This is a genomic window from Ornithinibacillus scapharcae TW25, assembly GCF_000190475.1.
In the GTDB taxonomy this organism is placed as follows: Bacteria; Bacillota; Bacilli; order Bacillales; family Amphibacillaceae; genus Ornithinibacillus; species Ornithinibacillus scapharcae.
Map to the genome: position 1 here is coordinate 1 of NZ_AEWH01000036.1, position 91,947 is coordinate 91,947.

At 36.2% G+C, this 91,947-nt stretch carries 106 protein-coding genes, 1 other RNA gene and 1 riboswitch; of the genes, 7 read left to right on the forward strand and 100 right to left on the reverse strand.

Going from position 1 to position 91,947, the window contains the following annotated elements:
• Window positions 1-5: 5 nt before the first annotated feature.
• The 8 genes from G5W_RS20755 to G5W_RS0108465 all read right to left on the reverse strand — a co-directional run bounded on the left by G5W_RS20755 (window position 6) and on the right by G5W_RS0108465 (window position 5,408).
• A complete protein-coding gene (locus tag G5W_RS20755; protein WP_010095834.1) occupies window positions 6-380 on the reverse strand; it encodes a zeta toxin family protein in 375 nt (124 codons plus the stop codon).
• Window positions 381-593: 213 nt separating this feature from the next.
• Window positions 594-2,093: a carboxypeptidase M32 gene (locus tag G5W_RS0108435; RefSeq protein ID WP_010095835.1), complete on the reverse strand. Its 1,500-nt coding sequence runs from the start codon at window positions 2,091-2,093 to the stop codon at window positions 594-596.
• 1 nt (window position 2,094) lies between these two features.
• Entirely contained in the window at window positions 2,095-3,237 is a 1,143-nt protein-coding gene (locus G5W_RS0108440) for a THUMP domain-containing class I SAM-dependent RNA methyltransferase (protein ID WP_010095836.1), read from the reverse strand.
• A 127-nt stretch (window positions 3,238-3,364) separates the two neighbouring features.
• An RNA gene (rnpB, locus tag G5W_RS23230) (RNase P RNA component class B) lies at window positions 3,365-3,742 on the reverse strand.
• 67 nt (window positions 3,743-3,809) lie between these two features.
• The gene (gene gpsB, locus G5W_RS0108450; protein WP_010095838.1) at window positions 3,810-4,127 is read right to left on the reverse strand and encodes a cell division regulator GpsB; all 318 of its coding nucleotides are present in this window, start codon (window positions 4,125-4,127) and stop codon (window positions 3,810-3,812) included.
• Window positions 4,128-4,286: 159 nt separating this feature from the next.
• Window positions 4,287-4,685 (reverse strand): cytidine deaminase, encoded by a 399-nt coding sequence (locus G5W_RS0108455; protein WP_010095839.1) that lies wholly within the window; start codon window positions 4,683-4,685, stop codon window positions 4,287-4,289.
• 75 nt (window positions 4,686-4,760) lie between these two features.
• Window positions 4,761-5,111 carry a DUF1798 family protein gene (locus G5W_RS0108460; protein ID WP_010095840.1) on the reverse strand — a complete coding sequence of 117 codons (351 nt, stop codon included), beginning with the start codon at window positions 5,109-5,111 and terminating at the stop codon, window positions 4,761-4,763.
• An 84-nt stretch (window positions 5,112-5,195) separates the two neighbouring features.
• Complete coding sequence (locus tag G5W_RS0108465) at window positions 5,196-5,408, reverse strand: hypothetical protein (protein WP_010095841.1); 213 nt, start codon at window positions 5,406-5,408, stop codon at window positions 5,196-5,198.
• A gap of 164 nt (window positions 5,409-5,572) precedes the next feature.
• On the opposite strand from G5W_RS0108465, the gene G5W_RS24025 reads away from it, so the two are divergent.
• Window positions 5,573-5,674: a hypothetical protein gene (locus G5W_RS24025; RefSeq protein WP_010095842.1), complete on the forward strand. Its 102-nt coding sequence runs from the start codon at window positions 5,573-5,575 to the stop codon at window positions 5,672-5,674.
• A gap of 46 nt (window positions 5,675-5,720) precedes the next feature.
• Here the strand turns inward: G5W_RS24025 and G5W_RS0108475 are convergent, their stop codons facing one another.
• Window positions 5,721-6,671: a DUF2515 family protein gene (locus G5W_RS0108475; RefSeq protein ID WP_010095844.1), complete on the reverse strand. Its 951-nt coding sequence runs from the start codon at window positions 6,669-6,671 to the stop codon at window positions 5,721-5,723.
• A 104-nt stretch (window positions 6,672-6,775) separates the two neighbouring features.
• Here G5W_RS0108475 and recU point away from each other — a divergent pair, with 104 nt between their 5' ends.
• Window positions 6,776-7,357, forward strand: a complete 582-nt coding sequence (gene recU, locus G5W_RS0108480) for a Holliday junction resolvase RecU (RefSeq protein WP_010095846.1) — start codon at window positions 6,776-6,778, stop codon at window positions 7,355-7,357.
• A gap of 17 nt (window positions 7,358-7,374) precedes the next feature.
• Window positions 7,375-10,053, forward strand: a complete 2,679-nt coding sequence (locus G5W_RS0108485; protein ID WP_010095848.1) for a PBP1A family penicillin-binding protein — start codon at window positions 7,375-7,377, stop codon at window positions 10,051-10,053.
• A gap of 483 nt (window positions 10,054-10,536) precedes the next feature.
• Here G5W_RS0108485 and G5W_RS0108495 read toward each other — a convergent pair whose 3' ends face one another.
• The 18 genes from G5W_RS0108495 to G5W_RS0108580 form a co-directional block, all read right to left on the reverse strand.
• A complete protein-coding gene (locus tag G5W_RS0108495) occupies window positions 10,537-10,740 on the reverse strand; it encodes a hypothetical protein (RefSeq protein WP_010095850.1) in 204 nt (67 codons plus the stop codon).
• 51 nt (window positions 10,741-10,791) lie between these two features.
• Complete coding sequence (locus G5W_RS0108500; protein WP_010095851.1) at window positions 10,792-11,256, reverse strand: GNAT family N-acetyltransferase; 465 nt, start codon at window positions 11,254-11,256, stop codon at window positions 10,792-10,794.
• A gap of 309 nt (window positions 11,257-11,565) precedes the next feature.
• The gene (locus tag G5W_RS0108505; protein WP_010095852.1) at window positions 11,566-12,381 is read right to left on the reverse strand and encodes a multinuclear nonheme iron-dependent oxidase; all 816 of its coding nucleotides are present in this window, start codon (window positions 12,379-12,381) and stop codon (window positions 11,566-11,568) included.
• Window positions 12,382-12,479: 98 nt separating this feature from the next.
• The gene (locus G5W_RS0108510; RefSeq protein ID WP_010095854.1) at window positions 12,480-13,112 is read right to left on the reverse strand and encodes a Vat family streptogramin A O-acetyltransferase; all 633 of its coding nucleotides are present in this window, start codon (window positions 13,110-13,112) and stop codon (window positions 12,480-12,482) included.
• A gap of 65 nt (window positions 13,113-13,177) precedes the next feature.
• On the reverse strand, window positions 13,178-13,627 hold the full coding sequence (locus G5W_RS0108515; RefSeq protein ID WP_237706210.1) for an NUDIX hydrolase: 450 nt from the start codon (window positions 13,625-13,627) through the stop codon (window positions 13,178-13,180).
• Window positions 13,628-13,784: 157 nt separating this feature from the next.
• Complete coding sequence (locus G5W_RS0108520; protein ID WP_029191065.1) at window positions 13,785-14,192, reverse strand: VOC family protein; 408 nt, start codon at window positions 14,190-14,192, stop codon at window positions 13,785-13,787.
• A 175-nt stretch (window positions 14,193-14,367) separates the two neighbouring features.
• Window positions 14,368-15,027, reverse strand: coding sequence for an endonuclease III (gene nth / locus G5W_RS0108525; protein WP_010095859.1), 660 nt, complete (start codon window positions 15,025-15,027; stop codon window positions 14,368-14,370).
• Window positions 15,027-15,713 carry a DnaD domain-containing protein gene (locus tag G5W_RS0108530; RefSeq protein WP_010095860.1) on the reverse strand — a complete coding sequence of 229 codons (687 nt, stop codon included), beginning with the start codon at window positions 15,711-15,713 and terminating at the stop codon, window positions 15,027-15,029. Before G5W_RS0108530 ends, nth begins: the two co-directional genes overlap by 1 nt.
• 103 nt (window positions 15,714-15,816) lie before the next feature.
• Window positions 15,817-17,109: an asparagine--tRNA ligase gene (gene asnS / locus G5W_RS0108535; protein ID WP_010095862.1), complete on the reverse strand. Its 1,293-nt coding sequence runs from the start codon at window positions 17,107-17,109 to the stop codon at window positions 15,817-15,819.
• Between the two features lie 52 nt (window positions 17,110-17,161).
• A complete protein-coding gene (locus G5W_RS0108540) occupies window positions 17,162-18,346 on the reverse strand; it encodes a pyridoxal phosphate-dependent aminotransferase (protein ID WP_010095864.1) in 1,185 nt (394 codons plus the stop codon).
• Between the two features lie 14 nt (window positions 18,347-18,360).
• Window positions 18,361-18,888 (reverse strand): cell wall elongation regulator TseB-like domain-containing protein, encoded by a 528-nt coding sequence (locus G5W_RS0108545; protein WP_010095866.1) that lies wholly within the window; start codon window positions 18,886-18,888, stop codon window positions 18,361-18,363.
• Window positions 18,889-19,208: 320 nt separating this feature from the next.
• Window positions 19,209-21,992, reverse strand: coding sequence for an ATP-dependent DNA helicase DinG (dinG, locus tag G5W_RS0108550; protein WP_029191066.1), 2,784 nt, complete (start codon window positions 21,990-21,992; stop codon window positions 19,209-19,211).
• 112 nt (window positions 21,993-22,104) lie between these two features.
• A complete protein-coding gene (locus G5W_RS0108555) occupies window positions 22,105-23,094 on the reverse strand; it encodes a biotin--[acetyl-CoA-carboxylase] ligase (protein ID WP_010095870.1) in 990 nt (329 codons plus the stop codon).
• On the reverse strand, window positions 23,070-24,272 hold the full coding sequence (locus G5W_RS0108560) for a CCA tRNA nucleotidyltransferase (RefSeq protein WP_010095872.1): 1,203 nt from the start codon (window positions 24,270-24,272) through the stop codon (window positions 23,070-23,072). The genes G5W_RS0108555 and G5W_RS0108560 overlap by 25 nt, the downstream gene beginning before the upstream one ends.
• Before the next feature lie 15 nt (window positions 24,273-24,287).
• Entirely contained in the window at window positions 24,288-25,409 is a 1,122-nt protein-coding gene (gene bshA / locus G5W_RS0108565; RefSeq protein ID WP_033445626.1) for an N-acetyl-alpha-D-glucosaminyl L-malate synthase BshA, read from the reverse strand.
• A complete protein-coding gene (gene mgsA, locus G5W_RS0108570; protein WP_010095876.1) occupies window positions 25,406-25,822 on the reverse strand; it encodes a methylglyoxal synthase in 417 nt (138 codons plus the stop codon). The genes bshA and mgsA overlap by 4 nt, the downstream gene beginning before the upstream one ends.
• A 14-nt stretch (window positions 25,823-25,836) precedes the next feature.
• Window positions 25,837-26,625, reverse strand: a complete 789-nt coding sequence (gene dapB, locus G5W_RS0108575; RefSeq protein WP_010095878.1) for a 4-hydroxy-tetrahydrodipicolinate reductase — start codon at window positions 26,623-26,625, stop codon at window positions 25,837-25,839.
• A gap of 30 nt (window positions 26,626-26,655) precedes the next feature.
• Window positions 26,656-26,991 carry a nucleotide pyrophosphohydrolase gene (locus G5W_RS0108580; RefSeq protein ID WP_010095880.1) on the reverse strand — a complete coding sequence of 112 codons (336 nt, stop codon included), beginning with the start codon at window positions 26,989-26,991 and terminating at the stop codon, window positions 26,656-26,658.
• 154 nt (window positions 26,992-27,145) lie between these two features.
• Here G5W_RS0108580 and G5W_RS0108585 point away from each other — a divergent pair, with 154 nt between their 5' ends.
• A complete protein-coding gene (locus tag G5W_RS0108585; protein ID WP_010095882.1) occupies window positions 27,146-28,018 on the forward strand; it encodes a YitT family protein in 873 nt (290 codons plus the stop codon).
• Window positions 28,019-28,060: 42 nt separating this feature from the next.
• On the opposite strand, the gene G5W_RS0108590 is transcribed toward G5W_RS0108585, so the two are convergent.
• The 34 genes from G5W_RS0108590 to prsW all read right to left on the reverse strand — a co-directional run bounded on the left by G5W_RS0108590 (window position 28,061) and on the right by prsW (window position 56,647).
• The gene (locus tag G5W_RS0108590) at window positions 28,061-28,741 is read right to left on the reverse strand and encodes a zinc metallopeptidase (protein ID WP_010095884.1); all 681 of its coding nucleotides are present in this window, start codon (window positions 28,739-28,741) and stop codon (window positions 28,061-28,063) included.
• Between the two features lie 66 nt (window positions 28,742-28,807).
• Entirely contained in the window at window positions 28,808-29,074 is a 267-nt protein-coding gene (locus tag G5W_RS20760) for a sporulation protein YpjB (protein ID WP_010095886.1), read from the reverse strand.
• 60 nt (window positions 29,075-29,134) lie between these two features.
• Entirely contained in the window at window positions 29,135-29,725 is a 591-nt protein-coding gene (lhaT, locus tag G5W_RS0108600) for a lipoprotein heptaprenylglyceryl N-acetyltransferase LhaT (RefSeq protein ID WP_010095888.1), read from the reverse strand.
• 122 nt (window positions 29,726-29,847) lie between these two features.
• Window positions 29,848-30,639, reverse strand: coding sequence for a menaquinol-cytochrome c reductase cytochrome b/c subunit (locus G5W_RS0108605; protein ID WP_010095891.1), 792 nt, complete (start codon window positions 30,637-30,639; stop codon window positions 29,848-29,850).
• A 16-nt stretch (window positions 30,640-30,655) separates the two neighbouring features.
• Entirely contained in the window at window positions 30,656-31,330 is a 675-nt protein-coding gene (qcrB, locus tag G5W_RS0108610; protein ID WP_010095893.1) for a menaquinol-cytochrome c reductase cytochrome b subunit, read from the reverse strand.
• A gap of 6 nt (window positions 31,331-31,336) precedes the next feature.
• On the reverse strand, window positions 31,337-31,849 hold the full coding sequence (locus G5W_RS0108615; protein ID WP_010095895.1) for a QcrA and Rieske domain-containing protein: 513 nt from the start codon (window positions 31,847-31,849) through the stop codon (window positions 31,337-31,339).
• Between the two features lie 138 nt (window positions 31,850-31,987).
• Complete coding sequence (locus G5W_RS0108620) at window positions 31,988-32,446, reverse strand: YpiF family protein (protein WP_010095897.1); 459 nt, start codon at window positions 32,444-32,446, stop codon at window positions 31,988-31,990.
• An 89-nt stretch (window positions 32,447-32,535) separates the two neighbouring features.
• On the reverse strand, window positions 32,536-33,111 hold the full coding sequence (locus G5W_RS0108625) for a ReoY family proteolytic degradation factor (RefSeq protein ID WP_010095899.1): 576 nt from the start codon (window positions 33,109-33,111) through the stop codon (window positions 32,536-32,538).
• A gap of 36 nt (window positions 33,112-33,147) precedes the next feature.
• A complete protein-coding gene (locus tag G5W_RS0108630; protein WP_010095901.1) occupies window positions 33,148-34,401 on the reverse strand; it encodes a tetratricopeptide repeat protein in 1,254 nt (417 codons plus the stop codon).
• A gap of 27 nt (window positions 34,402-34,428) precedes the next feature.
• A complete protein-coding gene (gene aroA / locus G5W_RS0108635; protein WP_010095903.1) occupies window positions 34,429-35,721 on the reverse strand; it encodes a 3-phosphoshikimate 1-carboxyvinyltransferase in 1,293 nt (430 codons plus the stop codon).
• Between the two features lie 57 nt (window positions 35,722-35,778).
• Complete coding sequence (gene aroB, locus G5W_RS0108640) at window positions 35,779-36,810, reverse strand: 3-dehydroquinate synthase (protein ID WP_010095905.1); 1,032 nt, start codon at window positions 36,808-36,810, stop codon at window positions 35,779-35,781.
• Entirely contained in the window at window positions 36,810-37,976 is a 1,167-nt protein-coding gene (gene aroC / locus G5W_RS0108645) for a chorismate synthase (protein ID WP_010095907.1), read from the reverse strand. Before aroC ends, aroB begins: the two co-directional genes overlap by 1 nt.
• Before the next feature lie 93 nt (window positions 37,977-38,069).
• Window positions 38,070-38,849, reverse strand: coding sequence for a CheR family methyltransferase (locus G5W_RS0108650; protein ID WP_010095909.1), 780 nt, complete (start codon window positions 38,847-38,849; stop codon window positions 38,070-38,072).
• A 99-nt stretch (window positions 38,850-38,948) separates the two neighbouring features.
• Window positions 38,949-39,398, reverse strand: coding sequence for a nucleoside-diphosphate kinase (ndk, locus tag G5W_RS0108655; protein ID WP_010095911.1), 450 nt, complete (start codon window positions 39,396-39,398; stop codon window positions 38,949-38,951).
• A gap of 78 nt (window positions 39,399-39,476) precedes the next feature.
• Complete coding sequence (gene hepT, locus G5W_RS0108660; RefSeq protein ID WP_010095913.1) at window positions 39,477-40,448, reverse strand: heptaprenyl diphosphate synthase component II; 972 nt, start codon at window positions 40,446-40,448, stop codon at window positions 39,477-39,479.
• Window positions 40,449-40,475: 27 nt separating this feature from the next.
• A complete protein-coding gene (menG, locus tag G5W_RS0108665; RefSeq protein ID WP_010095915.1) occupies window positions 40,476-41,180 on the reverse strand; it encodes a demethylmenaquinone methyltransferase in 705 nt (234 codons plus the stop codon).
• A gap of 2 nt (window positions 41,181-41,182) precedes the next feature.
• Complete coding sequence (locus G5W_RS22765; RefSeq protein WP_010095918.1) at window positions 41,183-41,896, reverse strand: heptaprenyl diphosphate synthase component 1; 714 nt, start codon at window positions 41,894-41,896, stop codon at window positions 41,183-41,185.
• Window positions 41,897-42,018: 122 nt separating this feature from the next.
• Entirely contained in the window at window positions 42,019-42,234 is a 216-nt protein-coding gene (mtrB, locus tag G5W_RS0108675; RefSeq protein WP_010095920.1) for a trp RNA-binding attenuation protein MtrB, read from the reverse strand.
• A gap of 104 nt (window positions 42,235-42,338) precedes the next feature.
• Complete coding sequence (locus G5W_RS0108680) at window positions 42,339-42,611, reverse strand: HU family DNA-binding protein (RefSeq protein ID WP_010095921.1); 273 nt, start codon at window positions 42,609-42,611, stop codon at window positions 42,339-42,341.
• Between the two features lie 366 nt (window positions 42,612-42,977).
• The gene (spoIVA, locus tag G5W_RS0108685) at window positions 42,978-44,456 is read right to left on the reverse strand and encodes a stage IV sporulation protein A (protein ID WP_010095922.1); all 1,479 of its coding nucleotides are present in this window, start codon (window positions 44,454-44,456) and stop codon (window positions 42,978-42,980) included.
• Between the two features lie 524 nt (window positions 44,457-44,980).
• The gene (locus tag G5W_RS0108690; protein ID WP_010095923.1) at window positions 44,981-45,700 is read right to left on the reverse strand and encodes a hypothetical protein; all 720 of its coding nucleotides are present in this window, start codon (window positions 45,698-45,700) and stop codon (window positions 44,981-44,983) included.
• 20 nt (window positions 45,701-45,720) lie between these two features.
• Entirely contained in the window at window positions 45,721-45,918 is a 198-nt protein-coding gene (locus tag G5W_RS0108695; protein ID WP_010095924.1) for a DUF2768 domain-containing protein, read from the reverse strand.
• A gap of 284 nt (window positions 45,919-46,202) precedes the next feature.
• The gene (locus G5W_RS0108700; protein ID WP_010095925.1) at window positions 46,203-46,463 is read right to left on the reverse strand and encodes a stage VI sporulation protein F; all 261 of its coding nucleotides are present in this window, start codon (window positions 46,461-46,463) and stop codon (window positions 46,203-46,205) included.
• A 63-nt stretch (window positions 46,464-46,526) separates the two neighbouring features.
• Complete coding sequence (locus tag G5W_RS0108705) at window positions 46,527-47,564, reverse strand: NAD(P)H-dependent glycerol-3-phosphate dehydrogenase (protein WP_010095926.1); 1,038 nt, start codon at window positions 47,562-47,564, stop codon at window positions 46,527-46,529.
• Between the two features lie 13 nt (window positions 47,565-47,577).
• Complete coding sequence (gene der / locus G5W_RS0108710; protein ID WP_010095927.1) at window positions 47,578-48,888, reverse strand: ribosome biogenesis GTPase Der; 1,311 nt, start codon at window positions 48,886-48,888, stop codon at window positions 47,578-47,580.
• Window positions 48,889-48,976: 88 nt separating this feature from the next.
• Window positions 48,977-49,162 carry a capping complex subunit for YIEGIA gene (locus G5W_RS0108715; protein WP_010095930.1) on the reverse strand — a complete coding sequence of 62 codons (186 nt, stop codon included), beginning with the start codon at window positions 49,160-49,162 and terminating at the stop codon, window positions 48,977-48,979.
• 2 nt (window positions 49,163-49,164) lie between these two features.
• A complete protein-coding gene (locus G5W_RS0108720; protein ID WP_010095932.1) occupies window positions 49,165-50,055 on the reverse strand; it encodes a YIEGIA family protein in 891 nt (296 codons plus the stop codon).
• Between the two features lie 11 nt (window positions 50,056-50,066).
• Window positions 50,067-50,675, reverse strand: a complete 609-nt coding sequence (locus G5W_RS24850) for a YphA family membrane protein (RefSeq protein ID WP_420178289.1) — start codon at window positions 50,673-50,675, stop codon at window positions 50,067-50,069.
• Window positions 50,676-50,758: 83 nt separating this feature from the next.
• On the reverse strand, window positions 50,759-51,892 hold the full coding sequence (rpsA, locus tag G5W_RS0108730; RefSeq protein WP_010095935.1) for a 30S ribosomal protein S1: 1,134 nt from the start codon (window positions 51,890-51,892) through the stop codon (window positions 50,759-50,761).
• Between the two features lie 150 nt (window positions 51,893-52,042).
• The gene (gene cmk / locus G5W_RS0108735) at window positions 52,043-52,714 is read right to left on the reverse strand and encodes a (d)CMP kinase (RefSeq protein WP_029191069.1); all 672 of its coding nucleotides are present in this window, start codon (window positions 52,712-52,714) and stop codon (window positions 52,043-52,045) included.
• A gap of 97 nt (window positions 52,715-52,811) precedes the next feature.
• Complete coding sequence (locus G5W_RS0108740) at window positions 52,812-53,474, reverse strand: flagellar brake protein (RefSeq protein ID WP_010095939.1); 663 nt, start codon at window positions 53,472-53,474, stop codon at window positions 52,812-52,814.
• Between the two features lie 99 nt (window positions 53,475-53,573).
• Window positions 53,574-54,914 (reverse strand): germination protein YpeB, encoded by a 1,341-nt coding sequence (ypeB, locus tag G5W_RS0108745; protein ID WP_010095941.1) that lies wholly within the window; start codon window positions 54,912-54,914, stop codon window positions 53,574-53,576.
• A gap of 14 nt (window positions 54,915-54,928) precedes the next feature.
• A complete protein-coding gene (sleB, locus tag G5W_RS0108750; protein ID WP_010095943.1) occupies window positions 54,929-55,861 on the reverse strand; it encodes a spore cortex-lytic enzyme in 933 nt (310 codons plus the stop codon).
• Between the two features lie 144 nt (window positions 55,862-56,005).
• Window positions 56,006-56,647, reverse strand: a complete 642-nt coding sequence (prsW, locus tag G5W_RS0108755; RefSeq protein WP_010095945.1) for a glutamic-type intramembrane protease PrsW — start codon at window positions 56,645-56,647, stop codon at window positions 56,006-56,008.
• 90 nt (window positions 56,648-56,737) lie between these two features.
• Between prsW and G5W_RS0108760 the strand changes: the two genes are divergently transcribed.
• Complete coding sequence (locus tag G5W_RS0108760; protein ID WP_010095946.1) at window positions 56,738-57,709, forward strand: asparaginase; 972 nt, start codon at window positions 56,738-56,740, stop codon at window positions 57,707-57,709.
• Window positions 57,710-57,749: 40 nt separating this feature from the next.
• Here G5W_RS0108760 and G5W_RS0108765 read toward each other — a convergent pair whose 3' ends face one another.
• From G5W_RS0108765 to G5W_RS0108800, 8 genes are all read right to left on the reverse strand, one after another.
• Complete coding sequence (locus G5W_RS0108765) at window positions 57,750-58,796, reverse strand: LLM class flavin-dependent oxidoreductase (protein WP_010095947.1); 1,047 nt, start codon at window positions 58,794-58,796, stop codon at window positions 57,750-57,752.
• Between the two features lie 15 nt (window positions 58,797-58,811).
• Window positions 58,812-59,795, reverse strand: coding sequence for a YpdA family putative bacillithiol disulfide reductase (locus G5W_RS0108770; RefSeq protein ID WP_010095948.1), 984 nt, complete (start codon window positions 59,793-59,795; stop codon window positions 58,812-58,814).
• 83 nt (window positions 59,796-59,878) lie between these two features.
• Window positions 59,879-61,159 carry a Glu/Leu/Phe/Val family dehydrogenase gene (locus G5W_RS0108775; RefSeq protein WP_010095949.1) on the reverse strand — a complete coding sequence of 427 codons (1,281 nt, stop codon included), beginning with the start codon at window positions 61,157-61,159 and terminating at the stop codon, window positions 59,879-59,881.
• A 183-nt stretch (window positions 61,160-61,342) separates the two neighbouring features.
• Window positions 61,343-61,921 (reverse strand): genetic competence negative regulator, encoded by a 579-nt coding sequence (locus G5W_RS0108780; protein ID WP_010095950.1) that lies wholly within the window; start codon window positions 61,919-61,921, stop codon window positions 61,343-61,345.
• A gap of 224 nt (window positions 61,922-62,145) precedes the next feature.
• A complete protein-coding gene (locus tag G5W_RS0108785) occupies window positions 62,146-62,469 on the reverse strand; it encodes a hypothetical protein (protein WP_010095951.1) in 324 nt (107 codons plus the stop codon).
• Between the two features lies 1 nt (window position 62,470).
• Window positions 62,471-63,046: a CPBP family intramembrane glutamic endopeptidase gene (locus tag G5W_RS0108790; RefSeq protein WP_010095953.1), complete on the reverse strand. Its 576-nt coding sequence runs from the start codon at window positions 63,044-63,046 to the stop codon at window positions 62,471-62,473.
• Window positions 63,033-64,577: a RecQ family ATP-dependent DNA helicase gene (locus tag G5W_RS0108795; protein ID WP_010095955.1), complete on the reverse strand. Its 1,545-nt coding sequence runs from the start codon at window positions 64,575-64,577 to the stop codon at window positions 63,033-63,035. Before G5W_RS0108795 ends, G5W_RS0108790 begins: the two co-directional genes overlap by 14 nt.
• Window positions 64,570-65,634 (reverse strand): YpbB family protein, encoded by a 1,065-nt coding sequence (locus G5W_RS0108800; protein ID WP_010095957.1) that lies wholly within the window; start codon window positions 65,632-65,634, stop codon window positions 64,570-64,572. Before G5W_RS0108800 ends, G5W_RS0108795 begins: the two co-directional genes overlap by 8 nt.
• Before the next feature lie 131 nt (window positions 65,635-65,765).
• Here G5W_RS0108800 and G5W_RS0108805 point away from each other — a divergent pair, with 131 nt between their 5' ends.
• A complete protein-coding gene (locus G5W_RS0108805) occupies window positions 65,766-66,020 on the forward strand; it encodes a ferredoxin (protein ID WP_010095958.1) in 255 nt (84 codons plus the stop codon).
• Between the two features lie 19 nt (window positions 66,021-66,039).
• Here the strand turns inward: G5W_RS0108805 and G5W_RS0108810 are convergent, their stop codons facing one another.
• The 15 genes from G5W_RS0108810 to G5W_RS0108870 form a co-directional block, all read right to left on the reverse strand.
• Window positions 66,040-66,549, reverse strand: a complete 510-nt coding sequence (locus tag G5W_RS0108810; protein ID WP_010095959.1) for an ECF transporter S component — start codon at window positions 66,547-66,549, stop codon at window positions 66,040-66,042.
• A 5-nt stretch (window positions 66,550-66,554) separates the two neighbouring features.
• Window positions 66,555-66,662 carry a DUF4430 domain-containing protein gene (locus G5W_RS23235; protein WP_081472446.1) on the reverse strand — a complete coding sequence of 36 codons (108 nt, stop codon included), beginning with the start codon at window positions 66,660-66,662 and terminating at the stop codon, window positions 66,555-66,557.
• Entirely contained in the window at window positions 66,620-66,985 is a 366-nt protein-coding gene (locus tag G5W_RS0108815) for a hypothetical protein (RefSeq protein WP_010095960.1), read from the reverse strand. Before G5W_RS0108815 ends, G5W_RS23235 begins: the two co-directional genes overlap by 43 nt.
• Before the next feature lie 161 nt (window positions 66,986-67,146).
• Window positions 67,147-67,332: riboswitch (cobalamin riboswitch) on the reverse strand.
• A 54-nt stretch (window positions 67,333-67,386) separates the two neighbouring features.
• A complete protein-coding gene (locus G5W_RS0108820) occupies window positions 67,387-69,144 on the reverse strand; it encodes an ATP-binding protein (RefSeq protein WP_010095962.1) in 1,758 nt (585 codons plus the stop codon).
• Window positions 69,144-69,860: a response regulator transcription factor gene (locus G5W_RS0108825; protein ID WP_010095964.1), complete on the reverse strand. Its 717-nt coding sequence runs from the start codon at window positions 69,858-69,860 to the stop codon at window positions 69,144-69,146. Before G5W_RS0108825 ends, G5W_RS0108820 begins: the two co-directional genes overlap by 1 nt.
• 108 nt (window positions 69,861-69,968) lie before the next feature.
• Complete coding sequence (gene ccsB / locus G5W_RS0108830; protein WP_010095966.1) at window positions 69,969-71,162, reverse strand: c-type cytochrome biogenesis protein CcsB; 1,194 nt, start codon at window positions 71,160-71,162, stop codon at window positions 69,969-69,971.
• Window positions 71,163-71,183: 21 nt separating this feature from the next.
• Window positions 71,184-72,680: a cytochrome c biogenesis ResB family protein gene (gene resB / locus G5W_RS22090; protein WP_010095967.1), complete on the reverse strand. Its 1,497-nt coding sequence runs from the start codon at window positions 72,678-72,680 to the stop codon at window positions 71,184-71,186.
• A 14-nt stretch (window positions 72,681-72,694) separates the two neighbouring features.
• Window positions 72,695-72,904, reverse strand: a complete 210-nt coding sequence (locus tag G5W_RS24650; protein WP_010095968.1) for a hypothetical protein — start codon at window positions 72,902-72,904, stop codon at window positions 72,695-72,697.
• A 17-nt stretch (window positions 72,905-72,921) separates the two neighbouring features.
• Entirely contained in the window at window positions 72,922-73,500 is a 579-nt protein-coding gene (resA, locus tag G5W_RS0108840; RefSeq protein WP_010095969.1) for a thiol-disulfide oxidoreductase ResA, read from the reverse strand.
• A gap of 52 nt (window positions 73,501-73,552) precedes the next feature.
• Entirely contained in the window at window positions 73,553-74,296 is a 744-nt protein-coding gene (locus G5W_RS0108845) for a pseudouridine synthase (RefSeq protein ID WP_010095970.1), read from the reverse strand.
• A gap of 95 nt (window positions 74,297-74,391) precedes the next feature.
• Window positions 74,392-74,922, reverse strand: coding sequence for a spore maturation protein (locus G5W_RS0108850; protein ID WP_010095972.1), 531 nt, complete (start codon window positions 74,920-74,922; stop codon window positions 74,392-74,394).
• 1 nt (window position 74,923) lies between these two features.
• Window positions 74,924-75,508, reverse strand: coding sequence for a nucleoside recognition domain-containing protein (locus G5W_RS0108855; protein ID WP_010095974.1), 585 nt, complete (start codon window positions 75,506-75,508; stop codon window positions 74,924-74,926).
• 1 nt (window position 75,509) lies between these two features.
• A complete protein-coding gene (locus G5W_RS0108860; RefSeq protein ID WP_010095976.1) occupies window positions 75,510-76,619 on the reverse strand; it encodes a D-alanyl-D-alanine carboxypeptidase family protein in 1,110 nt (369 codons plus the stop codon).
• A 188-nt stretch (window positions 76,620-76,807) separates the two neighbouring features.
• A complete protein-coding gene (gene scpB, locus G5W_RS0108865; RefSeq protein WP_010095978.1) occupies window positions 76,808-77,389 on the reverse strand; it encodes an SMC-Scp complex subunit ScpB in 582 nt (193 codons plus the stop codon).
• A 3-nt stretch (window positions 77,390-77,392) separates the two neighbouring features.
• The gene (locus G5W_RS0108870; protein WP_010095980.1) at window positions 77,393-78,127 is read right to left on the reverse strand and encodes a segregation/condensation protein A; all 735 of its coding nucleotides are present in this window, start codon (window positions 78,125-78,127) and stop codon (window positions 77,393-77,395) included.
• Window positions 78,128-78,375: 248 nt separating this feature from the next.
• Here G5W_RS0108870 and G5W_RS23245 point away from each other — a divergent pair, with 248 nt between their 5' ends.
• On the forward strand, window positions 78,376-78,465 hold the full coding sequence (locus G5W_RS23245) for a YjcZ family sporulation protein (protein ID WP_081472447.1): 90 nt from the start codon (window positions 78,376-78,378) through the stop codon (window positions 78,463-78,465).
• Between the two features lie 130 nt (window positions 78,466-78,595).
• On the opposite strand, the gene G5W_RS0108880 is transcribed toward G5W_RS23245, so the two are convergent.
• The 16 genes from G5W_RS0108880 to G5W_RS24235 form a co-directional block, all read right to left on the reverse strand.
• A complete protein-coding gene (locus G5W_RS0108880) occupies window positions 78,596-78,961 on the reverse strand; it encodes a GNAT family N-acetyltransferase (protein WP_010095981.1) in 366 nt (121 codons plus the stop codon).
• A gap of 239 nt (window positions 78,962-79,200) precedes the next feature.
• Window positions 79,201-79,665 carry a site-2 protease family protein gene (locus tag G5W_RS0108885; RefSeq protein ID WP_010095982.1) on the reverse strand — a complete coding sequence of 155 codons (465 nt, stop codon included), beginning with the start codon at window positions 79,663-79,665 and terminating at the stop codon, window positions 79,201-79,203.
• A 23-nt stretch (window positions 79,666-79,688) separates the two neighbouring features.
• Window positions 79,689-80,126 (reverse strand): peptidylprolyl isomerase, encoded by a 438-nt coding sequence (locus G5W_RS0108890; RefSeq protein ID WP_010095983.1) that lies wholly within the window; start codon window positions 80,124-80,126, stop codon window positions 79,689-79,691.
• A gap of 84 nt (window positions 80,127-80,210) precedes the next feature.
• A complete protein-coding gene (gene lysA, locus G5W_RS0108895; RefSeq protein WP_010095984.1) occupies window positions 80,211-81,518 on the reverse strand; it encodes a diaminopimelate decarboxylase in 1,308 nt (435 codons plus the stop codon).
• 201 nt (window positions 81,519-81,719) lie between these two features.
• The gene (locus G5W_RS0108900; RefSeq protein ID WP_237706211.1) at window positions 81,720-83,171 is read right to left on the reverse strand and encodes a spore germination protein; all 1,452 of its coding nucleotides are present in this window, start codon (window positions 83,169-83,171) and stop codon (window positions 81,720-81,722) included.
• A gap of 34 nt (window positions 83,172-83,205) precedes the next feature.
• Window positions 83,206-83,634 carry a stage V sporulation protein AB gene (locus tag G5W_RS0108905; protein WP_010095986.1) on the reverse strand — a complete coding sequence of 143 codons (429 nt, stop codon included), beginning with the start codon at window positions 83,632-83,634 and terminating at the stop codon, window positions 83,206-83,208.
• Window positions 83,612-84,232: a stage V sporulation protein AA gene (locus G5W_RS0108910; protein ID WP_010095988.1), complete on the reverse strand. Its 621-nt coding sequence runs from the start codon at window positions 84,230-84,232 to the stop codon at window positions 83,612-83,614. Before G5W_RS0108910 ends, G5W_RS0108905 begins: the two co-directional genes overlap by 23 nt.
• Before the next feature lie 166 nt (window positions 84,233-84,398).
• Window positions 84,399-85,151 carry an RNA polymerase sporulation sigma factor SigF gene (gene sigF, locus G5W_RS0108915; RefSeq protein WP_010095990.1) on the reverse strand — a complete coding sequence of 251 codons (753 nt, stop codon included), beginning with the start codon at window positions 85,149-85,151 and terminating at the stop codon, window positions 84,399-84,401.
• Between the two features lie 12 nt (window positions 85,152-85,163).
• Window positions 85,164-85,607, reverse strand: a complete 444-nt coding sequence (gene spoIIAB / locus G5W_RS0108920) for an anti-sigma F factor (RefSeq protein ID WP_010095992.1) — start codon at window positions 85,605-85,607, stop codon at window positions 85,164-85,166.
• A complete protein-coding gene (gene spoIIAA / locus G5W_RS0108925; RefSeq protein WP_010095993.1) occupies window positions 85,604-85,957 on the reverse strand; it encodes an anti-sigma F factor antagonist in 354 nt (117 codons plus the stop codon). Before spoIIAA ends, spoIIAB begins: the two co-directional genes overlap by 4 nt.
• Before the next feature lie 105 nt (window positions 85,958-86,062).
• Window positions 86,063-87,244 (reverse strand): D-alanyl-D-alanine carboxypeptidase family protein, encoded by a 1,182-nt coding sequence (locus G5W_RS0108930; RefSeq protein WP_010095994.1) that lies wholly within the window; start codon window positions 87,242-87,244, stop codon window positions 86,063-86,065.
• A 137-nt stretch (window positions 87,245-87,381) separates the two neighbouring features.
• The gene (locus G5W_RS0108935; RefSeq protein ID WP_010095995.1) at window positions 87,382-88,686 is read right to left on the reverse strand and encodes a pyrimidine-nucleoside phosphorylase; all 1,305 of its coding nucleotides are present in this window, start codon (window positions 88,684-88,686) and stop codon (window positions 87,382-87,384) included.
• 18 nt (window positions 88,687-88,704) lie between these two features.
• Window positions 88,705-89,529 carry a purine-nucleoside phosphorylase gene (locus G5W_RS0108940; RefSeq protein WP_010095996.1) on the reverse strand — a complete coding sequence of 275 codons (825 nt, stop codon included), beginning with the start codon at window positions 89,527-89,529 and terminating at the stop codon, window positions 88,705-88,707.
• Window positions 89,530-89,544: 15 nt separating this feature from the next.
• Window positions 89,545-90,720 (reverse strand): phosphopentomutase, encoded by a 1,176-nt coding sequence (deoB, locus tag G5W_RS0108945; protein WP_010095997.1) that lies wholly within the window; start codon window positions 90,718-90,720, stop codon window positions 89,545-89,547.
• A 105-nt stretch (window positions 90,721-90,825) separates the two neighbouring features.
• Window positions 90,826-91,716 (reverse strand): site-specific tyrosine recombinase XerD, encoded by an 891-nt coding sequence (gene xerD, locus G5W_RS0108950; RefSeq protein ID WP_010095999.1) that lies wholly within the window; start codon window positions 91,714-91,716, stop codon window positions 90,826-90,828.
• 3 nt (window positions 91,717-91,719) lie between these two features.
• The gene (locus G5W_RS24235; protein WP_010096001.1) at window positions 91,720-91,845 is read right to left on the reverse strand and encodes a DUF4227 family protein; all 126 of its coding nucleotides are present in this window, start codon (window positions 91,843-91,845) and stop codon (window positions 91,720-91,722) included.
• Window positions 91,846-91,947: the final 102 nt, after the last annotated feature.

Consider the following 91,947-nt stretch of genomic DNA (forward strand, 5'->3'; position numbering starts at 1 on the left):
TAATACTATCTGGTGTTATGGAAATTGGTTTTATCAACAGTTTTATCAATAGATTTCTCATAAAAAGGGAAAGTAATTTTATGATTTGTTCGTAAACTATTAAATAACCTTACTGTCAATTCATTAATATCCCACTGTAAATAATAGTATTCATACCATTCTTCAAACCCAGTATGATACCTTTTATTCCGTTCAACTATAAGGTCATCCATATGTATTACTACAACCCTGCATGTATATTTTAGTTCAGATTCAAGCTTAGAAACTAACGTAGTTTTACCAGCTCCACTTAATCCATCTATTCCAATAACGAAAGGATGATATTTTGTAGTTCGTTGCTGAAATTTAGCAATGATTTCATTCTTCATTGCATTATACACAAATAATCACCTCACCCAATGTCTGTACAGATGATTCTAAAAAGTAATATCAAGCTATTTGAAAATATCTTATATTCTTAATCTGTACTTTATCAAGAATGTAACATACCAATAATAAAAAATGAAGTGCTAAACCTTCTTTTGATTTAGCACTTCATAGATATGACTATTTCTAAGCTTCCTCACGTATACCTAATATTCCAATCATCCGATTTAGAATTGATAAATATCACGATACTTCGCTGTTAAATAATCTATTAAATAATCCGGATTTAATCCTTCACCAGTAACATCGTTCAGAATTTCTAAAGGTTTTTTCATTTTACCGAATTGATGAATATTCTCCGTTAACCAATTTCGAATTTGTGAAAAGTCACCTGACTGAATTACCTGGTCAATATCAATCGTTTCACTCATCTTATGCTTGAACTGAGCTGCATACATATAGCCTAATGCATATGAAGGAAAATACCCAAAGTCTCCTCCTGCCCAGTGAATATCTTGTAATACCCCTTCACGATCCGTTGTTGGAGTAATGCCAAGGTATTCCTCCATCTTTTCATTCCAAAGTTTAGGTAAATCTTTTACCTCTATCTCTCCATTAATTAAAGCCTTCTCTAATTCATAACGAACCATAATATGTAGAGGATAGGTTAATTCATCGGCTTCAATACGGATAAATGATGGTTTCACCTCATTAACCGCTTCATAGAAGTCTTGTATCGGTACTTGTTCAAAATGACTAGGCGCATATTGTTTAAACAAATCATAATGCGATTCCCAAAACACTTTATTGCGACCTAAGAAATTCTCCCAAAATAGAGACTGAGATTCATGAATTCCCATTGATGTACCTGATGCAAGTGGTGTACTTTCTAGTTTCTTATCGATATTTTGTTCATATAACGCATGCCCTGCTTCATGAATAATTCCAAAAACCGCCATTCGGAAATCTTGTTCGTCGTAGCGAGTAGTGATTCGTACGTCATTTAGATTAATTGTAATTTCAAATGGATGTATCGTATCATCTAAACGCCCTGCTTCAAAGTCATATCCCATGCGATTTAAAATCTCAATAGAGAATTTTTCTTGATCTGCCTTTGGAAAATGAGTAGTTAACAAGGATGTATTTGGTTTTACAGTACTACTATTAACTTTTTGAAGTAGATCTGTAAGTGATTTCCGTACCTTCGGGAATACTTCATCAAGTGTTTTTACAGTCATACCAGGTTCATAGTTGTTTAATAACGCATCATAAATATTCTCTTTATATCCCCAGTAGTTTGCAAATTTCTTATTGAATTCCACAAGCTTTTCCAAATAAGGCTGAAACAGTGAAAAATCAGCTTTCTCCCTAGCTTCCTGCCAAACCGCTTCCGATTTCGATTGAAGCATGACATATTCTTTAAATTCTTCCTCAGGAATTTTACTGTTTTTTTCATATTCATCAAGACACTCTAGAACAGACTTTTGGATAATTTCATTCTTCGTCTTGTCTTTTAGTTCATCAATAAAATCTTTCATTTTATCAGAGACTTGCATTTGGTGAGCTTTTTGGGATAGATAACCTAGAACTTCTGATCGCTGTTCTACCCCTTTTTTAGGTGTTTTCGTACGTAAATCCCACTGTATTAATGTAATCGCCTCTCGATACGCATTCAGTTCTTTCAAATACTCCTGAAATTCTTTTTCCTTTGCCTCTAAAGCTGCCAACTTACATATCCCCCTTTGTTTTCTTGCCAAAGTATTGATAATAATCTGTTTTGATGAATCCATTAAATAGCTTGCGTTTCTTTGTAGCCTGTTGGCCGTATTCTTTTTCAAACGCCTCATATGCAGTTAACACATAAACACTCCATGATGGGTGTTGTTTCATTACTGCCCCCATATCTGCATACATTTTCTTAACTTCATCCAAATCTCCTATACGTTGTCCGTATGGTGGATTAGCAATAATATAACCGTTTTCTTGTTTAATTGTTAAGTCGGATACCTGCATTTGTTTCCAATTGATTAAATCCCCTAAGCCAGCTTCTATACTATTTGCCTTTGCTATTTCGATCATTTTATGGTCAATATCTGTTCCAGTAATATCTAGCTTCTGGTCATACTTTGCTAAATCCTCTGCTTCCTCGAATGCATCGTTCCAATGCTTATTACGGATAAAGCTCCATGCTTCTGCATCAAATTCCCGATTAAATCCAGGTGCAATATTTTGTCCTATTAGAGCGGCCTCAATCAGAATAGTGCCTGATCCGCAGAATGGATCCAATAAAGTATATTCAGGGCGCCAGTTTGTTAGTAATACTAGTGCAGCAGCCATCGTTTCTTTTAATGGCGCTTCCCCTTGTCCAACCCGATAACCTCTTTTATGTAGCCCAACACCTGAAGTGTCTAACGTTAATAAGGCGGTATCTTTTAATAAGGATACTTCTACTTTATACATAGCACCTGTTTCAGGCATATTGGACACCATACCATATTTTCGCTTTAATCTTTCAGCAATCGCCTTCTTTACGATCTTTTGACAGTCCGGAACACTGAAAAGCGTAGATTTCACAGACTTTCCGGATACTGGAAACTGTCCCTCTTCACTGATATAGTTTTCCCATGGCAATGCTTTCGTTCCTTCAAATAGCTCATCAAACGTTGTCGCAGTAAATTCACCTACAACTAACTTGACTCGATCAGCTGTTCTTAGCCATAAATTACATCTAGGAATAGCGGATATAGGAGCTTCGAAAATTACTTTACCATTGTCTACCTCTACTTCATATCCAAGGTTGCGAACCTCATCTGCGACAACAGATTCTAAACCCATTGCAGCTGTTGCTATTAATTTAATTTGTTTAGACATTAAAAAAATCCCTTCAACTTAGAATTGATAGTAAGGTTAGTTTACCACATAATCCCGAAAAAATAAAATAACCTTCCTGTAATCATTACAGAAAGGTTATTTGATCATCTATGTAGACCAATGAATGCTCGATAAGCCATGTTCTGTACCATTGTACTCCAAACGGTGGTCAGCCTCGTACTCCGGTCGTAATCATCTATCTACAAGTAATTTACCTGTCCCTCATTCGGTTCATTTCCCTAATAGAGGATGCCCCTACCATAATTTGGGTTGCTCACTCGTGGGGTTTACCTCGTTCCACCTAAAATGTTTCCATTTTAGCTCCGTCACTGTGGCACTTTCAAGGTTATAATTCCATATCCTAATAGACTTAGGAACTTCACCTGCCGTTAGTCCTAACAGACTACCTTGACTTATGAATTCGTCAAGCACGAACACTACAAACATCTCAGTTTGTGTGAGCATGGACTTTCCTCTGCTTTAGCAGCAGCGATTACATGAGCATTCAATCTTTATCTAAAAACAATGATACCATATTTTTGTTCAAATTTCATTGGTAAATATAGTAAGATTTAAGAATCAGCATTCATATACTTACTACCGAATACCGCTTTTTCTAGATTCGATAAACGTTTCAACACATCATAATTTGCCTGCTGTGGAACCGGATTGGTAGATCTTGTTCTTACCTTTCCTTCTCCAGACGCCGATGATTTCTTTAGTCTTGCTATTTCTTGCTTTAATCGATCGATTTCTTGTCCGAATGCATCATAGTCTTGTATGACGGTATCCAAGAATTCATCAACTTCTTCTTGGTTATACCCTCTCATTGCAGTTTTAAATTCTTTTTCAAGAATATCTTTACCAGTTAATTGTACACGATTATTCATCACTGCTAATCACCCCATTAATCTCAATTCTGATTTTCGAACGCGCTATCTATAGTTTAATACGAAACAAGTTAATTTACTATATGTAATGGTTCTATCTTTTATTATAGCAAAAAAATAAGAAGCTGGACAATCAGCTTCTTACGTGATTTGTATGTATTACATATCCATATCAGTTTTTTGGAATGAAAATGGAAGTAATTCTTCCATATTTACTGTCTTTGTATTAGCGTGTAAGTTTGTTAAATGAATAGTCATATCTGATGAGAAAAACTCACTCATTACTTGGCGGCAAGATCCACAAGGTGGTACAGGTCTTTCCGTATCGGCTGCAACAGCCATTTCAATGAATTCTGTTTCTCCATCTGATATTGCTTTAAAAATGGCCACTCTCTCTGCACAAAGTGACACAGGATATGCTGCATTTTCTATATTACATCCGGTATAAACCTTTCCGGACTTTGTTAATAGCGCAGCACCGACTGGAAACTTGGAATACGGGACATAAGCACGCTCTCTCATTTCGATTGCTTTTTGAATCAAATCTTGGTTTGACATAACGATTCCTTCCCCCTCTCGATGTGTGGAAGCTAATTATATTAAAAGAATTCAGAATTGTAAAGGATGAAAGCGTTATTCGATCGCTCGTAACAGCTGATCAAACACATATAGAATAGACTGATGTAGCTCCATATACCTTCTTCGTCGAACATCAACGTAATAACTATGCATCAAAACCAATTCCATGTTTTCCCTTGTTGACGCGATTTGATTGGGATGTACACTTATTTTGCTCTCTTTTACCACTTTTAATGCAAGCACTTCCCACTTCTCCAAAAGCTCATATATCGGTAAAGTTTTTTCTTTCACCATTTCAAAATATGCTTTATCTCTTCGGTCCTCAGGAGGTGTATTATTTTCAAAAACATCCTTTAATCTTCCCAAGTCTTCTTTTAATTGATTGGTATATTCTACTAATTGCATGATAAAACCTCAATTCCTTCTTTCTTAACTATACTTTATCATGTTTATGGAATTACGGCATTATCTAGGATTGTTGATTAATTACTACTTATACGACTTTAAAAGTTGAATTTTAATTATCATATCTTCTATCGCTTGTTTTTGTTTAAAATAGAGCTCTTGAATACTATGATCTGCTTTTAAGGTGAGTCGTTGCTCTGCAATACGAGCCATATCTCCAATCTGAAGTAATCCTGATTCAAATTCTTCCCGAAAAACTCCATCTGCTTCATGTTCCTTTACTACAGCAAGTCCCATTTGTTCACCCCTCCAAATATAGGTTGTTAAAGGGTAGTTCGATAACTTCAAATGAATATCCTTCCCATTCGACAAAACTAGAATCATTCATACAAAACTAGTGGTTTTACTCATTTTTTTCAAGGATTTAGACAAACTAGAAAGAAAGGAGGTTTTTAAAAAAAATGAAAGATAAAGGAAAGAACAAACAAAAAGAAGTAGAAAATGGTAAATCACTAAAAACTGGCGATAAAAAGCTTAACGGTCCTAATCGCCCTTCTACTTAATGAAAAGGATGAACATAAGGCATTAACTTATGTTCATCCTTTATTATCATGTGAATAATTTCTTAATTTGGTGATAGGTCATTAACCATTTACGCTTTTGGTAAAAGTGGTTGCCAATAGGATTGGGCTTTACCTCTTCCATCCTCATCCATTTCTGCTTAATACCCCCTAATTCGTACCAATCGCTCCGAATGTTATCTTGATGTTCAATGATGGGATAAACCGTTCTGAGTAATGGATTCTTAGGGAAATTGATAGAATAATATCGTTCATAGTCATACCTGGAACCGGTATGCTCTACACCAAGTAAAAAGTTCATTATGTGATTATATATCTCCGGATGAAATAGTTGTGAAGCTAGACTTTTCCCAAGATCAATTCGATTAGCAACAGTTGTAAAGCCATGAACAAATGCCCCATATAGGCCGTTTTCCTTTGTAGGGAGGATAACAGCATTCAACATAAGTGTGTTTTGTAAGATATAAGGGATACTTAGGAAAACCTCTCTCTTAAAAAATGGTTGAGAAATAACAGGTCGTTGAATTAGATTTTGTTCATTAATGATGAGCGCAATCATAAGTCGTAACGTATCTTTGAATTGATGAAAATTCTCCCATTCCCTTATCATAAAAGATGAGACATGGAAATCCTGTAATAGATGATATAACGGCTTACCGTTTTTAGTCGAAAGCTCATATACAAGTAATTGCGGATATGCATCGGAGAAAATTAACCAATTAGCCCGCTCGTATGTCATAAATAACTGTTTTCGTTCAGCTTCACCAAGCATATTTTTGTATGCAGGTAAGTGTAAGTCAGTCATATTCCAACCGGCATTTCTTGATACAACACTAGCTAGTAATGCCCACTTTATTTCCGGATATTTTAAATAAAATTGTTGGTATGCGATTGTGCGACTAATGTTGTCTATATTATGCTTATTTGTCTTATTTATTATATAATGTATGTAGTCTCGATTGTTCCAGCACCAATACATGATTGGACCCTACCTTAATCTAATTTTTTCATCACATGTAACTTTAAAAGTGTCACGATAAGTAATTTTCTGATATGATACTGGTTATGCTAGGGGGCAATACAATGAACTATCCAAATGGGAAACGATCGCAAATTAAAACTAATGTAACAACTAACCAAACGTTCTCAAATCGTGGAATGACCTTAGAAGAAGATATCAATCAAACGAATCAGTATTATCTGGATACGAACCAAGCTGTAATACACAAGAAACCGACACCAGTTCAAATCGTGAAAGTTAATTATCCGAAACGTAGTGCAGCTGTTATTACGGAAGCGTATTTTAAGCAAGCTTCAACAACTGATTATAATGGTCTTTATCGCAATCGTTATGTCGACTTTGAGGCGAAAGAAACAAAGCTAAAGACTTCTTTTCCTCTAGCTAATATACATGAACACCAAATAAAACATATGGAAGCTATCCTAAAACATGGTGGTATCAGTTTTATAATTATCCGATTTGCTGTTCATGACGAGACGTATTACTTAGAAGCAAGTAAATTACTAACGTATTGGTATGAAAAGGAAAAGGATGGTAGAAAATCAATACCATACACTAAAATTCAAGAAGAAGGACACTTAATTCCCTTTAAATACCAAACTAGAGTTGATTATTTAAAAATTATTGATCAGCTTTATTTTTAGATTGGAGGTAGTGAGATATGGCAGATAATCGCCAAACTCGCACTGCACGTAGAAAACAAAAAAAATCAAAAAAGAAACCGATATGGAAAAAAATCTTACTAGGCTTACTTATTGCCTTCCTAGCTGTTGGAATTGGTGTAGCGGGATTATTTACTTATTATATTGCCACTGCACCGGATATTGATACATCCAAATTGTCAGACCCAGTATCATCAAAGGTATACGATATGGATGGTGAACTAATTGCTGACCTTGGCAATTTCAAACGAACCAAAATCACCTACGAAGACTTACCTCAAGTTTTGATTGATGCAGTTACAGCTACTGAGGATGCACGTTTCTTTGAACACTCAGGTATTGATTTGAGACGTATTGGTGGTGCAGTCATTGGTAATATTCGAAATGGATTTGGGTCCGAGGGTGCGAGTACGATTACACAACAAGTCGTAGAAAAATCGTTTCTTCCACCAGATAAGAAGATTAAGTATAAAGTCCAAGAGCAATGGCTAGCTTTAAAACTGGAACAAGATTATTCCAAACAACAAATTCTTGAAATGTATTTAAATAAAATCTTCTATGGTGCTAATGCTTATGGAGTTGCTAAAGCAGCTGAGACGTACTTTGGAAAAACAGACTTACATGACCTAACCTTGCCTGAAGCGGCAATCTTAGCTGGGTTACCACAAAGACCAACAGCATACAATCCTTTTGTTAATCCAGACTTTACAAAGGAACGTATGAAAACCGTATTAAAATTAATGGTTCGCCATGGAAAAATTACACAAGCTGAGGCGGATGAAGCGCTAGAAGTTGATATCCCGTCGCTTCTAGTAACTGATCGTCCAGAATCAAATCCATATGATGCATTTATTCAGCAAGTAGAAAAAGAAGTAGAAGAAAAATTAGACGGGGCAGATATTTACTCCGATGGTTTAGAAATTTATACGACACTTGATAAAGGTGCACAGGATCATGTAGAGCTACTATTATCTAATTCTGAGAATAATCCAGTAGCCTTCCCTAACGAAGATTTACATGCAGGAATGGTCGTTATCGATTCTAAATCAGGAGCGATTCGAGCAATTGGTGGAGACAGAAACTATCAAAACGGGTGGAACTACGCGATCCAAGGTGGTAGCCAAGCGGGATCTGCATTTAAACCTATTGTTGCCTACGGTCCTGCAATCGAGTATAACAAAATGTCTACCTACCATCAGATAGACGATGACAAACCTTTTGAGATTTCTGGTTCTGATGGTAAAGCGATACGTAACTGGAATAGAAAATATCAAGGTTGGATGACAGCACGATATGCACTACAAGAATCGTTAAACGTACCAGCAGTAAAAGTATTATTAGAAACGGGCTATGACAATTCCAAAAAGTTTGGGAATAAGTTAGGTATTGAATTTGTCAAAGGAAATCCACAGTTAACAGATGCGATAGGTGGTGCCGAAACTGTTGTTAACCCGCTTCAACTTGCCGGTGCTTACCAAGCGTTTGCAAATGAAGGTATTCGTTATGAGCCATATGCTGTAACAAAAGTGGTATTACCGGATGATAAAACGGTGGAATTAACGCCTGAACCAGAAATTGCGATGTCAGACTATACCGCTTATATGATTTCTGACATGCTTAAAACAGCACTAAATCAAGGGTCTTCTGGTGGACCTGCACGTGTTCCAGGGTTACCTTTAGCAGCTAAAACCGGTACTACTAACATAGAAGGTGTTGAAGGTGCCAAGGATTCCTGGATTGCCGGGTATTCCACTAACTACACTACCGCAATTTGGGTAGGTTATGATGAAGGTAAACGCACCATGAATGATGAAAAATGGATTGCTCACAGTCTCTTCAAGAATCTAATGACCGACTTACACAAAGATGTGGAAACTTCTGATTTTGTAAAACCTGATTCTGTGGTAGAGGTTGCGGTCGAAAAAGGCTCTAATCCTGCTGCTTTACCAAGTGAGCATACTCCAGAGTCTCAAATCGTCACGGAGCTCTTTGTAAAAGGAACTGAACCAAAAGAAACATCTGAGAAATTTGACAAGTTAGACCCAGTAGCAAATTTAAAAGCTGAATACAGTGAAGGAAATAATTCTATCATTGTTGAGTGGGATTACGATTCAGAGGAAGATGTTTCGTTCGAAGTTTCGGCAAGTGTTGATGGTGGAGAAATGCAAGTCCTCTCCTCTACTCAAGATAAGAAATTAGAAATAACCGAGGTTAGTCCAGGTGCAAGTTATACGATACAAGTAGTAGCCGTTCTAAATGAGGATGAAGAAAGCCGCAGTGATCCCGCAACTGTTTCGGTATCACTAGAAGGTGGTGAAGGTGAAGGTGAAGATAATAATGAAAATTCACCAATCAACCCTGTGGATGGATTAACTGCTATCTATGACGCAAACCAGTCTTTAATCGATGTATCTTGGGGTTATAATGGGCCACCAGCAAGCTTTGAAGTTGTTGTTGAAGGTCCACAAGGTAACTCTCAGATAGTTGAATCAAAAGGAATTGAAATAACTGGTAACTTTGAACCTGGTCAGGTTTACACGATTTACGTAACCGCAATTGGCAAAAATGGAGCTAATGAAGGTACGAGAAGCGAAACGCAAACTACTTCAGTAGAAATTCCAGGTGAGGTAACTACCCCATCTGGTGATGATGAAGAAACCTCTGGAAACGGAGAATAACAAAACAGCTGTTACTCTATAGGTTAATTGTTTGCGAATAGGAAGTTCAATATAAAAACGCTTGGAGGAAGGTACCCCGCAAAGTTAGAGTAAATCTAACCTTCGGGGTCGAACCAAATCCAAGCGTTTTTAATTTTATCTATACAAGTCTACTTAAATTTTCCTGTAAAATATCTAATGTCTGTTCCCCGGATTCTTGAGAGCTATGTTTCCAAAACCATTACTGCTATCTAAAAACCCCTGACTAAGATAAAGATAGTATTTTCTCTCGCCTTCATAGTATAAATATATACCATTACCAGTTCCATCTTCATCTAATTTTCTACTGTCGACAAATTCCTTCACATCATTGTCAACATCCTCCAAACTAACTTCTGAAAATGATATTTTCTCAGGTGCTAAATCACATGCAGCAAGTAGCACGATAACTAAAAAAATTTAAGCTATCTTTTTCATATATGCCCCTTTACAACTAAATACATGTTATAAATTACCATTGTCATTACCTATCTTATGTCTCACATCATCCAATGCTTTTTCTGTATAAATTCGCTCGGATTCATTCGCGTGTTTAACACCTTCTTCTAAATCTATTTTGATTTTCTTATTTTTAATTACCCAATCTGCTATTAAACTTATAATTAGCAATCCTCCAATTAAAAATAGTAGCAATAACCACAAAGGCATCGCCTTCACCTCCTCATTATTGATTACAATTACAAATTGTTATTACCAATGTTAGCTACCAGAGTAGTCATTTGTTAACTGCCAATATAGCATTCCTTTGTTATGACTTGTTTTTTTCATATTTAACTTCCTTAAGACGTTAATGGATGCGAGATTATCTTCTTCACATTCAGCCATTATTTTCGCTACAAATTTAGAGACAAATGCCCAATCGACAAGGCGTTTTAAAGCTTCAGTTGCATACCCTTTATTTTGTTCGGAAGAAATAATGCCATAACCCACCTCTACTGTCTCTTCTTTGTCCGGTTTGCCTTTAAAGCCTATATCTCCTACAACCCGATTCGTGTTTTTATCAATAACAAGCCATACTCCCCATCCCAGTAAAGAGCAATCTTCTTTCAATCGTTCCAAATACGTTGCAATATGTGGTCTTATACTATATTCTCTAGCGTTATATGTTGATAATGATTGCTCCGTACAGGGTGTAAGGATTAATCTTTTTGTTCCTAGTTCCACCAGTTTCCCTCCCTAGAATGTTATTTTTGAACATTATATGGATTGAATATTCTGAATAAGGAATCCGTAAAATTAGGTGACCATTCACCGTGATCACCTTATTCGAGTCTAATTGATTAGTTCCCCAATACTTATTCTTTTTGATACATTTCTCCAGCTATTCACAATAAGGTTAGTTCAGATACCTGCCCCACTAAATTCTTCTAAATTCAAAACAAGTTGTTTCAATGATAAAGTGGAATCCTCTTTTGGATAATATTTTCATAGAGAAATAACTTAATTGAATGTATCAAAGGTAAGTAAATATTACTAAAATTTTCTAACTAACTGGTGAAGTTTTGGTAATTGACTTGCTAGGACCTCTTCATCAGATCGCCATTCAAAAGCTGGCCCGACTCCTCCATATTCAAAAGCTACTACCCATGGTGTTGCCCAATCCCCCTTTTTAATTCTTCTTAATACCCATTCTGTTAATTGCCAGTCCTTATCAGTCATGGGCATACTGTCTCGAAGTCGACCAGTTTCATCCGGCTGAATACCTGTGATATGAAGTTCTTTTAGGTGAGAAAGTGGCAGTTGGGAAATATAATCTTGTACTTCTAATCCAAGACTTAAAGATGTCATACGAGCATGTGCTGTATCAAGTAAGAATCCACATCCAGTTTGATTAATAATTTCGGTAAGAATAACAGGATCAATGATGGGCTTCATCATATTTTCTCCCTTGCCCCTACATATTACGTTTTCAACAATTATGTTTTCTGTACCTACATGTTTGGCGAGATAATCAATATCCCGAACCGTTGCATCTACCATAGTCCTTATATGTTTCGTATCTGTTGTTAAAATATCAACATTGGGATAGTCTCTGGCATAAGCTACAGCGTGAACATTAATATAAGGTGTTTGCGTATGCTCTCTCAATTCGTGAATAGCTTTCCAATTTACCTGATGCATTTGTCCACTACCCTCGTTTAAAGCGAAATGAACATAACAAGGTTTGCCTTTCCCCGCCCGAAAAATTAATTCCTTACTAAAATCCGGGCACTTAAAAAGATCGACTTCAATAGATTTCTTATGTAACAATGCTTCCGCTTCTTTTGAAAAATTAACTGCTACCTTCATGTATCTTCACTCCATTTATATACCTTATGGGTTCAACAAATAAAGAAAGATTTGAATTACTAAATGAAAACGGAGAAAACTACCACTCATCATGTTTACTATATTTCTCTAATTTTTGTCAGATCACCACTACATAAGATTTCAAGATTTTCGAAAATCTTTTGAGCTGGCCAGTCCCACCATTTAATGGCGACAAGATATATAATTAATTCATCATCAAATCTTTTCTTTATTACTTTACACGGATTTCCACCAGCTATATGGTACGGTGGAATGTCTTTTACCACTACAGAGTTTGCGGCAATGATTGCCCCGTCACCAATGTGAACACCAGGCATAACCGTAACATTTTGCCCGATCCATACATCGTTTCCAATTACAGTATCACCTTTAAGGGGTAAGTCGTCTAAACTCGGAGTCGCTTTCTCCCATCCACTACCCATAATATTAAATGGATAAGTAGTGACACTGTTCATTCTATGATTTGCACCATTCATGACAAATTCTATTCCTCTTGCTATTGCACAAAACTTACCGATAATTAGTTTATCACCAATAAACTCATAGTGATGTGTAACACGTTCTTCAAATCTTTCTGGTCCATTAACGTCGTCATAGTATGTAAAATCACCGACTATAATATTTGGATTTGTCACTACATTTTTAATAAAACATATACTTTTTATTGCCTCATTTGGATAAATTGCATTAGGATTTGGCCCGAAATGCATGTTAGAATTCCTCCTTCGCCGTAAATACAAAAACACGGACTCTATTCATGTGATGAGAAATATTCCTATAACCATTTAAGCTGTTCTGCTCGTTCTTTAGCAAAATTCAATAGTTGGATTCTTGCCATATTTTCAGGTTCTAACTTATTGAATATTTGTACTGCAGTATCAAAGTTACAGATGACATAGCCAGATTTTTCATTATCAAAAGTACTAGGTGAAAACTCTATGGTTCTTGCTAATAACCAGACAGTATATGTATCGGTAGATTCCCAGTACCAGGATGCAAAAGGAATCCGTTTAGAGCTTATTTTCATACCTACTTCTTCAAAGGCCTCACGTTCAATTGTTTCATCTACACTCTCGTTTCCTTCAGCCCTACCGCCTATCGTTGTTAATAATTGTTCCTCCTTGTCCCAAGCCATAACAATAGTGTTATTCTCCAATATTGGTATACAATGAACTCCGGCAATTTTCTTATCTATCGGTAAAGCGGTTATTTTTTCTAACATCATCCACTTCCTCATTCCACGTATAAATTATCCCTTCAAATTACTTACCAAAAGGCATTCTTATCAGATTGTAATCTGCAATCAATAATCGATTTTCAACATCATGAAATCACCTTGATACATTCCTCTAGAGAAAATAATTTCACAAGCGAAGTACTTATTAATCAACATACGATTTATTCATTAATACTATCCGCCATCCATCCGGGTCTTCTATTGTGATCCCTAGTTCTTTCCAATACGCATTTTCTGGTTCAACTTCTGGATATCCCATATTTCTTAATCGTTCTGCTACGCTATCGATTTCATTCTTGTTCGTAATATAGAATACTAACAGATTGTCTTTTGTAGGTGCAGGACAAGGACTTCCATCTATATGTCGGGTAAATTCTAGGTGATATTGAACATCAGGCAATCCGAATATAACCCCCTCATACCCCCTATGTCCCTTAAATTCACCAACCTTATGAAGTCCTAAACCATTTTGATAAAAGTGAATAACCTCTTCTAACTTATCCGTCGGTCTAGCTATCCTAACTTGAGCTGCTGTAAAGTCGTTGAATTTCATGTGAGAACCATCCCTTCTATTCATCTTATTTAATAATTGCTTAAAATTTATTATTAAATTCATCATAACATAGTAACGACATCCTTATTAGAACTTTCTGATATCAAATTCATCTTTCATATAAACATGAAAAAAGCATACCAATTAGATACTAATTGGTATGCTTTAGATACTTTTAACTATATGGCATCTCTTTTTTCATACGCTTTTGTCCTTCTCTGCAAAGTTCTAGTAAAGGGCATTCCGGACAATTCGGATTCTTAGCCTTACAGTGATAGCGACCAAAGAAAATAAGTCTGTGATGAGTTACACTCCATTCATCTTTCGGAACTTTTCTCATTAAGGTTTCTTCAACTTCCAAAACAGAATCTTTCCATCTACATATTCCTAACCTTTTGGATACACGTTCAACATGAGTATCCACCGCTATTGCTGGTTCACCGAAAGCTACAGAGACAACAACATTCGCTGTCTTTCTCCCAACTCCAGCTAACTTCTCTAATTCCTCTTTCGAATTTGGTACTTCCCCACCATATTCGTCGATTAATACTTGGCATAGCTTTTGAATATTCTTCGCTTTATTACGGTATAAACCAATAGAACGAATGTCGTGTTGTAATTCCTCTAATGGAACAGCCAAATAATCTTCTGGGGTTTTATATTTCTGGAATAAGTCCTTTGTAACTTTATTGACGAGTGCATCTGTACACTGTGCCGATAGTAAAACAGCTATTACTAGTTCAAACGGGTTGTCATGAGTCAACTCACATTCTGCATCTGGAAACATCTTTGCAATTTCGTCCAAGCAAAATCGAATTTGTTTCTTATTTAACATTAGTCCTCTCCCTCTAGCCAATTATAATAAAAGGATGTGTCCCTCTTTTTTGTATTTTCATTTGTTTGTTTGGAAGGTTGATGGTTATGAAATCGCTTGGATGCTTCTCTTGCTTGCTCTACGGTATGAATACCTTTCTTCTTCCACTCTCTTAAGATGCGATCCATATATTTAAAGTTAAGCTTCGCCATTAAAACGGATTCTCTCAATGCGGCTTTAATAAGTGATGGGGCTATTTTGTCTTCATCTAGCCAAACATTTACTGTTTCAATCTCAAATGGTGATAGTGGTCTACCGAATTCTTGTTCAAATAAAATAAATAAAGAGCCATCCTCAGACTCCTCTTTCTCTTCGACTACTGGTTGATATAATTTCTCCCACAATGGTTCTAACGAATATGCTTCACTCAGTTGTTGATGATTATTTTCCAATCGCTCAATTTTTAATAAGTTTCGTTGAATTAGCTTTCTTAAAATTTGTGAGCATTGATTTTCATCAATTGTTAATATAGTAGTCAGCTCGTCCAGGGTCGGGAAATAATTGCCACGCTGAATAGAACGATGTATTTGTATTACCACCATGATATCCAATTCGTTTAAACCAAACGACTTATAGGTTAGTAATAATTTTTCAGGAATTGTTACATGATTATTAAGTATAGCTTGGTATGATATTGTCTTTTTCATTACGTTGCACCTCATACATAGTATACCATGAACTATCATTTCTTAAGAGGAAATAGCATAAATAAAGATGGCTGCCTCATCGAGACAGCCATTATCGTTATGATTAAGGATATAAACGGTTTAGTAATCTTGGGAACGGAATGGTTTCACGGACATGCTCAACCCCTGATAACCAGGCCACCGTACGTTCCAGACCTAAACCAAATCCAGAGTGTGGTACACTTCCATACTTTCTTAATTCTAGATACCATTCATAAGCAGGTCCTGTTAGACCATGTTCTTCATAACGCTTTTTCATAAGCTCTAAATCATCAATTCTTTCAGAACCACCGATGATTTCACCGTAGCCTTCAGGTGCGATTAAATCTGCACAAAGAACTACTTCTTCTCGATTTGGATCTGGCTTCATATAGAAAGCCTTAATTTCTGCAGGATAGTTCGTAATAAATACAGGTTTATCAAAGCTTTCAGCTATTGCGGTCTCATGAGGCGCACCAAAGTCCTCGCCCCATTCGATATCTGTAAATCCTTTTTCTTTTAACAATGCAATCGCATCATCATAAGAAATTCTAGGAAACGGTGCTTTAACTTGTTCCAATTTACTAATGTCTCGTCCTAAGATATCAAGCTCCAGTTTACAGTTCTTCAATACGGATTGAACAATATGACTGACATAGTTCTCTTGAATAACCAAGCTTTCCTTATGGTTTACAAAAGCCATTTCAGGCTCAATCATCCAGAATTCTATTAGATGGCGGCGTGTTTTTGATTTTTCTGCACGGAATGTAGGTCCAAATGAGAATACTTTGCCGAATGCCATTGCCGCTGCTTCCATATACAATTGACCACTTTGAGACAGATATGCATCTTCATCAAAGTATTTCGTATGGAAAAGTTCAGTTGTTCCTTCTGCAGATGCACCAGTTAATATTGGCGGATCAATTTTCACATAACCATTGTCATTAAAGAATTCATATGTAGATCGAATGATTTCATTCCGAATCTTCATAACTGCATGCTGTCTCTTAGAACGTAGCCATAAATGACGGTGATCCATTAAGAACTCTGTTCCGTGTTCCTTTGGAGTTATTGGGTAATCAACTGATTCATGAATTAATTCAATCGATTCTACCTGCATTTCATACCCTAGAGGTGAACGAGTATCTTCTACAATCTTCCCAGTAATATACATGGAAGATTCTTGTGACATGTTTTTAGCTAATTGGAATGTTTCTTCACTAACATCACTTTTTGCTACTACTGCCTGCATAAATCCTGTTCCATCACGTAATTGTAAAAAGGCAATTTTCCCACTAGAACGTTTATTCGCCAACCATGCTCCAATGGTTACTATCTCTCCTTCATGTTTCGATACTTGTGCAATTGTTGTTTTCAATAAAATAACCTCCATTAGTCTTATGTTTACTGTGTCAAAAATCTACTGCAGTTTATTTACTGTTGTTTTCGACAAAATTTCTAATTCGATTTGCAGCTTCTATTAATTGTTCCTTAGAAATAGCATAGGATAATCGAATATAATCTGGTGCACCAAATCCTGAACCTGGCACAACAGCGACCTTCTCCGTATCTAATAAAGCCGCTACCCAATCCTCAACGTGTTCAAAGCCGTTACGCGTTGCAGCTTCTTTTACATTAGGAAATAAATAAAATGCTCCCTGAGGCTTTTTACAAGTAACCCCAGGAATCTGAACGATTAAATCATACAACGCATTTAATCTTTCTGCAAATACTTTACGCATTTCAATGGTCGGGTCTTCTTCCGCTTGGTACGCTGCTAAAGCCGCATACTGCGCGATAGAAGTAGGGTTAGAAGTCGAATGAGAAGCAAGATTTGTCATGGCTTTAATAATAGGCTGTGGACCAGCTGCATAGCCTATTCTCCAGCCTGTCATCGCATGTGATTTGGAAACACCATTAATGACTATCGTTATCTCTTTTAACTCCTTGGAGAGCTGAGCGATAGATACATGTTTGTCATCCGTATAAATTAACTTCTCATAGATTTCATCAGAGATAATCAGAATGTTATGCTTTAAGCAAACCTCTGCAATTTCAAATAACTCCTCTTTTGTATACATCATACCAGTAGGATTGCTTGGCGAATTAATAATAACTGCTTTAGTCTTTTCGGAAATCGATTCTTCAAGTTGATGAGGTGTAATCTTAAAATCATTTGTTTCTAACCCATCAATAAATACAGGGCTTCCCCCCGCTAATTTAATTTGTTCAGGATAGCTCACCCAATAAGGAGTTGGAACAATTACCTCGTCACCATCATTTAGAATAACTTGAAATAATGTGTATAACGCATGTTTTGCACCTGATGTGACTATAATTTCATTCATGTTATAGGATAAATTATTATCCTTTGCAAGTTTTTCCATAATAGCTTTCTTTAGCTCATTTACACCACCTGTAGGAGTATACTTCGTTAACCCCTTATTCATCGCTGTTGTTGCTGCTTGGATAATATAATCTGGTGTATTAAAATCTGGTTCTCCAGCTCCTAGGCCAATGACATCATGGCCGCTATCTTTTAATTCCTTTGCTTTTGCAGTAATCGCAAGTGTAGTGGAAGGTGTTAATGTTTTAACTCTATTTGCAATCTCCATTTGCATTCCCTCACTTATTCAAACGTTTTTTTGAAGCGAAATTCCTCATATTGTGATCCATCATAAATTGACACATAGCTTAATACGTAACGATCTGTTTCATCTATATAAGTAATTTCCCAGACTGGGTCATTCTTTATTATGGCAGGAACAATATGTATGAGGTCACAATTTGTACAGCTGTTTTGCCAACTTTCTTGTACCGTTTCAGCTGGTAATACTTCTTTATGTTCAACTACAACGATATCTTCTTTGGCCTTTTCCGGTACAAATACATAAACATCTTCCTCATCGTCCGTTTTTCCAGTCACAATTGTATAGAGTGAATCTCCTTGAAATCTTTGTGAACTTATTATTTCATTCACATCGGTTTCCTGTATCACCCTTTGTTCTGCATCAGAAAAATTTTTGGTTTTACTTTCCAATATACCCTGATAAAGGACAAATAAATATATTAAGGTGATAATAAGAAGAAGCAATAATCCTAATAGAACCCATTTTAACCAGGAGGTTGTTTCCGTATTTTTCTTATACATCATCATTTCGTGCAAAACCTATTTCGTTTAAAAATAACGTATTTTTCCTTAGAAGAATAACCAAGTAAATCCATATATTCGCCCTCCAGTTTGAGTAATCCTAACAAAATGCTTCTATTCTTATCAATTATTGCTAAACATAGTTAGAAAAACAATGCTTATACTAGTATTACGTTGAAGTTAAATAAGATGAAACACCAACATTATACCAAGCATTCCTTGAATTTTGTTTTGTTTTTATTGATTTCAACCAAAATATCTTAAACTCCATACCATATTTCTTAACTGATGCTAATGCATCAGTTCTTTTTTTATCAAAGAAACAATTAAAACCATTCTTTCGCTTTTTCCATTAATTCACTTGTGGAATCAAATGCAATTGGCACTTTTGGTATCGATTCTGTAAAATACTTTCCGTAAGAGGATTTGATAATTCTCGCATCACAAACAAAGACTATTCCCCTATCATTAGTAGACCGTATTAATCTTCCAAAGCCTTGTTTAAATCGAATAACAGCATTTGGCAAAGCAAGATCATAAAAAGGATTTCCGCCATTTTGTTTCATATCGATTGCCTTCGCCTCATATACTGGATGATTTGGTGGTTGGAAAGGGAGCCTTACAATCATAAGACAAGATAGGTCATCCCCAGGAATATCGACACCTTCCCAGAAGGAACTAGTTCCTAATAAGATAGACTGATCAAACGTTTGGAAATTCTTTTTTAATCTTTCCCTACTCCCACTAGAAATCCCTTGTGCAATCAGAATAAATTTATCATTCTCCATTATTTCCTTCAATAAGTAGTATGATTTTCTAAGCATATCATATGACGTAAATAAAACTAACATACGACCATTGGTGATCTCGGCTAATGATAAAATTGATTCACAAGTTGCTGCAATGAAATCATCTGTATTACCATAAGTCACTTCTGGAAAATCACTAGGTACCATAACTCGTACTTGTTCCTGATAAGAGAAAGGAGATGGTATCTTTTGCGTATACACCCTTTCTTTCGGGAGACCGAGACGCTTTTGAATAAAGCTGAACGAGTTTTTCATCGTTAATGTAGCACTAGTAAGAATAATACTGTCTTTCACATTAAAAAATTTATCTTGTAAGATATCGGAAACATTTACCGGTTCACTATATAAGTAAACAGCATTCTTCGCCCCGTACGCTTCGATTTCAATCCATTTTACATCTATATGATCATTCTCCAACAAAAATAGTTGCTCGATACCATCAATAAATGACTGTAGAAGCTCAATTCGATGCAATACTTCATCTTTCGTATCCTTATCTGTCACCATCTGGTCCAACATGGTTAACAAATGAATTAAATCACGGACATAGAAGATTAATCTAGTTGCCATCTCTTTTACTACATTCCAACTCTTTTCAATTTCTTTATTATTTTCAAATCGATATTGGATTCGTCCGATGTCACTTAGGACTTTATTGGTTCCTTCCCGGTCTAACACATATTGAAAAATTGTACGGAACAGATCATCTAATTCGTATTTTGTTAAGCTTAATAAATCATTCCATCGCTCTTTTGAGATGTTATCACTCATAGAAGGATCTAGTTGTAGTTTGTCTATCCATTTTCCCTCTCCGAAATTGCCTATCTGATTGAATACATGTTGCATATTCACATAATCTAATTTCATCCCGTAATGCTTAGATGCTGTTTCTTCTAAATGATGCGCCTCATCAATAATGGCTTTATCATAACTCGGTAAAAATTGATAGTCGTTAAACATATCCGTACATAGCAATGCATGATTCGTAATAATAATGTCTGCAAGTTGGGCTCTTCTGCGTGCCTTTTGGTAATATGAAAACTTAAACCAAGGTGAAGTTGGATCCGCTTGCCCCTCCGTATCTGCAGATATACGTCTATAAAAGATTTGACCGTGTGAGGGTAAGTGAAGTTCGTCAATGTCCCCTGTCTCAGTTTCTAATAACCATACTAATATCATCGCTTTTGTTAGGGCAATATCATAATTATCCTGTTGATTGGAATATAACTCATTGGCAAATTTTTCAATGCTAATATAATGTTGTTTTCCTTTTAATAAGGCAACTCTAAAAGGAATTGATATCAGCTTTTTAATAAGCGGGATTTCTTCCTCTAACAGCTGTGATTGTAATTGTGTCGTGTATGTGCTAATAACTATTTTTTTATTCGTTTTCACCGCTTCATAAATAGCTGGTATAAGATAGGCTAAAGATTTGCCAGTTCCTGTCTCCGCTTCGATTAATGCATGTTTTTTTGCCTGAAAAGAGTCATAAATATCCTCAGACATCGTACGTTGACCATCTCTCTTTTCATACTTTTTCATATGGGATTGCATGGATCCATTTTCTTCATATATCCCATCTAAATATTCTCCAAATGAAGAATTAAGTATGATTGCTTCGCGTTTACTAGGAGTATGATTTAGAAAAGCTAAACCATTATATGTCGTAACGTTTTCCTGGTCATTTGTAGCAAAAGTCAACATTTCTTTACGTTGGTTCAATAGCTCGTATAAATCAGATTTCAGTACCTTTTCTAAAGTTATCAAGTGTTCTAATGTTTCGAATGGTAACGTAGCTATTTTTTGTTTCAACTTGATAAAGAGACTAGCAGTTACAAAAGCATCTGATAGAGCTCGATGCGGGTTGTCGTGCGATATATCTAGATATTCTGCAAGTATACCGAGTTTAAATCCAGGAGCTTGTGGATATAAAATTCTTGTTAATTCCACTGTATCAATAACAGGATTGTTTAACCTAGCTTTTCCTATGGCTGTTAACTCAGCATTTAAAAATCCTAGATCAAAAGGAACATTATGCGCAATTAAATAGCTGTTTTCTAATATATCTACAATCGTGTCAGCCACCTTGTCAAATGTAGGTGCTTCTTTCACATCATCATCTTGAATACCTGTTAGCTTTGTAATGAACGGTGGTATCGATTTTCCTGGGTGAAGCAAGGTCGAAAATTCATCTACAATTTGATCATTTTCAACTACTACCATCCCCACCTCGATAATCTTATCTTGGTTTGTTGAAGAATTTCCAGTTGTTTCTAAGTCCAAGACAACAAATCGATTCATTCCTTCACCACCTTCTTGATATTTCATCTCGTAATAGTCTTTCTTATTAACGTACAAAGAAGAGGCTAAGCTAAAACTATAGAAATTATAGCCTTTAGCATGACCTCCTCCTTTACTCTGTCTTACTAAACCACTCAATTTCACCAGAAAAGACTTTATTCACCAATCCATCCTCATATTGTGCCAGTAGCGCACCGTCCTCAGCAATACCAACTAATATTGCTTTTTTAACCTCTTTAAACATTTTAATATGCATTTTTTCTCCAATTCGATAACCATAGCTTTCCCAGATTTCCTTAATAGTTGAAAAACCATTCTGCATATATTCCATGTAGGTAGATTCAAATCTTTCAAGAATGCTTTGAATCAGTTTGGTTATATCCCATTCTTTCCCAGATTGGAGTTTCAGTGACGTTGCTCTATATTGAATATCATTCGGTAAATCTTTCATATCGTGATTGACATTCATCCCAATACCAATAACAATATAATTAATTTTGTCCTGTTCAGCTTGCATTTCTGTTAATATCCCTGCAACCTTTTTATCTTCTAACATTATATCATTGGGCCACTTAATTTTAGGGTCCAAGTTTAGTTCTTCTTTTAAGACGGTTGCTAAAACTGTTGCACATAGTAGAGTTAGTTGTGGAGCGAGATTCGGCAGTATATTGGGTCTTAAGACTAGACTTAGCCAAATGCCTTTATATTTTGCACTATGCCATTCACGGTTCAGTCTTCCCTTACCCGCTGTTTGTTCATTGGCAATCACTACTGTTCCATGTTCAGCATTCTCCATAGCTAATTTATGAGCAATAATTTGAGTAGAAGAAGTCGATTCCTTATGTATGATAGATTTCCCAAGCCATTCTGTAGACAAACCCCATTGTAACGTGTTTTCACTTACTTTACTCGGAGATTCAATGATACGATAGCCTTTATTTGGTCTTGCTTCAATGACATATCCATCCTTTTCAAGCTCTTTCATATGCTTCCAAATTGCACTTCTAGAAATTTCAAGCTCATTTGAAATGTCTTGACCAGAAACGTATGTATCCTGATTCTCAGATAAAAAATTAATTATTCTACTTCTGGTGGATTCCATCTTATCCAATCCTTTAATATTGATTTCTTATTTTCAATCTTCCCTTGAACAACTTGCTTTTCAATTTTTGAAATTATATCTTGTATCCATGGACCTTTTCGTATAGTAGGAAATATCTCTATTATATCATTTCCGTCAATTTCTAGGTCTTTTTTTGATGTTATTACTAGAAAATCTATTCGTTCTTTTAAATCCTTATAATCAATGTTTGAAGTCGATAAAATCAGCGCCAGTCTAATAAATGAATCGTGAAAATTCGGTAATAGAAGGTATACTAACCAATTATCCACACCGTTTACTTGATAATATTCAATCGCCTCATTTAATTTTAATGCTTCCTTAAGGGTTTTATTAGAGCATTTAAGCTCCTTAGCAATCTGTTTCAATTCTGCATCCGGTTCTAATTGATGAATGAGACAAATCAATTCTGATAAGGACGATAAGGGTTTAATCTTGTTGATGAGCTTTGGCAATACATGATATTTATTGAATACAGGAAGATGTTGTTCTATTCCTAAATCAACCATATAATTTAATGCAGGGACAACATTCTTTCCACCGAATAGTTTTTGTAGTTCCACTGTAATCCGTTCGACTGCTAATTCCTCTATCCAAGGTTTAACCAAGATAATTGCTTCCAATGTATTGCTGTCTATTTCAAAGCCTAATTGACTAGAAAATCGTATGGCTCGTAAGATTCGGAGTGGATCTTCTTTCAGTCTTTCCTTTCCATTTCCAACTGTTCTGATTATCTTATCATGCAAGTCACTTGTTCCATTAAACAGGTCGATTATTTTCCCGGTTTTGTCCATTGCTAACGCATTAATCGTAAAGTCCCTACGTGCTAAATCTTCTTCAATCTTATCAATGAACGCAACTGAATCAGGGTGGCGGTTATCTGAGTATTTCCCTTCCACTCGGAAGGTTGTGACTTCATATGAAACATGGTTGTGACGAACAATTACTGTTCCATGTTCGATACCGACTGGAATAACCTCATCAAATATTGCTTGTATTTCATATGGTTTAGCAGAGGTGGTAATATCGATATCACCAACTTCTCGCTCTAACAAAAGATCACGAACACATCCCCCTACAAAATAAGCTTGATGTCCGGATTTTTCAATCGTTTCAATTACGTGTAACGCTTCTTGGAAAGGTTTTGATAATGACTGCATGCTATGACACTCCTACTAATTCATTAAAACTTTCTGATATAAGTTCAAATATTGTTTTAAAATAATCGAAGAATGAAACTTCTTTTGCACATATTCATAAGAATTTCTAGAAAATCTAGCCAGCATTTCATTGTCTGATAGAATTTTTTTAGCGTAATTTGCAGCTGCTTCTACATCACCTAGTTCAACAATGAAACCTGTTTCCTCATGAATGATTACCTCAGGTATGCCACCTACATTCGTTCCAATGCATGGTACTTGGCATGCCATAGCCTCTAATAAAACTAAGCCAAAGCTTTCTTTTTCAGACATTAATAAATTTAAGTCTGCAATGGACAATAAATCACTTATGTTTTTCTGTTTTCCTAAAAATAATACGTTGTCTTGTATCCCTAACTCTTCAACTAGTTGAAATGTATTGGAATACTCGGGTCCATCACCAACTAATAACAGCTTGGACTCAACTTCTTCCTGAATTAATCTAAAGGTATGAACGATATCTTTCAGCCGTTTTACTTTACGAAAATTAGAAATATGTATGATTACTTTTTCATCTTGTTGAATCCCGTATTGTTTTTTGATGATTTCTAGATTTTTTTTATAATACTCATCTTCATTCACAAAATTATAGATGACAGAGATTTCTTTTTCAGCTCCTATCATCTGTTCCGTTTGCGATATTAAATCTCTAGACACTGCCGTTACTGCATCAGAGTTCTCAATACCATATTTAATCATTCGCTTAAACGTGTTATCAATCCCCAATACCGTAATATCTGTACCGTGGAGTGTCGTAACAATCTTCACATCGCGGTTCGCCATATCCCTAGCAAGTATTGCACAAACCGCATGTGGCATTGCATAATGCACGTGTAAAATATCTAGTTCCTCCTGATCAATTACTTCTGCCATTTTTGTAGCTAATGCTAAATCATAGGGCGGATATTGAAAAACAGGATAATGACTAACTTCTACCTCATGATAAAAGATATTAGGGTACACTCGATTTAACCGAAAAGGTAGGCTAGATGTAATAAAGTGAATCTCATGTCCTTGCTCCGCAAGCAACATACCTAATTCTGTGGCAATTACCCCTGAACCACCAACTGATGGATAACATGTAATTCCTATTTTCATTGTTCGGATTCCTTCTTTTTCTTTACGATTTCTCTCCACTCTAAATCCCCTCGTTCTAGACCACGAATAAAAATTTCTGCAGATCCTAGATTTGTCGCTAGAGGTATTTGATGGACATCACATAATCTAATTAACGCACTTACGTCTGGTTCATGTGGTTGGGCTGTTAACGGATCGCGAAAGAAAATAACCATATCCATTTCATTGTTAGCAATCATGGCACCTATTTGTTGATCTCCACCTAATGGACCTGATTGAAAACGATGGATATTAAGACCTGTTTCTTCCCCTATTTTCTTACCAGTCGTACCGGTAGCAAACAAACTGTGCTTTTCTAAAACTTGCTTATAGGCGATGGCAAAGCTTATGATAATTGGTTTCTTCTCATCATGTGCTATAAGTGCAATATTCATTGTCCACCCTCCATTTATTCTAAGTCTAAAACATTCTCTAATCCGTATATAAATTCTTTTCTTTCTATAACACGACGAATAGATAATTTAATCCCTTCCATAAATGACTTGCGATTTATGGAGTCATGTTTTATTGTCAAAGTTTCACCAACTCCACCAAGCATTACTTCTTGATGCGCTACTAACCCAGGTAACCTAACGCTATGAATCGGTATTCCGTCCATGACAGCACCTCTTACACCTTTTAATGTCTCCACTTCGTCAGGATGACCTTGCTTTTTACTCTTTCGAATACTTTTAATCATTTCAGCAGTTTTTATTGCTGTACCAGATGGTGCATCTATTTTCTGGTCGTGGTGTTTCTCTATTATTTCTACATCCGAAAAGAATTTTGCAGCAATCTTGGAAAAGTGCATCATCAGAATAGCTCCAATTGCGAAATTAGGTGCAATAATACATCCTGTATTATTATCTAGCGCCACTCTTTTAATCTCTCCTAATTGTTCCTCAGAAAACCCTGTAGTCCCGACAACACAACTAATGTTTTGTTGTAAGGCTAACAGGATATGGTGATAACTAGATTCGGCCACCGTCAGATCTATCATTACATCGACGTCCAATGCATAAAAGCATTCTTCTGCATTCGTATATGTAGGGATACTTCTTTCAGCGAGCTTTGGAATTTGTTGTTCTTTTCGATCGATACAACCAACTAAAGTAAAAGTCGGTTCTTCTAAGACCATATCAACTGCTTCCTGTCCCATACGACCTCGCGGACCAGCAATAACAATATTAATAGACATTGCACAAACCCTCCAGATTATCCAGATGTATTACTTTTTCGTCCATCTATCCTTATCTCGTGTTTCAAATTTAGTCATAGATCGGTTAAATGAATCCGATAAATCGATATCTAATGAATTAGCTAAACACGTGATGACAAATAATAGATCACCTAATTCATCCTCAACCGTGTTTTCGGCTTCCGATGATTTCTTAGGCTTTTCCCCATAGTAATGATTAATCTCTCTTGCTAATTCCCCGGCTTCTTCCGTTAATCGTGCCATCATAGCCAGTGGAGTAAAGTATCCTTCTTTAAATTGACTAATATATTGATCTACACGCACTTGAATTTCTTGCGTCGTAAAATTGGGTTTAAGAATGACCATCCGACTCCTTTACACATATTATTCTTTAATGTTAGCGAATAGCCGTTTATTTGACAACTTATTTAACATATCAAACATTGTTCTTGCCAGTTAAATTGATTATAATAGAAAAAGTGTGAATACTGCAGGCTTGTACATAATCGGAGGTGTAGATATGATTTTCGGCTTAAAATTCAAAAATATTTTTTTCATATTACTTGGTGCGGCTATCTTTTCTTTTGGAATTGTAAACTTTAATATGCAGAATAATTTGGGGGAAGGCGGTTTTACTGGTATAACCTTAATTCTTTATTTCGCTTTTAAATGGGACCCAGCAATCACAAATATTATTTTAAATGTCCCTATTCTCTTGATAGGGTGGAAATTTCTTGGTAGGAATACATTCTTATATACCATTATTGGAACATTCTCTGTTTCGATTTTTCTTAGCATTTCTCAAAAAGTACCATTTGATATCCATTTAGAAGAGGATATGTTCCTAGCTGCACTATTTGCTGGTGTATTTATCGGAATAGGACTAGGAATCGTATTTCGTTATGGTGGAACGACTGGCGGAGTGGATATTATTGCAAGAATTGTTCATAAATACATAGGTTGGAGTATGGGGAAAACAATGTTTATGTTTGACTTTGTCGTTATCGCTACCTCAATCTTTACCATACTCGAATTATCACAAGGGATGTATACACTTGTAGCTGTATATGTAGGGGCACGAGTAATCGACTTCATTCAAGAAGGAGCGTATTCTGCCCGTGGCGCTACCATTATATCTTCCAAAAGTGATGATATTGCGAAGCGAATCATGACTGATATGGACCGCGGTGTTACCATTCTTGATGGACGTGGTAGTTATACAGGAGAAAAACGTGATGTACTCTATTGTGTAATAGGAAGAAATGAAATTGTAAAGCTTAAAAACATTATTAACGGGATTGACCCACATGCATTTGTAGCGGTGGGAGCTGTCCATGACGTTGTCGGAGAAGGATTTACTTTAGATGAGAATAAAAATCCAATTAATGACTAATCAAATAAAAGGAATGAACCAAGCGGTTCATTCCTTCTTTAATTAGTCGTCGCTATTACTTGCTACTATCATAAGGATAAATCGAACTAATTCAGCAACAGCTACTAATGCAGCAGCTACATATGTCATTGCTGCAGCATTTAAAACTTTCTTCGTATCTCGTTCTTCGTTATTACGTATAACCCCCGTTGACACAAGCTGTGCCATAGCTCGGTTTGAAGCATCGAACTCAACTGGCAATGTCACCAATTGGAATAAAACTGCAGCGGCAAAGAAAATTACGCCAATAGTTGCTAACTGCATAGCCCCTAATAAGAAACCAGCAATAATAAGGAAAAATGAAATATTCGATCCAAAATTTGCAATCGGTACTAATGCACTTCGAAAGCGAAGAAACGCATAGGATTCGGCATCTTGAATGGCGTGTCCAACCTCATGAGCTGCTACTGCAGATGCAGCCATTGAGTGACCGTGATAAATTCCACTTGATAAACGTACTACTTTCTTTCTAGGATCGTAGTGGTCGGTTAACATCCCTCTTGTTTCTTCAACTGCTACATCATAAATTCCGTTGTCATTCAAAATTTTACGAGCTACTTCTGCTCCGGTCATCATAGATGATGTAGGTACATTAGAATATTTTCTATACGTACTCTTCACCCTTGATTGAGCCCAAAGCGGGACTATCATAATCAGGGCTAGATAGATTAAATATGCACCCATTCTTTGCATTCCTCCATATATTGAAAAAATAACTTTCTATAGTCAATTTTAGTCAAATATAGAACTTCAGTCAATTGTAACGTCGTTATCATGGTTCTTTTTTTCGTCTTTTTCTCCTTTGTATTTTCTCCAACTTACATAGGATAATGTGCTAACAATGATTAATCCAACTATTAACATTAACCAATAAAAGGGAAACAAACGATCGTTTCCCTTTTCCTCAGTTTTTATCAAGGCGGTTACATTGTCACCAATGATAAACTCCATTAATAAATAACACAAAATCCCTATGATAAACCAGATAATAAGCTTTACTATATTAGTTTTCTTCATAGAGATCACCTCTGAAAAGTTCTCTCTATATAGGTATGAAAACCGGAAATAATATATAACTTAGAAGGTTGACCTATTTTTAGCTCCAATCGTTAATTTATAGGCAATAAAAATGGATAAGATACTCAGCCAAAACGTAAAATACCCAATTTCATTCATATAGTCTAACAATGAATAATATCGAGGCATCATACCAAACACATAATCAATCACATCATTATGTAAAGTCCATATTGCTGCTAGGATAATATGAATCACTTTAATTTTATAAAATGGAGCATATAAAATACCTTGTATGGCCATTGCGGCATGGGAGGCAATTAACATATACCCGCTTGGAGGTAAGCCACCATTCACCCATAATGTTAATAAATTCATGACCACTGCCCATATACCATACTTAAACAATGTGATGATAGCAAGCGCTTCGATCAATGGAAAGTGTTTCTTAAATAATAATAGGAAAATAAAAATGGTAAAAAACAGACTTGCGGTAGGACTATCTGGAACAAAAATTAGAAATATATCTGGAGTAGTTTTTAGCTGAGAACGATACCAATAATATCCATATATTGTACCAAATAGATTAATTAACAATAAAATTATAAGAAATCGTCTATCAGCTAAAACTGCTTTTAGTATTGAACTCATTCTCTTCCTCCATCTCTAGGTGGCATTCTCAGACTTAATTACATATGTACGCTTCTTAATATAGGTTAGTGAAACTGCGAAAAAAGCACCTTTACCATCTGGCAAAGGTGCTTTAGATAATTTTATTCTGCATTCTCTTCATTTACAGTCATAATGAATTGTACAAGTTGCTCTAATTCTTCATCAGTACCTTTAAACATACCTGCTGGCATGCCCGGGTCACCTTCAAGACCTTCTTTAGCAATTGTAGCAATATCTTCTGCTGTACGATCAATACCAATCAGTGAAGGGCCAGCGGCTCCACCTTGTAATGCATCACCATGACAACTCATACAGTTAGCTTCAAATACAGCATAACCAGGGTCGGCAGTATCAATAGATACCTCTGATGGTGGTACAGGCTTATTCATTTCAGCACGGGTTTCCCAATCAACATGGGATGCTGAAGAATAAGTTAACCAAACTGCCGAAGCTAATGCTAATAGCATCATGATAACAGCAATCGGACGTTGATGTGGACGACGTCCCGGACCATTATCAAGAAATGGTGCTAAAAGAAGAGCTCCAAACGCAAGTCCCGGAATACCCATCATACCTAATAGTACATAGTCTCCACTTGCAAATTCATATTTTAGTAATTCATACAAGAACAAGAAGTACCAGTCTGGTAGCGGAATATAGGATGCATTTGTTGGATCAGCAACACCCTCTAATGGTGATGGATGTGCTAATGTTAAACATAAAAATCCTACTAAGAATACCGCACCTACCAACCACTCTTTTAATAAAAAGTTGGGCCAAAAAGCTTCTGTTCTTCCAGGATACTCAGAATAATCTTTCGGTATTTGTGACATTCTACGTTCTGCGGAAACACGAGAGTCTCCAACAAATTTCATTCCTTTTCCCTTATGCATAGCTTTCCCCTCCTTCTTATAGTGGTCCTGAAATTCCTTGTCTACGGATTAGGATAAAGTGAACTGCCATTAAAGCAAATAACGCTGCAGGTAAGAAGAACACATGAATTGCAAAGAATCGAGTCAGTGTTTGAGCACCTACGATTTCTTCATGACCTGCAAGTAACGTTTTTAACTCATCTCCAATAAATGGTACTTGTTGTGCCATTTCTAATCCTACTTGAGTTGCAAAGAAAGCTTTGTTATCCCAAGGTAGTAAATAACCAGTAAAACCAAGTCCAAGCATAATAAAGAAGATAAGAACCCCAACCATCCAGTTAAGTTCACGTGGCTTCTTATACGCTCCTTGGAAAAACACTCTCAAAGTATGTAATAAAAGCATTACGATAACAACACTTGCACCCCAATGGTGCATACCACGAACAATCTGCCCATGAGCAACTTCTGTTTGTAAGTAATAAACAGATTTCCAAGCGTTTTCAATATCTGGTACATAGTACATGGTTAAGAACATACCAGATAGAATTTGGATAACTACCACGAAGAATGTTAAACCACCGAAACAATAAACAAATGCAGAGAAATGATGCGCTGGGTTTACATGTTCAGGAACTTCATGGTCTGCAATATCTCGCCAGATAGGCGTAATATCGATACGCTCGTCAATCCAGTCATAAATCTTCTGTAGCATAAACTATTACGCCCCCTCTCTTGGTATTGCTTTTCCTAAGTATAACATTCCATTTTCCACTTTTTGTTCAAATAGTGCCAGTGGAGCTAGTGGTGGTGTACCTGGAACGTTTACACCATCTTTTGTATAGCGTCCATCATGACACGGGCAAAAGAATTGATTTGGATGACTTTCACTACCCTCCCAAGATACGACACAACCTAAGTGTGTACAAACTGGGGAAAGTGCTATAATGTCACCGTTATCATCTTTGTAGACCCATGCTGTCTTACCAGGTTTAGACTTATACCATCCATCTACTTGATCAATTTGCCAATCGACACGTTGAGGTGTTGTTGTGATATCTTCAACGGCAAGACCAACATTTGCAAATTCACCTTCACTAGGCGGCTGTAATACTGGGTCAATTGCCATTCTGAGCATTGGTGCAAGCAAACCAGCTGCCATGAATCCACCAACACCTGTTAGTGTATAGTTTAGAAATTGACGACGGGACACTTGTTGCTTTTCTTCGCTCATGATTTTCCCCCCTCTTCACAATAATCACGGACAATAATTTTATTCAGATTACTAGGACATTACCATGATAGCGCAAACTTACTGCTCGGTCAATAAATATCCTTCTATGTTCTGAAAGATTTCACTTTTCCTGCAAGTTTACCAATAGCTTCTCATTAATTCAACAACATCCGCAACTTGACCACGAATCATCTGTATCGTTTCCACTGAATTAGGGTCTTCTACTTGAAATCCTGGTAACCATAAAAGATTTGCATCTAGTTCCTTTTCATGGCGTTTCCACCCAGAATCAAACGTTAAGATAAATACATGTTTAAATGGCTGTGTGAATAGCTCTTTTGTCCAATCGTTTAAGCGCTTTGCTTCCGCTTCTTTATCTCCGAATTCTAAATAGTAATAATTCGGGACTAAAAGAACTCTACCAGAAAGCTCTTTTTCAATTTCAGTTGCAAATATAGAGAGTATTTCACGTTTTGATGTGCTCTTCCCAATTTCAGATTCACGTGATAACTGAAATGGAATAATCGGAATAATAGCAGTATCAATATATTCCTTAGACCCAAGGTAAGTCTGAATATCCTTTTTTGTCCATTGCATATGTAGTCACCTCTCAATAGTATTTACCAAATTGTACAAAATATAATTACCACCTAGTAATGTTACTTAGTAGTACAAAAAAAATCAACCTATTGCTCTTGCAAGCTAGGTTGATTTAGCATTTTTGCATCGAGGAGTTGTAGCTCTTTTACGAGTCTGTTAAATTCCTCTTTATTTTGCTCATCTAAGGTCCGATCAATTTTATTTAAGAGCTGTTTTTTACGAAATTCAAATAATGATTGTTCCAGTAGATCATGGGCATTTTCTTTATCTTGTTGCGTAATAATATACTCATCTGGAACAAAAGGATTTTCTTCCAAAACAGCAGCATACATATGATTTTGATTTGCCTTGTTAAAGTTTAATTGGATATAAAGTGACTCGTGCTGATTAAGCCGTATATCATGAAAAGCCTTCTCGGCATCTGTCGTAACTAGGTGGTTTTTATAAAACCGAAAAGGAACCTCTTTCGAACACTGACTAGTTATGATGACACTTCTTAAACAAAATTTGGCATCGTGAACAAAATGTACATTCTCCAATATCTCATGATGATTTATCAGATAATTTAATATCCATACACTTTCGCGTTTTTTCAGTTGATAATTATTAAGAAACCATTGTAAAAATTTCTTTTTATCTTTAACAGAAACAGGAGCTTGCATCGAGTGATTTACCTCCTCCCCATCTATCCATCAGACTTACATTTGCTTTAAACGATTAACATATTCCTCTATTTCGTCGTCTTGAGGATCTAGCTGTAGATATGAAGAAAACACGTTTAACGCTTCCTCTGTCCTCCCTTCTTCCGTTAGAAAATATCCGTATTCTTTTAAGAAATCACTATCATGTTGTAAGCTATTATATGCTTCTTGATAGTAATTTAATGCATTATTATATGATTCAATTTCATTATAAGCTCGGGCAATTTCCCAGTCATATAAGGGGTCGTCTCCTCCTGTTTCCTTCACAACCTGAATCAGTTCAATGACTTCCTCATATCTTTCTCTTTCTTTAAGAAATTCAATTAAAAATAAAACAGCTTCCTTATAATCTGCATCTAAATTGACTGCTTCACGTACCAATCTCTCACTGTCTTCGTCCAGATTACATTTATGAGCAAGACTTCCAGCTAAAAAATACAACTCCTTATTGAATTCGTCCATCTTTAATCCTTGTAAAGCAGTTTCATAAGCATCCTGAATTAATTCCTCGTCTTCGTATGCTTTTGCTAGTTGTATATAGGCATTATGATAGTACGGGTCCTCTTCGATTAATTCTTTCCAAATATTTATGGAAATATCTTTTCGGTCTGCTTGATAAGCAGTAAATCCATATTTAAACATCGTATCTGGAGACATATCTTTTACTTTTTCATAATATGTTACAGCTAGTTCATATTCCCCGACATTTGCATAGCATTCTGCTAATCGTTCATGTATGGGGATAGTAGGAACATCTATTTTTAGTGTTTTTTCATAAAAGGTTATCGCCCTTTTAAAATCCCCTAACGAATAATATAATTCCCCAAGGCCCAAGTCAATAACTGGTTCTCCAGGGTTTATTTCTTTTGCTAGTATTAGCTTCTGCTCAGCAACCTCATACAATCCTTGTGCTTGATAAAGATCTGCGAGTGCCACTAACGCTTGCAAATAAGCATCGTCTTCTTCAGGTATAGAATTCAACAACTCTATGGCTTTTTCATCGGCTTGTTGCTCAATATAAATATCTGTAAGTAAAAGCTTTACTTCACTTTCATCCGGATATTTATCCAATAATTTTTCTAAAAGCACTTCTGACTCCTGTAAAAATCCCCAATTCAGATAGAATTCAGCATACCAATATATTTCATCATCAGAGGCTTTTGTGATGTTACCCTCAATGAGTTTTAATGCCTTATCTACTTCATCCGCTTCCATTAACTTATTTGCTTCATCTAAAATATTCACGTTCACAAACCCTTTCCTTCTAGCATGTGTTACCTACTCCTCTTTCATAACGGAATGTAAGTCTTCCAAGAAATTTGGATACGATATGGATATAGATGATAAATCATCCGTCTCAACGTTTCCTTGTGTAATTAATGAAGCGATTACCGACATCATTGCAATTCGGTGATCGTGATAGGTAATTACCGATGCACCTTGTAACGGTGTCTTTCCTTCGATAATCATTCCATCCTCTCTCGCCTCAATCTTTCCACCCAATCGTGAAATCACATCGACTACAGCTTCAATCCGATCTGTCTCTTTTAAACGAAGTTCTTCTGCATTTTTAATGACAGTCGTCCCTTCAGCTTGGGTTGCTAATAGTGCAATGATTGGTATTTCGTCAATTAGTCTTGGAATCATTTCTCCTTCAATCGTGACTGCAGTCAAAGGGCTATATGTAATATGCACATCCCCTATTGGTTCCCCACCGATTATTTTTTCGTTACTAAAAAAGAGATTTGCTCCCATCTGTATTAATACTTCTATAATTCCGGAACGAGTTGGGTTTAATCCTATATTCTTTAAGGTAAGTTCACTATTAGGTACGATTGCTGCAGCTGCCATTAAAAACGCAGCCGAAGATATATCACCTGGTATAAATACATCTTTCGCAGTTAGGGTTTGGGTGGAATCAATCGTTATTTCATTACCATCGACTATGATATTGGCACCAAATGCCTGTAACATATTCTCTGTGTGATTGCGAGTCTTGACATCCTCTATTACCTTCGTCTTATTTTGTGCAAATAGCCCAGCTAGTAAAATAGCAGACTTAACTTGGGCGCTTTTCACGTTCATTTTATAGGTAATACCTTTCAGGTCCCCGCCTTTTAATGCAAGCGGGAGAAAACTCGAATTTTTACGTCCTATATACTGTAATCCCATTTCCTTTAATGGTAGCAATACTCTATCCATTGGTCGATTAGTTAACGATTCGTCCCCATAAACAAAAGTTGAGAAAGGTATGCTTGCTAATAAGCCTAACATTAAACGTGCCGTTGTACCTGAATTTCCAAAATAGATAGGTTCATGCGGCTCTTTAAGAGCTTGGATACCCTTTCCTTCTATCCATACCTGACTTCCAGACATCGTTATCGGAACACCCATTAATCGGAAAGCATTTACGGTTCGTAAGCAATCTTCACCTTCTAAAAAGTTATCGATTTTTGTTGTCCCATGTGAAATCGATCCTAGCATAATAGCGCGATGGGAAATTGACTTATCACCTGGAACTTCTACAGACCCTTTAATTTGTATCCTTCCTTTTATCTCGATTGGCTTCACATTATCACCTCTTCTCTTCTTTTAATTCTGTCGTAATAAACGAGTAAAGATAGTTTTTTAATTTTTCTCATCGATAGAATATAAGACAGGCGTGGATAAACGTTCTAATAATATCATTTGAATGGTATGATCTATCGTCTTTTTATCATTTTTCATAAGTGTAATTATGTCATCTATCATTTCAACTGATATTGGTTGCTGGTAGTTATTGTCGGTAAGCCATTTACTCACTCGTTGTCTAGGTAAGTCCGCATGTAATTCCTTCTCACTAACGTACATAGCAAATAACATACCTATCGCTACTGCTTCACCGTGCGTTAATTTGCCATATCCAAGCTTAGTTTCCAATGCATGTCCTAGTGTATGTCCTAGATTTAAAAATTTTCTTGATCCCGTTTCTTTCTCATCATTTTGAACAAATGATGCTTTAATGTTTATCCCTGTTTCGATGAAATTTAACATTGCATCCGATAATTCATCCGTTAACGAGGTAGAGAGTAGTCCCTCTAAAAACACCTCATCATCAGATAGCATTGCTTCTTTCAACAATTCTGCATAACCTGAACGGATTTCATGGCCAGGCAAAGTAGATAATGTTTCTATATCATAGACCACGAGTACCGGAGGATAAAAACTACCTATTAAGTTCTTTCCCATCTCATGATTGATAGCCACTTTTCCACCAACACTACTATCATGGGCTAGAATAGTAGTCGGTAACTGTATATAATCAATTCCACGCATAAAGGTAGCAGCAACAAACCCAGCCAAATCTCCAATAACTCCGCCACCTAAAGCTATTATTAAAGACTTTCTATCTAAACCATATTCTATTGCCTTCGTGTGTAAATAATAAAAGGTATCAATACTCTTTGATTGTTCTCCTGCGGCAACTACCTCTATATATACCTGGTGTTCATGTAGACTCTTTTTGATATCCTCTGCGTACAAATCATAAACATTACGATCGGTTATGATGAATACGTTAGAATATTCTTGGCTAATAAACGACGATAACTGGTGTCTTATTCCATTCCCTATCAGTACATCGTATGATTGTATAGTTGATGCAATATGTACTTTCTTCATTAGAAACTCCTTATTTCTTCTCGGTATTCTTTCATAGCCTTTTGAAGTGTTGGGAATCGGTCATTCGGGAATTGTTCTAGTATAGCTCTTGCAAGTTCAAACGCTACAACATGTTCCATCACAACAGCAGCTGCTGGTACGGCGCATGCATCAGATCGTTCCACGCTGGCCTGGAAACGTTCCTTTGTTTCAATATCTACGCTTTGTAGAGGTTTCATCAAAGTAGGGATCGGCTTCATGACACCTCTAACGACTATGGGCATCCCCGTAGTCATCCCACCTTCAAAACCACCTAATCGATTGGAATCCCTATAGTACCCCTTATCTTTGTCCCAATTAATCTCATCATGTATTTGACTACCGTTTCTTCTTGCTGCATCAAAGCCTATTCCGAATTCAACACCTTTATATGCATTAATACTAACTACAGCACCAGCAATTCTACTATCCAGCTTACGGTCATAATGAACATAAGAACCGATACCTGCTGGCATACCTTCCACATACACTTCTGTAATACCACCTAATGAATCACCATTATTCTTTGCTTGATCAATAGTATCCATCATTTTTTTCTCTGCTTCTTTGTCCAATGTTCGCACTGGTGAATCCTCTGACACTTGTTGACGCTCCTGTATAGACAGAGTCGTAACATCATTGGCACGAATTCCACCTATTTCCTTCACATATCCACATAGTTCTATGCCTAATTGCTGTAACATTACTTTGGCAACTGCGCCTACCGCGACTCTAGCTGCAGTTTCACGAGCTGAGGAACGCTCTAATACATTACGCATATCTCGATGACCATATTTTAATGCACCATTCAAGTCAGCATGTCCAGGTCTAGGTCTTGTTACTACTCTTCTTATTTTATCCTCATGTTCAACTGGATCTTCCCCCATAATATCCGTCCAATGTTTGTAATCATCATTATGTATGACTAACGATACAGGTGAACCTAATGTATAACCGTGCCGAATGCCTCCAGTTATCTCTACTAAGTCCTTCTCAATTTGCATTCTTTTCCCCCGACCATATCCTTTTTGGCGGCGAAGTAATGATTCGTTGATGTCTTCTTTAAGAAGCGGTAATTGCGCTGGAATTCCTTCTATAATGGTTGTCAATTGCTTGCCATGGGATTCCCCTGCGGTTAAGTAGCGCATAGTATTCCTCCTTGATGATATTTCCTACTCCTATTATAAACCAACACTAGCCATAATAGAAAAAAATGCTCAATATCAGCTATATGAGCATTTTTAGTCATTGATTTTTTGATAGAAAAATGTATCTAGCAATTGCAGTCCGTATTTGGTAGGACTAAATATTTGCTCTGTACTTCCAACAAACAAAACACCATTCGGTGCAAGCGCACTAGCGAAGTTATGATATATATTATCTTTTGCGCTGTCTGTGAAATAGATTAATACATTTCTACAAATAATTAAATCTACGTTTTGGGGATATTTATCTTCTAATAGATTATGCTTTTTAAACGTAATGTTATATCGTAATGAAGAATCAACCTGGAATTGGTCTCCAGCTTGTTTAAAATATTTTGTTTTTAATTCTAATGGTAGCTCTTTAAGTGCCTGCTCTTGATAGACTCCTATTCTAGCTTTTTCAAGAACTTTCTCATCAATATCTGTTGCTAATATTTTAGCCTTACAATTAGGAAAATACTCTTTAAGCATTAACGCGATGCTATACGGTTCTTCTCCCGTTGAACAAGCAGCACTCCATATGGATAACTCTTGTTTATTATTATTTAAGAGAGGGATAATCGTATCTTTTAATACTTCCCAGCGTTTAGGATTCCGATAAAACTCTGAAACATTTATCGTAATTCTATCAACAAATTCATTTAATAATTCCTGGTCTTTATTGAGTGCATTAAAGTACGTTCCAAAGTCCTGAAAACCTCGTTTTTCACGTAGTGATGTTAGTCTTCGTTTCATTTGAGCTTCCTTGTACTGACTCAAGTCAATTTGTAAGCTAGTATAAACCTTCTCAATAAAAGATTGATAATCATCTGTCATAACTCGCGCCTCTTTTGCTCAGTGTAATTAGAATGTCTATTACTATATTACCATAAAATTAATAAAATGCCCCCAATAATATGGAGGCATTCTTTCTACTTAATAAATCCAAGCACTAATCTGTTTGTCATATGAAACTACTAATTCATCTTGATTAAAGAAAAGATCAATTTCTCTTACTGCACTTTCAGGTGAATCGGAACCATGGATAACATTTTTGCCAACTGTCACACCGAAATCTCCACGGATGGTACCTGGTGCTGCTTCAGCCGGGTTTGTTTTCCCCATCATTTCTCGAGCTGTTTTGATTACATTTTCACCTTCCCAAACCATTGCAAAAACAGGTCCAGATGTGATGAAATCTACAAGTTCACCAAAGAATGGTCGTTCTTTGTGTTCACCATAATGCTCACTTGCAAGATCATCAGAAATTTGCATTAATTTTGCGCCTACAAGTTTGAAGCCTTTTTTCTCAAAGCGGTTGACAATTTCTCCTACTAGATTGCGTTGTACTCCGTCAGGTTTAACCATTAAAAATGTTTTTTCCACGTTTTACACCTCTCTATGTATGTCTATAAAATGTAACCGTTTTAAATTCTATCAAACTTTCGCAAAAATAACAATATACTACGTTTTTCTTTTTCCAATGTACTTTGCAATTTGCTCAAGCGTAATCTTTGCTTTACTTTGTGGAAAGTCCCTTAACGCATGAAAAGCTTTAGCTAAATAGCGTTCACTCAATTCATACGCCTGATCAATAGCTTCGGTATCTTTTAAAGCACGGATAACGGTACCCATCTGATCCACGCTAACCGTGTCCGGATTTTCAAATGTCGAGATTAATAATTTTTTGAAGTTTTGATCCTGCATCGCAAATAACACTGGTAACGTAATATTGCCTTGATAAAGATCGTTACCTGCAGGTTTTCCAAGCTCTTCAGCGGATGAAGTAAAATCAAGAATATCATCTATAATCTGATAGCTCATACCAATGTAATATCCATATTGGTATAATTTATTGATTTCTTTATCCGTTAAACCAGATGTCATAGCACCTAATTGACAACTAGTCGCTATTAAGAGTGCTGTTTTCCTTTTAATTCTTCTTAGATAGGTGCGAACGTTTTGATCCCATTTATATTTATCTTTGATTTGCTCTATTTCACCTATACTTACTTCTACTAAGGTTTCCGATAGAACTTTATGTATATTGGGATTCTCAAGTCTTGTAATCGTTTCTAATGCACGGGCTAGGATATAATCTCCTGTGTACATCGCAACACGATTTCCATACTGCTTTTTAATCGTCGGCTTACCACGTCTAAGCTCGGCATCATCTATTACATCATCATGAACTAAGGTAGCCATATGGATAAGTTCAAGTGACACAGCAACAGTTTTCACTTGCTCAATATCTACATTTCCAAATTGACTTGATAATAAAACGAAGACAGGTCGAATTCGCTTGCCCCCTGCCTTTAACAATTGGGTTGATGCTTCTCTTAGTACAGGATGTTTCGCATGGATTGCATCCATTAGTGATGATTCGATTAAATCGAGTTCTTTCTTTAAATAATTATATGTTTTTGGTAATTTCATGTAATTCACCTTTTGTTTGTAAAAACTTTATTTAACACCCATGTGCATGGCAGCAACCCCGCCAGTATAACTTTTTACCTGCACCGTAGAGAAACCAGCCTCCATAAACATTTGCTTTAATCTTTGTTTATCCGGAAAATTTCTAGTAGACTCATTTAGCCAAGCATATTCTTTATAGCTCCTCGCAAAAATCCTACCAAATAAAGGCATAATGAAACGGAAATAAAAGAAATATAATTGCTTAAATCCTATCATGGTTGGCTGTGATGTTTCTAAACAAACCACTTTTCCTCCAGGCTTTACAACTCGGTACATTTCCTTTAATACCGTCATGTAATCAGGAACGTTACGTAATCCAAAACCGATTGTGACAAAGTCAAAGGAATTGTCTTCAAAAGGTAATTCCATTGCATTACCGTGGATGTATTCAAGCTGATGATAACCTAATTCTTTATTCTTATCGATTGCGACAGATAACATATTCTTACTAAAATCTAATCCGATTACCTTTCCTTCTGTACCCACTGCTTGTGCTAAAGAGATAGACCAATCACCTGTTCCACAGCAAACATCTAATGCAGAAGCACCTGCTGGAATATTCATCTGTTTCATTACATCTTTTCTCCAAGCTTTATGCCGTTGAAAGGAAATAATAGAGTTCATCGAATCATATTTGTCATATATTTTTTCAAAGACGTGGTGTACACGTTCTTCTTTTGTTTTCCCTTGCATGATTAATCCAACTCCGAAGATGTATGTTGATAGACCATGGAATGAAATAAATCAGCTATGCCATGCATAAGACTTTCATTTTTAAGGTTATCAATCATATCATTTGTTTTATTTATTTGAATACCTAAAACCTTTTCTTTATCTTGCAACAGTAACCCATCTATTGAACCGTTTATAATAATATCTGTTAATAATACTTCTTCCATTATTGGAGTAAAGTTCTCCAATCCGAAATAACGAGCCAAATTTGTTATCAGAAGAGATCCTATTTGTTTGTGGTAAGTTAGAAATTGATCAATGGTTCCATTCTCTAAAAAGTACAATTCCATTTTTAGTTCGTTTATTTGTTTAATAGTCGTAGCTAATAGTTTGATGAATTCTCGTTCCTCTATTTCTGATAGCAACCAGTAATAGAGACCACTGTAATAATCCCCGGCAAGTATCGCTAACTGACTATCAACACCGATAGATGGACTGTTGTCCAGTTTATTACTATCAGGTACTTGTTCATGTATATCTAATGCTATTTGTACAAGCATTGAAGTAATGATGAGTTGTTCTTTGGTTTCAGGGGCTAGCGTGCTCTTATTTAGGATATGGTTAAGAAAGTAAAGTTTGCAATCATTAATTTTAGGCTCTTCTATATGCTGTAGCAAGAAAGAATGATGAATTTTATTCTTGATCAATTCTTTTAGTTGTCGTAGTTCCCTCTCCATTGTGTACAAAATTATCACCTTAGCCCTTCAAGCCTTAATGTTACCTAAGTCATTATAACATATTTATCTATGTACGATACCAAATATACTGTATTATGTATTGTTTTACCAATTGGATATCCTTAGCTATTGCTGATCTCCCCATGGCTAGTTTGTATTATTGCTTTGCCTCTAACCTTAACAGCTGAAGTATGTTCTGTGAACTGTGCAATCATCACTTCACCTTTATCTAACTTTTCCGAGTGATGGAACTTTGTATCTGATCCCCTAGTTAAACCAATCACATTCACTCCATCTTCAAGGGCCTTTATAACAAAAAAGTCTGTATTATTATTCATAATAAATCCCTCCTAGGACACTACTATTATTATTATCCCATTTTTCACGAATATGAAAAGAAAAAAGGGTGCGAATGAACGCACCCTTTAACCCTATGTACGTATTATTTTACGCTGTCTTTAAGGGCTTTACCTGGCTTGAAAGCAGGAACTTTGCTTGCAGGAATTTCGATTTCTTCGCCTGTTTGTGGGTTACGACCTTTACGTGCAGAACGCTCACGCACTTCGAAGTTACCGAAACCGATTAATTGTACTTTTTCACCTTTTTTAAGTGAATCCATGACAGCTTCGAAAACTGCATCAACAGCTTTTGTAGCATCTTTCTTAGAAAGTTCGCTCTTTTCAGCAACAGCATTTACTAAATCTGTTTTATTCATGACATTCACCTCCTCCCAAAAGAATTCGGGTCACATTGGTACAAATATTTCTCTCTCATCATTTGTTTACCAATTTACCAACTTTTATACTTGATTGCCCCTATATCAATAGTGACAAGGCTAATATTAAACGAGATTACTTTAAAATTCAACAAAAAATTACTATTTTTCTCTTTTTATTCGTTTTTTATTTGTTGTAACCGTTTTTTAACTATTTTTTGGGAGAAATAGCGAAGTCCCCGTACTATCAACCTTTCCTTAATTGGAAAATTATACATATGTCTTTCAATTCTGAAACGTTTTATAAACAGAATCTAGTATAAAACTAAAAAAACAGCAGCCTTTTATGTTAGCTGCTGTTTTAGTTTATAAAATTATCGCAATTAATCCACCAGAACCTTCGTTGATGATTCTCTCTAGTGTCTCCTTTAGTTTATATCTGGCATTTTCAGGCATTAGTGAGATTTTAGCTTGAATACCCTCTCGTACAATAGAGCTAAGAGATCTGCCAAAGATATCGGATTCCCAAATAGATAGTGGGTCTTCCTCAAAATCTTGCATTAAGTATCTAACTAGTTCCTCACTTTGCTTTTCTGTTCCAATAATAGGAGCGAATTCTGACTCGACCTCCACTTTAATCATATGAATGGAAGGGGCTACAGCCTTTAAGCGAACACCGAATCTTGATCCTTGTCGGATAATTTCAGGCTCTTCAAGCTCCATATCTTCTAAGGTTGGTGCTGCTATTCCATAACCAGTTTGTTTTACCATTTGAATAGCACTTGCAACTTGATCGTATTGGCGTTTCGCATAAGCGAAATCTTGCATTAACTCCAATAAATGATCCTTCCCTCTAATCTCAACGCCTACAATTTCTTTCAATACTTGGTCATATAAATAATCAGGGGCATGCAGGTCAATCTCCGCAATACCTTCACCCATTTCCATACCAGCTAAGTTTGCTTTGTCAATATAATCATAGTCTGCAAAATCACCTACAATATGATCCACATCACGTAAACGTTTAATATTCTTAACTGTTGATTGGATTGCTTCTTGATAGCTTTCTCTCAACCAGTGATTTTCCTTTAATACCATTACCCAGCTTGGAAGATTTACATTTACTTCTAGTACTGGGAATTCATAAAGCGCCTCACGAAGAACATTATAAACATCGTGTTCTGTCATGGATTCTACACTCATTGCTAAAACAGGAATGTCATATTTTTCACTTAGGTCCTGCCGTAACATTTCTGTTTCATGGCTAGTTGGATTTACAGAATTGACTACCATAATAAATGGTTTCCCAACTTCTTTTAATTCTTCCACCACTTTAGACTCAGCGTCTACATAGTCTCCTCTTTCAATATCACCAATAGATCCATCTGTCGTTACGACAACGCCTATCGTAGAGTGTTCCTGAATGACCTTTCTTGTGCCAATTTCTGCAGCATCATGGAAAGGAATTGGCTCCTCATACCATGGAGTATTAATCATCCTAGGACCATTCTCATCTTCAAAGCCTTTGGCACCCTCAACTGCATACCCTACACAGTCTACTAGCCTAATGTTAACGTCAAGGCCTTCTTCAACTGTTACATTTACTGCTTGATTTGGAATGAACTTTGGCTCGGTTGTCATGATTGTTTTACCAGCTGCACTTTGAGGTAATTCATCTTGTGCTCTAACCTTTTCACTTTCATCCTCAATATTCGGAAGCACAACGAGTTCCATAAACTTTTTGATGAACGTTGATTTCCCTGTCCGAACAGCTCCTACAATACCAAGGTATATATCGCCGTTCGTACGTTTTGAAATATCTTTAAAAATATCTACCTTCTTCAAACGATCCCCTCCCGATCACTACAATATTAAATGAACAAACTACGAATTATTGACATTACAATTCTATGATGTTGTCCTATCAAATTATGACTTAATATATGCAAAAGTATAAAAATAAAGTAAAAACCACTCCCATGTTGACACAATATTGAAAGTAGATTCTTGTTTGCATGGGAACAGTGCAAATTGAACGCTAGATGACATTCCACTCCATGCAGCACCGTGTATTCCCTCACACTGCACTAACCCGATAAAGGGTTTGATAGTGATTTCGTAAAGTATTGTCAGCTTGAAGCCTAACGATCGTTACATGCAGAACGGTTCATGAGTTATGAAGTCTAGCAAAATATTTGTTTGTGACATGCAATTGCAGTTATCACGATGCTTTTAAGTTCCTTAATCGTTATGTAACCATTCTCATAGAAAATAACGTAATTCGTAGTCTGGTATTTTAATCACCTCTATTTTCAGCAATAAAAAACCCCTGCAACAAATATATGCTGCAGAGGTTTTTTTATGATAGATTATTGAATCATAAATACAGGTTCATTATCTTTTATTGTGTACGGTAAGGAATAAGCCGGTAAAAACGGCGTATTTTCAGCTAAAATATAACGGATATCATCGCCCTCTTTATAGCTATGTTCATACTCTTTCAATGCGTTGTTCAGTTCGATACGATAATCGATATAAACAGTTCCCACCGTATCCATAATAACCGGTAACATTGCATCAGAATAAGGACTTTTAATCGTTGGGGGATTTTCTAGTCCAATTTTCTCATGATCAATGGTAAAAACCTGTTTACTTATCTCCTCCCCGAACGGGGGATATAAATTCTTATCTCGATACGCATCAATTCTCATGTTTATGCTTCTAAGTTCCTCAGTTATACGTAAATCAATCAATTTAACCCGCGGTTCATTGTCTGGATCAAGAATAGCATATTGATAATAACCACCATTTTCATACGCATTTCCAGGCAGTTCTGCTATACTTCCAAGCTCTCGCATCGTGTTAAAATCAATTAAGTATTTCTCGAAAATTGGTGTTTCATTCGGCTTTGTGCGTATAGGTAGTAAACCATTAGTACGCTCCCGATAGTCATCTAAAGCTGACTGTACCATGTCCAGCTGTGCCTGATTTGGAGTTTGGTTCTTCTCTAATTCATTGCTGGGATACAGGCACCCACTCAGTACCAAACTCAATACCGAGATTAAGATTAATTTATATGTATACTTCATCTATTTAACCTCCGTTAGCCCTAGGTAGTTGGTCCACTGAACACAATATAAAGTATGATAATTCCACCTGCAAATAAACTTACGTATGCAAAAAAAGATACAATAAATGCTAAAATTCCTTTAAGTTTGTGTCTACTTAAAACAATAAGACCCATTGCCAAAATTAATAAAAACATACCAGCAATTGAAATCCACATATTTAACATAGACTCTGTCATATCCTCACCTCTAAATCTGTTTGTCCATATTCTCGCAATCGTAATTATAACATACAGAATTTGTTTGAGCATTTAAAATAAAGGCGTTTACATGACAGTTTAAATCTGATCCAGTAAGATGCTATTATTTTTTCTGAAATGTACAAAAAAAGCCAGGATGAAGAGGGGCCATCTCCATCCTGGTTTGACTAAATAATACCCAAAGCAACTCTATCTATGAATGCTTGTGCGTTTTATTTTATGCGAGTAGACACGTGGTTGTATCCTCACCTGCCCAGCTAGAGCTATTTTTTAAATAACTGACTCAGAGAGTTCAAATCAGCTGGAACTTTATTGTTAGTTATGGACTTAACAATTTTGTCTTCTTTTTCTTTTGAAATCGGCTTATTAGCCATCTTAGCTAATTGCCGAACGAGCCTCCGAACTGTCTTCTCATCCGAAAAATCGGCATTTTTAACTGAATCAGCAACCTTAAATATATCATTAGGATTAATTCCAGTGCTTTGCTGGATTTTGTCAAAAGGATTATGACTATTGTTGCTCACACGCTCGCCTCCTTGCTGCTATATTATTTCAACATAGTATATGCAAGGGACTTTGGCATTGTGTTAGCGTGCGTAACGGTTCTTTAATAAAGAGGCAAGGTCGTCCATTTCTTCTCGTTTAGTTCGATTCATTAATTGTTCTACAACATCTTTAGGTCGCTTACCATGATGGATAATATCATAGATTCCAAAAGTAATAGGCATATCAATATTTTCAGTTTGTGCAAACTGATATGCCGCTTCCGCTGTACGCACTCCTTCAACGACCATTCCCATTTGCTCTAGAACATCTTGGAGGTTTTTCCCTTTTCCAAGCAAATTACCTGCTCTCCAATTCCTACTATGGACACTCGTACAGGTTACAATAAGATCCCCCACACCAGGCAACCCAAGAAAACTTAACGGATTTGCTCCTAAATACGTACCCAATCTCGTTATTTCAGCGAGTCCTCTTGTAATTAATGCTGCCTTTGCGTTATCACCGTATCCTAAGCCATCCGAAATACCAGCTCCAAGCGCGATAATGTTCTTAAGTGCACCACCAAGTTCTAGACCTATAACATCATTACTTGTATAGACCCTGAACACTTCATTAAAAAATAGGTTCTGAGCAATTTTTGCATTATCTTCGTTAATGGATGCTACTGTCACGGTTGTAGGCTGTCTTTGACCTACTTCTTCTGCATGACTTGGACCAGATAATACCACGATATCCTCATAATTGATACGATTCATCTCTTCGTCGATTAATTGAGATACTCGTTTTAATGTACCTGGTTCTATGCCCTTAGTTGCGTGAATAATAACTGGTGCAGTATCCAACATCTTATCTAATTGCTGACTTACCTCTCGTATTGCTTTTGTAGGGACAACTAATACGATTACTTCTACACCCTGAATGGCTTCTTTCATATCATGAAAGGCACGAATCTTCTCCGGAATCATGATTTCTAAGTAATGTTCATTTTTATGTGTTGTATTAATTTGGTCCGCTTGCTCTTTACGATGTGTCCATAAACGAACATCATGTCCATTATCTGCTAACACAATACTCAAGGCAGTTCCCCAACTACCAGCACCTAAAACAGCTATCTTTTTCACACTGTTCTCCTCCCTATGACCTTCTTCTTGCAAATATTTTTATCGGAGTTCCAACAAATCCAAATGCATCTCTAATTTTATTTTCTAAAAATCTTTCATAAGAAAAGTGCATTAATTCAGGTTCATTCACAAAGATGACAAATGCTGGAGGCTTAACAGCCACCTGAGTCCCATATAATACTTTCAATTTTCTTCCTTTTAATGTCGGTGTTGGATTCATTGCGATTGCATCCATGATGACATCATTAAGAACATTAGTAGGAATTCGTTTTGCATGGTTCTCGCTCGCTAATTGGACCATCGGTAATAATGTGTGCAAACGCTTTTTCGTTTTAGCAGATAAAAATACAATTGGAGCGTAGTCCAAGAATTGAAAATGAGCTCTAATTTTTTCTTCAAATTCTTTCATTGTTTTTTCATCTGTTTCAATTGCGTCCCATTTATTTACTACGATAACAATACTTCTACCAGCATCATGTGCATATCCTGCAATCTTTTTGTCTTGTTCCCTTATACCCGTTTCGGCATCAATTAAAACTAATACAACGTCGGAACGTTCAATCGCCCGTAACGCACGGAGTACACTATATTTCTCAGTTGACTCATATACCTTTCCACGTTTACGCATTCCAGCGGTATCAATAATAACATAGTCTTGTCCATCTTTATTCAGATGGGTATCAATCGCATCTCTAGTTGTCCCTTCGATATCACTAACAATGACACGTTCCTCATTTAATAACGCATTCACTAAAGAGGATTTCCCTACGTTAGGTCTCCCTATCAGACTGAAGTATATGGTATCCTCATCATGTGATTCTTGCTCAAACTGAGGAAAATGTGTTACAACTTCATCTAATAAGTCCCCTAACCCTAAACCATGCGCACCTGAAATGGGAAATGGCTCGCCAAATCCTAAGGAATAATATTCATATATTTCATCACGCATCTCTGGATTATCCACTTTATTTACTGCTAAAACGACAGGTTTACTGGATTTGTATAGAAGCTTAGCTACTTCTTCATCCGCTGCTGTAATCCCTTCCTTCGCATTTACAATAAATATAATGACATCCGCTTCATCAATAGCAATCTCTGCTTGTTGACGCATTTGAATTAATAGCGGTTCGTCTCCTATTTCAATCCCACCAGTATCAATCAAATTGAAATTTGTATTTAACCATTCCGCTTGTGAGTAAATACGATCTCGTGTTACACCTGGAATATCTTCCACGATTGATATTCTTTCTCCAACTAATCTATTAAAAATAGTAGATTTTCCTACATTTGGTCGCCCTACAATGGCTACTACTGCTTTCCTCATCGAAAGGAACATCCTCTCTCTATTATGTATAAAGTTACGATTTTATAACTTTATTTATTCTAGCAAAAGAAACCACTATTAACAATCATTAATGTTTTACGATGATAAATACCTCATCACTAAGTGCATGTGCAATCCCGTCTAATATGGCTTCTAGATTTGCTGCATATTTCTGTAATTCGTCAAAATCATGACAAATAAAAATAGGTGCACCGCCTGACACCTTTTCTTTATTCGTAGTAATAATCGCAAGTACCGACTTCTCAATAACCATAACTACTTGACCTCCTCGTTATGTGTATCGGATCTTGATGGCATTCGAATAGCAGTCTCCAACACCGGAACTGCTCCAATTATTTCCTTAGCTTTTTCTTTGTCGCGGATTTGAGGTAGAATAAACACCCCAATTCTCCCATCATCTAAATCCCGTTTAATTAACGGAACTAATGCAGGAGTACCTGAATCACGGAATACGCCTAATGATACGGATACATCATGCAAGATTGCTTGTCTTTGTCCTAAGTGCGCGATTGTATTCACAACGTTGATATTTTTTGGCTTCAGTACAAACCCCATGCCATATTTTAGAATCTCCTCTTGTCTCTCTGGTAATCCGATGTTCATAATGTAAATGTTGTCTACATATAGGCCAGCACCATCAAAATGAGGTGCAACATATTCAATGTCAACAATATCCTTTATCGTACTGCCGCTTTGAAGAACTTTACTTATTATTAAGCAAATAATTCCCCCTATAACAGCGACGTATATATCCCATATTAAATAAAATAGCGTTCCAACAAATGCAGTCAGTATGACGAGATAGTTTCTACTTTCAAAGGAAATTGCTATACCTTCTATGTAGGCTTTTCCTCTAGAAACAAGCTCATCACCATCTATTTCGGTCAAGGTATTTCTCTCCATATTTCTAACTTCCCGGAACTGTGTTGCAGCAACTGTTAAAAATGTTACTGCAGTAAAGTTCATTTCCATTAAGGCAGGAACAGCTACAGCACCTAGTGATGCTGCAATAAAACCCAAAGCAACATGAATAATTTTTCCGTGTAGATATGTAGGGTATTGACGATAATCTGTACGTAGCATTAATATCCTAGCGATCGTTCCAATTGCTACACCAAATACTATAGGCATAGTATATTCATTCATTATTTGCCACCTCAAATGCTGTTTGTTTTGTTGCTAGGAAAAGCAATAATTTTCTCTTTCCCACGTTGTAAAATCTCTATGATACCTAATAATAATAGGGTTATGAATAATGTATCTAAAAACATGGCATCCCCAATGGTTTTTGAAATGGTGTAATTGGAGAGTAATAAGCCATAGACAAACTCTCCGCCACATAGACCAATGATACAATTAGCCAATCTATTGTAGTATTGCTTAGACACCATTATCGTCAGGAATACACATAATAACGGAATAATAATTAGTCTTGGCATGAACAGCCAAACCGGTGCATTTGTTTCCCAAATAAGCATACTAGAATAGCCAATCATGACAGTAAAGGCAGAAAACATTTGTAAGCCTTTATATTTTAAGCTTGCCAAAAATAAAAACCCCCCGATTAGAATTGCTAAATAGCTGCAGGAAATATCTAAGAAATCTATTGTTAAGTAAAGCTTTGAAACACTAATGGTTATTAATACCCAGATAGTAAATTTGGTTCTAGTGTCGTTTTTCGGCATTAAAAATGTCGTCAAGATCCAAAATATCCAACTAATCCAGTAAAAATACAAACCTTCCATACCCAGTTCACCCACCCTCATTATTATTGCTTGGATGATAGATTTTTAAACAAAAAAGATGTCCTCTAGGCCCCAGCGCCCTAGAAGACATCTTTTAATTTTAATTATTGTTTAAACTTATTTAATTTATCTCCGATGAGATCTCCGAATTGAAAACCTGTTTGTTCCTCATCTTTTGCATATTGCTGATACTCTTGTGCTTCCTGTTCTTCTTCTATTTCTCTAATACTTAATGACATTCTTTCTTCTTTCTCGTTAATATCGAGAACCTTCACCGTTACCTTTTGCCCAACTTCTAATACTTCATGTGGAGTGCCAATATGACGGTTTGCTATTTGAGATATATGCACTAAGCCTTCCACGTTCGGTAATACTTCTACAAATGCACCGAAGTTTACTAAACGTTTAACCGTACCTTCTAGTACTTGACCTGGTTGAATTTTCTCTTCCATTCCTTGCCATGGACCTGGTAGTACTTTCTTTCTAGATAATGCAATTCGTTCATTATCATGGTCGATAGATAGTACTTCTACCTTTATTTTTTCTCCTTCTGAAACAACTTCCGAAGCTTTGCTTACACGTTCATGGGATAGTTGAGATATATGTACTAATCCATCCATTCCACCTAAATCTACAAATACTCCAAAATCCGTAATCCGTTGTACGGTACCTTCTAATACCTGTCCTACTTCTAATGATTGAAGCAATTTAGATTTTTTGCTGGCTTGCTCTTGCTCGATAACTGCTCGATGTGACAAAATTACTTTATTTTGTTCTCTATCTAACTCAACTAATTGAACCGCTAAAACTCTGTCTTGATATGCAGCGAAGTCTTCCACAAAATGGGTCTCCACTAGTGAGGCAGGAATAAATCCGCGAACACCAACATCAACAACTAATCCACCCTTGACTACTTCTTTTACTTGGACATCAAATACCTCACCTGATTGAAATTTAGCTTCTAAATCTCCCCAGGCCATTTCTTGATCCACCAATCTCTTGGAAAGAATCACTTCATCATCTTCAATCTTTTTAATAGTTAAAGAAAGTGTATCCCCAACGTTAACTACTTCGTTCGGAGTTTCTACATGAAGAGCAGACAATTCACTAATCGGAATAATTCCTTCCGTTTTATAACCAATATCAACTAAAACATGCTTGTCTTCTATCTTGACAACCGTTCCAGTTACTTTATCTCCTACGTGAAAATCTAAGTTCTCTTGATTTGTTTCATTCATACTATTTCCTCCTTATCCAAACAGCCAATTACCAGTTTAATATTCTGAATAAAATACTTTCTTTTATAACTTCTAATATTTGACTATATTTGTCAAGATTAAAACCAGATATAAATGGATTCTAGGACTTTTCTCTTATCATCTATAAATTTAGATAATATTATTCGCTTCATCCAATATACGGTCCGCAACCTCAGAAATTGTTAAAGAAGTCGTGTCTATTTCTATCGCATCGTCAGCTTTAATCAATGGAGAAGCTTCACGTTCAGAATCAATTAAGTCTCTTTTTTCAATTTCTTTTTTTAATTCTTCCAAATCGGATGGGAAACCTTTTTCTAAGTTCTCAACATGTCTACGTTTGGCACGTTCATCTACCGAAGCAATTAAAAAAATCTTTACTTCTGCGTCCGGTATAACCTTTGTTCCTATATCACGACCATCCATTACTACCCCGCGTTCTTTAGCTAGCAATTGTTGCCTTGCTACCATATCCATTCGAACTTTCGGATGTTGTGCAACATAAGAGACATTATTTGTCACATCCTTTGTTCGAATATCAAGCGTGACATCAATATCATCTAATAATACACGTTGCCCATCTTCACCTTGTATTAACTTAACAGTTGTTTCTGCTAGTAAATTCACTAAATCAGACTCATCATTGACGTCTACTGAACTTTTTAATGCCTTTAATGTAATAGCGCGGTACATTGCCCCCGTATCAATATAAATATAATTTAATTTATTAGCGACTATTTTCGCTACTGTACTTTTACCAGCTGCAGCTGGGCCATCAATTGCAATCGCAATCTTCTTGTTCATTTTTTTCATTCATTCCTCTCATTGTAAATCAAAAGTTGCCATCCTGGTTCCCGCTATAATAGCCTCCCAGTAAATGATACAAAAGTATGATAAACTATTAATGCATTTCCTTCTGTCTAGCTTCTCGTTGCTTTTCAAAGCAAAAACGAATAATAATTTGTTTGTCCAATTCATCTAATGATTTTAATTTAATGGAGGCGGTATTAGCTGAATTCACATTGTGGATCAAGCGTATAATCTCTCCCTTTAATTCTAGATAATGATACTCACCAGATTGCATAGGAAGAACAAGGTGTACCATTATTTCCTCACCATCATTTATATGGATATCTTTTGGAACCACAACAGATAATCCACCACCACTTAAATCAACTGAAACAGTTGCAAAAGGAGCAAAATTATCATATACACTATGTAAAGCTACATCTACTGCCGTTTCAATTCTAACATATTCTCGACGTTGAATTCTCTCGATTTTATCCGATTCTGGGATTTCTAATGCGAGAGTGGGAATTTTTCCTTTATTTCTTTTCTTTACTTCTGTTTTAAAGCGATAGACAGATTGATCGTCTCCTAAATATTCGGCTTTCATTCTTGTCCCAACACGAAAAGATGCGCTTGTTCGCTTCATTTTTAGATGAACTGGATAATCGATGTATAAATACTTATTGTCTTTATCCACTACTTTACAACGATATTTTTCATTTTGTTTATGTTCCTCGCTATATGCTTCTATCGTTAGAAAAACGCCAATTTTCATGTTTATCCCCCATTTATATCTTCGCAGAGTTGTAATTTTATCTTTTCTTTTATTATCACAAAAAAAAACAAAAAGGGAAAGGACTAATACCTTTCCCAATTAAATACCTGCATAATTTATCTCTTTTCCATTCAGTCTTTCTACTTTTTCTTCTGTTCCGTCCATTGCATTAATAAAGATCCGATAGGTATCATCACCTAATATACCGAGAAACTCGTATGTCAGTACTTCTTCACCAAGGTCATTAGTAATCACTGCTAGATAATCTTCCTGGATTGCAACATTTGGGTTGACAAAGTCCTTAGCTTGCTCGGTACTAAGCCCTGGTTTAGGTATTTCTCTCTTGTGATGGTTAAGAAAATAGTTATTAGCGGTTAATCCAAGTATATCACCATTATCTAGTGCCACCTTTACCTCGATAGCATCTGCAAAAACTCTTACACCATTTTGATTATAAATAAACGAGTATATCCCAACATTTTCATACTGGCTACTATTTAACAGCTCCATACTTTCGAAATTATGTTCTTGAATATATTTTTCTGCTATTTTATAGCCTTCATTTAGACTTATTTGCTTTTCACCTACAGGTCGATCCACTAATAATGTAATAGGGTGTCCTCCTTGTTGTGTTAAATCCAGATATGCATTTTTCTTTCCATCCGAATAGGACACGCTGTATAGTGGTATATCTGCGCCATCACCTGTAGTGGTGACTCTCAAGTCCTTCGTTGCCTTGATATTAAAAATATCTTTACTATAGTTCAATGCCTCATTCTCATCAATTTTTGGACCTTCCACATTTTCATATTTATGGTTCTCTGAGGATGTCCCAGATATTGCCGAATCAATATTCCCTTCTGCAAAGCCTTCTACTTTTTTCTCTACAGTTTTAAATCCGTCAATAATTGTATTATCTGCCTGTGTATCCTCTGTCGCTAGAGCTAATTGTACATCCATCCAGCGGAGATTGTTTTCGAGTGCTGTGTGTTGAACTTGTCGCAGCTCATCTTTTATATTACCAGCCTGTGTGTAGAGATTTTTCAAAGTATCTAATTCCTTATCCGTTAACGGGTCTTTCTTTAAATCTCGAATTGCTGTTCGATACGTGAAGTCTCCTATTTTGGATAAAAACTCCTCTGTCTTATTAAATGGCAATAAAGTTAAAGGAAGCTGACCAACGTTCGATAAGGAATCTGATGTTAATCTCCAAATCTCTGCTAGCTGTGGTGAAAGTCTTTCTTTGGAATTCATAGCAATTGCAGTTCCAATCTTATCATGCATTAAATCCATATTATAAGTAAGTTCATGAAAGGCACGTTGATACGTGTTTTCAGCTTGTATTAATATTGCATTTTTTTCCTGATGTTCTTTATAGCCCCATATCGCTGTTCCAGTTACACCAATTGCTAATACAATAATTGTTATCCATCGCAACATATTTCTTCACCCCTTTATTTACAAAAGATATGTTTACCAATCCGTTTGATTTGTGGTCTACCCCATATCCAGCTCGATGTTGCTGTGTCAGGATTAAAGTAGTATATAGCTTCTCCAGTAGGATCCCACCCATTGATAGCATCCAATACAGCCTCTCTTGCTTTGTCGTTGGGAGTTAACCAAATTTGTCCATCCGCTACAGCAGTAAATGCCCTAGGCTCGAAAATCACACCGGCTACAGTATTCGGAAATGTGGGACTTTCTACACGATTAAGAATCACGGCTGCAACGGCTACTTGACCTTCATAAGGCTCACCCCTAGCCTCACCATATACAGCATTTGCCATGAGGTTAATATCATTTTGCGAGAATCCTTGTGGTACATTCACTGCCGTGTTATTAGTTGTATTCGCTGTATTTTGATTGGCATTATTGGTATTAGTGGCTGTATTATTTGTTGCATTCGTGTTATTGTTATTCGTATTTTGTGTATTTTGGTTTGGTTGTTGTTTTGGTTGTGGTGCAGTATTCCCTTTAGGAGCATTTCTGTTAGGTTTTGTTTGCTTTGCTAAGTCAGTACCACCATAGTAGGTAAAATCATTTCCTTTTGCTATTTGTGTATGTACCCACTTACCATCAAACTTCGAAACATTGACGAGTTTTTGTCTTGTTTTCAAACCTGCTAGACCGTCAATCGTTAACCCATAATCTTTTTGAAAATTCCGTAGTGCCCAGTAAGTTCCCCAACCGAAAACACCGTCAATCTTTCCTTTATAGTATCCAATGTACTGGAGTCTTGCCTGTAGTTCGATAACATCATCACCAACTGATCCACGCTGAATGATTTGATTCGTAAAGGCATCTACTTCTTTAGGATTAGATGTTTCTTGAAGTCCTATCGCAAATAGACATATAATAACTAACAAGATGTATTTTCTAAATGTCATGTTGATACCTCTCACTTTCATGATTGTCTAGTTGTACTATCTATTTTTCGATGAAACTGCTAATTTATGCATGTAATTCATAATTGGGCTATATTAAAATTCTCGAAAATAAAAAAGAGACCCTATAGTCTCTTTATTTATAGATTATGACGAACTGGCTATTGCTACCTTCATTCGATGTAAACCAAAGAACCAAAGTAATACCATAAAAGGTACGACAAATAATGCCCAGTTATCCGTTACGAAACCTAAAATAAAATTATAAATTCCATGTAAGGTAACAGGAAGACCTAAAGCTAATACTATATTTCCTAATCTGTTTTGCTGATTCATTTTTGCCTTACCAAAGTAATAGCCCATAATGACACCAAATAATGCATGTGATGAAACTGGAAATAACGCACGACTGACAGCATATTCAATACCGTTAGCCAGTAAATAGAGAATATTTTCTACTGTAGCAAAACCTAGACTGATGGCAACAGCGTAAACAATACCATCGTAGTGAGCGTCAAATTCGGTATGCTGATAGATGACGTAGAGAAAAATAAACCATTTAAAAAACTCTTCCAGAAGAGCTACAATAAAGAAGGATTGAACAAATAAATTCCCAATTTGATCACTTTCAAATGCATATTGGATAAACATGATTGGAAATACAAGTAAACATCCATATATAAATGTTCTAATAATTAATGGTAGTGGCTCAGTTATTCTATCTTTCAAATAAAAAAATGACATTAGGCCTAAAGCTGGAGCCATCCCTAGGGAGATTATTGCCAACATATATAAACCCTTCCCCTCCTAATTACATTAATCGTACCATTTTACCAGACAATTGGAAATACATATTTCGTAAGAAAAGCAGGTGTATTGATGAAAAAGATTATTATTGTTCATACAGGTGGAACTATCTCGATGCTAGAAAATAAAGAAACAGGAGAAGTAAATACGACGAATGAGCACCCTTTATCTAACATTCCATACAACTTTGGAGAAGACATCTTTATTGATGAGCACATGGAATTCTCATTACCATCTCCCCATATAACACCAAAACATATGTTAATACTTGCTCAAAAGGTAGAAGAATTATTGTTAGAATACGATGGAGTTGTTATTACACACGGAACAGATACACTAGAAGAAACGGCATATTTTTTAGACTTGGTATTAGATAGTGAAAAGCCTGTCATTTTAACAGGAGCAATGAGATCTAGTAATGAAATCGGTTCTGATGCCCTATATAATTTAATAAGTTCTATACGTGTAGTCCAAAGTCCTGATGCTTATTCTAAAGGTGTACTAGTAGTGATGAATGATGAAATTCATAGTGCAATCAATGTCACGAAGACTTCAACTAGTAATATCGCGACTTTTCAGAGTCCACAATATGGGCCTATCGGGATCATTACAAAAGAATCCATTATTTTTCACCATCAGCTCGTCACACGCACTACCTATCCAGTTACTACTATCACAAAGAATGTCCCTTTATTAAAGGCGTATGCTGGAATGGACAGTAACATATTGGAGCTAATCTGTAAGGGGAATCCCGATGGAATTGTTTTAGAGGGGTTAGGACAAGGTAACTTACCTAAAGACGTAATGCCAGCAATAAAGAAAATATTGGCAAATAACATCCCTATCGTTTTGGTCTCAAGAAGTTTTAGAGGGACTGTACAACCAACTTATGCCTATGAGGGTGGCGGAAAGCAGTTAAAAGAGTTGGGAGTTATTTTTACCAACGGATTAACAGGACCTAAAGCAAGATTAAAATTAATGATTGCTTTAGAGAATAATTTTGATATAACTGTAATAAGAGAAATATTTGAAAATGACTATTAAAAAACATGCACCTGATTATGGTGCATGTTTTTACTTTATATTAACCATTTTCCCATTTATTAACTTCAGATCGAACAATTGGTGCTACTTCTTCTCCTAATAATCGTATGGCCTGCATCACTTCTTCGTGTGGCATAGAACCAACTGGCACGTGAAGCATGAATCTTGTTATCCCAACATTTTTACGAAGGAAAATAATCTTCTCGGCAACAGTTTGTACATCTCCAGCATACAATGCTCCCTCTAGACTACACGCATGATCAAATGTGTCTCTAGTATACGGCGCCCAACCACGTTCTTTTGCAAGTACATTCATTGCCTGTTGCGTTGGCGGGAAGAACTTTTCAATTGCCTCCTCATTACTCTTCGCTACGAACCCATGAGAGTGGGATGCTACAGTAAGATTCGATGGATCATGTCCGGCTTTAATCGCAGCTCTTTTATATAGCTCTACTAAGGGTGCGAATTGAAGTGGACTTCCACCGATAATAGCCAAAACAAGGGGAAGACCTAGTAGCCCTGCACGAATAACCGAATCCGGTGTACCACCACTAGCTATCCAAACAGGAATAGGATTCTGTACGGAGCGTGGATATACACCACGATTATGTATGGATGCCCTATGCTTACCTTCCCAATTAACAATCTCCGATTCACGAATCGTTAATAATAACTCTAATTTTTCATCAAAGAGTTCATTATAGTCCTGTAAGTCATATCCAAACAGCGGAAATGATTCGATGAAAGAACCTCTACCAGCCATAATTTCTGCACGACCATTTGATATCGCATCTACCGTTGCAAACTCTTGATAAACACGAACTGGATCATCCGATGACAATACCGTAACAGCACTAGTCAAACGAATACGATTTGTACGAGCGGCTGCTGCAGCTAATACTACTGCTGGTGTAGAAACAGCGTAATCTTTACGATGATGCTCGCCTACTCCAAAGACATCTAAGCCGACTTGATCAGCTAGAACTATCTCTTCTACAACATCACGAATTCTTTCACTATGACTTAGTACTCTCCCTGTGTGAACATCTGGTGTTGTCTCAGCAAATGTTGTGATCCCAATCTCCATTATAAAATCTCCTTTTTATGAAATAGCTTGCTTGATAGCTTTTGCGATTTGTGCTCCATGGAATCGTCCATTCTCAATAAATATCTCATTATTGTTATTACCAGCAGCCACTACACCAGCAACAAAAACTCCATTTACGTTTGTTTCATATGTAGCTTCATCATAGAGTGGTTTACCATTTTCTTCATTAAATTGCACGCCAATACTTTTGATTAAATCGAAATTTGGTCGATAGCCTGTCATTGCAAAAACAAAGTCATTTGCAATTTTTTCCTCTCGATCCTGTACGGTATAATAGACATAGTCATCCGTAATCTTCTTCACATGTGCATGAAAAACCATTTTTATGATATCCTTGCGAACTAAAGAATCAAAGTCCGGCAAGATCCAAGGCTTAATGCTCTTTGAATAGGTCTCTCCACGATAAAGTACTGTAATGTTAGCTCCCGCCTTATGCAATTCAAGTGCAGCATCGACGGCAGAGTTCTTACCACCAATAACTGTAACATTTTTATTATAGTACGGATGACCTTCTTTAAAATAATGCTTAACCTTTGGAAGATTTTCTCCTGGTACGTTCATATAATTCGGTTGATCATAATAGCCTGTAGCAAAAACTACGAAATTAGCTTCATATTGCTTTTCTTCCCCAGACTCCTCTATTGTCGTAACGATAAATTTCTGGTCTTCTCTTCTAACTGTCATAACTTTTTCGAAAGAATTCACACGAAGCTTCAACCGTTCTGTAACATTTCGATAGTAGGCTAACGCTTGATTCCTCACAGGTTTTTGTCGCTCTGTGATAAAAGGGATTCCACCAATTTCCAGCTTTTCACTTGAACTGAAGAAGGTTTGGTGGGTTGGATAATGATAAATAGAATTTACGACATTACCTTTTTCAAGAATTAATGCATCGATTTCTTCATTTTGTAATGCTATAGAGCAAGCAAGTCCACATGGCCCCGCCCCAACAATAATAACCTTTTCCTTCTGTCTCATATCTAACACTTCCTTTTCCTATCTGCCAAAACCAAAAAACTCTTATCTATTGTATGATAAGAGTTTTTAAATAAATTATTACCTTACACCCATCCACGGAAACGTGATGCCTCTGCCATCTTTCTTACACCAACCATGTAAGCAGCAAGGCGCATATCAACTCTTCTCGTTTCTGCAGTATCATAAATTGAATTGAAAGCTTTCACCATGTTTTGATATAATTTCTCTTCAATTTCTTCTTCTGTCCAATAGAATCCTTGATTATTCTGTACCCATTCAAAGTATGAAACCGTAACCCCACCTGCAGAAGCAAGTACATCCGGTACCAACAAGATGCCTCTTTCAGTAAGAATTTTAGTAGCTTCCATAGTAGTCGGTCCATTTGCTGCTTCAACAACTATACTTGCTTTGATATTATGGGCATTTTCTTTTGTTATTTGATTTTCTACAGCTGCTGGTACAAGAATATCACATTCACATTCTAATAATTCTTTATTTGAAATCGTATTATCGAATAGTTTCGTTACTGTTCCAAAGCTGTCACGACGATCAAGTAAATAATCGATATCTAAACCTTCCGGATCATATAACGCTCCATAAGCATCCGATATACCAACAACTACTGCACCTGCATCGTGTAAGAATTTAGATAAAAAGCTTCCTGCGTTACCAAATCCTTGAACAATGACTTTAGCACCTTCTACACTCATATTACGCTTTTTAGCAGCTTCATTAATACAAATTGTAACCCCTTTTGCCGTTGCAGATTCTCTACCGTGTGATCCGCCTAAAACAATTGGTTTACCTGTGATGAAACCAGGGCTGTTAAATTCATCAATTCTGCTATATTCATCCATCATCCATGCCATAATTTGTGAATTTGTGAATACGTCTGGAGCAGGAATATCTTTAGTAGGTCCTACGATTTGACTTACTGCTCTTACATATCCGCGACTTAAGGCTTCTAGTTCACGAAATGACATTTCACGAGGATCACAAATAATTCCGCCTTTTCCTCCACCATATGGAAGGTCAACGATACCTGCTTTTAAACTCATCCAAATAGATAATGCTTTTACTTCTCTTTCTGTTACGTCTGGGTGGAATCTAATTCCCCCTTTAGTAGGTCCTACTGCATCATTATGTTGCGCACGATATCCAGTGAAGATTTTAGTTGAACCATCATCCATACGTACAGGAATTCTAACTGTCATCATACGAAGAGGCTCTTTTAACAACTCATAAACTTCATCAGGGTAACCCAATTTCTCCAGTGCGTTTTTTACAACAGTTTGAGTTGAACTCAGAACATCCAATTGACTATTTTTCTCTTTGGTAGAATCTGCTGCTTTTTCGGCTACCATGAATTTACCTCCTAAGGAACAAATAAATATTTATAATAGCTATTCTCAGAGATTAGTATACACGTTAAAAACAAATATGCAATATATAAATACTCTTTTTCGCATTTATTTTTACAAATCAATGAAAACGCTTACCAACATATAACATTACTGTTCTAAAAAGTATTTCTCACCAGTCTCTAGTTAATTAAATGCGTCGATAATAGTTTGAATTGCATTAGACTTTATGATAATCTTCCCGTATTCCTTTAATCTATAGGAGGTTACGATACTTGGATTCGCAAATTCAGACATCAGTGCAATAATATTTTCTTTGTTATTACCGTTAAGTTCCTCTCTATTTAACAGCATATAATAGCGATTTCCCATATAAAATACTTGACCGCCATTAACGGAAAGTGTGCTTAGATAGGAAGATACTTGTATTACATTTTCGAAGTCATCAAATGAAAAAATTAATTCTTTGCTCTCATCTAGTGTCACTTTCATTTCAATGAAATCCTCATCCCAATCTATAGTATCAGAGTTTTGAGTTACAATGACATGCATGCCTTGTGCCTGCATTAAGTAAACCTGAACATATAGTTTACCTTCTAATTCAAATCCTAGTTCAGAGCTAGCTTCATACATTACATCCGTAAAGAGGTTCTGAATGGTAGTGGCATCATGTAAAAACTCCTCTTTATTAAATCCCCGTTCTACGAGGTCATCAAACGTTAGAAAAATGGTAAATTGACTACTGGACACCCTTTCAATACGCACATAGCATCCTCCTCAAATTAACAGATTCATGTCAAATACTAGGAATAACTTCCATATACGACCTATATTTATGTGTATCGTTTTTATTAGTATATGCTTGAGTAAGAATTGTTGAACATGATACAAGTTAATCTTTCAGAGCCATTAGAAAACTTGGCATGAGCCAAGTTTGTAGACTTAGAAAGCTTGAAAAGCATATTATTGTTTATTAAGCTTCTATTGCATTACATTATTAGAAATATATACACACCTAAAATTAAAACAACAAGCATGATTACCATTAGAAGCCTTAACAAAGGTTTGCTAATTTTGAAATGAACTTTCTTATTTTCATAACCATGAACAACGCTTCTTGGTGGGAGATTTAGTACATTCATTTCACTTGTTTCGACCCGTTCCTGGTCTAGGTTACTATCTTCCGCTTCGGCTACAGAAATATCATCATTTGTGGGTACTGAATGCTCTTGCTCAGAATGATTATTCAGTTCGTTTAATATGGCACGCAATTCTTTTGCTTGATCATCTTTTTCCACTTTTACATTTTCCATTCTATTCACCCCAGACATGATAACGGATTAGTAATCCTAATAAAAAATCCACCAAAAAATGAATTGTAATTGTGGCAAGTATATTGCCTGTTAGTTCAAAAATATAACCAATGATGAAGCTTACAAATAGAGTAGAAATAAGTAGCACTGGCTTTCGCAGATAACGAATATGAACTACTGTAAAAAAGAGGCTAGCAAAAAGGAAGCCGAAAGTCGTTTGAATAACTCCTCGGAACAGAACCTCCTCAGATACGGCAATTAATAGGGTTAAACAGAAAATATATGGAACGGATATTTTGGAAAAGATTCGTTGATTAATTCCATCATCATTAAAATACCTATAAGGTAAAATACGAATTAATATAAGGTCAATAATTACAATACCAATTCCCGGTATTATCCCATAGTAAACTATTTCAGTGGGATCAAATTGCACCATTTTAACCCAATTATTGACATGGTCAAAAAGAAATAAACTCAGTATAAAACCTATTAGGAGGAACAATAATTGAGATATAACGACAGATTGTCTTAGCTCTTTATCTGAAATATGTTTGATGATTTCACTCTGTTTCATGATAATCCCCTATTAGCAATAGCCGCTTGAGCTTTTTCTCCCATGTAGGCAAATTAATTTCAGTTCTCGACTCTACGGGGTTAAAGTTCTTTAAGGTTATTCCACAATTGCTACAACAGTATTCATCTACCGGTGTATACCCCTTTTGAAATTTGCTATAGAGCTCTTCTCTTAAACAATTAGTAGTTTGTAGCCAGTGAAGCATGTCCCTTAATTTGTCATGCTTGAGATTTAACCGTTCGTTTCGTGTATATTTTATTTGTTGAAATATTTTAGCATGATGTTGCTCATATTTTAAACCATTTTCATATTTGATGCCATGTTTTTCTAGCTGGGCAATTAAAAATCTCCATTGGGTCTCACTAATCTCTAAAGCGGACTGTACCACATTCCCATCTGCGGGTATGGGTTGGTCTTGTTTATGCAAATGATTGAGATATCGATATGCACGATTTAGGTCTTCATCTGTTGGTAATTCATTCTCGATTAATTGTTTAGGAAGAAATTCATCTTGTTTCGCATAAAGAACGATACTTATGCTCTGTTTTCCATCCCGACCAGCTCTCCCTATTTCCTGAATAAACGATTCAATTTGTCCAGGGAAATGATAATGAAAAACAAACCGAATATTATTTTTATTAATTCCCATACCAAAAGCACTAGTACAGCAGATAATATCAATCTGGTCATTCATAAACTGTTGTTGGATAGAGATTCTATCCACGGCTTCCATCCCCCCATGATAAAAGGCGATTCGGTGATTGGGTAACCTTTGGGACAGTTTGAATGAGACAGTCTCAGCTGCTAATTTACTAGAAAAATAAATAAGTGTTGGTACCCTATGATTTTTAAGGGTATTGGAAATAATGTCAATCTTTTCATCATTTGTCATTACTTCTTGGATAGTTAAAGCAATGTTATGGCGATCCATAGGATATATATGTCTTTTAATTGCTTGTCTATCAATTGAATGAATTATATCATCTTGTACCTCTTTTGTAGCTGTTGCACTAAGGGCTAGCACTGGTGGATTACCTAATATTTCCATGACTAGTTTTAGTTTTTGATAATCTGGCCTAAACTCATGGCCCCATTGGGAAATACAATGGGCCTCATCAATTACAAACAAGGAAATGTTTACGTTTTTGAGATAGTGCAAAAGTTCTTGTTGTTGCAATATTTCAGGAGATACATATAGTAACTTATAACGACCTAATGACTGATATATTCTCCGCTTACTCTCATAATCTAAAAAACTATTAATCGCTATAGTATCTTTGAAATTCATTGCTTTCAACTCTTTAACTTGGTCCATCATAAGAGAAATCAGTGGTGAGACCACAATCGTAACACCATCAAGAAGACGAGCCGGTAATTGATAACAGATAGATTTACCGGTACCTGTCGGGAGAATTCCTAAGACATCATGGCCATTCAGTACATCCATGATAATTTCCTTCTGTCCCACTCGAAATGTACTGTATCCAAAATATCTCTTTAATTCTTCTTCTAGTCTGTATGAGTTAGTCATGCATGTCATCCCCCGGTAATAATTCTTTTAATCTAGCTAGTACAAGTCTAATTTGAAAGTAACTTATCGAATCATGACAGTGATCTTTAATTGCTTTTAGTTTATAAGAGCGCGCTTTCTGGATAGCAGCAAGAATCTCACTTTGATCCTCTTCCTTCACAAAACTCTCTATCTCCATATCTCGATCATATAACGCAATTTCCACAATATGATCATAGATGGTATTCAGTTTTAAGTTACGTTTATCAGCAATTTGCTGGATATGGTATCCATCGCGTAGCAATTGATAGGTTTGATTTGCCGTATTGGTAATAAATTTTTGATTATTCGTTGTTACGCTTGCAACATCTGTCAGTATCTCAAAGGTTGATGATTCATCACCAATTACGTGAAGAAGCCTATGAATAATTCCTATTAGAAGGATACTAGCATTATCTCTAGTTAACTGGTATTCATTTGCCAGCTGATCCATGCTTCTACCAATATATTTATATCCAGTAAACCTATTTATGAAGAACTCTGCTTCTAAATCGGATACATATGTTAACAATTGATAAAGCTCTTTGTATAGAGTCTCTGTTATATCTATATGTCGTTTTTGTTGATAAAATGTTCTCACCCAAGACGTTATTTCTGGACGATCTATAATTGGGATGAAGGCATTATTATTCGCTTTAATATTGGAATAGGTTTGAACTAATAAGTATAGCCGTTCAATAAAAGTAATATCTCTACCAGTGAATCGAATTCCGTTTAAATATGTAACGAGATTAGATGCACGATATTCTTTCAAAACGGCTTCACCAGTATCTGTTATCTGATAATAATCCTTATCCATCTTAATTAAGTTATTCTTTTGCATAGTAGTAATGATAGATATAAACGATTCCCTTGTCATCGTCTGGTATATTCCATAATATTTTTCAAGTCGAAAAAGCCTTGCATCGTGTACCGATTGGATTGACTTTTTTCCAGCTAGAATATGATATATACCATAGATTGTTCGATTATCTTTTATCTGCTTTATACATTCCAGGATTATTCCTTCTGTATACATACTTTTTACTCCTCACCCTTATTATAGTATGTATCTCTATGATACCATTAGTTTGCTTTGGTTGAATTATAAAAAATAACAATTTAAAATAGGTATAGCACCATATATTGTTAAAGTTAAGGGGAACAAAAATGAGAGTGAAATATGTTATTGTGGATAAAGAAACGTGTATTGCTTGTGGTGCTTGTGGTGTAACATGTCCTAAAATATTTGACTATGATGATGAGGGACTCGCATATGTTACGATAGATGAAAACAATGGGATACAGGAGTTATCTGAAACGCTTGAGGATGATGTCCTTGATGCCTATGAGGGCTGTCCAAGTGATTCCATTAAAATTGCAGAACAACCTTTTGAGGGAAATCCTTTAAAATATGAGGATTAAGATGGAACACCAACTAATACTAGTTGGTGTTCAAATGTTTCTTTATATATTTTTTAAACAGATAGGATATCGTAGGATAAAATAATATCATAAAAATAACATTTCCTACTGCATGATACGTATCATATGGTAATCCTACTACATAATATGCCCAAAACCCATGACCTGTAACTTGATAATTTGTCAATGAAATGATAAATCCATACAAATAACCACTAAATAAAGACATGATAATGATAACTACAAAAGGGATGTTTTTCCAAACCCTGCCCGCTATTCCAGCCAAGCAACCAATAAACGCCCAGGAAATAATTTGCCAAACAGTCCATATCCCAGTACCTAATATCATGTTGGATAAAAAGGTGACGAGTAAAGCAAGCATTATTCCACTTACTGGACCAAGAAATAGGCCACTAATGATAATTACTGAAGTTACGGGTTGGACATTTGGAATAGAAGCAAAGGCAATTCGTCCAACTACAGCAAGTGTAGCAAGAATAGCTAATAAAGTTATTTTATAAGTATTCACTTATCTCATTCCCATGATTGGTAATCAAAATTAACCGTATCGCCATCTTTAAGCTCTACTTCCCCAGCACCTACCATGGACTGCTCGCCATTGACAGAAAACATCCATGACATTTTGTTTCCTCGTCTAATGATAAGCCTTCAAGAGTATTAATGAATCCTCCTTCTTCCTCAACATCAAAGTTTTCTTTCATAACATCTAATAGAATATCACCTTCTTCAATTTCAACTTCTCTTTCTTCTAAAATCTCTGCTTCTTTATTCTTTGACAATACGACTGTAATGCTAGCCTCTTCTTGTTGTTCAGTATTCTCATTAGAGCTAGTTTCATTTTGTGATGATGTGGACTTATTATTAGTAGCTGAATCATCCCCACAAGCAGAAAGAACAACTACCGATACGATAACTACAAGTAATTTGAATAATAATGATTTCATCTTTTCTCCTCCTTTATTAAAACTAAGTGAGAGCACAGGCACACACAAAAAAAGAGTTAACCCCGTAACTGGTTAACTCTTGCGACATTCTAGTAACGAATAAAAAGCAAAATCTACTTTTTATGTATTAGATTGTCTCAATTGTCCTATCCTCGGGATAATTGATACAAATGAATATTGGCAGGTCTACTGGCTTGTGATTACTAACCTACTTTAAGCCCTTCCCGTAGCAAATACTACAGTGGTCATGCTTATTTCGTCATCACTTACAGTTGCGAGGACAGCTCTAGATTTTCACTAGATTCCCTATTAAGTAATATACTTACACCAATTTCATTCCACATGTATTCAATTCTATTCAATATAGTAACATACTGTACATTAAATTCAAGCCATTATTTTTATTTCGGAATCGTAAAGTTAAAAGTCGTTCCAATATTCACCTTACTATTCACTGTAATCGTACCTTTATGTGCAGTAACAATATTTTTGGCAATCGATAAACCTAATCCTGTGCCTTTAACATGTTTGTTTCTAGTGCGAGATTTATCCGCCTTATAAAAACGCTCAAAAACAAATGGTAAATCCTCCTCTGGAATGCCACTGCCACTGTCTTTTACGGAAACAGAAAATCCATGTTCATCATTAATAACCGATACGTGTACATAACCATCTTTATTCGTATGTCGAATTGCATTATCAATGAGATTCGTAAACACTTGTTCAATTCGGTCAGGATCAAAGTATGCAGAAGTCTCTTGGATATCTTTTTCTAGTGCTAGTTCAATCAGATTTTCATCTGCAATCCCTTTAAACTTCCGGTATATACGATCGATAAAAGGAGTAACTTCCACATCTTCTGGTTTTATCGTTAAGTGACCCGCTTCCATACTTGCCAAATCTAGTAATTCATTTACTAATCGACTTAGTCTTAAGGATTCTTCATAAATGATTTGTGCGAGTTCATTCTTCTGTTCTTTCGTTTCTGCAATATCATCTACTATTGCCTCACTGTAACCTTGCAGCATCGAAATAGGTGTTCGCAACTCATGAGAGACATTCGCAATAAAATCTTTACGTAACTTATCAAGACGACGTTCCTCCGTCATATCTCGAATTACTGCAACTGCACCACGTATATAAGACTGATCATATAATGGTGTCATAATCATGACCCAGGTTCTACCCTGTATAGCGATTTCTTCAATGACTTCCTTTTCACCTTGGATGACTTTCTGAAGTAACTCCGATAATTCGCTTGGTAACTTGCGGTTATTATCAGTCTTCGGAATATTTTTTTCAAAGTACCAATGTTCTATAAACAATTCTGCTGGACCATTGGTTGCAATGATGTCACCACTTCTACTCATTGTAATAACACCATCAGCCATAGAATTTACAATACTAGATAATTGCTCCTTCTCTTGGCGTAGTGCATTGATATGAAACTTCAGCTGTCTTCCCATATGATTAAAAGCCATTGCTAGCTCGCCAATTTCATCATGGGTGAGAATAGGAACCTTCGTATTAAACTCACCTCGGGTCAAATCAAACGCCGCTTCTCTCATTTTAATAAGTGGTGAAGTAATACGAGTAGATAAGAAGAAACCAAAAATTGTGGTTAGTACTATTGCAACAGCCGCAGCTCCAAGGATGATTTTAGTCGTCTCTGACTTCGTCTTATCTACTATCTCCAATGATTGGTAGACCAAAACAGCTGCATCTGCATTGGGAACTGATGTCCCAACGAGCATGACACCAGGTTGATCGTCAGGTAGTTCAATTTCTCCCTTTACTGAGTCTTCTGATGAAAGAATCTTCGTCAGATTGGAATGGTCTAATAACCATTGATCTTTCATCCCGGATAAATGGTCATCGTTTGTAGTTGAACCCCAAACATCACCATCAGGATATACGACCAACACTTTACTAGAAGGATCTTTTACACGCTCCGTTGTTTCATAGATAAGAGGTTTATCTTCGTGGTTTTCTACCATGACAGACACCTTGGTAGCAGTTTGTAATAAGTCTTCTTCTGCTTCTTGAATATGAAAGTTCTCAAAGAACTCTAGTAAAAATACAGTTAGTACGATTAACACAAAAGAAACTAGCAATAATATCGTTACTGCTAGCTTCCCAACAACACTACGCCAAAACATTACTCATCATCTACCTCAAACTTGTATCCTACACCCCATACTGTGACAATCATCTTTGCGGCCTTCTTGGATACTGTATTTAATTTTTCTCGAAGTCTTTTCACATGTGTATCTACCGTTCTTAAATCACCAAAGAACTCATATTGCCAAACATCTTTCAATAATTGTTCCCGATTAAATACTTTATCTGGTGATTTTGCTAAATAACATAGTAATTCATATTCCTTCGGTGTTAATGCAACCTCTTGTCCATCTGCCGTAACACGATGTGCATCATGATCAATGGTCAAGTGTGGAAATACTATTAAGTCCTTCGTTTGCGCATTGACATCCTTTAAGCTTGATGCATTAGTCCTTCTTAGAAGTGCTTTTACTCGAAGAACAACCTCTCTTGGACTAAAAGGCTTTACAATATAATCATCTGTTCCAACCTCAAAGCCTTGAACTCGATTTGCCTCTTCTCCTTTTGCTGTAAGCATGATAACAGGAGTGTTTTTTTCTAAACGAAGTTGTTCACATACCTCTATTCCATCCATTTCTGGCATCATCAAATCTAATAGAATAACATCGTAATCGTTCTCTAATGCTAATTCCAATCCTTCTCTACCATTTTCTGCTTCTTCCACTTCGAACTCTTCACGTTCTAAATACATCCGGATTAGTCGGCGGATTCTTTCTTCGTCATCAACTACAAGTATTCTTGAACTACTCTCCATTGACTTGCTCCCCCTTACAACTAGTTACTTTTAGTATAAACCAAGGATAATTAAATGTATAAGAAAACATGACATTTGTCGTAAAAATGTCATGTTTTCTCACTTCTCTTATGCATATGAGTGTAGCCCTGCTAAAACAAGGTTTACTACGATTAAATTAAACATAATGATTCCAAAACCTATCACTGCTAACCATGCAGACTTTTCCCCATGCCAACCACGAGATAATCGTAAGTGTAGGTAGGCAGCATAGAAGAACCATGTTACCAATGCCCAAACTTCTTTCGGATCCCAGCCCCAGAAGCGTCCCCATGCAATTTGTGCCCAAATTGCAGCAAAAATTAAGCCACCTAAAGTAAATACCGGGAAACCAATTGCCACTGATCGATAATTAATTTCATCGACTAGGTCTGGTTTAATATTTTTCAATAGTAGTTGAATGATAGCAGCAACTCGTTTTCTAAACAATAAGCGTACTAATCCATACAATACACTACCTGTTAGGAATGACCAGATAACGGTATTAAACTTTCGACCTGCATCTGCACCATGCATCCAAGATGGCGTTTCGAACCACGGCTTCATAACATCTTCGGTTAATAACGTACCCTCGTAAGGTGCAGCTATTGCTGGTAACGTATATTCGGTTGTTTCAGTCTTTCCATTTAAGCGATACTCGAATGTTGCACTATAATTCATGGCATTAAATACAGATGAAATGATTATAAATCCGATTGCTAGGAATATAGTGTACATTACCGCTTCTAGTGCAACGGTACGTCCACTTCTAGTACTTTGATCGATACCGTGGATTAAATATATTAATCCAGCGACAAAACTAATGAACAAAATACCTTGTCCTAAAGCAACAGTTGTTACGTGTATTTGTAACCAATGACTCTGTAAAGATGGCACAAGTGGTGCAATGTCAGTTGGAAACATACTAGCATAGGCAATAATAAGCATCGCGATTGGTAAAGCAAATAATCCTAGAATACTTAATTTATAGATAAAGTAAATTATGATAAACGCAAATACTAAACACATTCCTAGGAACGTAACGAATTCAAACATATTACTAACCGGAGCATGACCAGAAGCCATCCACCTCGTAATAAAGTACGTTAACTGTGCAATAAACCCAATGATGGTTAGCGTTATGGCTAGTTTTCCAGCAAAATTAGATTGTTTGCGTTCAACATTCTTATCTTTAATCGTAAAGCCAAAGAAAAATGTTGCAACTAAGTAGAGAATAAATGCTGTAAACAGCATCGTACTACTAGTTTCTATTAAACTCGACATGAGTTGTCCTCCTTGTACTGCCTATTCATCTTCATTTTGATCATCTACCATTTTAATGGAAGTACCTTCTAATGCTTTCTCTATATCTTTTTTCAGTCCAAACCAATTCTTATTCGTATGACCTGCTAAAAGTAAACCATTTTCTTTTGGATGTAACCAAATTCTTCTGTGTTGCCAATACATCCCTTGAATCACACCAATCATAAAGATGATAGCGCCAACCATAAAGAATGGAATAGTACGATCCTTCTTAATACTTAGTCCACTCTTACGGTCAAAATCGATGGAATCAATCAATATACGATATTGGTTCTCGCCTGTGGCATCAATAGATGGTGCAAATGTACCAACCACATTCCCCATAGGTTGAAGGTCAACAACGGTTGGATCTATTCCTAAATTCTTTGCGGAACCAATTACATCACCGACAAAGCTAATCTCGAAGTCTTCACTTTCAGGTGAAGAATATAATTTAAAAACAAATGCTGGATTGTTAGAATTATTCGTTTCGGACCTAACACCGTCTTCTGATAGTTTGTAATCAGGATAGAATTCGGCAACCTCAATCTGGAAACCATTATCCAATTCATAATGTGTTTCTGGGTCAAATAAATCAATTGTAAATTCTCCCAGTGCCTCTGCCTCTGGATCATTCATCTCATAAACTTTAAAGGTCATCTTAGAGAATTCATTTAATTGGTATCCTTGCTGATAAAGTGTAAACCCTCCAAATTTGGCGGGTTCGTTCATACTAATCTCAAAGTCATCTACTTTTACCAACTCTTCCTCTGCCCCAATAACTTCCGATTCACCAGCTTTATAAATAACGGCATTTGTTTGGAAATTACTAGGGATAATCCGATTTTCTTGTGCTAAAGCATCTTTAAAACGCTCGTCCTCTGAACTATATGTATCGAGTATAAACTCTTCGTTCTTAATATAATACTCTCCATCTGTACCAGGAACAACAGTCAGTTCTCCTTCTCTAACCCAGACATAATCATCTATGAAGAAAAACGAGGTTGTTCTAAGTAGTGCAGCAATAAGTATAATAATAAGACCGATATGGTTGACATATGGACCCCATCTTGAAAATCTACCTTTTTCGGCGACGATGTGCCCGTCTTCTTCCTTAATTTTATAACGTTGCTTCTTTAATCGTTCTTTAACCACGGCTATATCATCATCTGTCACGACTTCTGTTTCGCTATAGAAACGAAGTCTACTAAGAAATGACGCATGACGTTTCGCACGTTGTCTTTTTAGGGCACGATACAATGGTACAAAACGGTCAATACTACAGATAACTAAAGAAACTCCAATTAAGGCAATAATGATTAAATACCACCATGAGCTATATAAATTATGGAATCCCATTTGAAGGTATATCTTCCCAATTATTCCATAGGTTTCCGGATAGAAAACTTGCGGATCACGTGAAATTGCATCTGCTGGTATGTATTGTTCTTGCGGTAATATTGTTCCAATCCCAGATGCTACTAATGCTATCACTATCATCCAGACAGCAACCTTTACCGAAGAAAAAAGTTCCAAACTTTATCTATAATTGTTTTATTATAGGTGGTTGATCTTCTAGCACTGCCTTCATAGCGCATGTTTAGTAATTTCTTTTTATCGTTACCATCAATATGCTGATTGGCTTCAATAGGTTTTCCACAAGCTTCACAGAGGACTGTTCCTTCTGGATTCACGTGGCCACATTCACATTTAATATGTTTCATGATTATCCCTCTCTGGTTTATGATTCACTCGGTTGAATTTGTTTCAGATATCCCTCTAACCGTTCAAGTGTTAGTGCTCCTTCTACAATTTCAACTATTTCTCCCTCAGGGCTTATAAAAAAGGTACTAGGAATAGGTCCGATTTTATACTGATCACGTACTTGGTCTTTTGTATCATGTGGTATAGGGAAAGTTAGGTCATACTTATCAACAAACTTATCTACCACAAATTCGGTTGCATCTAAACTTACCGCAATGATTTCTACACCCTTTTCCTTGTATTCAGGATAGAGCTCTTGCATATATGGCATTTCAGCTTCACAAGGTTTACACCAGGTTCCCCAAAAGTTTAACATGACACCTTTTCCTTTGTAATCACTTAGGCGAATGGTCTCTAAATCATTATAATTATTCACTTGGTTTAACTGAAAATCCGGGGCTTTATCCCCTACTTTATAGATAGTTCGATCCGCCGTTATATTGGTTACAAGTGCATAAACAATTGCAACTAGTAGGACAGCTAGGATAACGGAACGAAATATTAGTCTATTTTTTCGTTTGTTGCGTTTATTTGTTTTTGCTTGCTCCACACTCATAGGTCACCACTCCTCGACCAATTATACCATTTTATGGTCAATGAAATTATGTCTAATCTTCAACAATTTTGGTTGCCAAATTTCTCATTTGGTTTACCTCTTTTGGGGTAAGCTTTCGAAACTCCCCAACTCTTAAACCATCTAAGGTCAATAAGCCATAACGTTCCCTTTTGAGTTTTAACACCGGATATCCTAATTGCTCCATCATTCTACGAACATGCCGGTTTTTTCCTTCTTGTAAAGTAATCTCAATTACCATAGAGTTCTTCTTTTTATCTGTTGAAAGCACACGATATTCTGTTGCTTTCAGGAGATCACCCTTATCTTTGACGCCTTTTCTTAATCTTGCTAGTTCTATTTTTGACGGAATTCCTTTGATTTTAGCTACATACACTTTTTGAACACCATGTTTAGGGTGCATTAATAGATTGGCAAATTCACCATCATTCGTTAATAACAATATCCCTGATGTATCATAATCCAATCTTCCTATCGGATAGATTCTTTCTTCAATGCTCTCAAAGTAATCTAGTACAACTTTACGATTCTTGTCATCCTTTACACTGGAGATGACGCCTCTTGGCTTATAAAACATATAATAAACTGGCAGTTCCTTCTCTAAAGGTACCCCATTCACTTCAATTTTGTCATCAGGACCTACTTTCGTTCCTAGCTCTCTAATGACTTGATTGTTCACCTTTACTTTGCCTTCTAAAATAAGTGCTTCTGCTTTTCTTCTTGAAGTTATTCCACTTTGTGCAATAACCTTTTGTAATCGTTCTTTTTCATTCGACATTTTATCACCAATTTCTTTCTTAACTTTAACATAATAATAGCGTTAACTTTATGTTAACGCTACCCAAACGATTTTATCCAAATTTCCAAAAAAACCTATCCAAACACCAATGTAACAATAACGATTGCTGCTATTATACCAATTAGATCCGCAAGAAGTCCAACCTTTAGCGCATACCCCATTTTCCGAATACCAACCGCTCCAAAATATACGGTAAGTATATATAGCGTCGTATCCGTGCTCCCTTGCATAGTTGATGCTAATCGTCCAATGAAAGAATCTGGACCATGGGTCGCGATTAACTCTGTTGTCACCCCTAATGCAGCAGAACCTGATATTGGCTTTACTAATGCGAGTGGAACGATTTCTGGCGGAACTCCTAAGAATAATAAAACTGGTGATATTAATCCAATTATGGCATCTAAAGCACCAGAGCTTCTAAATATAGCAATCGCTACAATCATACCTACTAAAAAGGGAAGCAAAGAAAAGGCCATTTTGACCCCTTCCTTTCCCCCCTCTACAAATAATTCATATGAAGGAACCTTCTTCCATGTTGCTACCAATAGTACAAGCATGATAAAAAGTGGAATTATCCATATACTAACTTGTGAAATGAATACCATCTTACTTCCTCCATGTACTTCTATAATAGAATAGCCTGTCTATCAAAATAGCACTTAAAGTTGAAATAATAGTAGCAATAATAGTAGTTCCAACTATCTCAGTAGGTGAAACAGAATCATACTGCATTCGGATTGCGATAACTGTGGTCGGTATCAATGTAAGACTGGAAGTATTAATGGCGAGAAATGTAATCATCGATCTCGATGCCTCATCCGTTCCACTCAATTGTTTCATCTGTTCCATAGCTTTAATTCCCATTGGTGTCGCCGCATTACCTAACCCAAAAATGTTTGCCGTAATGTTCGATAAAATATATCCGATAGCTGGATGATCTTTCGGAACTTCCGGAAATAACCTTACAACAATGGGTCTAAATAGTTTCGCAAGTGCTTTTAAAATACCTGCCTCTTCCGCTATTTTCATAATTCCAAGCCAAAAAACTAACACACTTATTAAACCAATGGATAGTGTTACTGCTTCATCTGCACTTTCAAAGATGGCTTTATTGACTTCATCCATTGTTCCATTAAACATGGCATAAACTATACCTATGATGGCTAAAAATGCCCAAATTATATTAACCATATTAACCCATCCTAAATATTTGCTTAAAAACAGAAATCACATCGGTTATAAAGGTCCCTGGTTTATTTGGCTCTTTCTTTTCTTGCTCGTATATTGCTACTTCCAAGATCGGTTGCTCCTCTAAAAAAAATACTTGTTTTGCTATCATCTCATTTATAAATTCAGCTCGAGGATTATCGATTAAAGAAACTTCACTATGGATATCACTTATCTCACTTTCCTTTAATGGAAATACTGATTCCTCATAAATATGTCCTTCTTTTTTCTCACCTGTTGCAAATGGAATCTCAATCTTACCTTGTTGTCCTAACGACTCCATTTTAAAATTTTCAAATCCATACTCGAACATATTCATATGATCGCGCCAGTCATCAGGGGCATCCAGCGTAACAGCAATTAAATCCATTCCGTCCTTTGTTGCCGTTGAGACAAGTGTTCGTCCTGTTTGTTTCGTAAAACCAGTTTTACCGCCTGTACAATATTTGTAGTAAGCAGTTAGTAGTTTATTTTTGTTTTTCCAACCATATTCTCGAGTATCCGATTTATAGAACTTAGCGCCAGTTATGGTTTTAAATTCTTCATTTTGCATAGCATATCGCATTAGTATCGCCATATCATATGCTGAAGAGTAATGTGTTTCTGAATCTAGACCGTGTGGATTATCAAAATGGGTATTATCCATCCCTAACCATTTTGCTTTTTCATTCATCAAATAGACAAAACCTTCTTCACTTCCACCGACATGTTCAGCAATCGTCACTGCTGCATCATTTCCAGACCTCAGCATTAGGCCATATACTAAATCTTCTAGTTTCATCTTTTCCCCTTGCTTTAAATAAATGGACGATCCCTCTGTAAATACCGCCTTTTCACTAGCCGTTGCCAATTCATCCATTTTTCCCGATTCAATAGCGATAATAGCTGTCATAATTTTCGTTATGCTTGCTATGTTTTGCTTCTCATGTGCTTTTTTCTCATACAATATTCTACCAGTAGATTGTTCAATGAGAACGGCATTGTTAGCTGAAACACTCGGCTCAGCATGTCCAACTATCGGAAATAAAAAACTGACCACTATTATGGCAATTAGGGTTATTGCTATCGAACGCATTGTTTGTCCTCCCCAAAATCATGTCTATACATTTTATGCGTAACCTTAAATGATATGATAAAATTTAATAACTGATAAAGAGAAATATGCCTATTTAACTACTTTATTAGCATTAAAAAAACTCTTATAGTTTAACTATAAGAGTTACATAAATTCGGAATCATATTTAAAAAATTGCTTATCCGTATTTATTGATTGTCTTCTAATTGATTGAAACGATCGAAAAATAAATCCGCTTCGTCTTCTAACTCATCTGTATCAAAGTTATCTGGAAGAGGTGGAAGTTCTTCAATAGACGTTAATCCAAAATAGGTTAAGAAATCTTTGCTCGTACCAAATAAAACAGGACGTCCAATCCCGTCTTTTCTTCCTACTTCTTCGATTAACGACCTTGCCAATAAAGTTTGAACAGGACGGTCACTTTTCACGCCACGAATTTCATCTATCTCGGAACGTGTTATCGGCTGTTTATATGCAATGATAGCAAGTGTCTCTAGTGCTGCCTGTGACATTCTCCCTGATTGTGGCGCCTCCACTAGTCTTTGATAATATTCACTATGCTCTGGCTTTGTCGTTAAATGAAAGACATCATTAGCTTCCATGATCATAATTCCACGACTCGCATGCTCATAATCGTATTTTAATTCCTCGATTAAATGTTCCACTGCTTTCACAGAGATATCCATTATTTGTGCAAGTTCCTTTACCGTAATACCTTCATCGCCACAGGCAAATAAAAGACCTTCTAAGATGGCTTTTACATTTTTCATTTCTTATTCATCCCCTGAATAAATTACATATAGCGTATCAAAATGTCTTGTTTGCTTACATGTTACCTGATTAATCTTCATTAATTCTAAAATGGACATGAACGTAACAACAATGTGTGGTTTACTTCGATTCGTAAATAATTCATCAAATGTTACTTCGTGTCTTGTTTTTATAAATTCTAATACCTCAACCATTCGTTGTTCAATTGGAATCTCTGTTTTTTGAATCCTAGTCTCGATTGGTTCCTTCCATTTCTTTCTCTCCAACATTTTACCTAACGCACCTAACATATCATATATCGATATGTCCCCTTGTACAATAGTCTTTTCAATATTTAAATTTTCGAAGACAACAGGTGGTCTTGTAAAGGTTTGGTGAGCTTCCAATTCTCTTTCTTTAAAGGATTCAGCAGCTTCCTTAAATTTTCGATATTCGATTAAACGCTGCATTAATTCCTCTCGCGGGTCTTCCATGTATTCCTCATCTACTTCTTCCAGCTCAGGCTTTGGTAGCAGCATCTGACTTTTTATCGCAAGTAGCGTTGCTGCCATGACAAGATATTCACTGGCAATGTTAAGTTCAAGATGTTGCATGGCATGGATATAATTCATGTATTGTTCGGTTATTTGGGCTACAGGAATATCATAAATATCGATTTCATAATGGTTGATTAAATGTAATAATAAATCAAGCGGTCCTTCAAAAGTATCCAGTTTTACTTGATATGCTTGATTCATAGTTGTCGCCCCTTAATGATTTCAAATTTAAATTTTATAATCCAATTGACCTAGTAAACACGTAGACCTTTACTCCGGCACTCTATCCTTCTAATACTAATCGTACAATAAATACACTTCAGTTTCTAAAAAATTATTTTAACTGTTTAAAACGCCTATACACAGAGGTGGGTATTTACATACGTTATTAACGTAAGATAAATGTTACCCAAAACATTTATTCTAAGTTTATAAAGGAGGAATATATGATGGGATCAGGATATAATTATGGTGGAGGATTTGCTTTAATCGTAGTGTTGTTCATTCTATTAATTATTGTTGGTGCAGCTTGGTTCTAAAACTAATAAAACTACGGTAAAGTCTTAAACCAAACAGATTTAGGTACTTTACAACAAAAATCAGCCCTATTTATGGTAGGGCTGGTTTTTTCTATCTAGAAAACTAAATTTCTATAGTAATAGACTTCCCCTAATTTGCCGAGTCATCATCCTGTATACAACGTTGAAAATATTGTTGTATAGTATCTACTGCATGTAGTTCATACCTAGGTTCGTAAAGCTTCCTTATTTCTTGAATCAATTTCTTACCGATACCTACATTCCTGTGTGAAGGATTTACGGATATATGTTGAATTATTGCTTTATCACCATCAACTCGTAATCCGATTGCACCGATAACATCATCATCTTCCTTCCATAGGTAAAGATGCCAATCTTCATTGGTTTCATACTCTTTTATCGTTTGTTGCAATTTTTTTACATCTTTTCCCTCAGGCATAAAAGATAATAATCCCATTGCAATCTTTTCCGAATTTTTTTTATAGCGATTTAACATAGATACCCCTCATTATGTGAATAACTTTTTGTCTTGTTGAGTGTAATTTTCTATTGGAGTTCATATATAATATTTATGACCTATTAATCTATTTTTGTCAAATAGTGATTTTTATAACACAAATATAAACCAATAAGCAAAACCCCATACAATACCAATTACTAGTAAAGTAATAAAAAGCAGGATATTTTTTTTGCGCTGATTCACCTTGCTCATCCTTTATTATTGACAATTTTTACCTACTTGTATACATTTTTTCTTAAAATCTCTTTTATCATGATAAGTCCGTCAGAATACTGCATCCCTATTTTAAAAGGTATACAGTTCATGAGAAACAACCATCCATTATACAGTAGAAAAATAAGCACATAAGAGTTAGGTAGAATATGATATACAAGGTATAAGATGAATACAACTATAGCATTACATAATGGGCCAAATAAAGTTATATAAATAATTTCAAATGATCGGTACTCTCTATTTCTCTCACTAAACATATTTCCAGAAGTAAAAAATAACCATCTAATCCGAATTTCTATTTTTCGAAACGTGAAGTTTATCATCTTACTTCCTCTACCTATGTTTAAAACAACCCTATCTGCTTTTGCAAGCTTAGCACCGAAAGCATGCCCCAATTCATGGATGAAATTACTAATCGGTGCCACGATGATAATTAAATATAGCATTAAGAGAATTGTATTCATCTAAACCTTCCTAAGCGATATACTTACTCGGAAAGAACCTTTACCTCTTTCATCACATCACCATTTCGCATTGCTTTAACATGCTCCATCCCAGAAGTAACTTTTCCGAACACAGTATGTACACCATTTAAGTGTGGTTGTGGTTCATGTACAATGAAGAACTGACTACTTCCTGTGTCACGACCAGCATGCGCCATAGATAGTGAACCTTCTTCATGTGTATGTGGATTGTTATCTGTTTCACACTTTATTTTGTAACCAGCATCTCCAGTACCATTTCCAATAGGACACCCACCTTGACTTACAAAGCCTGGGATTACACGGTGGAAAGTTAATCCATCATAAAAATTCTCATTTGCAAGTTTTTCAAAGTTCGCAACAGTACCTGGTGCTTCATTTGGGTATAATTCAAATTCTATTTTATTTCCATTTTCCATAACGATATAGCCTTTTTTAGACATATTAGCCATCTCCTATCTTGTAAATATCTGTTAGTATCTTACTTATCATACCATTTATAACGGTTTTATTAAAGCGTTGACTTGTTACACATATGAGAGATCATGACGGATGATGTCTTCATTAGTTTCTCGTTTAATTACTAACTTATCAACACCATTCTCGACAAATACAACTGCAGCTCTTTGAATGCGATTATAATTACTTGCCATGGAATATCCGTAAGCACCTGTAGAAAGAATAGCGAGTATGTCTCCACTATCAGCCTTTGGAATTGGTAGATCCCATATTAACATATCACCAGATTCACAACATTTTCCGGCTACCGAAACAATCGTATCATTTGGCATGTTAACTTTATTCGCCAATAATCCATAATATTTCGCCTGATACAATGCAGGGCGAATATTATCAGTCATACCACCGTCAACCGAAATGTAGTCTCGTACACCGGGGATATGTTTTTGAGAACCAATTGTGTACAGCGTTACACCTGCATCTCCAACAATAGAACGGCCAGGTTCGATCCAAATTTCAGGGATTGGTATACCTAACTTCTCACTCTCCATTTGTACGGATTCGACTAATTTTTCCACATAAGTGTGAAGTTGTATTGGTTCATCATCCTCCGTATAACGAATACCAAATCCACCACCTAGATTTAATACCTCAGGTACATAATCATATTTTTCTTTCCATTGACCTAGTGCAAGGAATAAAATACTGGTGGCTTCAACAAAGCGGTCTGTATCAAAGATTTGTGATCCAATATGACAATGTAATCCCCTAAAATTCATATACTCATTATCACGCAGTTCAAGGAATGCCCTCTCTGCTTGTCCGTTTTGTAAGTCGAAGCCAAACTTAGAGTCCTCATTCCCTGTCATAATGTATTGGTGAGTTTCAGATTTAATCCCAGGTGTTACTCGAATGATAACATCCATTTTCTTGTTGTTTTCCTCAAGCAGCTCCGTCAATAAATTAATTTCATAAAAATTATCAACTACGATACATCCAATACCATGAGTAATGGCCATTTGTAATTCATTTCGGCTCTTATTGTTTCCGTGCATATGTATTTTTAACGGATCGATACCAGCTTTTAACGCTGTATAAAGTTCACCTTCTGAAATTACGTCTACGGATAAGCCTTCTTGCTTCATAACTTGTAAAATAGCAATAGATGAGAATGCTTTACTTGCATAAGCAACTTGTGCACGCACACCTAATTTATTAAATGTCTCCACAAATGCTCGACAACGTTCACGAATTAGTGAAACATCATAGACGTAGAGTGGTGTTCCATATTTTTCAGCTAACTTAGTGGTGTCCATCCCACCCACTTCTAAATGACCAAGACTGTTTACGTTGAATGGATATTGCTCTAGTAACATCATCTTCACCTATTTCATCATGAATTCCCTTACCTAGTATTTTTACTAGGATATAAGACTTATAAAAAATTTATCATAAACATGTAAAAACAAAAGGAATAAAGGTGATTCCCCATCATTCAGATTATAAAAACACCGTACTATCCCCCATATTTAATATGAGGACTGATAGTACGGTTACATATATACAGTTAACACTTATTATTTATCCACTGGTTGTCGGTATATATTCTTCGGATGCACAATACTAGGTCTCGTATTCGCAAAAGGTGTAGGAATCCTAATTAATGTACTTAACATTGCCTTAGGATTAAATGGTAATAATGGCCATAGGTATGGAGTTTTAAGCGATCGCAATCCTACTAAGAAGAGAATAAATAGTGTCGTACCTACGACGTAGCCGATTAGCCCAAATAGTGCTGTGATTAATAATAAAATTACGGTTACAACTTTGTTTGCCACACTTAGTTCGTAGCTTGGAGTTACATAAGATCCAATTGCACTAACCGAAATATAAAGTATCACCTCAGGACTTAATAGCCCTACATCAATAGCTATTTGCCCAATAAGAACGGCAGCTATTAAGCCCATCGCTGTTGATAAAGCTGTTGGCGTATGAATAGCTGCCATCCTCAAGAATTCAATACCAATAACTCCGAGAATTAGCTGAATCACAATTGGAATGTTTCCTTCCTCATTTGGACCAATAAATGAAAATTCTTTCGGTAAGAGAGTCGGATCCATGACAAATAATAACCAAGTAGGCAATAAGAATATTGATAAAAAAATCGCTAAAAATCTGATCCAGCGAATGAACGTACCGATTAGTGGTGCCTGTCTATGTTCCTCTGCGTGCTGGGAATGATGAAAGAATGTTGTCGGTACTATTATGACACTTGGTGAGGTGTCTACGATTAGTAATACATGCCCTTCCAATAAATGGTTTGCGGCAACATCCGGTCTCTCAGTGAATCTAACTAGTGGAAAAGGATTCCATCTACGTTCCACAATATACTCTTCTAAAGATTTCTCTGCCATTGTGATGCCGTCAATATCTATTTTTTGCACTTTATCACGGATAAGTTGAACTAGCCCTTCATCCGCGATATCCTGAATATATGATAAACACACATCCGTCTTAGATCGTTCTCCAACCTTAAGCATTTCATTTCGCAATCGCTCATCACGAATTCTTCTTCTCGTTAAGGCTGTGTTTTCGATTATATTTTCTGTGAAACCATCCCGTGAGCCCCTTATAACCCTCTCTGTGTCAGGTTCTTGTGGACTACGACCAGGATAGCTCCTAACGTCTACCGCATAGGCAAAGCGTTCGCCATTTATGAAGATAACTATTAAGCCAGATAATATTTGGTCTACAGCCTCATCCATTGTTTTTATTTCAGTTACTTGTTGATGTAAAAGGCGATTTTTGATTATTTCTGCAATCTTATTGCGTTCTGACTCTTTTTCGTTTAGATTAACCAATTCTTCTATGATATCTTGAATGATTAAACTATCGATGAGTCCGGTAACATAATATAATTGTACTTCTGTCTTAATTAATGTAATTTCACGGAAACCTACATCAAATGATGTACCAACACCTACTCTTTCCTTTAGATATTTAGCATTATCTTTTATCTTTGCAGACATCGGGTGTTGAGCCAACATGAACCCTCCATTTCTATTATCTCACTAATATAATCCACTGAAATAATGAACCTATAATCTTGCCAATAACGACAGCCATCATAAATGTAATTAGTTTATTTTCTAACCTTATTCTTTTTGCTAACAATGGGAATACATTGAGCACCTCTGTTAAAGCTGCTGCTAGCATTCCATTAAATATGCCATGGAACAAGCCCCATATCACTAACAAGATGACTGGATTACTCCAACTTACATTGGTAAATGATAAATAAGTACCCATTAGAGTTCCTAAGATGACACAACCTGTATAAACCTTGACAAGATGTAAGGTTTTCGTCAACTGAATTAACCTTGGTATGATTCCTAATACCGTTAAAAATGCTACAAAGCCACAACCTACAGCAAGTCCCCAGGCAAAGCCGATCAAGACCTGTGCTAGGTTAATTAGGATATTTTGGATCATTTAATTTATTCTCATAAAAATTAACATAATCATCAAGGGACTTCTGATAGTTATATATTTCTACCTCTAATGGACTTGGTTCTTCATTAAACCTTTTCTTAAACCAATGGTTAAAAAATAGGATCATACCTGCTCCTAATCCAAACGAATACGGAATCTGTATCCACAGTGGATACTTATTCTCCTCCCCTGTCAATAGATAGTGTATTTTTTGTTGAACCTCCTGCATGCTTACATCGTAATGAAAGTTTATGATGGTCATGGCGGTCCCAGTAAACAATAATAACCACACAAACGCTACTACGAAAATATTAGATTTTTTATTATGTTTATTTATACGAATAATCGTTTGCTCAGGTCCGATTAACTGAACTTCTATGCCAGGGTATTCCTCTGTTAAATGCTTAATAATAAGGAAGCTATCGATGATAACCAGTTGTTTATCTTTTTCAGTAATACGATATAGCTTCAGCTCTTCTAATTCCTGAATAACTGTTGGTGCATTGGACGATAAGTATGCAACATCTTTTAATTTAATTTCCATTGGATGTTGTATTTCTAAAATTCGTTTCATCCTTAAATACAGAATGCCATCCATAACGTTCACCCCAGGTGCTATAATTTTCGGATACTAGTTAGTATTCGTTTAAAACCAGAAATTATTAAAATAGAAAGTGGAAAAGAAATCTGTTGTAAAGTAAGATGTTGTTTCGTTAAGAATAAAGTCAGCACCAAAAACTGCCACGGGAAATCCCGTGACAGTTTTATGGCTCAATTTTATTTTTCATATCGTATAATATTTTCTTTTCTAATCGAGAAACTTGGACCTGGGAAATACCCAATCTATCCGCAACCTCTGATTGAGTCTTATCCTTATAATAGCGTAAGTATAGAATTAATCTTTCTCGTTCATTTAATCCTCGAATCGCCTCTTCCAAGGACAATTTATCGAACCAATTCGAGTCTTGGTCAGCAATCTGATCTAATAACGTTATTGGGTCACCATCATTTTCAAATACAGTCTCATGGATAGAATGTGGTGCTTTCGCTGCCTCCTGCGCATGCACAACGTCTTCAGGAGAAATTTCTAATGCTTCCGCTATTTCATTAATAGTTGGGGACCTGCCAAATTCTTTCGTTAACTCGTCTTTTTTCTTGCGAATTTTATTTCCAACTTCTTTTAATGAACGACTTACTTTAACGCTACCATCGTCTCTTAAGAACCGCTGTATTTCTCCAATTATCATTGGAACAGCATAGGTGGAAAAGCGTACATCATACGATAGGTCAAATTTATCTATCGATTTTATAAGACCTATACTCCCAATCTGAAAAAGATCATCCGGGTCATAGCCTCTATTCAGAAAACGCTGAACTACTGACCATACAAGGCGAATATTACTCTCCACTAGAAAATCTCGAGCATCTTTATCTCCTTGTTGACTTTTCAGGATATACGACTTCACTTGTTCATCTGTTAATGTCCCACTGCGATTATCTTGCTTTACATTAACCATAGGCATACATCCTTAATTATAAACCGTTTTACTTTTAGTTAGCTGTTTTCTCATATATACAGAGGTACCTTCGCCTTGTTTGGAAATAACCTCAACCGAATCCATGAAATTCTCTATAATGGTGAAGCCCATTCCAGATCGTTCTAATTCCGGCTTTGAAGTATACAATGGTTGTCTCGCTTCATCAATATCTTCAATTCCAATACCATAATCACGTATGGTGAGTTCGATTTCGCCATCATCATGTATTTTGCACGAAATGGAAACCTTATGATCTGGCTCATTATTATAGCCGTGTATAATCGCATTTGTAACAGCTTCGGAAACAACTGTTTTAATTTCTGTCAATTCTTCCATCGTTGGGTCGAGTTGTGCAACAAAAGAAGCTACTGTTACACGTGCAAATGATTCATTTTGACTGACACTTGAAAACTCGACGTACATCTCATTTCTCATGAAGCCACCCCCAATGTTTCTAAAGCAAACTCTTCGTTCTCCTCTAAACGGATAATTTTGAACATACCCGACATCTCAAACAATCGTTTAATTGTATGTGGTATCGAACATACAACCATCTGTCCACCTAATTGCAGAACTTCTTTATATCTACCTAGGACTACCCCTAGCCCTGAACTATCCATAAAGCTAACCTGTTCAAGGTTTACAATAACATGTTTTACCGGATTAAGATAAAGCATGTCCTTCCATTGATCACGAAGACCTTCAGCTTCATGATGATCTAACTCTCCAGCTAAACGCACAATGAGAACATCCTTTTTCACTTCAAATGTAAACTCTAGTCCCATGTTAATCCTCCTTACATTCCCTTATGTAAGTAAAATTCGTTACTTGATGGGTAAAATCCTTCCTAGAAGACAAAAGAAGAACTATTTCTCCTAAAGTAGAAACAATCAGTCATTCTTCGACAATTTTTGGATAGAACGTTTAAATAAGGTGAATAATTTTGCCTTTTCTACATCTTGATTTACTACAAGTGGTGTTTCGGAAATCAATTTATCACCATTTTTGACCTGAAGCATCCCAACCTTGTCACCTTTTTTTAGTGGTAGGTCAACTTCATCAAGTTTGACGGAAGTAGATAGGTTATCCACAGAATCACCCTTCTTAAACAATGTACTGATAGACTGTGATGCTACTACCTCTATTTTTTTATTTTCAGCTTTTAATAAATCTAACTCAGTAATTGGCTGGTTCTTATCAAATAATTTCTTTGTTTCATATGTGTTAAAAGCATAATCTAGTAAATTAGAAACTGAAGAATTTCTTTCTTTCGGTGTATCTACACCCATTACAACAGCAATTACCCGCATATCACCTTTTTTTGCGGTGGCAGTTAGGCAATATTTTGCTTCATTTGTAAAGCCTGTTTTCAAGCCATCTACACCTGGATAGAAACGAACTAGCTTATTCGTGTTAACGAGCCAAAATTCATCCTCTGTACCTTTGCGCAAATAATCCTCGTATACAGATGTATAATTCGTTATCGATTCATGGCTAAGCAATTCCTTTGCCATCATTGCCATATCATAAGAAGTACTATAATGGTTTTCCGCTGGTAATCCTGTTACATTCTGGAATTGTGTATTTTCTAATCCTAACTCTTTTACCTTCTTGTTCATTCTTTCAACAAACGCTTCTTCACTACCAGCAATTCTTTCAGCTAAGGCGACACTAGCATCATTTGCAGATGCAATTGCAATCCCTTTTAGCAGATCATTTACCTTCATCTCTTCTCCTGCTTCCAAGAAGATCTGAGAACCTCCCATAGATGCTGCATTTTCACTAATGCGAATAAGTTCATCCTTTTTCAATGAACCTTTCTCGAGTTCTTCCATTATTAATAACAGTGTCATAATTTTGGTCATACTCGCAGGTGGTAACTTCTCGTGTGCTTGTTTTTCAAACATGATCTTTCCTGTATCTCGTTCAATTAAAATGCCGGATTTAGCATCTGGTGCTAGATCCAATGACTCTTGCTTTTGTGTCGAATCATTCTCTTCGGCTGCTACCGATATGGTAAATAAAGAAAATGATAACAGTACGATACTAATCATTAGAACATATTTTTTCATTTTGTCTTACCTCCAGCAATCAATATAATTCTAGGATTACCAGATTTAAACAATTATATAAGTCATAATCATTTTAAATGTTTTTTTCATAAAGAAAAACGAGAATGTCCGTCGTAACTAGACATTCTCGTTAATGGTTATTCGGTAATCATATCATATATTAATGTAGGGGCTTCTACATTCTCTTTTGTAATGACTATACTGTCTTTTATTAGCTTTACTACTGAGTCAACATTATCAGTGTTTGTGTGCAGTGTTAGGAGGGCTTCTCCTTCTTGCACAGCATCTCCGACTTTTTTATGAAGCATGATTCCTGCTGCCAAATCTATTTCGGACTCTTTCGTAGCTCTTCCGGCACCTAACATCATTGCTGCAGTGCCAACCCCATCTGCGATTATCGTCTTAATCGTTCCAGCTTGATCAGCAAGCACTTCAATTTGTTGAGAAGCCTTCGGAAGTAGTTCCACATTATCGACTACTGTAGCATCCCCGCCTTGTGATGCTAAGAACGTTTTGAAATGCTCTAAAGCTTTGCCATTGGAGAGGTTTTCTTCAAGCATCTTTCTTGCATCCTCAATGGTATTTGCCTTTTCTGCTAATACAACCATCTGGCTTCCTAGGACTAGACATAATTCTGTTAAATCTTCTGGACCTTTACCTTGTAATGTATCAATCGCTTCTTTTACTTCCAGTGAATTACCTATTGCTAATCCTAATGGTTGACTCATATCTGAAATGACAGCCATCGTATTTCTTCCTACCTGATTACCGATTGAAACCATTGCCTTAGCTAATGCTTTTGCATCATCTAAGTCCTTCATGAATGCCCCCGCACCTGTTTTAACATCAAGAACAATTGCATCAGCACCAGAAGCTATCTTTTTACTCATGATAGAACTAGCGATTAATGGAATGGAATTAACTGTAGCGGTAACATCACGTAAGCTATATAATTTCTTGTCTGCAGGAGTTAAATTACCTGTTTGGCCAATTACAGAAACTTTATTTTTGTTAACAAGATCAATAAACTCTTCATTTGTTATTTCCGTATGGAAGCCAGGAACAGATTCTAGTTTATCAATTGTCCCACCAGTATGCCCTAGACCACGTCCACTCATCTTCGCGACAGGTGCACCAACCGATGCAACTAAAGGAGCAAGAACTAAGGTAGTTGTATCGCCTACACCACCGGTAGAATGTTTATCTACTTTAATTCCGTTTATTTGAGATAAATCAATTTGATCCCCAGATTCCACCATTGTTTTTGTTAGTGTAGCTCTTTCTTTCTCCGTCATATCTTGGAAGTATATTGCCATTAATAAAGCACTTACTTGGTAATCTGGAATATCTCCTTTTGTATAGCCGTTAATAAAGAAGAAGATTTCCTCTTCGGTTAATTCTTTTCCATCTCGTTTCTTTTCAATAATGTCATACATTCGCATAAAGTGTTGCACCTCCTCTTAATTCATTGGTAATGATTGAATGATACGCTTTACTAGTTGCAAGAAATCTTGTTTGACCTTATCTGTCGTTTCCATAACCTCATCATGTGTTAATGGTTGGTCCAAGATTCCTGCAGCCATATTTGAAATGCAAGATATCCCAAGTACTCTCATCTTGGCATGATTGGCAACCATAACTTCCGGGACAGTAGACATTCCAACCGCATCCCCACCCCAAATTCGTAGCATGCGAACCTCTGCTGGCGTTTCGTAAGCTGGCCCTGTGTTCCCAACATATACTCCACGTTGCACGTTAATATTCAACATCTCAGCTGTTTTGATAGCGTAGTTGATATATTCTTTATCATAAGCTGTTGACATATCTGGGAATCTCGCTCCCATTGCTTCATCATTTGGCCCAATTAATGGACTAGTTCCCATGTTATTAATATGGTCCGTAATAATCATCAAATCTCCAGGTTGGAAGGATTCATTAATACCACCTGCAGCGTTCGTTACTATTATTGAGTTAATTCCAAGCTCTTTCATTACTCGAATTGGGAAGGTTACTTGTTGCATCGTATAGCCTTCATAGAAATGAAAACGCCCTTGCATGGCTAATACAGTTTTGCCTTCTAAATTTCCAATAACAAGTTGGCCTTTATGACCAGAAACGGTCGATTCAGGAAAATGTGGAATCTCATTATAAGGGATGACCACCGGTTCGTTTATTTCTTCAGCCAACACTCCTAGTCCAGATCCAAGTACTAATCCTAATTCAGGCATTGTCGCTACTTTGTTTTTAATATAATTACTTGCCTCTTGTATCATTGTGTAATCCATTATTCTAATCCCCCATTAAATCTCATTTAGAAAACTCTTACCATGTTTTGGTAGCTCAACACCGAAGTTATCAGCAATTGTAGCACCAATATCTGCAAATGTTTCACGGATAGGTAATTCTTTTCCTTCGTCAATTCCTTTGTAATAAACAAGTAATGGAACATATTCACGCGTATGGTCTGTTCCATGATGAACCGGGTCATTTCCATGGTCCGCTGTAATGATTAACAAATCATCAGATTTCAACTTCTCTAGTACTTCCGGAAGTCTTGCATCATAAGCTTCAAGAGCCTCACCATAACCTTGTGGGTCACGACGGTGTCCGTACTTCGCATCGAAATCAACCAAATTCAAGAAACTGATCCCATGAAAGTCCATATCAAGCGTTTCAACTAGTTTTGTCATACCGTCATCATTGTCTTTAGTACGAAGTGATTTCGTCACACCTTCACCATCATAAATATCAGAAATCTTACCAATGGCAATAACATCGAACTTCGCGTCTGCTAATGTATTCATAACTGTTTTCCCAAAAGGTTTAAGTGCATAATCATGACGGTTAGACGTACGTTCAAATGCCCCTGGTTCTCCAATAAATGGTCGTGCAATGACTCTTCCTACCATATATTTCTCGTCTAACGTTAGTTCTCTTGCAATTTCACAAATACGGTATTGCTCTTCAATTGGAACAATTTCCTCATGAGCGGCAATTTGTAAAACAGAATCTGCAGATGTATACACGATTAATGAACCCGTTTCCATATGTTCTTTTCCGAGTTCATCCAAAATCTCTGTTCCAGATGCAGGTTTATTTCCAATTACCTTTCTCCCGGTACGACTTTCTAATTCCTGAATTAATTCAGCAGGGAAACCATCTGGGAATGTTTGGAATGGTTGTGTAATATGAAGCCCCATTATTTCCCAATGCCCTGTCATGGTATCTTTTCCATTTGAAGCTTCTTGCATTTTAGTAAAGTGTGCCATCGGTTTTGCCGATTTTTCAATACCTTTTAATTCTTTAATATTACTTAATCCTAAAGCACCCATATTAGGCATCTTCAATCCATTCATATGCTCAGCAATATGACCTAGGGTATCTGCGCCTTTATCATTAAATTGCTCCGCATCTGGGGCCTCTCCTATCCCAACCGAATCCATTACTACTAAAAAAACACGATTAAATTTACTCATAGTAATATATACCTCCTAAAACTTATAGTGCGTTAAATCTTATGTTTATATGTTCTAAAATTTGTGTTGTAGGATGTCAGACAACTTAAATCAAAAAAGAAAAACCTATGCACGCGGATGAAAAGATTTATACATATCTTTTAATCTTGTTTTTGTGACATGTGTATAGATTTGAGTAGTAGATATATCCGAATGTCCTAACATTTCTTGCACAGCTCTTAAATCTGCTCCATTTTCTAACAAATGGGTTGCAAAAGAATGTCTTAAGGTATGTGGTGTTATATCTTTTGTTATATTAGCCTCATTTGCTAATTTTTTTAGGATTTTCCAAAATCCCTGTCTTGTCATAGGACGTCCATGCTGATTTAAAAACAAAACATGTTCTTCTTTATTCTTTTTTAATAGATTTTGCCGAGCATATTTCAAGTAGTCTTCAACTGCCTTTTGCGCGACATCACCTAGTGGTACAATTCTTTCTTTTGCCCCCTTACCAAAACAACGAACAAAGCCCATCGTCAGGTGAAGGTCATTAGTTTTCAAGGTTACTAGCTCACTTACACGTAACCCAGTTGCATAAATTAGTTCTAACATTGCCTTATTCCGAATACTCAGTGGTGTATCCGCTTTAATTTCTAATAACTTGTCTACCTCATCAATAGACAAAACATCCGGTAGCTTACGTTCTTTCTTAGGTGTTTCAATATGTAATGTTGCATCATGATTGACAAGATCTTCACGTAATAAAAAATGATGGAACTGTCGAAGTGAAGAAATAGTCCGAGCAATTGTAGAGGATGATTTCCCTGAATCCTTCAAATTGTATAAGTAGCTCACAATATCAGACCTGGTAACCTCATTCCAAGATACTCGTTCATTCGTCTTAAGATGATCAATATACGAACTGATATCCCTCTTATAAGATTTCAACGTATTATCAGACAATCCCCGTTCTACTTGCAGAAAATGAAAAAAGTCATTGTAAGCATGAATTAACATTCTCTACTCCCCTAATCGAAAAAAGATGTTTAATCGTTCTATAAAACTTTGTTCTTCATTATTAAATACTTTAACAGATGGACCTTCTGGTGAATCGTAACGATGAAATTGTTCATATTCTGAATGCATAACTTGAATTCCAAAGTAGAATAAAAATGTACAAGCTACAAAAATAGACAAATAACCTTAACTGTATCCCATACCATCTTTCTCATATGGCATTTCTCCTTT

What these genes read in the sequence shown, in the direction of transcription:
- G5W_RS23245 (WP_081472447.1), top strand. Translation starts at nt 78,376, where the DNA reads ATGGGATCAGGATATAATTATGGTGGAGGATTTGCTTTAATCGTAGTG.
- G5W_RS0108740 (WP_010095939.1), bottom strand. Translation starts at nt 53,474, where the DNA reads ATGAAAATTGGCGTTTTTCTAACGATAGAAGCATATAGCGAGGAACAT.
- menG (WP_010095915.1), bottom strand. Translation starts at nt 41,180, where the DNA reads ATGCAAGGGAAAACAAAAGAAGAACGTGTACACCACGTCTTTGAAAAA.
- G5W_RS24650 (WP_010095968.1), bottom strand. Translation starts at nt 72,904, where the DNA reads ATGAAACATATTAAATGTGAATGTGGCCACGTGAATCCAGAAGGAACA.
- spoIIAA (WP_010095993.1), bottom strand. Translation starts at nt 85,957, where the DNA reads ATGGGACTAGAGTTTACATTTGAAGTGAAAAAGGATGTTCTCATTGTG.
- G5W_RS0108860 (WP_010095976.1), bottom strand. Translation starts at nt 76,619, where the DNA reads ATGCGTTCGATAGCAATAACCCTAATTGCCATAATAGTGGTCAGTTTT.
- G5W_RS24850 (WP_420178289.1), bottom strand. Translation starts at nt 50,675, where the DNA reads ATGAGGGTGGGTGAACTGGGTATGGAAGGTTTGTATTTTTACTGGATT.
- G5W_RS0108910 (WP_010095988.1), bottom strand. Translation starts at nt 84,232, where the DNA reads ATGGATGGCATTCTGTATTTAAGGATGAAACGAATTTTAGAAATACAA.
- G5W_RS0108650 (WP_010095909.1), bottom strand. Translation starts at nt 38,849, where the DNA reads ATGACAGATGATTATCAATCTTTTATTGAGAAGGTTTATACTAGCTTA.
- G5W_RS0108785 (WP_010095951.1), bottom strand. Translation starts at nt 62,469, where the DNA reads ATGGAAAATGTAAAAGTGGAAAAAGATGATCAAGCAAAAGAATTGCGT.
- G5W_RS0108455 (WP_010095839.1), bottom strand. Translation starts at nt 4,685, where the DNA reads ATGTCAAACCAAGATTTGATTCAAAAAGCAATCGAAATGAGAGAGCGT.
- G5W_RS0108775 (WP_010095949.1), bottom strand. Translation starts at nt 61,159, where the DNA reads ATGGTAGCCGAAAAAGCAGCAGATTCTACCAAAGAGAAAAATAGTCAA.
- sleB (WP_010095943.1), bottom strand. Translation starts at nt 55,861, where the DNA reads ATGACATTTAGAAAATACATCTTGTTAGTTATTATATGTCTATTTGCG.
- G5W_RS0108530 (WP_010095860.1), bottom strand. Translation starts at nt 15,713, where the DNA reads ATGAAAAAGACAATATCATACCAAGCTATACTTAATAATCATGTAACA.
- G5W_RS0108590 (WP_010095884.1), bottom strand. Translation starts at nt 28,741, where the DNA reads ATGGGTGCATATTTAATCTATCTAGCCCTGATTATGATAGTCCCGCTT.
- G5W_RS0108870 (WP_010095980.1), bottom strand. Translation starts at nt 78,127, where the DNA reads ATGAATCAAGCATATCAAGTAAAACTGGATACTTTTGAAGGACCGCTT.
- bshA (WP_033445626.1), bottom strand. Translation starts at nt 25,409, where the DNA reads ATGAAAATAGGAATTACATGTTATCCATCAGTTGGTGGTTCAGGGGTA.
- qcrB (WP_010095893.1), bottom strand. Translation starts at nt 31,330, where the DNA reads ATGCTACAGAAGATTTATGACTGGATTGACGAGCGTATCGATATTACG.
- G5W_RS22765 (WP_010095918.1), bottom strand. Translation starts at nt 41,896, where the DNA reads ATGGAGAGGGAACTACGACAACTAAAAGAATTGATCAAGAATAAAATT.
- G5W_RS0108615 (WP_010095895.1), bottom strand. Translation starts at nt 31,849, where the DNA reads ATGAGCGAAGAAAAGCAACAAGTGTCCCGTCGTCAATTTCTAAACTAT.
- G5W_RS0108580 (WP_010095880.1), bottom strand. Translation starts at nt 26,991, where the DNA reads ATGGTCATTCTTAAACCCAATTTTACGACGCAAGAAATTCAAGTGCGT.
- hepT (WP_010095913.1), bottom strand. Translation starts at nt 40,448, where the DNA reads ATGAAATTACCAAAAACATATAATTATTTAAAGAAAGAACTCGATTTA.
- prsW (WP_010095945.1), bottom strand. Translation starts at nt 56,647, where the DNA reads ATGTTGGCAATAATCTCCCTAGGGATGGCTCCAGCTTTAGGCCTAATG.
- G5W_RS0108900 (WP_237706211.1), bottom strand. Translation starts at nt 83,171, where the DNA reads ATGTCTGCAAAGATAAAAGATAATGCTAAATATCTAAAGGAAAGAGTA.
- G5W_RS0108820 (WP_010095962.1), bottom strand. Translation starts at nt 69,144, where the DNA reads ATGTTTTGGCGTAGTGTTGTTGGGAAGCTAGCAGTAACGATATTATTG.
- recU (WP_010095846.1), top strand. Translation starts at nt 6,776, where the DNA reads ATGAACTATCCAAATGGGAAACGATCGCAAATTAAAACTAATGTAACA.
- G5W_RS0108605 (WP_010095891.1), bottom strand. Translation starts at nt 30,639, where the DNA reads ATGCATAAGGGAAAAGGAATGAAATTTGTTGGAGACTCTCGTGTTTCC.
- G5W_RS0108800 (WP_010095957.1), bottom strand. Translation starts at nt 65,634, where the DNA reads ATGTATACAGAAGGAATAATCCTGGAATGTATAAAGCAGATAAAAGAT.
- G5W_RS0108495 (WP_010095850.1), bottom strand. Translation starts at nt 10,740, where the DNA reads ATGCCTTTGTGGTTATTGCTACTATTTTTAATTGGAGGATTGCTAATT.
- G5W_RS23235 (WP_081472446.1), bottom strand. Translation starts at nt 66,662, where the DNA reads ATGTCATGGATGTTTTCTGTCAATGGCGAGCAGTCCATGGTAGGTGCT.
- ypeB (WP_010095941.1), bottom strand. Translation starts at nt 54,914, where the DNA reads ATGTTGCGATGGATAACAATTATTGTATTAGCAATTGGTGTAACTGGA.
- G5W_RS20760 (WP_010095886.1), bottom strand. Translation starts at nt 29,074, where the DNA reads ATGAAGAAAACTAATATAGTAAAGCTTATTATCTGGTTTATCATAGGG.
- G5W_RS0108765 (WP_010095947.1), bottom strand. Translation starts at nt 58,796, where the DNA reads ATGGAGATTGGGATCACAACATTTGCTGAGACAACACCAGATGTTCAC.
- G5W_RS0108825 (WP_010095964.1), bottom strand. Translation starts at nt 69,860, where the DNA reads ATGGAGAGTAGTTCAAGAATACTTGTAGTTGATGACGAAGAAAGAATC.
- G5W_RS0108815 (WP_010095960.1), bottom strand. Translation starts at nt 66,985, where the DNA reads ATGAAATCATTATTATTCAAATTACTTGTAGTTATCGTATCGGTAGTT.
- G5W_RS0108935 (WP_010095995.1), bottom strand. Translation starts at nt 88,686, where the DNA reads ATGCGAATGTATGACATTATTGAAAAGAAACGAGATGGAAAAGAATTA.
- G5W_RS24025 (WP_010095842.1), top strand. Translation starts at nt 5,573, where the DNA reads ATGAAAGATAAAGGAAAGAACAAACAAAAAGAAGTAGAAAATGGTAAA.
- aroC (WP_010095907.1), bottom strand. Translation starts at nt 37,976, where the DNA reads ATGCGCTACTTAACCGCAGGGGAATCCCATGGCAAGCAATTGACAACC.
- G5W_RS0108475 (WP_010095844.1), bottom strand. Translation starts at nt 6,671, where the DNA reads ATGTATTGGTGCTGGAACAATCGAGACTACATACATTATATAATAAAT.
- G5W_RS0108805 (WP_010095958.1), top strand. Translation starts at nt 65,766, where the DNA reads ATGAGAGTGAAATATGTTATTGTGGATAAAGAAACGTGTATTGCTTGT.
- lysA (WP_010095984.1), bottom strand. Translation starts at nt 81,518, where the DNA reads ATGTTACTAGAGCAATATCCATTCAACGTAAACAGTCTTGGTCATTTA.
- G5W_RS0108515 (WP_237706210.1), bottom strand. Translation starts at nt 13,627, where the DNA reads ATGATGTTAGAAAAAATAACCGCTTTACCGATAGATAAGAAAATTGCC.
- G5W_RS0108770 (WP_010095948.1), bottom strand. Translation starts at nt 59,795, where the DNA reads ATGAGACAGAAGGAAAAGGTTATTATTGTTGGGGCGGGGCCATGTGGA.
- G5W_RS0108855 (WP_010095974.1), bottom strand. Translation starts at nt 75,508, where the DNA reads ATGGTTAATATAATTTGGGCATTTTTAGCCATCATAGGTATAGTTTAT.
- aroB (WP_010095905.1), bottom strand. Translation starts at nt 36,810, where the DNA reads ATGAAGAAAGTACATATTGCATCAACTATACAATCATACGATGTACTG.
- nth (WP_010095859.1), bottom strand. Translation starts at nt 15,027, where the DNA reads ATGTTAAATAAGAAACAAATTCGATTTTGCTTGGACGAAATTGCAAAG.
- deoB (WP_010095997.1), bottom strand. Translation starts at nt 90,720, where the DNA reads ATGAGTAAATTTAATCGTGTTTTTTTAGTAGTAATGGATTCGGTTGGG.
- G5W_RS0108585 (WP_010095882.1), top strand. Translation starts at nt 27,146, where the DNA reads ATGATTTTCGGCTTAAAATTCAAAAATATTTTTTTCATATTACTTGGT.
- cmk (WP_029191069.1), bottom strand. Translation starts at nt 52,714, where the DNA reads ATGAACAAGAAGATTGCGATTGCAATTGATGGCCCAGCTGCAGCTGGT.
- G5W_RS0108460 (WP_010095840.1), bottom strand. Translation starts at nt 5,111, where the DNA reads ATGCAATTAGTAGAATATACCAATCAATTAAAAGAAGACTTGGGAAGA.
- G5W_RS0108545 (WP_010095866.1), bottom strand. Translation starts at nt 18,888, where the DNA reads ATGATGATGTATAAGAAAAATACGGAAACAACCTCCTGGTTAAAATGG.
- G5W_RS0108850 (WP_010095972.1), bottom strand. Translation starts at nt 74,922, where the DNA reads ATGGTATTCATTTCACAAGTTAGTATATGGATAATTCCACTTTTTATC.
- scpB (WP_010095978.1), bottom strand. Translation starts at nt 77,389, where the DNA reads ATGAAAAATGTAAAAGCCATCTTAGAAGGTCTTTTATTTGCCTGTGGC.
- G5W_RS0108690 (WP_010095923.1), bottom strand. Translation starts at nt 45,700, where the DNA reads ATGAAGTATACATATAAATTAATCTTAATCTCGGTATTGAGTTTGGTA.
- G5W_RS0108790 (WP_010095953.1), bottom strand. Translation starts at nt 63,046, where the DNA reads ATGAAACAGAGTGAAATCATCAAACATATTTCAGATAAAGAGCTAAGA.
- mgsA (WP_010095876.1), bottom strand. Translation starts at nt 25,822, where the DNA reads ATGAATATTGCACTTATAGCACATGATGAGAAGAAACCAATTATCATA.
- G5W_RS0108715 (WP_010095930.1), bottom strand. Translation starts at nt 49,162, where the DNA reads ATGGTTATTGAGAAGTCGGTACTTGCGATTATTACTACGAATAAAGAA.
- G5W_RS0108465 (WP_010095841.1), bottom strand. Translation starts at nt 5,408, where the DNA reads ATGGGACTTGCTGTAGTAAAGGAACATGAAGCAGATGGAGTTTTTCGG.
- G5W_RS0108795 (WP_010095955.1), bottom strand. Translation starts at nt 64,577, where the DNA reads ATGACTAACTCATACAGACTAGAAGAAGAATTAAAGAGATATTTTGGA.
- G5W_RS0108520 (WP_029191065.1), bottom strand. Translation starts at nt 14,192, where the DNA reads ATGAAATTCAACGACTTTACAGCAGCTCAAGTTAGGATAGCTAGACCG.
- der (WP_010095927.1), bottom strand. Translation starts at nt 48,888, where the DNA reads ATGAGGAAAGCAGTAGTAGCCATTGTAGGGCGACCAAATGTAGGAAAA.
- G5W_RS0108880 (WP_010095981.1), bottom strand. Translation starts at nt 78,961, where the DNA reads ATGTTAAATCGCTATAAAAAAAATTCGGAAAAGATTGCAATGGGATTA.
- xerD (WP_010095999.1), bottom strand. Translation starts at nt 91,716, where the DNA reads ATGTTAATTCATGCTTACAATGACTTTTTTCATTTTCTGCAAGTAGAA.
- dapB (WP_010095878.1), bottom strand. Translation starts at nt 26,625, where the DNA reads ATGTCTATTAATATTGTTATTGCTGGTCCGCGAGGTCGTATGGGACAG.
- G5W_RS0108540 (WP_010095864.1), bottom strand. Translation starts at nt 18,346, where the DNA reads ATGGAGATTGCAAATAGAGTTAAAACATTAACACCTTCCACTACACTT.
- sigF (WP_010095990.1), bottom strand. Translation starts at nt 85,151, where the DNA reads ATGGTTAATGTAAAGCAAGATAATCGCAGTGGGACATTAACAGATGAA.
- resA (WP_010095969.1), bottom strand. Translation starts at nt 73,500, where the DNA reads ATGAGTGTGGAGCAAGCAAAAACAAATAAACGCAACAAACGAAAAAAT.
- G5W_RS0108940 (WP_010095996.1), bottom strand. Translation starts at nt 89,529, where the DNA reads ATGGATTACACAATGATACAAGAGGCAAGTAATTATATTAAAAACAAA.
- G5W_RS0108440 (WP_010095836.1), bottom strand. Translation starts at nt 3,237, where the DNA reads ATGTCTAAACAAATTAAATTAATAGCAACAGCTGCAATGGGTTTAGAA.
- G5W_RS0108845 (WP_010095970.1), bottom strand. Translation starts at nt 74,296, where the DNA reads ATGTCGAATGAAAAAGAACGATTACAAAAGGTTATTGCACAAAGTGGA.
- G5W_RS24235 (WP_010096001.1), bottom strand. Translation starts at nt 91,845, where the DNA reads ATGCATTCAGAATATGAACAATTTCATCGTTACGATTCACCAGAAGGT.
- resB (WP_010095967.1), bottom strand. Translation starts at nt 72,680, where the DNA reads ATGATAGTGATAGCATTAGTAGCATCTGGGATTGGAACAATATTACCG.
- G5W_RS0108555 (WP_010095870.1), bottom strand. Translation starts at nt 23,094, where the DNA reads ATGGAATCCACCAGAAGTAGAATAATTAATTTTTTATCTGAGAATCAG.
- ccsB (WP_010095966.1), bottom strand. Translation starts at nt 71,162, where the DNA reads ATGTCGAGTTTAATAGAAACTAGTAGTACGATGCTGTTTACAGCATTT.
- G5W_RS0108905 (WP_010095986.1), bottom strand. Translation starts at nt 83,634, where the DNA reads ATGATCCAAAATATCCTAATTAACCTAGCACAGGTCTTGATCGGCTTT.
- rpsA (WP_010095935.1), bottom strand. Translation starts at nt 51,892, where the DNA reads ATGAATGAAACAAATCAAGAGAACTTAGATTTTCACGTAGGAGATAAA.
- mtrB (WP_010095920.1), bottom strand. Translation starts at nt 42,234, where the DNA reads ATGAATAATAATACAGACTTTTTTGTTATAAAGGCCCTTGAAGATGGA.
- G5W_RS0108680 (WP_010095921.1), bottom strand. Translation starts at nt 42,611, where the DNA reads ATGAATAAAACAGATTTAGTAAATGCTGTTGCTGAAAAGAGCGAACTT.
- G5W_RS0108625 (WP_010095899.1), bottom strand. Translation starts at nt 33,111, where the DNA reads ATGCAAGCTCCTGTTTCTGTTAAAGATAAAAAGAAATTTTTACAATGG.
- G5W_RS0108485 (WP_010095848.1), top strand. Translation starts at nt 7,375, where the DNA reads ATGGCAGATAATCGCCAAACTCGCACTGCACGTAGAAAACAAAAAAAA.
- G5W_RS0108890 (WP_010095983.1), bottom strand. Translation starts at nt 80,126, where the DNA reads ATGTCTAAAAAAGGCTATATCGTTATGGAAAATGGAAATAAAATAGAA.
- dinG (WP_029191066.1), bottom strand. Translation starts at nt 21,992, where the DNA reads ATGAATCGATTTGTTGTCTTGGACTTAGAAACAACTGGAAATTCTTCA.
- gpsB (WP_010095838.1), bottom strand. Translation starts at nt 4,127, where the DNA reads ATGAATAATCGTGTACAATTAACTGGTAAAGATATTCTTGAAAAAGAA.
- G5W_RS0108760 (WP_010095946.1), top strand. Translation starts at nt 56,738, where the DNA reads ATGAAAAAGATTATTATTGTTCATACAGGTGGAACTATCTCGATGCTA.
- G5W_RS0108885 (WP_010095982.1), bottom strand. Translation starts at nt 79,665, where the DNA reads ATGAATACAATTCTCTTAATGCTATATTTAATTATCATCGTGGCACCG.
- G5W_RS0108510 (WP_010095854.1), bottom strand. Translation starts at nt 13,112, where the DNA reads ATGCATTTCGGGCCAAATCCTAATGCAATTTATCCAAATGAGGCAATA.
- G5W_RS0108720 (WP_010095932.1), bottom strand. Translation starts at nt 50,055, where the DNA reads ATGAATGAATATACTATGCCTATAGTATTTGGTGTAGCAATTGGAACG.
- G5W_RS0108560 (WP_010095872.1), bottom strand. Translation starts at nt 24,272, where the DNA reads ATGCAGTCATTATCAAAACCTTTCCAAGAAGCGTTACACGTAATTGAA.
- G5W_RS0108505 (WP_010095852.1), bottom strand. Translation starts at nt 12,381, where the DNA reads ATGAAGGTAGCAGTTAATTTTTCAAAAGAAGCGGAAGCATTGTTACAT.
- G5W_RS0108695 (WP_010095924.1), bottom strand. Translation starts at nt 45,918, where the DNA reads ATGACAGAGTCTATGTTAAATATGTGGATTTCAATTGCTGGTATGTTT.
- G5W_RS0108930 (WP_010095994.1), bottom strand. Translation starts at nt 87,244, where the DNA reads ATGAAAAAATATGTTCTAATGATTAGTATCGTACTGTTATCATTTTCT.
- lhaT (WP_010095888.1), bottom strand. Translation starts at nt 29,725, where the DNA reads ATGAGTTCAATACTAAAAGCAGTTTTAGCTGATAGACGATTTCTTATA.
- G5W_RS0108620 (WP_010095897.1), bottom strand. Translation starts at nt 32,446, where the DNA reads ATGCAATGGACAAAAAAGGATATTCAGACTTACCTTGGGTCTAAGGAA.
- spoIIAB (WP_010095992.1), bottom strand. Translation starts at nt 85,607, where the DNA reads ATGAGAAATGAGATGTACGTCGAGTTTTCAAGTGTCAGTCAAAATGAA.